Annotated in this window: 111 protein-coding genes and 1 tRNA gene (2 of these 112 only partly in view); 48 read left to right on the plus strand and 64 right to left on the minus strand. The window is 66.0% G+C overall.

Annotation, left to right across the window (positions count from 1 at the left end; genetic code table 11):
- The 9 genes from IB256_RS10725 to IB256_RS10765 form a co-directional block, all read right to left on the minus strand.
- A protein-coding gene (locus IB256_RS10725; RefSeq protein ID WP_192402507.1) for an ABC transporter ATP-binding protein crosses the window boundary here: on the minus strand, nucleotides 1-549 show its 5' portion. It extends 153 nt beyond the left edge of the window; only the first 549 of its 702 coding nucleotides appear in the window; the start codon lies at nucleotides 547-549; its stop codon lies off the left edge, out of view.
- Nucleotides 546-1337, minus strand: a complete 792-nt coding sequence (locus tag IB256_RS10730; RefSeq protein ID WP_192402509.1) for an ABC transporter permease — start codon at nucleotides 1335-1337, stop codon at nucleotides 546-548. The genes IB256_RS10725 and IB256_RS10730 overlap by 4 nt, the downstream gene beginning before the upstream one ends.
- 756 nt (nucleotides 1338-2093) lie before the next feature.
- Nucleotides 2094-2765, minus strand: a complete 672-nt coding sequence (locus tag IB256_RS10735) for a flavin reductase family protein (RefSeq protein ID WP_192292725.1) — start codon at nucleotides 2763-2765, stop codon at nucleotides 2094-2096.
- An 11-nt stretch (nucleotides 2766-2776) separates the two neighbouring features.
- Nucleotides 2777-4276: an amidohydrolase family protein gene (locus IB256_RS10740; protein ID WP_192292727.1), complete on the minus strand. Its 1500-nt coding sequence runs from the start codon at nucleotides 4274-4276 to the stop codon at nucleotides 2777-2779.
- Nucleotides 4273-5472 (minus strand): amidohydrolase family protein, encoded by a 1200-nt coding sequence (locus IB256_RS10745; protein ID WP_192402511.1) that lies wholly within the window; start codon nucleotides 5470-5472, stop codon nucleotides 4273-4275. Before IB256_RS10745 ends, IB256_RS10740 begins: the two co-directional genes overlap by 4 nt.
- 242 nt (nucleotides 5473-5714) lie before the next feature.
- Nucleotides 5715-6767: an extracellular solute-binding protein gene (locus IB256_RS10750; RefSeq protein ID WP_192292730.1), complete on the minus strand. Its 1053-nt coding sequence runs from the start codon at nucleotides 6765-6767 to the stop codon at nucleotides 5715-5717.
- A 64-nt stretch (nucleotides 6768-6831) separates the two neighbouring features.
- Nucleotides 6832-7623 carry an ABC transporter permease gene (locus IB256_RS10755; protein ID WP_192292732.1) on the minus strand — a complete coding sequence of 264 codons (792 nt, stop codon included), beginning with the start codon at nucleotides 7621-7623 and terminating at the stop codon, nucleotides 6832-6834.
- The gene (locus tag IB256_RS10760) at nucleotides 7620-8531 is read right to left on the minus strand and encodes an ABC transporter permease (RefSeq protein WP_081520077.1); all 912 of its coding nucleotides are present in this window, start codon (nucleotides 8529-8531) and stop codon (nucleotides 7620-7622) included. The genes IB256_RS10755 and IB256_RS10760 overlap by 4 nt, the downstream gene beginning before the upstream one ends.
- A gap of 1 nt (nucleotide 8532) precedes the next feature.
- Nucleotides 8533-9603 carry an ABC transporter ATP-binding protein gene (locus tag IB256_RS10765; RefSeq protein ID WP_192292734.1) on the minus strand — a complete coding sequence of 357 codons (1071 nt, stop codon included), beginning with the start codon at nucleotides 9601-9603 and terminating at the stop codon, nucleotides 8533-8535.
- Nucleotides 9604-9743: 140 nt separating this feature from the next.
- Between IB256_RS10765 and IB256_RS10770 the strand changes: the two genes are divergently transcribed.
- On the plus strand, nucleotides 9744-10430 hold the full coding sequence (locus tag IB256_RS10770) for a GntR family transcriptional regulator (RefSeq protein ID WP_081520076.1): 687 nt from the start codon (nucleotides 9744-9746) through the stop codon (nucleotides 10428-10430).
- Nucleotides 10431-10573: 143 nt separating this feature from the next.
- On the opposite strand, the gene yjiA is transcribed toward IB256_RS10770, so the two are convergent.
- From yjiA to IB256_RS10790, 4 genes are all read right to left on the minus strand, one after another.
- Entirely contained in the window at nucleotides 10574-11572 is a 999-nt protein-coding gene (gene yjiA / locus IB256_RS10775) for a GTPase (RefSeq protein ID WP_192292735.1), read from the minus strand.
- Between the two features lie 93 nt (nucleotides 11573-11665).
- Nucleotides 11666-11869 carry a YbdD/YjiX family protein gene (locus IB256_RS10780; protein WP_015478970.1) on the minus strand — a complete coding sequence of 68 codons (204 nt, stop codon included), beginning with the start codon at nucleotides 11867-11869 and terminating at the stop codon, nucleotides 11666-11668.
- A 12-nt stretch (nucleotides 11870-11881) separates the two neighbouring features.
- Nucleotides 11882-13948, minus strand: coding sequence for a carbon starvation CstA family protein (locus tag IB256_RS10785; RefSeq protein WP_192402513.1), 2067 nt, complete (start codon nucleotides 13946-13948; stop codon nucleotides 11882-11884).
- Between the two features lie 185 nt (nucleotides 13949-14133).
- A complete protein-coding gene (locus IB256_RS10790) occupies nucleotides 14134-14643 on the minus strand; it encodes a DUF3015 domain-containing protein (RefSeq protein WP_081520073.1) in 510 nt (169 codons plus the stop codon).
- Nucleotides 14644-14822: 179 nt separating this feature from the next.
- On the opposite strand from IB256_RS10790, the gene IB256_RS10795 reads away from it, so the two are divergent.
- A complete protein-coding gene (locus IB256_RS10795; RefSeq protein ID WP_081520072.1) occupies nucleotides 14823-15191 on the plus strand; it encodes a PilZ domain-containing protein in 369 nt (122 codons plus the stop codon).
- A 68-nt stretch (nucleotides 15192-15259) separates the two neighbouring features.
- Here IB256_RS10795 and radA read toward each other — a convergent pair whose 3' ends face one another.
- The 3 genes from radA to IB256_RS10810 all read right to left on the minus strand — a co-directional run bounded on the left by radA (nucleotide 15260) and on the right by IB256_RS10810 (nucleotide 17256).
- Nucleotides 15260-16639, minus strand: coding sequence for a DNA repair protein RadA (gene radA / locus IB256_RS10800; protein WP_081520071.1), 1380 nt, complete (start codon nucleotides 16637-16639; stop codon nucleotides 15260-15262).
- Between the two features lie 55 nt (nucleotides 16640-16694).
- Nucleotides 16695-16937: a hypothetical protein gene (locus IB256_RS10805; protein WP_192402515.1), complete on the minus strand. Its 243-nt coding sequence runs from the start codon at nucleotides 16935-16937 to the stop codon at nucleotides 16695-16697.
- Between the two features lie 76 nt (nucleotides 16938-17013).
- Nucleotides 17014-17256, minus strand: coding sequence for a YdcH family protein (locus tag IB256_RS10810; RefSeq protein ID WP_081520069.1), 243 nt, complete (start codon nucleotides 17254-17256; stop codon nucleotides 17014-17016).
- Between the two features lie 184 nt (nucleotides 17257-17440).
- On the opposite strand from IB256_RS10810, the gene mscL reads away from it, so the two are divergent.
- A complete protein-coding gene (gene mscL / locus IB256_RS10815) occupies nucleotides 17441-17857 on the plus strand; it encodes a large-conductance mechanosensitive channel protein MscL (RefSeq protein ID WP_045216609.1) in 417 nt (138 codons plus the stop codon).
- A 36-nt stretch (nucleotides 17858-17893) separates the two neighbouring features.
- On the opposite strand, the gene IB256_RS10820 is transcribed toward mscL, so the two are convergent.
- From IB256_RS10820 to IB256_RS10830, 3 genes are all read right to left on the minus strand, one after another.
- Complete coding sequence (locus IB256_RS10820) at nucleotides 17894-19444, minus strand: TerC family protein (RefSeq protein WP_192292737.1); 1551 nt, start codon at nucleotides 19442-19444, stop codon at nucleotides 17894-17896.
- A gap of 229 nt (nucleotides 19445-19673) precedes the next feature.
- Nucleotides 19674-20450: a ferredoxin--NADP reductase gene (locus IB256_RS10825; RefSeq protein ID WP_024764776.1), complete on the minus strand. Its 777-nt coding sequence runs from the start codon at nucleotides 20448-20450 to the stop codon at nucleotides 19674-19676.
- Between the two features lie 120 nt (nucleotides 20451-20570).
- Nucleotides 20571-21563, minus strand: a complete 993-nt coding sequence (locus IB256_RS10830) for a TRAP transporter substrate-binding protein (protein ID WP_192292739.1) — start codon at nucleotides 21561-21563, stop codon at nucleotides 20571-20573.
- A 337-nt stretch (nucleotides 21564-21900) separates the two neighbouring features.
- On the opposite strand from IB256_RS10830, the gene IB256_RS10835 reads away from it, so the two are divergent.
- Both IB256_RS10835 and IB256_RS10840 read left to right on the plus strand, forming a co-directional pair.
- Entirely contained in the window at nucleotides 21901-23025 is a 1125-nt protein-coding gene (locus tag IB256_RS10835; protein ID WP_192402517.1) for a methyltransferase, read from the plus strand.
- Between the two features lie 65 nt (nucleotides 23026-23090).
- Nucleotides 23091-23954: an alpha/beta fold hydrolase gene (locus IB256_RS10840; RefSeq protein WP_225601721.1), complete on the plus strand. Its 864-nt coding sequence runs from the start codon at nucleotides 23091-23093 to the stop codon at nucleotides 23952-23954.
- 116 nt (nucleotides 23955-24070) lie between these two features.
- Here the strand turns inward: IB256_RS10840 and IB256_RS10845 are convergent, their stop codons facing one another.
- Genes IB256_RS10845 through IB256_RS10865 form a run of 5 tightly spaced genes read right to left on the minus strand, consistent with a single transcriptional unit; the run spans nucleotide 24071 to nucleotide 30186 of the window.
- Nucleotides 24071-24637, minus strand: a complete 567-nt coding sequence (locus IB256_RS10845; protein ID WP_192402519.1) for an NTP transferase domain-containing protein — start codon at nucleotides 24635-24637, stop codon at nucleotides 24071-24073.
- The gene (locus IB256_RS10850; protein WP_192402521.1) at nucleotides 24634-25605 is read right to left on the minus strand and encodes an XdhC family protein; all 972 of its coding nucleotides are present in this window, start codon (nucleotides 25603-25605) and stop codon (nucleotides 24634-24636) included. Before IB256_RS10850 ends, IB256_RS10845 begins: the two co-directional genes overlap by 4 nt.
- A gap of 3 nt (nucleotides 25606-25608) precedes the next feature.
- Complete coding sequence (locus IB256_RS10855) at nucleotides 25609-26820, minus strand: cytochrome c (protein ID WP_192402523.1); 1212 nt, start codon at nucleotides 26818-26820, stop codon at nucleotides 25609-25611.
- A gap of 2 nt (nucleotides 26821-26822) precedes the next feature.
- On the minus strand, nucleotides 26823-27362 hold the full coding sequence (locus tag IB256_RS10860) for a (2Fe-2S)-binding protein (RefSeq protein ID WP_024764769.1): 540 nt from the start codon (nucleotides 27360-27362) through the stop codon (nucleotides 26823-26825).
- Nucleotides 27355-30186, minus strand: coding sequence for a xanthine dehydrogenase family protein molybdopterin-binding subunit (locus IB256_RS10865; RefSeq protein WP_192402525.1), 2832 nt, complete (start codon nucleotides 30184-30186; stop codon nucleotides 27355-27357). Before IB256_RS10865 ends, IB256_RS10860 begins: the two co-directional genes overlap by 8 nt.
- A gap of 321 nt (nucleotides 30187-30507) precedes the next feature.
- Between IB256_RS10865 and IB256_RS10870 the strand changes: the two genes are divergently transcribed.
- Nucleotides 30508-31719: an MFS transporter gene (locus tag IB256_RS10870; protein WP_151188407.1), complete on the plus strand. Its 1212-nt coding sequence runs from the start codon at nucleotides 30508-30510 to the stop codon at nucleotides 31717-31719.
- A gap of 83 nt (nucleotides 31720-31802) precedes the next feature.
- Here IB256_RS10870 and IB256_RS10875 read toward each other — a convergent pair whose 3' ends face one another.
- From IB256_RS10875 to IB256_RS10885, 3 genes are read right to left on the minus strand one after another with little or no spacing between them, the layout of a single operon-like run.
- Nucleotides 31803-31952, minus strand: coding sequence for a DUF2474 domain-containing protein (locus IB256_RS10875; RefSeq protein WP_081520058.1), 150 nt, complete (start codon nucleotides 31950-31952; stop codon nucleotides 31803-31805).
- Between the two features lie 11 nt (nucleotides 31953-31963).
- Nucleotides 31964-32971, minus strand: coding sequence for a cytochrome d ubiquinol oxidase subunit II (gene cydB / locus IB256_RS10880; RefSeq protein ID WP_192225329.1), 1008 nt, complete (start codon nucleotides 32969-32971; stop codon nucleotides 31964-31966).
- Between the two features lie 3 nt (nucleotides 32972-32974).
- Complete coding sequence (locus IB256_RS10885; protein WP_081520056.1) at nucleotides 32975-34411, minus strand: cytochrome ubiquinol oxidase subunit I; 1437 nt, start codon at nucleotides 34409-34411, stop codon at nucleotides 32975-32977.
- A gap of 477 nt (nucleotides 34412-34888) precedes the next feature.
- Here IB256_RS10885 and IB256_RS10890 point away from each other — a divergent pair, with 477 nt between their 5' ends.
- From IB256_RS10890 to IB256_RS10900, 3 genes are all read left to right on the plus strand, one after another.
- Nucleotides 34889-35668 (plus strand): MetQ/NlpA family ABC transporter substrate-binding protein, encoded by a 780-nt coding sequence (locus IB256_RS10890; RefSeq protein WP_081520055.1) that lies wholly within the window; start codon nucleotides 34889-34891, stop codon nucleotides 35666-35668.
- Nucleotides 35669-35786: 118 nt separating this feature from the next.
- A complete protein-coding gene (locus IB256_RS10895) occupies nucleotides 35787-36977 on the plus strand; it encodes a trans-sulfuration enzyme family protein (protein ID WP_192402527.1) in 1191 nt (396 codons plus the stop codon).
- Nucleotides 36978-36996: 19 nt separating this feature from the next.
- Nucleotides 36997-37938, plus strand: coding sequence for a sigma 54-interacting transcriptional regulator (locus tag IB256_RS10900; protein ID WP_192292757.1), 942 nt, complete (start codon nucleotides 36997-36999; stop codon nucleotides 37936-37938).
- 68 nt (nucleotides 37939-38006) lie between these two features.
- Here the strand turns inward: IB256_RS10900 and IB256_RS10905 are convergent, their stop codons facing one another.
- Nucleotides 38007-38342: a hypothetical protein gene (locus tag IB256_RS10905; RefSeq protein ID WP_015478994.1), complete on the minus strand. Its 336-nt coding sequence runs from the start codon at nucleotides 38340-38342 to the stop codon at nucleotides 38007-38009.
- Between the two features lie 772 nt (nucleotides 38343-39114).
- On the opposite strand from IB256_RS10905, the gene betT reads away from it, so the two are divergent.
- Nucleotides 39115-41073, plus strand: a complete 1959-nt coding sequence (betT, locus tag IB256_RS10910; RefSeq protein ID WP_139791660.1) for a choline BCCT transporter BetT — start codon at nucleotides 39115-39117, stop codon at nucleotides 41071-41073.
- Nucleotides 41074-41131: 58 nt separating this feature from the next.
- Here the strand turns inward: betT and IB256_RS10915 are convergent, their stop codons facing one another.
- The 7 genes from IB256_RS10915 to yedA form a co-directional block, all read right to left on the minus strand.
- The gene (locus tag IB256_RS10915; RefSeq protein ID WP_192292759.1) at nucleotides 41132-43171 is read right to left on the minus strand and encodes an OPT family oligopeptide transporter; all 2040 of its coding nucleotides are present in this window, start codon (nucleotides 43169-43171) and stop codon (nucleotides 41132-41134) included.
- Nucleotides 43172-43420: 249 nt separating this feature from the next.
- Entirely contained in the window at nucleotides 43421-44257 is an 837-nt protein-coding gene (tauD, locus tag IB256_RS10920) for a taurine dioxygenase (RefSeq protein WP_192292761.1), read from the minus strand.
- An 85-nt stretch (nucleotides 44258-44342) separates the two neighbouring features.
- Nucleotides 44343-45161, minus strand: a complete 819-nt coding sequence (locus tag IB256_RS10925) for an ABC transporter permease subunit (RefSeq protein ID WP_192292763.1) — start codon at nucleotides 45159-45161, stop codon at nucleotides 44343-44345.
- The gene (locus IB256_RS10930; protein WP_192292765.1) at nucleotides 45151-45954 is read right to left on the minus strand and encodes a taurine ABC transporter ATP-binding protein; all 804 of its coding nucleotides are present in this window, start codon (nucleotides 45952-45954) and stop codon (nucleotides 45151-45153) included. The genes IB256_RS10925 and IB256_RS10930 overlap by 11 nt, the downstream gene beginning before the upstream one ends.
- A 194-nt stretch (nucleotides 45955-46148) precedes the next feature.
- Nucleotides 46149-47168: a taurine ABC transporter substrate-binding protein gene (gene tauA / locus IB256_RS10935; protein ID WP_138214168.1), complete on the minus strand. Its 1020-nt coding sequence runs from the start codon at nucleotides 47166-47168 to the stop codon at nucleotides 46149-46151.
- 218 nt (nucleotides 47169-47386) lie between these two features.
- Complete coding sequence (locus tag IB256_RS10940) at nucleotides 47387-48289, minus strand: acyl-CoA dehydrogenase family protein (protein WP_192402529.1); 903 nt, start codon at nucleotides 48287-48289, stop codon at nucleotides 47387-47389.
- A 171-nt stretch (nucleotides 48290-48460) separates the two neighbouring features.
- Nucleotides 48461-49348 (minus strand): drug/metabolite exporter YedA, encoded by an 888-nt coding sequence (gene yedA / locus IB256_RS10945; protein WP_192402957.1) that lies wholly within the window; start codon nucleotides 49346-49348, stop codon nucleotides 48461-48463.
- 165 nt (nucleotides 49349-49513) lie between these two features.
- Between yedA and IB256_RS10950 the strand changes: the two genes are divergently transcribed.
- Entirely contained in the window at nucleotides 49514-49960 is a 447-nt protein-coding gene (locus IB256_RS10950) for an Lrp/AsnC family transcriptional regulator (RefSeq protein WP_081520044.1), read from the plus strand.
- A gap of 213 nt (nucleotides 49961-50173) precedes the next feature.
- Here the strand turns inward: IB256_RS10950 and IB256_RS10955 are convergent, their stop codons facing one another.
- Nucleotides 50174-51451, minus strand: a complete 1278-nt coding sequence (locus IB256_RS10955) for an acetyl-CoA C-acetyltransferase (protein ID WP_192211212.1) — start codon at nucleotides 51449-51451, stop codon at nucleotides 50174-50176.
- A gap of 166 nt (nucleotides 51452-51617) precedes the next feature.
- Here IB256_RS10955 and IB256_RS10960 point away from each other — a divergent pair, with 166 nt between their 5' ends.
- Nucleotides 51618-52973, plus strand: a complete 1356-nt coding sequence (locus tag IB256_RS10960) for a 3-oxoacyl-ACP reductase (protein ID WP_151188418.1) — start codon at nucleotides 51618-51620, stop codon at nucleotides 52971-52973.
- 263 nt (nucleotides 52974-53236) lie between these two features.
- On the opposite strand, the gene IB256_RS10965 is transcribed toward IB256_RS10960, so the two are convergent.
- Both IB256_RS10965 and IB256_RS10970 read right to left on the minus strand, forming a co-directional pair.
- Nucleotides 53237-53641, minus strand: coding sequence for an EF-hand domain-containing protein (locus IB256_RS10965; protein WP_192292771.1), 405 nt, complete (start codon nucleotides 53639-53641; stop codon nucleotides 53237-53239).
- Nucleotides 53642-53705: 64 nt separating this feature from the next.
- Complete coding sequence (locus tag IB256_RS10970) at nucleotides 53706-54713, minus strand: AraC family transcriptional regulator (protein WP_081520040.1); 1008 nt, start codon at nucleotides 54711-54713, stop codon at nucleotides 53706-53708.
- 205 nt (nucleotides 54714-54918) lie between these two features.
- On the opposite strand from IB256_RS10970, the gene IB256_RS10975 reads away from it, so the two are divergent.
- Genes IB256_RS10975 through IB256_RS10990 form a run of 4 tightly spaced genes read left to right on the plus strand, consistent with a single transcriptional unit; the run spans nucleotide 54919 to nucleotide 57542 of the window.
- Nucleotides 54919-55776 carry a MaoC family dehydratase gene (locus tag IB256_RS10975; RefSeq protein WP_081520039.1) on the plus strand — a complete coding sequence of 286 codons (858 nt, stop codon included), beginning with the start codon at nucleotides 54919-54921 and terminating at the stop codon, nucleotides 55774-55776.
- Nucleotides 55777-55822: 46 nt separating this feature from the next.
- Nucleotides 55823-56140, plus strand: a complete 318-nt coding sequence (locus tag IB256_RS10980; protein WP_017520638.1) for a nucleotide pyrophosphohydrolase — start codon at nucleotides 55823-55825, stop codon at nucleotides 56138-56140.
- Nucleotides 56137-56907, plus strand: coding sequence for a methyltransferase domain-containing protein (locus tag IB256_RS10985; RefSeq protein ID WP_192292773.1), 771 nt, complete (start codon nucleotides 56137-56139; stop codon nucleotides 56905-56907). Before IB256_RS10980 ends, IB256_RS10985 begins: the two co-directional genes overlap by 4 nt.
- Before the next feature lie 53 nt (nucleotides 56908-56960).
- On the plus strand, nucleotides 56961-57542 hold the full coding sequence (locus IB256_RS10990; RefSeq protein WP_192402531.1) for a DUF4136 domain-containing protein: 582 nt from the start codon (nucleotides 56961-56963) through the stop codon (nucleotides 57540-57542).
- Here IB256_RS10990 and IB256_RS10995 read toward each other — a convergent pair.
- Nucleotides 57527-58453, minus strand: coding sequence for a glycerophosphodiester phosphodiesterase family protein (locus tag IB256_RS10995; protein WP_192402533.1), 927 nt, complete (start codon nucleotides 58451-58453; stop codon nucleotides 57527-57529). The two genes, IB256_RS10990 and IB256_RS10995, sit on opposite strands and share 16 nt — an antisense overlap.
- A gap of 144 nt (nucleotides 58454-58597) precedes the next feature.
- Here IB256_RS10995 and IB256_RS11000 point away from each other — a divergent pair, with 144 nt between their 5' ends.
- From IB256_RS11000 to IB256_RS11020, 5 genes are read left to right on the plus strand one after another with little or no spacing between them, the layout of a single operon-like run.
- On the plus strand, nucleotides 58598-59158 hold the full coding sequence (locus IB256_RS11000) for a DUF4136 domain-containing protein (RefSeq protein WP_405308122.1): 561 nt from the start codon (nucleotides 58598-58600) through the stop codon (nucleotides 59156-59158).
- Nucleotides 59159-59186: 28 nt separating this feature from the next.
- The gene (locus IB256_RS11005) at nucleotides 59187-59681 is read left to right on the plus strand and encodes a GNAT family N-acetyltransferase (protein WP_081515753.1); all 495 of its coding nucleotides are present in this window, start codon (nucleotides 59187-59189) and stop codon (nucleotides 59679-59681) included.
- Nucleotides 59668-60042 carry a DsrE family protein gene (locus IB256_RS11010; protein WP_081515751.1) on the plus strand — a complete coding sequence of 125 codons (375 nt, stop codon included), beginning with the start codon at nucleotides 59668-59670 and terminating at the stop codon, nucleotides 60040-60042. Before IB256_RS11005 ends, IB256_RS11010 begins: the two co-directional genes overlap by 14 nt.
- Entirely contained in the window at nucleotides 60018-60500 is a 483-nt protein-coding gene (locus tag IB256_RS11015) for a glycine cleavage system protein H (RefSeq protein ID WP_405308124.1), read from the plus strand. Before IB256_RS11010 ends, IB256_RS11015 begins: the two co-directional genes overlap by 25 nt.
- The gene (locus IB256_RS11020; protein WP_192402535.1) at nucleotides 60497-61180 is read left to right on the plus strand and encodes a M15 family metallopeptidase; all 684 of its coding nucleotides are present in this window, start codon (nucleotides 60497-60499) and stop codon (nucleotides 61178-61180) included. Before IB256_RS11015 ends, IB256_RS11020 begins: the two co-directional genes overlap by 4 nt.
- Before the next feature lie 30 nt (nucleotides 61181-61210).
- Here the strand turns inward: IB256_RS11020 and IB256_RS11025 are convergent, their stop codons facing one another.
- Nucleotides 61211-61636: a hypothetical protein gene (locus IB256_RS11025; protein WP_192402537.1), complete on the minus strand. Its 426-nt coding sequence runs from the start codon at nucleotides 61634-61636 to the stop codon at nucleotides 61211-61213.
- A 179-nt stretch (nucleotides 61637-61815) separates the two neighbouring features.
- On the opposite strand from IB256_RS11025, the gene IB256_RS11030 reads away from it, so the two are divergent.
- The 5 genes from IB256_RS11030 to IB256_RS11050 all read left to right on the plus strand — a co-directional run bounded on the left by IB256_RS11030 (nucleotide 61816) and on the right by IB256_RS11050 (nucleotide 64155).
- Nucleotides 61816-62232, plus strand: coding sequence for an anti-virulence regulator CigR family protein (locus tag IB256_RS11030; protein WP_192402545.1), 417 nt, complete (start codon nucleotides 61816-61818; stop codon nucleotides 62230-62232).
- Between the two features lie 319 nt (nucleotides 62233-62551).
- On the plus strand, nucleotides 62552-63175 hold the full coding sequence (locus IB256_RS11035; protein WP_192402547.1) for a GrpB family protein: 624 nt from the start codon (nucleotides 62552-62554) through the stop codon (nucleotides 63173-63175).
- Between the two features lie 72 nt (nucleotides 63176-63247).
- Nucleotides 63248-63451, plus strand: coding sequence for a hypothetical protein (locus tag IB256_RS11040; RefSeq protein ID WP_081515739.1), 204 nt, complete (start codon nucleotides 63248-63250; stop codon nucleotides 63449-63451).
- An 83-nt stretch (nucleotides 63452-63534) separates the two neighbouring features.
- Nucleotides 63535-63753, plus strand: a complete 219-nt coding sequence (locus tag IB256_RS11045) for a DUF6434 domain-containing protein (protein WP_192402549.1) — start codon at nucleotides 63535-63537, stop codon at nucleotides 63751-63753.
- A gap of 78 nt (nucleotides 63754-63831) precedes the next feature.
- A complete protein-coding gene (locus IB256_RS11050; RefSeq protein ID WP_192402551.1) occupies nucleotides 63832-64155 on the plus strand; it encodes an excalibur calcium-binding domain-containing protein in 324 nt (107 codons plus the stop codon).
- Between the two features lie 12 nt (nucleotides 64156-64167).
- Here IB256_RS11050 and IB256_RS11055 read toward each other — a convergent pair whose 3' ends face one another.
- Nucleotides 64168-64590: a hypothetical protein gene (locus IB256_RS11055; protein ID WP_192402553.1), complete on the minus strand. Its 423-nt coding sequence runs from the start codon at nucleotides 64588-64590 to the stop codon at nucleotides 64168-64170.
- A 10-nt stretch (nucleotides 64591-64600) separates the two neighbouring features.
- Nucleotides 64601-64861 carry a DNA-binding protein gene (locus IB256_RS11060; protein WP_192402556.1) on the minus strand — a complete coding sequence of 87 codons (261 nt, stop codon included), beginning with the start codon at nucleotides 64859-64861 and terminating at the stop codon, nucleotides 64601-64603.
- Between the two features lie 227 nt (nucleotides 64862-65088).
- Between IB256_RS11060 and IB256_RS11065 the strand changes: the two genes are divergently transcribed.
- Entirely contained in the window at nucleotides 65089-65385 is a 297-nt protein-coding gene (locus IB256_RS11065; RefSeq protein WP_192292795.1) for a hypothetical protein, read from the plus strand.
- Between the two features lie 7 nt (nucleotides 65386-65392).
- Here IB256_RS11065 and IB256_RS11070 read toward each other — a convergent pair.
- Nucleotides 65393-65488 (minus strand) — tRNA-Sec (locus IB256_RS11070).
- A gap of 145 nt (nucleotides 65489-65633) precedes the next feature.
- Here IB256_RS11070 and IB256_RS11075 point away from each other — a divergent pair.
- The gene (locus tag IB256_RS11075; RefSeq protein ID WP_192225305.1) at nucleotides 65634-65852 is read left to right on the plus strand and encodes a carbon storage regulator; all 219 of its coding nucleotides are present in this window, start codon (nucleotides 65634-65636) and stop codon (nucleotides 65850-65852) included.
- A 294-nt stretch (nucleotides 65853-66146) separates the two neighbouring features.
- Here IB256_RS11075 and IB256_RS11080 read toward each other — a convergent pair whose 3' ends face one another.
- Nucleotides 66147-66560, minus strand: coding sequence for an Imm50 family immunity protein (locus IB256_RS11080; RefSeq protein ID WP_192291629.1), 414 nt, complete (start codon nucleotides 66558-66560; stop codon nucleotides 66147-66149).
- 400 nt (nucleotides 66561-66960) lie between these two features.
- Between IB256_RS11080 and IB256_RS11085 the strand changes: the two genes are divergently transcribed.
- On the plus strand, nucleotides 66961-67431 hold the full coding sequence (locus IB256_RS11085; RefSeq protein ID WP_192402557.1) for a hypothetical protein: 471 nt from the start codon (nucleotides 66961-66963) through the stop codon (nucleotides 67429-67431).
- Nucleotides 67432-67496: 65 nt separating this feature from the next.
- Nucleotides 67497-68951, plus strand: coding sequence for an alpha/beta hydrolase (locus IB256_RS11090; RefSeq protein WP_192402559.1), 1455 nt, complete (start codon nucleotides 67497-67499; stop codon nucleotides 68949-68951).
- 127 nt (nucleotides 68952-69078) lie between these two features.
- On the opposite strand, the gene selB is transcribed toward IB256_RS11090, so the two are convergent.
- The 7 genes from selB to IB256_RS11125 all read right to left on the minus strand — a co-directional run bounded on the left by selB (nucleotide 69079) and on the right by IB256_RS11125 (nucleotide 78689).
- Nucleotides 69079-71001: a selenocysteine-specific translation elongation factor gene (gene selB, locus IB256_RS11095; RefSeq protein WP_192402561.1), complete on the minus strand. Its 1923-nt coding sequence runs from the start codon at nucleotides 70999-71001 to the stop codon at nucleotides 69079-69081.
- A complete protein-coding gene (gene selA / locus IB256_RS11100; RefSeq protein WP_192402563.1) occupies nucleotides 70998-72404 on the minus strand; it encodes an L-seryl-tRNA(Sec) selenium transferase in 1407 nt (468 codons plus the stop codon). Before selA ends, selB begins: the two co-directional genes overlap by 4 nt.
- A gap of 172 nt (nucleotides 72405-72576) precedes the next feature.
- Nucleotides 72577-73509 carry a formate dehydrogenase accessory protein FdhE gene (gene fdhE, locus IB256_RS11105; RefSeq protein WP_192292805.1) on the minus strand — a complete coding sequence of 311 codons (933 nt, stop codon included), beginning with the start codon at nucleotides 73507-73509 and terminating at the stop codon, nucleotides 72577-72579.
- Nucleotides 73510-73644: 135 nt separating this feature from the next.
- Nucleotides 73645-74271 (minus strand): formate dehydrogenase subunit gamma, encoded by a 627-nt coding sequence (locus IB256_RS11110; protein WP_192402565.1) that lies wholly within the window; start codon nucleotides 74269-74271, stop codon nucleotides 73645-73647.
- A 57-nt stretch (nucleotides 74272-74328) separates the two neighbouring features.
- The gene (gene fdxH, locus IB256_RS11115; protein WP_081515660.1) at nucleotides 74329-75261 is read right to left on the minus strand and encodes a formate dehydrogenase subunit beta; all 933 of its coding nucleotides are present in this window, start codon (nucleotides 75259-75261) and stop codon (nucleotides 74329-74331) included.
- Between the two features lie 8 nt (nucleotides 75262-75269).
- Entirely contained in the window at nucleotides 75270-78347 is a 3078-nt protein-coding gene (gene fdnG / locus IB256_RS11120) for a formate dehydrogenase-N subunit alpha (RefSeq protein WP_192402567.1), read from the minus strand.
- A 153-nt stretch (nucleotides 78348-78500) separates the two neighbouring features.
- Nucleotides 78501-78689: a hypothetical protein gene (locus IB256_RS11125; protein ID WP_081515654.1), complete on the minus strand. Its 189-nt coding sequence runs from the start codon at nucleotides 78687-78689 to the stop codon at nucleotides 78501-78503.
- A 191-nt stretch (nucleotides 78690-78880) separates the two neighbouring features.
- On the opposite strand from IB256_RS11125, the gene IB256_RS11130 reads away from it, so the two are divergent.
- Nucleotides 78881-80905, plus strand: coding sequence for an NADPH-dependent 2,4-dienoyl-CoA reductase (locus tag IB256_RS11130; protein WP_192402569.1), 2025 nt, complete (start codon nucleotides 78881-78883; stop codon nucleotides 80903-80905).
- 83 nt (nucleotides 80906-80988) lie between these two features.
- Here the strand turns inward: IB256_RS11130 and IB256_RS11135 are convergent, their stop codons facing one another.
- A complete protein-coding gene (locus IB256_RS11135) occupies nucleotides 80989-81390 on the minus strand; it encodes an SRPBCC family protein (protein ID WP_192292811.1) in 402 nt (133 codons plus the stop codon).
- A gap of 126 nt (nucleotides 81391-81516) precedes the next feature.
- Between IB256_RS11135 and IB256_RS11140 the strand changes: the two genes are divergently transcribed.
- From IB256_RS11140 to IB256_RS11150, 3 genes are all read left to right on the plus strand, one after another.
- On the plus strand, nucleotides 81517-81966 hold the full coding sequence (locus IB256_RS11140) for a DMT family transporter (RefSeq protein WP_081515646.1): 450 nt from the start codon (nucleotides 81517-81519) through the stop codon (nucleotides 81964-81966).
- A gap of 50 nt (nucleotides 81967-82016) precedes the next feature.
- Entirely contained in the window at nucleotides 82017-82556 is a 540-nt protein-coding gene (gene idi, locus IB256_RS11145; RefSeq protein WP_192402571.1) for an isopentenyl-diphosphate Delta-isomerase, read from the plus strand.
- Nucleotides 82557-82660: 104 nt separating this feature from the next.
- The gene (locus IB256_RS11150) at nucleotides 82661-83062 is read left to right on the plus strand and encodes a YkgJ family cysteine cluster protein (RefSeq protein WP_192292815.1); all 402 of its coding nucleotides are present in this window, start codon (nucleotides 82661-82663) and stop codon (nucleotides 83060-83062) included.
- Nucleotides 83063-83104: 42 nt separating this feature from the next.
- Here the strand turns inward: IB256_RS11150 and IB256_RS11155 are convergent, their stop codons facing one another.
- Nucleotides 83105-84151, minus strand: a complete 1047-nt coding sequence (locus IB256_RS11155; RefSeq protein ID WP_192402573.1) for a fimbrial protein — start codon at nucleotides 84149-84151, stop codon at nucleotides 83105-83107.
- A 154-nt stretch (nucleotides 84152-84305) separates the two neighbouring features.
- Between IB256_RS11155 and IB256_RS11160 the strand changes: the two genes are divergently transcribed.
- From IB256_RS11160 to IB256_RS11175, 4 genes are all read left to right on the plus strand, one after another.
- A complete protein-coding gene (locus IB256_RS11160) occupies nucleotides 84306-85655 on the plus strand; it encodes an MATE family efflux transporter (RefSeq protein WP_192402575.1) in 1350 nt (449 codons plus the stop codon).
- Between the two features lie 17 nt (nucleotides 85656-85672).
- The gene (locus tag IB256_RS11165) at nucleotides 85673-86716 is read left to right on the plus strand and encodes a sensor domain-containing diguanylate cyclase (protein WP_081515638.1); all 1044 of its coding nucleotides are present in this window, start codon (nucleotides 85673-85675) and stop codon (nucleotides 86714-86716) included.
- A gap of 32 nt (nucleotides 86717-86748) precedes the next feature.
- Nucleotides 86749-87204 carry a DUF2214 family protein gene (locus tag IB256_RS11170; RefSeq protein WP_138214130.1) on the plus strand — a complete coding sequence of 152 codons (456 nt, stop codon included), beginning with the start codon at nucleotides 86749-86751 and terminating at the stop codon, nucleotides 87202-87204.
- Between the two features lie 112 nt (nucleotides 87205-87316).
- Nucleotides 87317-87985 carry a hypothetical protein gene (locus tag IB256_RS11175; RefSeq protein ID WP_192292821.1) on the plus strand — a complete coding sequence of 223 codons (669 nt, stop codon included), beginning with the start codon at nucleotides 87317-87319 and terminating at the stop codon, nucleotides 87983-87985.
- Here IB256_RS11175 and IB256_RS11180 read toward each other — a convergent pair.
- The 3 genes from IB256_RS11180 to IB256_RS11190 are packed head-to-tail and all read right to left on the minus strand — an operon-like array spanning nucleotide 87955 to nucleotide 90060.
- Nucleotides 87955-88806, minus strand: coding sequence for an arylamine N-acetyltransferase family protein (locus tag IB256_RS11180; protein ID WP_192402577.1), 852 nt, complete (start codon nucleotides 88804-88806; stop codon nucleotides 87955-87957). The two genes, IB256_RS11175 and IB256_RS11180, sit on opposite strands and share 31 nt — an antisense overlap.
- Nucleotides 88807-88828: 22 nt before the next feature.
- Nucleotides 88829-89323 carry a cupin domain-containing protein gene (locus tag IB256_RS11185; RefSeq protein ID WP_192292825.1) on the minus strand — a complete coding sequence of 165 codons (495 nt, stop codon included), beginning with the start codon at nucleotides 89321-89323 and terminating at the stop codon, nucleotides 88829-88831.
- Nucleotides 89320-90060, minus strand: coding sequence for an NAD-dependent epimerase/dehydratase family protein (locus tag IB256_RS11190; RefSeq protein ID WP_192402579.1), 741 nt, complete (start codon nucleotides 90058-90060; stop codon nucleotides 89320-89322). Before IB256_RS11190 ends, IB256_RS11185 begins: the two co-directional genes overlap by 4 nt.
- A 182-nt stretch (nucleotides 90061-90242) precedes the next feature.
- On the opposite strand from IB256_RS11190, the gene IB256_RS11195 reads away from it, so the two are divergent.
- Nucleotides 90243-90803 carry an NADPH-dependent FMN reductase gene (locus IB256_RS11195; protein WP_081515628.1) on the plus strand — a complete coding sequence of 187 codons (561 nt, stop codon included), beginning with the start codon at nucleotides 90243-90245 and terminating at the stop codon, nucleotides 90801-90803.
- 156 nt (nucleotides 90804-90959) lie between these two features.
- On the plus strand, nucleotides 90960-91715 hold the full coding sequence (locus IB256_RS11200) for a hypothetical protein (protein ID WP_192292829.1): 756 nt from the start codon (nucleotides 90960-90962) through the stop codon (nucleotides 91713-91715).
- 9 nt (nucleotides 91716-91724) lie between these two features.
- On the opposite strand, the gene IB256_RS11205 is transcribed toward IB256_RS11200, so the two are convergent.
- Both IB256_RS11205 and cbpA read right to left on the minus strand, forming a co-directional pair.
- Nucleotides 91725-92027: a chaperone modulator CbpM gene (locus IB256_RS11205; protein ID WP_225594885.1), complete on the minus strand. Its 303-nt coding sequence runs from the start codon at nucleotides 92025-92027 to the stop codon at nucleotides 91725-91727.
- Entirely contained in the window at nucleotides 92024-92992 is a 969-nt protein-coding gene (gene cbpA, locus IB256_RS11210) for a curved DNA-binding protein (RefSeq protein WP_192402581.1), read from the minus strand. The genes IB256_RS11205 and cbpA overlap by 4 nt, the downstream gene beginning before the upstream one ends.
- Nucleotides 92993-93256: 264 nt before the next feature.
- Here cbpA and IB256_RS11215 point away from each other — a divergent pair, with 264 nt between their 5' ends.
- The 4 genes from IB256_RS11215 (at nucleotide 93257) to IB256_RS11230 (ending at nucleotide 97758) form a co-directional block, all read left to right on the plus strand.
- Nucleotides 93257-94687, plus strand: coding sequence for a PLP-dependent aminotransferase family protein (locus IB256_RS11215; protein ID WP_192292833.1), 1431 nt, complete (start codon nucleotides 93257-93259; stop codon nucleotides 94685-94687).
- Nucleotides 94688-94844: 157 nt separating this feature from the next.
- Entirely contained in the window at nucleotides 94845-96863 is a 2019-nt protein-coding gene (locus tag IB256_RS11220; RefSeq protein WP_192402583.1) for a ribonucleoside triphosphate reductase, read from the plus strand.
- A 53-nt stretch (nucleotides 96864-96916) separates the two neighbouring features.
- Nucleotides 96917-97063 carry an anaerobic ribonucleoside-triphosphate reductase gene (nrdD, locus tag IB256_RS30775; protein ID WP_015479043.1) on the plus strand — a complete coding sequence of 49 codons (147 nt, stop codon included), beginning with the start codon at nucleotides 96917-96919 and terminating at the stop codon, nucleotides 97061-97063.
- Nucleotides 97060-97758, plus strand: a complete 699-nt coding sequence (locus tag IB256_RS11230; protein WP_192402585.1) for an anaerobic ribonucleoside-triphosphate reductase activating protein — start codon at nucleotides 97060-97062, stop codon at nucleotides 97756-97758. The genes nrdD and IB256_RS11230 overlap by 4 nt, the downstream gene beginning before the upstream one ends.
- A 249-nt stretch (nucleotides 97759-98007) precedes the next feature.
- Here the strand turns inward: IB256_RS11230 and speA are convergent, their stop codons facing one another.
- From speA to IB256_RS11250, 4 genes are all read right to left on the minus strand, one after another.
- The gene (speA, locus tag IB256_RS11235; RefSeq protein ID WP_081515617.1) at nucleotides 98008-99921 is read right to left on the minus strand and encodes an arginine decarboxylase; all 1914 of its coding nucleotides are present in this window, start codon (nucleotides 99919-99921) and stop codon (nucleotides 98008-98010) included.
- 289 nt (nucleotides 99922-100210) lie between these two features.
- The gene (locus IB256_RS11240; protein WP_015479046.1) at nucleotides 100211-100582 is read right to left on the minus strand and encodes a translation initiation factor Sui1; all 372 of its coding nucleotides are present in this window, start codon (nucleotides 100580-100582) and stop codon (nucleotides 100211-100213) included.
- A gap of 309 nt (nucleotides 100583-100891) precedes the next feature.
- On the minus strand, nucleotides 100892-101431 hold the full coding sequence (locus tag IB256_RS11245; protein ID WP_192292838.1) for an NUDIX hydrolase: 540 nt from the start codon (nucleotides 101429-101431) through the stop codon (nucleotides 100892-100894).
- 3 nt (nucleotides 101432-101434) lie between these two features.
- Entirely contained in the window at nucleotides 101435-102499 is a 1065-nt protein-coding gene (locus tag IB256_RS11250; RefSeq protein ID WP_045216423.1) for a DUF2333 family protein, read from the minus strand.
- Nucleotides 102500-102787: 288 nt separating this feature from the next.
- Here IB256_RS11250 and IB256_RS11255 point away from each other — a divergent pair, with 288 nt between their 5' ends.
- Nucleotides 102788-104398: a response regulator gene (locus IB256_RS11255; RefSeq protein ID WP_192292840.1), complete on the plus strand. Its 1611-nt coding sequence runs from the start codon at nucleotides 102788-102790 to the stop codon at nucleotides 104396-104398.
- Nucleotides 104399-105915: 1517 nt separating this feature from the next.
- On the plus strand, nucleotides 105916-106503 hold the full coding sequence (locus IB256_RS30955; RefSeq protein WP_405308126.1) for a methyl-accepting chemotaxis protein: 588 nt from the start codon (nucleotides 105916-105918) through the stop codon (nucleotides 106501-106503).
- Between the two features lie 211 nt (nucleotides 106504-106714).
- Here IB256_RS30955 and speB read toward each other — a convergent pair whose 3' ends face one another.
- Together speB and IB256_RS11270 are read right to left on the minus strand one after the other, a co-directional pair.
- Nucleotides 106715-107677, minus strand: coding sequence for an agmatinase (gene speB, locus IB256_RS11265; RefSeq protein WP_192292844.1), 963 nt, complete (start codon nucleotides 107675-107677; stop codon nucleotides 106715-106717).
- 107 nt (nucleotides 107678-107784) lie between these two features.
- Complete coding sequence (locus IB256_RS11270; protein ID WP_412547960.1) at nucleotides 107785-108876, minus strand: polyamine ABC transporter substrate-binding protein; 1092 nt, start codon at nucleotides 108874-108876, stop codon at nucleotides 107785-107787.
- 115 nt (nucleotides 108877-108991) lie between these two features.
- On the opposite strand from IB256_RS11270, the gene IB256_RS11275 reads away from it, so the two are divergent.
- Nucleotides 108992-109900 carry a LysR family transcriptional regulator gene (locus IB256_RS11275; protein ID WP_192402589.1) on the plus strand — a complete coding sequence of 303 codons (909 nt, stop codon included), beginning with the start codon at nucleotides 108992-108994 and terminating at the stop codon, nucleotides 109898-109900.
- Nucleotides 109901-110045: 145 nt separating this feature from the next.
- A protein-coding gene (locus tag IB256_RS11280; RefSeq protein WP_192402591.1) for a protein-disulfide reductase DsbD crosses the window boundary here: on the plus strand, nucleotides 110046-110070 show its 5' portion. 1829 nt of this gene lie beyond the right edge of the window; the window shows 25 of its 1854 coding nt (coding positions 1-25); its start codon is at nucleotides 110046-110048; its stop codon lies beyond the right edge, outside the window.

Here is a 110070-nt window from a genome sequence, read left to right on the forward strand (position 1 = left end):
CTGAAGCATCTCGCGCATGGTGGCCTCGGCCTTTTCGCGGAAATGCCCGTCGCCGACGCTCAGGACCTCGTCCAGGAGGATCACGTCGGGACGCGAATACTTGGAAATGGCGAAGCCCAGGCGGGCACGCATCCCCGTGGAATAACTGCGCACCGGTAGCCCGGCCGAGCCGCCCAGCTCGGCGTAGTCGAGAATCTCGGCGGTCAGCTCGCGCATGCGCCTGCGGCTCATGCCCATCAGCATGCCGCTGAGCACGATGTTGTCGCTCGCGTCCAGGTTGTCGTCGAAACCCAGCTGCAGGTTGAGCAGCGAGACGCTCGCGACCGAGGAAGTCAGGTGCCCACGCGTCGGCTGGTAGATTCCGGCCAGTACGCGCAGCAGGGTGCTTTTGCCGGCACCATTGCCGCCCACCACACCGAAGGTCTCGCCACGCCCGACCGAGAAGGAGATGTCCTGCAGCACGGTGGTCTGACGACGGGAAAAAAGGCGCAGGCCATTGCGGAAGGTCAGCGACAGACCGTCGACTGTCAGAGCGGCAACGTCCGTCATTTGCTCAACGCCATGGCATAGGAGTTGCGGTTACCGGCAACGAACAGGACGGCCAGCACGAACAGCGCTAGCGCGCCACAGAACAGTGCGAAGAGATCCCCGACAACGGGCGCACGGCCATACATCAAAATCTCGCGGTACTGCGAAAGCAGCAGCGCCAGGGGATTGAGATCCAGCAGGAGATGGAACTGCGGCGGTATGTTGTCCTTGGAATAGAACACGCCAGATCCGAACATCAGAAACTGCAGCCCGGAAGAAATCAGGATGCGCACATCCGGCAGGAACGGCGTCAGGCCCGCGACGAAGACGCCGCAACCGGCCGTGATGATCAATTGCACGAGCATGATCAGCGGCAGGTACAACCACAACCAGGATGGTGTGAAGCCGATAGCGCACAACAGCCCCAGGAGCAGAGCGACGACCAGCGACTCCTTGACCAGATCCTTGAAGATCGAGGTCAGCGGGAATATCAGCGGGTCGACCCTGCAATGCTCGAGAATGTGCTTCTTCTCGTAGATGGCATCGGTGCAGTTCATCACGCTCTTGTTGAACCAGGTCCAGAACGTGACGCCGATGATCAGGAACACAGCAAAGTTCTCCACCTGGATACGCAGCAGATGGCCGAACACGGTGTAATAGATCACGAGCAGGATCAGCGGCTCGATCAGCCACCAGGCGAAGCCCAGGCGTGTCCTTGTCGACTCGGACTTCAGTCCGAGGCGCGCTCGCTCTGCCGATATCTGGATAGCGGACCAGATATCGTTTCCTCCCCCTAGCTGCAAACGCACAACACACCCTCACACTTTTTCAAGGCCGAGCGATCCCGCTCCAGTAGAAAGCGCAATTCGCGCGCTCCGGAGTTGTCGAGTTCAAGGCAAAGTTTTCCGCACAACCCTCAGCAGGTCGCCGGAGACCCCCCATATTCCTCAGCGCAAAACGCGCCGAAATCCTTCTGCAATTGCCAAAGCAGATGTACCTCTGCTTGCTGCCCTGGCTTGTACCCGCGCTTGCGGGTGCCGTCCGGGAGGCCGGACGAACAAGACAGGAACAAAGCGGCAAAAAGCTCGTGCATGGCGATTCGCAACAAGGTTGCTGATCACCATCCTGCTAAACCGATTCGAGAGGCGCCCAGGTGTTGACAACCAGGCGTAGACGGAGGGGTTTTCAGTCAAGCAATCCCTTACGTCCCGAAAACAGCGAAGCGCGCCACATCAATGTGACAATTTCGTTAAACATCAAAATAACAATGGAAATGTAGGAAAATCTCCACTGATGGCACAATGATAAGCTGCGGAAAACACTCACGGGTAGGGAAAATTACTGTGCGTTCGTCGGCAAATATTTCATGAAGTGAAAAAACCAGCCCTGGAAGCACGTTTTCGGCAAATCTGTCGTTCACCGATTAACCCAAGAAAACCCGCAAGATAATGACCATATCGGCGAAGTTTCTGAAATTTAATGAAAACTTAAGATTCAGTTGCTCCGCCGAACATGTGCGGCATCCAGCCACACCCTAAAATTCCCAGCGTGCCCGCAAGGAACTTTCAAGCCGGAACTTTTCCCTCCGACCATTGACGCTCGCCACCGCCTTTCTGCTCCATCCACTGCTTCAGCGATCGCGTCGGCAAGTCGAAGTACTCCCGCGTGCGAGAGTAGCCATGCCCGCCCATACGCCCGATGGCGTCGAGACCGAGCTGGTCGATGTACAGCGTGGCCGGGTCGATCAGGTCGTCGCGCACGTGGGCCATCAGCACTTCGCCGAGGATGATCTCCCGCGACTGGCCGATGGACAGCGCCATCATCCGCCGACACTCCAGCGCCACCGGCGCCTCGCCGATGCGCGGGCAGCCAACGCGGGTGCCGGGGATGGCGGTGAGGCCGGCGGCGACCAACTCGTCGAAGCCCGGCTCGAAGGGCACGGCGCAGACGTTCATGGCTTCCACCAGCGCGTCGGAGACTATGTTGACGGTGAATTCCTGGTTCTGCCGGATGTTCAGCGTGGTGTCCTTGGGGCTCAGGTCGCTGTAGTTCTCCACGCCCAGGGCGAGGATCGGCGGGTCGGCCGAGAGGGCGTTGAAGAAGCTGAAGGGCGCGGCGTTGGCGCGGCCCTCGGCGTCGATGGTGGTGACCAGGGCGATGGGCCGGGGCACCACGCTGCCAATAAGGATCTTGTATTTCTCGCGGGCGGAGAGCTGCTGGAAGTCGAAGCTGAGCATGGGGTGATCCTTCACGGGGCCGTTGGTGCATGCGCGTCGAGCAGCGGCGCGTCGGCGCTGTACGAGTCGGCAAAGGGAATTGCGGAACGGAACAGCGTGCGCCACGGCGGGTTGCCGAAGGCTCGCTCGGCGTGGTGCTGCATCTGTTTCTGGAACAGTGCGTCGGCGCGGTGTTGCAGGTCGGCGTAATCGACGCCGATCACCTGGCCGCCCTGCATCACGCTGCGCCCGTCGATGAAGCTGGCAATGCAGTCGTCGCCGCGGCCAGCGGTGAACAGGTTTTTCAACGGGTCGAAGAACGGCCCCTGATGGAAGTCGCCGAGGCGGAACACCGTGATGTCCGCGCGGGCGCCGACGGCGAGGCGGCCAAGATCGTCGCGGCCCAGCGCCTGGGCGCCGCCGAGGGTGGCGGCGTTGTAGAGATCGAGCATGCGCGTATGCTCGGCATCGCCTTCCTTCACCCGCGCGATATTCAGGCCCTGGCGCAGGTTGTCGAGCATGTCCGCCGGGAAGGTGTCGGTGCCCATGGCGAGGTTGATGCCGCGTGCGCGGTAAGCGCCAAAGGAATCCAGCGCGTCGCCTTCGCGGGCGAACACCACCGGGCAATGCACCAGGCTCGCGCCGGTATCCGCGAGGCGCTGCAACTCATGCTCGCCGCTGTGCAGGATACCGTGTGGCAGAACGCTGCGCGGATTGAGCAGACCATAGCTGTCGAGCCACTGCAGCGAGGACGTGTCGCGCAGGCGACGCACCAACTCCACCTCGTAGCGCGACTGGCAGCAGTGCAGGCGCAGTGGCGCGCTCAGTTCGCGCTGTACAGCGGCGGTGCGTTCCAGCAGCGCAGGCGTACAGGTTTCGATGCGGTCTGGCAGCAGCGCGCCGCGCACCAGGCCGTGGTGGGCGCCGTCGAAGTCATGGAAGAAGCGCTCGGCTTCCTCCAGTCCGGCGAGACCGGCAGCTTCGTCCCAGTGCTGCGCGGGGCGGCCGTCGGCGCGGGCATAGGTCATGCCGCTCATGTAGCAGGGGCCAAGATAAGTGCGCAGGCCAAGCTCGCGGGAAAGCGCGGCGACCTCGGCGAATTCATCGTAGTGCTCGGCCCAGCGCCGGTAGTACATCGAGGTGATCGGCATGGCGGTGGTGATGCCGTTGCGGATCAGCTGGGTGAAGGCGTAGCGGTACTTGAACAGTTCCTCGTCCGGGCTGTAGCACTCGCTCGGCCCGGCACGCAGGTAGTCTTCGGACCAGACGCGGCCCATGTTCCACTCGGTTCCGTTGTCCAGGGTGAGCACCGTGGAGTCGAGGTCGCCGAGGGCATCGAGGTCGATGAAGCCGGGGCCGATCAGCGCGTGACCGTAGTCGATCCACTGGCTGACTTCGCCAGGATAGCCGCGGCCGACGAAAACGATCCTGCCGCTCTCGAACACCACTTCGCCGTGGCGCCACAGTACGTGCTGCGCGCCGTCGAAGCCGACCACGAAGCTGGCTTTCAGGCCGATGCGAGGCGTGCTCACAGACGCGACTCCACTAGGCGGCCGTGCTCGGCGATCAACTTGCCGGCCTTGAACACCTGGCGCTGCGCCGGGCGTGCAACCACGGCTTCACCGAGGGTTTCCACCGGCAGCAGGAGGAAGTCCGCTGGTGCGCCGACTTCGATACGCGCCGGCTCGCGACCCAACGCGCGAGCGCCGTTGTCGGTAGCGGCGGCGAAGGCGGCGGCGAGGTCGTCGTCCTTGCACAGATCGAAGCGGAAGGCGAGGAACATGGCGCGTTCGAGCATGTCGCCGTTGCCCATGGGCGACCAGGCATCGCGGATGCCGTCGCTGCCCAGGCACAGGTTCACGCCAGCTTCGCGCAGGGCGAGGAACGGCGGCACCGGGGTGTCGGCCGGTGCGGAACTCATCAGGGAAATGCCCAGCTCAGAGAGTCGCTCGGCCAGCGGCTCGACCTGCTCCCAGGGCGCCATGCCCAGGCAGTAGGCGTGACTGATCATCACCTTGCCCTGCAGGCCATGGCGCTCGGTGTAGTCGGCGATGCGGGCGATCTGCCAGAGGCCCAGCTCGCCCTTGTCGTGCAGGTGGATATCCACGCCCCGGCCGAATTCCACGGCCAGGCCGAAGACGATATCGAGCTGGGCAATGGGGTCGTCATCGATACCGCAGGGGTCGAGCCCACCGACGTTTTCCACGCCCAGCGCCAGTGCCTCGCGCATCAACTCGGCGGTGCCGGGGCGGCTGACCAGACCGGTCTGCGGAAAGACCACGAACTCCATGTCGATCAAGTCCGCATAGCGCTCGCGCAGCGCCTGCATCGCTACCACGTGGCGCAGGCCCAGTTCGGGGTCGATATCCACGTGGCAGCGGAAGGTCAGTGAGCCACGGGCGATGCACTGCTCCAGCAGCGCGCCAGCACGTGCGGCGATGGGCGCTTCGATCTCGCGCAACACGCGACGTTCGTTGGCGATGTAGTCCTTGAGCGTGGGGCCGGCGCTGTTGGGTCGCCAGGGTTGACCCCAGAGGGTCTTGTCCAGGTGGCAGTGGCTTTCCACCAGCGGCGGCAACAGGAGCTGGCCGGCGCCGTCGATGTCGCCGTCCTGCGGCGCAGCGTTGCTCGCCGGGCGGCGCTCGGTGATGCGGCCGTCACGGATGAGGAAGTCTTCCGCTGCATTGCCCAGCGGACGGATGTTGCGCAGCCAGCAGCTGTCGGTCATGGGGACCTCGAACAGAAATCGGATAAATGACGTAGGGCGAATAACCGCTCGCGGTTATCCGCCGAGGTGCTCGACGGCGGATAAAGCGTTCCGCTTTATGCGCCCTACGGGGTAGACCGGAGCGACACCTGTAGGAGCGAGCTTGCTCGCGAACGGCCGCCAGTCAGGCACCGGTGCCATACGGTTCGCGAGCAAGCTCGCTCCTACGAAGAGCAGGCCCGGCACGTGGTCGGGCCAATCCATCAGCCCTTGAGCTTGGACCAGATGCGGTCCTGCAGCTCGCGGGACTTGTTGCTGCATTCCTTTTCCAGACGCAGGCGCGAGGCGTACTCCTCGGGCATGTTGATGGCGTCCATGACCTTCCACTTGGCGTCCAGCAGGTGGTCGGTCTGGATGCCGTTGGAATAGGCAATGGCGTTGGTCACCGCGGCGGCGTTCTCCGGCTTCATCATCCAGTTGATGAAGACCTTGGCGTTCTCTGGGTGCGGCGCGCTTTTCGGCACGGCGAAGTTGTCCTGGAAGGAGGCCACGCCTTCGCGCGGGTAGACGTATTTGATGGTGCTCTTCTGCAGCGTGGCGCGGGCGGTGGAGCCGTTCCAGTTCTGCATCAGCACGACTTCGCCGGAGGCCATGCGGTCCACGGTGTTGTCGGAGCTGTACATCTTCAGGAAGGGCTTCTGCTTCTGCAGCAACTCGAGAATCTTCTTGGCGTCCTGCGGGTTCTCGGTGCACTCGTCGACGTTCAGGTAGTGCGCGGCGGCGTTGATCAGGCTGCTCGGGGTATCCAGCGCGGCGACCTGGCCCTGCAGCTCCGGGCGCGGCTCGAAGAACTCCTTCCAGGAGTCATCCAGCTTGCCGCCCGGCACCCGCGCGCTGTCGTAGGAGAAACCGGTGGTGCCCCACAGGTAGGGGGCCGAGTACTTGCGGCCGGGGTCGAAGCCCGGATCGCGGAAAGCCGGTTTGACGAACTGGAAGTTGGCCAGCTTGGGCGTGTCGATTTCCAGCAGCAGGTCCTGGTTGATCAGCGTCTGCATGATCGAGTGCGACGGCACGATCACGTCGTATGCCGCGCCGCCGGCCTGCAGCTTGGCCAGCAGGGTTTCGTTGCTGTCGTAGCCGTCCATGGTGACCTTGATGCCGGTCTCCTTCTCGAACTTGGCCAGCAGCTCCACCGGGTAGTAGTCGGTCCAATTGTAGAAGAACAGCTGCTTGGGTTCCTCGGCCCGGGCGACGCCCGCAGCCAGCAGGGCGAGGGACAAACCGGCAAGGCCGTGACGCAGGGCATTCAACTTCATGGCGTTCTCCTTAAACGAAAAGCCCGAAACAAAAGGTCAGAAAACGAAAGGTTGGCAGTCTTGATCAGGCGTCCGGTTTGCCGCGCTGGCCGAGCCAGTACGACAGCACCACGAGGACGATGGAAATCACCAGCATGAGGGTCGAGATTGCGTTGATCTCGGGGGTCACCCCGGCCTTGATGGCCGAGAAGATATAGACCGGCAGCGTCGTCGAGCCGGGGCCGGCGACGAAGAAGGTCATGATGAAGTCGTCGAGGCTGACCACGAACGCCAGCACCGCGCCGGACAGCACCGCCGGCCACAGCAGCGGCAGGGTCACCCGGCGGAACACCTGGTAGGGGCTGGCGTAGAGGTCACCGGCAGCTTCCAGCAGGCTCTTGTCCAGGTCATTCAGGCGTGCACGGATCGGCAGGTAGGCGAAGGGAATGCAGAAGCCGACGTGGGCGACGATCACCGTCATCAGGCCCAGCTTGATGCCCAGCGACATGAACAGCAGCAGCGTGGCCACCGCGATGACGATCTCCGGCAGGATCAGCGGCAGGTTGATGCCGCCCTCCACCAGCCGCCGTCCGTAGAACGGCCGCGAGGTCGCCAGCGCCGCCGCCAGGGCGATCGCCGTGGACAGCACGGTGGCAAAGCCGGCGACCACCAGCGAGTTGAACGCCGCCGCCTGGATCGAGGGGTTGGCGACTATCCTGCCGTACCAGGCGAAGGAGAATTCGGTCCACACCGTGGCCGAGCGGTTGGCGTTGAAGCTGTAGCCGATCAGCACGAAGATCGGCAGGTACAGGTAGGCCAGGACCAGCAGGCTGGTTTCGCGGGTGCCGGGCAGTTTCTTCAGGTGCTGGGCGATCATGCGTTGGCTCCTCCCAGGTGGACGGCCTTGGCGGCGCGGCGGCTATACAGGGCGAACGCGATCAGGGCGAGCAGCATGATCGCCAGCAGCAGGAACGACAGCGAACCGCCCAGCGGCCAGTTGCGCGCGGTACCGAACTGCTGCTGGATCAGGTTGCCGATCATCAGGGTCTTGCCGCCGCCAAGGATCGCCGGGGTGATGAAAGCGCCCAGGCTCGGGACGAACACCAGCAGGGAGCCGGCGATCACACCGGGCATGGACAGCGGCAGGATTACCCGCTGCAACGCCTTCCAGCGGTTCGCCCCCAAGTCATAGGCGGCCTCGACCAGGCGCCAGTCGAGCTTCTCCAGGGTCGAGTAGATTGGCAGGATCATGAACGGCAGGAAGCTATAGACCAGGCCGACGCAGACCGCGAAGTCGTTGTACAGCAGGGTGATGCCGCCGGCCTGGGGGAACAGCGCGTTGACCGACTGGGCGACCCAGCCGTGCTCGCGCAGGATGATCAGCCAGGCGTAGTTACGGATCAGCAGGTTGGTCCAGAACGGGATGGTGATCAGCAGCACCATCAGGTTGCGCGAACGCTCGCTGAGGCTGGTCATCCACAGCGCCACCGGGAAGCCGAAGAGGAAGCACAGCAGCGTGGTGCCGCCGGCCTGGAACAGCGAACGCAGCAGTGCCTGCGCATAGACCCAGTTCAGCTCCAGGTTGCCGTCGAAATCTTCCTGGAAGAACAGCTGCACGTAGCTCTGGATCTGCCAGTCGGCATGCCAGTCGACGCCGCCGTAGAGGTTGCGCGGCAGCAGGCTGATGTAACCCATGATCGCCAGCGGGATGGCGATCAGCCCGAGCAGCGTCAGCGCCACCGGGCTGAGCAGCAACAAGCGGCGAGTGGTGGGCGACTCGTTCATCTCAGGCCTCCATCAGCAGGCAGGCCTGGGGCGGCAGGTGCACCGCCACGGCCTCGCCGACGTCGCGGGCGCGACCGCCCTCGTTGCTCTCGCGCAGGGTGATCTGCGAGGAATCGGGCAGGCGGCAGCGATACAGCGTCGCCGTGCCGACGTACATCACCGTCTCGATCACCGCGCGCAGGTGGTGCGGCTGTGACGGGTCGACCAGCTTCGAGCGCTCCGGGCGGAAGGCCAGTTGCACGCTGGCGCTGCTCAGGCCCGCCGGCAGTTCGCAGGGAATTTCCGCCGCCATGGCGTTGGGGTGGAAACCGCCCTGGCGCATCTGTCCGGGGAGGAAGTTGATGTCGCCGATGAACTGCGCGACGAAGCGATGCGTCGGGCGTTCGTAGATCTCGTTGGGCGTGCCGATCTGCATGATGTTGCCGTGGGACATCACGGCGATGCGGTCGGACAGCGTCAGCGCTTCTTCCTGGTCGTGGGTGACGAAGATGAAGGTGATGCCCGCCTCTTCCTGCACGCGCTTGAGCTCGACCTGCATCTCCTTGCGCAGCTTCAGGTCCAACGCGGACAGCGGTTCGTCGAGCAGCAGTACCGAAGGCTTGGGCGCCAGCGCGCGGGCCAGGGCTACGCGTTGCTGCTGGCCACCGGAGAGCTCGGCTGGCTTGCGGCGCGCCAGGTGTTCCATCTGCACCAGCGCCAGCATTTCCTTCACTCGGCCGGGAATCTCGCCGCGCGCCAGTCCCTGCATCTCCAGGCCGAAGGCGATGTTCTCGCTCACCGACATGTGCGGGAACAGGGCGTAGCTCTGGAACACGGTATTGATGCGGCGACGGTACGGCGGCAGGTCGTTGACCCGCTCGCCACCGACGAGGATGTCGCCGGAGGTGACGTTCTCGAAGCCGGCGATGCTGCGCAGCAGCGTGGTCTTGCCGCAGCCGGACGGCCCCAGCAAGGTGAAGAACTCGTTATGGGCAATGTCGACCGAGACCTCGTTGAGGGCGGGAGCGACGTTGGGATCATCGGTGTAGCGCTTGCTGACCCGACGCACCTCGACTGACGACGAGTGATTCATTTTGGTGCATTCCTCTTGTTTTTGTATGCAATATTTGAATGCAATCTAGAAATAGCTGATGTATTTTTCTTCTGCAACTGGTTTTGCACGGACGGTTTTGCGGCATCCTTTGAAGGGTCAAGCAAGAGGCGGAGTCGCTCATGGCGGAGAATCACCCCGAGTCCACGGTGGAACGCGTCTACCAAGGGGTTTACGAGGCAATCAGCAAGCGCACCCTGCGCCCCGGCATGAAGCTGGGCGAGGCGGCGTTGGCGGAATTGTTCAAGGTCAGCCGCACTTCAGTGCGCGCGGCGCTGAAACATCTGGAAGCGGACGGGCTGGTTTCCAGCGCGCTCAACAAGGGTGCGTGGGTGTCCTTACCCAGCGACGAGGAGATCCGCTCGCTGTTCGAAACGCGGCGGCTGATCGAAATCGGCATCGTCAGCGAACTCTGTCGCCGCGCGGACAGCGCGATCATCCAGGACCTGCGCGACCACGTGGCGCTGGAAGAGGCCACCCACGACCACGACCACGCAAGGTTCGTCCACCTGCTGGGCGAGTTCCACCTGAAGCTGGCAGCGGCGCTGAACAACCCGGTGCTGCTGGACTTCTTCCGCAAGCTGATCGAGCGCGCCTCGCTCTACGCCACCACCCTGGACGACGATCAGCACGAGACCTGCCGCGGCAACGAGCACCAGCGGCTGATCGAGTACATCGAGTCGGGCAACCAGGCGGCGGCCATCGAGCTGACCTGCATGCACCTCAATGCGATCGAGCAGGCGATCCTCAAGGCGGCGGGGAACCTGAAGGCGGATTACCATCCGCTCAAGCATCTGATCGGTGGCTGAGCCCCTGTCGCACATGAACGTAGGGCGCATAATCTGGAACAGGTTATCCGCCAGCACACCTGCGGCGGATAACGCTGGCGCGTTATGCGCCCTACGCAAAGCGCGTAAAGAAGAACGCCCGGCATTGGCCGGGCGCTCTTCATTCAGGAGGTCGGGCCGCCGGTGATGCGGTCGAAGCCCCGGCGAATCTCGTCTTCGGGCAGGTTGTCGCCGATGAAGACGATCACGCTCTCGCGCTGCTCGTTGCCCTTCCAAGGCGTATCCCAGTCGAAGCCATACAACCTCAGCACGCCCTGGAACACCAGGCGACGCTCCTCGCCGGCGATGTTCAACACGCCCTTGTAGCGCAGCAGCGAGTTGCCGTGCCACTGCAGCAGATCGTCCATGAATTCGCTGAGGCGTTCGATATCCAGCGGGTTGTCGCTGCGCAGCACCAGGGTGGTGATGCGGTCGGTCGTATCCGCCGCCGGGCGCACCGGGCGCAGCAGCGGACGCAGGCCGAGGTCGGCGTTGAGGTTGAAGCCGCGCACGTCGAGCAGGCGCTCCAGTTCGATGGCGCCGTGCTTCACGGCATGGATCTCGGCGCGGCGGTTGATGCGCTGCAGGCGCTCGACCAGCGCCTCGTACTGCGCCGGCGAAACCAGGTCACTCTTGCTCACCAGGATGCGATCCCCGAAACCGACCTGGGCCTGGGCGATGGCCTCCTGCAGGTGGCGCTCGGCGTTGGCGGCGTCCACCAGGGTGATGATGCCGTCGAGCAGGTAACGCTCGCGCAGGGTCTCGTCGACAAAGAAGGTCTGCGCGACCGGGGCCGGGTCGGCCAGGCCGGTGCACTCGATCACCACGCGGTCGAAGTCCAGCTCGCCGTTGTCGCGGCGCTCCAGCAGGACGTAGAGCGCACGCTCCAGGTCGCTATTGATGGTGCAGCAGACGCAGCCGTTGGACAGTGTCGTCACCTGAACCGCGTCATCGCCGAGCAATTGAGCGTCGATCGGCGTCTCGCTGAATTCGTTCTCGATCACGGCGATCTTCAGGCCGTGCTCTGCCTTGAGGATGTGCTTGAGCAGGGTGGTCTTGCCGGCCCCGAGGAAGCCGGTGAGGACGGTCACCGGAATCTGCGGCGCGCTTGCGGAATCGGTCATGGAAACTTCCAGGCAATCAGAATGGAAAACAGGCGGAAATGAAAACGGGCCGCGATCGCTCGCGGCCCGTCCGTTATACACCCATCCGCGCGATCAGCAGCAGCGGATCGGCCTTCCCTTGCCGCCACCGTAGCGCGCCTCCTGGCGCTCGCGGAAGAACTCCTCGTAGGTCATCGGAGTCTTGTCCGGGTGCTTGTTCTGCATGTGCTGAACGTAGGTGTCGTAATCGGGCATGCCGACCAGCATGCGAGCGGCCTGCCCGAGATACTTACCCATGCGGCTGAGGTCGTTGAACATGATGCTCCTCCGTCAGGCGTCCGGAATCGGCTGGAACGGAGCTTCCTTGTCGGTGCGCTCCTTCTTGGTCCAGGCGCTGGCGCCTACCTTGATCGCGTACACCAGCACGCTGAACACCACCAGCAGGAACAGCACGGTGAGGCCAGCGTTGATGTAGGCGTTCATCATCACGTGCTGCATCTGGCCGATGTCCTTGGCCGGGGCGATGATCTGACCGGCGTCCAGGCCGGCGGAGTATTTCTTGCCCAGGGCGATGAAGCCCACGGCCGGGTTGCTGTCGAACAGCTTGATCAGGCCGGCGGTGGTGGTGCAGATCAGCAGCCAGGCGGCCGGCAGGGCGGTTACCCAGACGTACTGCTGGCGCTTCATCTTGATCAGCACGACGGTGGAGAGCATCAGCGCGATGCCGGCGAGCATCTGGTTGGAGATGCCGAACAGCGGCCACAGCGTGTTGATACCGCCCAGCGGATCGACCACGCCCTGGTACAGCAGCCAGCCCCACAGCGCGACGCAGCCGCCGGTGCCGATGATGTTGGCGGTCCAGGATTCGGTCTTCTTCAGCGCCGGGACGAAGTTGCCCAGCAGGTCCTGCAGCATGAAGCGCCCGGCACGGGTGCCGGCGTCCACCGCGGTGAGGATGAACAGCGCCTCGAAGAGAATCGCGAAGTGGTACCAGAAGGCCATGGTGTTCTCACCCGGCAGCACCTGGTGAAGGATGTGCGCGATGCCCACGGCGAGGGTCGGCGCACCACCGGCACGGGCCAGGATGGTGGTCTCGCCGATGTCCTTGGCGGTCTGGGTCAGAATTTCCGGGGTGATGGTGAAGCCCCAGCTGCTGACGGTCGCGGCCACCGCGGTAACGTCGGTGCCGACCACGGCCGGCGGGCTGTTCATGGCGAAGTAGATGCCCGGTTCGATGACCGAGGCGGCGACCATCGCCATGATGGCCACGAAGGACTCCATCAGCATGCCGCCGTAGCCGATGTAACGGGCGTCGGGCTCGCGGTTGAGCAACTTGGGCGTGGTGCCCGAGGAGATCAGCGCGTGGAAGCCGGAGACGGCGCCACAGGCGATGGTGATGAACAGGAACGGGAACAGGCCGCCCTTCCACACCGGGCCGGTGCCGTCGGTGAACTGGGTCAGGGCCGGCATCTTCAGCTCTGGCGAAACGATCACGATGCCGATGGCCAGGGCGATGATGGTGCCGATCTTGAGGAAGGTCGACAGGTAGTCACGCGGCGCCAGCAGCAGCCACACCGGCAGGACCGAGGCGATTGCGCCGTAGGCGATCAGCATCCAGACGATCTGCACGCCATGGAAGGTGAACACCGGGGCCCACTCGGGGCTGGCGGCGATCTGGCCACCGAGCCAGATGCTGCCCAGCAGCAGGATGATGCCGACCACGGAAATCTCGCCGATGCGGCCCGGGCGGATGTAGCGCATGTACACGCCCATGAACAGCGCGATCGGAATCGTCGCCAGCACGGTGAACATGCCCCAAGGGCTTTCGGCCAGGGCCTTCACCACGATGAGCGCGAGCACCGCGAGGATGATGATCATGATCAGGAACGCGCCGAACAGAGCGATGGTCCCCGCCACCTGCCCCATTTCCTCGCGTACCAGTTCACCCAGCGAGCGCCCGTTGCGGCGGCTGGAGATGAACAGGACCATGAAATCCTGCACGGCACCGGCCAGCACCACGCCGGCGATCAGCCAGAGCGTGCCGGGCAGGTAACCCATCTGCGCTGCCAGTACGGGACCGACCAGCGGGCCGGCGCCGGCGATGGCAGCGAAATGGTGACCGAAGAGGATGTGCTTGTTGGTCGGGACGTAGTCCAGACCGTCATTGTTGAGGACCGCAGGGGTCGCTCGGTTGGCGTCCAGCTGCATCACCTTGGTGGCGATGAACAGGCTGTAGTAGCGGTAGGCGACCAGGTAGATGGCAACCGCCGCGACGACGATCCACAGTGCGTTGATGGCTTCGCCGCGACGTAGTGCCACGACTCCCAAGGCAAATGCACCGACTATCGCCACCGCCAGCCAGGCGAGGTGACGTAGCAGGCTGTTGTTATTGTTCATAGCGAGGCTTCCGACAGTTTGAAGGCGAGAATTCGCAGAAAAATTCTAGTCTTTTCCAGCGACCCATTCATACGACCTTAGTCTAGGGCGGTTACGCGCTTATTGCCGGAGGTCAACGCGCTCGACCGCAGGGTCAGGAAATGAAAAGGCCCGCCTGGGGCGGGCCTTTTGCGGCGTAGCGGTCGTCAGGCCGGCTGCTTGGCATACTGCGCCAGCGTCTGGTCACGGCTCATCACCGCCAGGGTGTTGTTGAGCACCTGTTCGCCAGTGGCGTCCTTGGACGTGAAGATCTCACCGAAGTGCTGCTGGGTGACCTGGGCGAAGTGCGCGCGATCCTGGGTCGGGATGCCGAGCAGTACGGCGTAGGCGTCCAGCGCCTCGCCGTGGCCCTGGGCCATGTTCTCGGCGATGTTGTCGAGCATGCCGTTCATGGCGAAGATCGAGCGGCCGCCGTAGGAAATGCGCTGACTGGCGTCGCAGCCGTTGGTGCCGGAGGTCAGGCCGAAGGTGGCGTTGCCCGAGGTGCCGTTGGTAGTGGTGGCCAGCAGGTGCGGGAACAGGCCGCGCTGACCGTCGAAGACCATGTTGCCCCAACCGCAGCCTTTGCCGCTCTGCCCGGCTTCATCTGCGTGCGCCGCCAGACTGGCAACGCTGATAACCCCAAAAATCAGACCCTTGATCACTTTATTGTCCATGCTCTGCACTCCGCAGTTGTAGTGGTTAAACGCACATGGAGCTTTGGCGAGGGTCTGCAGGCTGTCAAACCCGCGCGGGCTGTGTCTGACGGACGAAACGTCAGCACTCGGTGTACGACGCGTCGGTAATGGCTTGCGTCTATAGTGAGGCGAAGCAGAAACGGCCGGAGAGCCATGACATGACTGACGATCACGACGAGCGCCGGCGCTTCCAGCGCATCGCCTTCGACGCCGGCACCGAGATCAGCCAGGGCGACCAGCGCTGGAAGGTGACGCTGCTCGACCTGTCCCTGCAGGGCCTGCTGGTGCAGCGACCGGAACACTGGAGCATCGTCGCGCAGGAACCGGTGCAGGTGCGCATCTATCTGGGCTTCGACGTCAACGTCTATATGGAGGCCGACCTCGCCTGGGAGCGCGAAGGCCTGCTGGGCTTCAATTGCCGGCACATCGACCTGGACTCCATCAGCCACCTGCGGCGCCTGGTGGAGCTGAACCTGGGTGACGAGTCACTGCTGGAGCGAGAGCTGACGCTGCTCAGCGAACACTGAAACTCCCCGTAGGAGCGGCCTATGGGCGCGATCGCGGGCATGGGCTGCTCCTACAGGAGCACGACGACCTATTCGAACAATGCATCCAGCGCCTGCTCCAGGCGCGTCACGGCGATCACCTGCAGGCCGGGCGGCGACTCTTTCGGCGCGTTGCCCTTGGGTACGATGGCGCGCTTGAAGCCGTGCTTGGCCGCTTCCTTCAGACGTTCCTGGCCGCTGGGCACCGGCCGCACCTCGCCGGACAGGCCGACCTCGCCGAACACCAGCAACTGGTGATCCAGCGGGCGGTTGCGCAGGCTGGACATCACCGCCGCCATCAGCGCCAGGTCCGACGCCGTCTCCAGAACCTTCACACCGCCGACCACGTTGAGGAACACATCCTGGTCGTAGGTCGGGATGCCGCCGTGGCGGTGCAGCACCGCCAGCAGCATGGCCAGCCGGTTCTGGTCCAGGCCCAGGGTCACGCGGCGCGGGTTGGCCAGGTGGCTGGTGTCCACCAGCGCCTGCACCTCCACCAGCATCGGCCGCGAGCCTTCCCAGGTGGCCATGACCACACTGCCCGGCACCGACTCCTGGGCGCGGGTGAGGAAGATGGCTGACGGGTTGGAAACTTCCTTCAGACCACGGTCAGTCATGGCGAACACGCCCAGTTCGTTCACCGCGCCGAAGCGGTTCTTCACTGCCCGCAGCAGGCGCAGGCGGCCGTCGGATTCGCCCTCGAAATACAGCACGGTGTCGACCATGTGCTCCAGCACGCGCGGGCCGGCCAGGGAGCCTTCCTTGGTGACGTGGCCTACCAGAAAGATCGCCGTGCCGCTCTGCTTGGCGAAGCGCACCAGCAGCGCCGCACTCTCGCGCACCTGAGCGACGCCGCCAGGCGCGGATTGCAGCTGTTCGGTGAAGATGGTCTGGATCGAGTCGATCACCATCACCTTGGGCTGCTCCTGGCGCGCCGTAGCGATGATGGTCTCGATGCAGGTCTCGGTCATGACCTTGAGCTTGTCCTCGGGCAGGCCCAGGCGGCGGGCGCGCATGGCGACCTGCTGCTGGGATTCCTCTCCCGTGACATAGAGCGCCGGCAGGCGCGTGGCGATGTTGCAGAGGGTCTGCAGGAGGATGGTGGACTTGCCGATGCCGGGATCGCCGCCGATCAGCACGACCGAGCCGTCGACCAGGCCGCCGCCCAGAGCTCGGTCGAGCTCCGCCGAGGCGGTGGAGAAGCGTGGCATTTCCTCGACGCTGACTTCGGCGAGGGTCTTGATGTTGGCCTGCTGGCCGGCCCAGCCGCCACGACCGGAGGAGCTGCTGGCCGAGCCGCCGGTGGGGGTGGTGTCGATGACGGTTTCGACCAGGGTGTTCCAGGCGCCGCAATCAGGGCATTGACCGGCCCATTTCGGGTAGGTGGCGCCGCACTCGGTGCAGCCGTACATGCGCTTGGCCTTGGCCATGGGGGACTTCCGTCGAATGCAAAGTCCCCATCATAAGCCAATCGGGTGGAACGGTTCAGCTCGCCAGGCGGCGGTACTGGCTCTCCATATCGTGCTTGAGGCTTTCGCGGCGCATCAGCAGCGAGGCCAGGGTACAGTCGGGGCGTTCGATGCCCTCCTCCACACGACCGATACGCTGGTCCAGCAGCTCGTACTGCAGCTTCAGGCGGACCAGGCGCTCCTGGGCGCGCAGGGCTTCGGCGTTGCGTTTGGGGAGCTTGGTGACGGACTTGCCAGAGGACGAAATGGCTTTACGCATGGCGGTGGCACCGGTTGGAAAGAGATGACGGGAGCCTACGCCTCGCGCAGACAGCCACCCTTGACTCTGGTCAAGCTCAACCGGATCGCTTGAGCAGGTCGGAAATCTCGTCCTTCAGCGCCACGCGCTGCAGCTTGAGGGAATTGAGAGCGAGATCGTCCATCGCCTGGCGGCCGTCCTCGATGTCGTAGATCTTCTTGTCCAGCTCCTCGTAGCTGGCGGCCATGCGGGTGAAGTTCGCGTCCTTCCCGTGCAACCGGGTCATCAGGGCCTTCTGGTCGGGGAATTCGCGGGATAGGGGATGATGCTCGAGCGGCATGGCGGGCCTCCTTGTTGGATCCGTTGGAGTGGATGGCTTGCCCGATAAGCCTAGACCACGGCGCGAGGCCGCCCACCGCCGCCGGTCATACCGTTGGAATTGACCGCGCACGGGGTGTTCAGACGGCGACGGGCCGCTAAACTGCGCCTGTCCCCCTCTATCTTGCGTAACAAGGAGTCTGTGCATGAGTCTGCTCAACGAATTCAAGGCCTTCGCGGTCAAGGGCAACGTGGTCGACATGGCCGTCGGTATCATCATCGGCGCCGCCTTCGGCAAGATCGTCTCGTCCTTCGTCGGTGACGTGATCATGCCGCCCATTGGCCTGCTGATCGGTGGCATGGACTTCTCCGACCTGGCGATCACGCTCAAGGCCGCCGAGGGCCAGACGCCGGCGGTGATGCTGGCCTACGGCAAATTCATTCAGACCTGCCTGGACTTCATCATCGTGGCCTTCGCCATCTTCATGGGCGTGAAGGCCATCAACAAGCTCAAGCGCGAAGAGGCCGTGGAGCCCAGCGCCCCGCCGGTGCCGAGCGCTGAAGAAACCCTGCTGACCGAGATCCGCGACCTGCTCAAGCAGCAGAACAACCGCGCTCCTTGAGCAGATCGCTGACCGGGCCGGGGTCGGCCCCTGACGTCAGTCCGGCGGCGTCAGCAGCACGCGGCCAATGCGCCGCTCGCTGACGTCCGTCACCTCCAGGCGCCAGCCGCCCAGCTCCAGCGTGTCCCCCTTGGCCGGCAAGCGGCCAAGGTGCTTGAGCGCCAGGCCGCCGAGGGTCTGGTACTCCGCCGTCGGGCGGGCGTGGAAGCCGACCCGTTCGGCCAGCGCCGACAGTGTCACGGCACCGTCCACCCGGTAGGCGCCCGCCTCTGCCTCGATGTCCGTACCGGACACCTCGCTGGCGTCCGGCAGTTCACCGGCAATCGCCTCCAGCACGTCGGTCATGCTCAGCATGCCCTCGAAGCCACCGAACTCGTTGACCACGAAGGCCAGGTGGGTCGAGGCCTCGCGCATCAGCTCCAGGGCGCCCAGCACCGTACTGCTGTCCGGCAGGCTCAGCGGCTCGCGCAGCAGCGGCAGAATGTCCAGCTCACGGCCCTGCAACAGGGCAGAGAACAGCTCCTTCTTGTGCACATAGCCCAGCGGCTCGTCTATGTTGCCTTCGCGGATCACCAGCAGGCGCGAGTAAGGCGACTCCAGCAGCGCGCGGCGGATGTTCTCCGGGCTGTCGGCCACGTCCACGCGGTGTACGCGCTGGCGGTCGATCATCACGGCTTTGACCGGACGCTCGGCCAGACCCAGCACACCGCTGATCATCACCCGCTCACGGCGGTGGAACGGCGCGTCTCCGCCATCGTCCGGGCCCACCAGGTCGGCGATGTCTTCGCCCACTTCGTCGGCGTCGACCTTACCGCCCATCAGGCGCAGCACGGCGTGGGCGGTCCGCTGGCGCAGGCCACGCTGGCCGCGCTGGCTCTTCTGGCGTTTCCAGCGCACCAGCTGGTTGGCCATCTCGATCAGCAGGCTGAAGCCGATGGCGGCGTACAGGTAGCCTTTCGGGATGTGGAAGCCAAGGCCTTCGGCCGTCAGACTGAAACCGATCATCAACAGGAAGCCCAGGCACAGCATGATCACCGTGGGGTGCTCGTTGACGAAGCGGGTCAGCGGCTTGCTGGCCACCATCATCAGGCCGATGGAGAAGATGACTGCGATCATCATCACTTCCAGCTGCTCGACCATGCCCACGGCGGTGATCACCGCGTCGAGGGAGAACACCGCGTCCAGCACCACGATCTGCGCGACTACCGGCCAGAAGGCGGCATAGACACGCTTGCCGTTGGAGGTGTGCACGCGGCCTTCCAGGCGTTCATGCAGCTCCAGCGTCGCCTTGAACAACAGGAACAGACCACCGAACAGCATGATCAGGTCGCGGCCGGAGAAGGACTTGCCAAACACCTCGATCAGCGGTTCGGTGAGCGTGACCAGCCAGGAAATGCTCGCCAGCAGGCCCAGGCGCATCAGCAGCGCCAGCGACAGGCCGATCAGCCGTGCGCGGTCGCGCAGGTGCGGCGGCAACTTGTCCGCCAGGATCGCGATGAAGACCAGGTTATCGATGCCGAGCACCAGCTCGAGCAGGATCAGGGTGAGCAGGCCGAGCCAGGCCGTGGGGTCCATCAACCATTCCATGTCGAACGACCTCGCTGGGCGCGCGCCATGGCAGGCTGGGAAGGCTTATCCGCGAACGCGGGTGCCGGGGGAGGTTCGCCGAACGCCGGCTCTACAGGGGTAGCGACCGGGGCCGGCGTTGTACTTTGACTGTCCATAAGGTCCGAAAAAAGGGAAACGGACGCTTATCCTAAGGGCAAAGCCCCGCGGCCCTAAGGGGACAATCTTTTCAAAATCTATCGGGCCGAACTTACCAATAGTTTTCCACGGCGATCTGGCCGGGCTTGCGCGTCAGCGCCAGGCTCATGCCGCGGGCCTTCAGCACGGCACGGGTGTCCTCGATCATCTGCGGGTTGCCGCAGAGCATCACCCGCGAATGTTCCGGGGTGAGCTCCAGACCGGCGGCGCGTTCCAGCTCGCCGTTCTCGATCAGCGTGGTGATCCGCGCGTTCAGGCAGCCGGGCACCTGTTCGCGGGTGACCACCGGGATGAACTGCAGCTTGTGGATATGTTCGGCCAGATGCTCCATCGCGCCGAAGCTGGCAATCAGGTCGCGGTAGGCCAGTTCCTTTTCCTCGCGGGCGCTGTAGACCAGCTTGATGGTCTCGAAGCGCTCCCACACCTCGAAGTCCTGCAGGATCGACAGGAACGGCGCCAGGCCGGTGCCGGTGGAGAGCAGCCAGAGGTCGCGGCCATCAGGGAAACGGTCGAGGGTGAGGAAGCCGAAGGCCTGGCGGTCCACCAGCAACTGGTCGCCAACGCGCAGGCGGCTGAGCTCACTGGTGAATTCTCCGCCGGGGACGACGATGGAGAAGAACTCGAGGAAGTCGTCGTGGGGCGCCGAGACCATCGAGTAGGCGCGCCAGACGATGCTGCCGCTGGGCTTGTACACGCCCAGGCGGGCGAACTGCCCGGCGCGGAAGCGGTAGCCGCTGTCGCGGGTGGTGCGCAAGGTGAACAGGCTCGGGGTGAGCGTCTGCACCTCCACCAGGGTCTGGCGGGTGAACTTCTCTTCGCTGGCGGTCATCGTCCGCTCCTTTGCAGGCAACGGCCCATTTTCCCGTATTCCCGGCGCAAGAAACACCCGCAAGGCTTGTGGCTATCCGGGGAGATCGCCACAAGCCTGCTCTGGATCAGTCCCTTTGGATCAATGCTTGCGGTTCACCACCTGGGCGGCGCGCAGCACGTCGGTGCCGATCTCGCCCTCGAACTGCTTCCACAGCGGCTGCATGGCGGTGCGCCAGGCTTCGCGCTCGGCCGGGGTCAGGGCGACGATGCGCGCCTTGCCGTTGGCGACCACGTGCTCGCGCTCCTTCTGGTTCAGCGCTTCGGCGTCCTTGTTCACCTCGACGGTGACTTCTTCGATGATGCTTTCCAGCTGGGTGCGCACCGGGTAGGGCATGCTGTTCCAGAACTTCTGGTTGCTGATCACCATGTAGCTGAGCACACCGTGGTTGGTCTCGGTGATGAACGGCTGGGCGCTGTCGAGCTTCTGGCTGCCGATGTTCGACCAGGTGTTCTCGGTGCCCTGCACCTTGCCGTCCTGCAGCGCCTTGAGGGTCTCGGCGAAGGGCATTTTCACCGCCGTGGCGTCGAGCAGGCCGAACTGGGCGTTGATCACCGAAGACGGCTGGATGCGGAAGGCCAGGCCCTTGGCATCGGCCGGCGCGCGCAGTTCACGGTTGGCCGAGAGCTGCTTCATGCCGTTGTTCCAGTAGGCCAAACCGTAGATGCCCGAGCGCGCCATGGAATGCAGCAGTTCGCGGCTCTTGTCGCGCTTCTGGAAGCGCTTCACCGCTTCCAGGTCGTCGAACAGGAACGGCAGGTCAAAGACTTCCAGCTGCTTGGTGTAGCCCTCGAACTTCGACAGCGACGGCGCCAGCATCTGCACCTTGCCGTCCTGCAGCGCCTGCAGCTCGTCGGCATCGCCGAACAGCGTGGAGTTGGGGAACACCTCGACCTTCACCTGGCCGGCCAGGCGCTCTTCCACCAGCTTCTTGAACAGCAGCGCACCGCGGCCCTTGGGCGTGTCATCGGCGACGACGTGGGAGAACTTGATGACGATGGGCTCTTCGGCGAAGGCCGGTTGAGCCACGAGGAAAAGGGCGGACAACGCCACCCCGAGCAACGACTGGTACATCGATATCCTTATGCAATGGCAATAGCCCGGCGCGCGAACGACTGTCGCGTGTCGAGGATTCGTGAAGACTTGGAAGAGTGGCCGTCGGTCGGCGGAGCGCAACTCCGGGATCGGGCCCTACCGGGTCGCATGGACCGCCCGGTTATTATTGGGAAGCCGCCACGCAGACGAAGGCGGGGCGGATAGGTCATAATTTTTCGGTATAACGCTGGCCCGCACAAGCCATTGCGAGTCAACCACGTCTCAATTTGATGACAAACTCGTTGCAATAAGCCACTACTCATTGCCAACGAAGCAGCACCTCTATCTCAGCCATTTCCGTCGTTTCGAGAGTCCCATGCCCGTCCTCGCCAGCCCCTTCGCCCAGCTCGACCTGGTCCGCCACCCCGAACAGCGCGAAGACCCGCTGCAGGCCTTCGATGCGGCCGACGAGTACCTGCTCAGCCATCTCCATGAGCAAGGCGTCGGTGCGGACAGCCGCGTGCTGGTGCTCAACGACAGCTTCGGCGCCCTCGCCGCCAGTCTCGTTCCCCATGTGCGCCTGACCAGCAGCGGCGACTCGCACCTGGGCTTAATCGCCCTCGAGCGAAACCTCGAACGCAACGGCCTCGCCGAAGCGCCGCTGACCTTCGTCCCCGCCAGCGAAACCCCACAAGGCCCGTTCGACCACGTGCTGATCCGCGTGCCCAAGACCCTCGCCCTGCTGGAGGAACAGCTGATCCGTCTGCACGGCCAGCTCGCGCCGGGCGCGAAAGTCGTCGCCGCCGGCATGATCAAGCACCTGCCGCGCGCCGCCGGCGACCTGCTGGAAAAGTACATCGGTCCGATGCAGGCTTCGCTCGCCGTGAAGAAAGCCCGCCTGCTGGTGGCGACGGCCGAAGCGCGCCCCGCGCCCTCCTCACCCTATCCGAGTCGCTACCGGCTGGACAAACCCGCGCTGACGCTGCTGAACCACGCCAACGTGTTCTGCCGCGAAGGCCTGGACATCGGCACCCGCGCCTTCCTCCCGCACCTGCCGCAAGTGCACCACGCCGTGCGCGCGGCGGACCTGGGCTGCGGCAACGGCGTGCTGGGCATCGCTTTCGCGCTGCTCAATCCGCAGGCCGAGCTGACACTGGTGGACGAGTCGTACATGGCCGTGCAGTCCGCGCGGGAGAACTGGCAGGCCGCCCTGGGCGACCGTCCGGTGGATATCCACCCCGACGATGGCCTCGCCAGCCAGGCCACCGACTCCCTGGACCTGATCCTGTGCAACCCGCCCTTCCACCAGCAGCAGGTGGTCGGCGACTTCCTCGCCTGGCGCATGTTCCAGCAGGCCCGCGCCGCGCTGGTCACCGGCGGCGAGCTGTGGATCGTCGGCAACCGCCACCTGGGCTACCACGCCAAGCTCAAGCGGCTGTTCCGCGGCGTCGAGCAGGTGGCGGCAAATCCGAAATTCGTGGTGCTGAAAGCGACCAAATGAGCGCTCGGGATTGCTCCGGCCGTCGTGCCGGAGCAGCATGGTTCGCCCCCACCCGGATGCGCGCCATGACCGCACAAGAAGCCGCCCTCCTCCCGCCCGAACTGATCCGCACCGCCGACGGCGTCGATCTTGCCTTGCGCCGCATAGGCCCGGCGGACGGCGTGCCGGTGGTGCTGACCCACGGCACCTTCTCCAACCACCGCAGCTGCCTGGGGCTCGCCAACTACCTGGGCAGCCAGGGCTTCGCCTGCTGGCTGTTCGACTGGCGCGGGCATGGCGACAGTGGGCGCAATGAATTCCTGCATAGCTTCGACGACGTGGCCGAGCAGGACGTGCCGGCGATTCTCGATGCCGTGAGCCAGCGCACCGGGCAGGCGGCGCTGCATTGGGTCGGCCACTCCGGCGGCGGACTGATCGTCTCGATGTGGGCCGCACGCCATCCCGAACCGGCGCAGCGCCGCCTGCGCTCACTGGTGCTGATCGGCTCACAGGCCACCGCGGCCGGCACCAGCCCGCGGCACTGGCTGATGCTGCAGGCTTTCGACTGGATGCTGCGCTGGCGGCGCATCGCGCCCAGCCGCGCGAAGAGCGTCGGCCCCGAGGCGGAGAGCGCCCGGCTGATGCGTCAGTGGTGCCAGTGGAATTTCCGCCGGCGCTTCGACTCGCTGGAAGGCTTCGACTATCTGGCCGGGCTGGGCGCTGTCGAGCTACCGGTGCTGGGCGTGGCGGGCGGCGGCGATACCTTTATCGCGCCGGTCGCCGGGTGCGAGGCACTGGTGAAGGCCTTTGGCGGAGCGCAGGCGAAGCTGGAGCTGTTCGGGCTGGCGACGGGGGCGCGGGAGGACTACAACCACAACCGCCTGCTGCTCTCGCGCAATGCCAGCCTGGAAGTCTGGCCGCGCATTACCCAGTGGCTGGCGCAGCATTGATCCTTGTAGGGCGCATAACCTGGAACAGGTTATCCGCCGGTGGCTTTTGCGGCGGATAACGCTGGCGCGTTATTCGCCCTACGCGGCTGCCAGACTGTCGCGGGCATGGCCCGCTCCTACAGGTTCAGTGCGGCCGGGGTGTCGACGTCGCGCAGCACGCCTGCGTCAGTAACTTCCAGGGTGATGCAACGATCTCGATTGGCCTGCACCACCGTGCGTGCACCTTCGTCGCCGGTGAGCTGTGTCAGCACCGGCCAGAACTCGCGGCCGAACAGCACAGGGTGGCCGCGCTGGCCGTCATGAAGCGGGAAGAGAATGCCCGAGGCGCTGGCTGCATCGGCGAGCGCACGCAGGGTTTGCGGAGCGATCCACGGCATGTCGCCGAGCAGGATGGCCACGGCCTGAGCCTGCGAGTCGATCAGCGAAGCCGCGCCGGCCGACAGGCTGTGCCCCATGCCGAGCGCCGCTTCCGGGCTGTGGATAACCCGGCAGCCGGCGGGCAGGCCGAAATCCTCCGCCTGCTCGCCGTCACGCAGCACCACCCTGACTTCATCGAATACCACCTGCGCGCATTCGACGCTGTGCGCCAACAGGCTGCGCCCGTCAGGCAAGGTCGCGCGGCGCTTGTCCGCGCCGAAGCGCGAGCCCTGGCCGGCGGCCAGGACCAGCGCCACGACCGTCACAGCGCCTCGCGGGCGATGCCGCTGCGGGTGCGCAGGATGTCGGCGAGCACGGCCAGGGCGATTTCCGCCGGGGTCTTGCTGCCCAGGTTGAGGCCGATGGGCGCGTGGATGCGCGCCAGTTCGGCATCACCCAGGCCGCCGATACGGTGCAGGCGTTCGCGGCGCTTTTCGGACGTGGTGTGCGAGCCCATCACGCCGATGTAGAAGGCTTCGGTGCGCACGGCTTCGAGCATCGCCAGGTCGTCGATCTTCGGGTCGTGGGTCAGGGCGACCACGGCGGTGTCCGCGTGGCAGCCACCATTGGCGATGAAGATCGACGGCAGTTCGCGGCGGATTTCGATGCCGTCCAGCACCACGCCATCCAGCGCCTCTTCACGCGGGTCGCAGAGAATGACTTCGAAGCCCAGGCCCTTGCCGAACTCCGCGCAGAAGTGCGCGACGCTGGAGTAGCCGGCCAGAAGCAAGCGCTGAGCAGCACCGACGCGCAGACGCACGCGGGCTTCGTCACGCTCGACACGCGGGCCGTGCTCGTGGTCGTCGCTCAGGCGGCGACTGCCGTCCTGCAGGTTCACTTCGCGCAGCAGGCGGCGCTGGCCGAGCAGCGCCGACTCCAGTTCGCGCAGGTGGGCCTGCACGTCGCAATCGGGCGCGAGGTTTTCCACCAGCACGTCGAGGATGCCACCGCAGGGCAGGCGGATGTTCGTGCGGGTATCGGTGCCGTCGCCGTAGCGCACGACGACTACCGGCTCGCTGAACTCGCCTTCGGCGACGCGTTCGAGAAAGTCATCCTCGACGCAGCCGCCGGACAGCGAACCCACCCACTGGCCGCTGGCGTTGACTGCCAGCAGCGAACCCGGCGCGCGGGGCGCCGAGCCGTAGGTGAAGAGCACGCTGCACAGCCACACGCGCTGCCCGGCGTTGGACCACTGGAGCGCCTGCCGGACTACTTGCAGATCGAGATGCTGCACGACTCACTCCGCTTTGAGTTGAGCGACCTGTTGTACGCCCATGTCACCCGGCAAGCCACCCCAGGCCTGGCGCAGATAGTTGATGAGGTCGGTGAGCTGCTCATCATTGAGCTTGTCGGCGAAGCCCGGCATCGGCTGCATGCGCTCGAAACCGGTGAACTGCTGCTCGCGGATGCCTTCGACTATGACCTTGGCCAGGTTGCGCGAATCGGCCAGGCGCAGGGTGGTGTTGCCCTGCATGGCCACGGCGATGTGCGGCTTGCCCTCGCCGTCGTTGCCGTGACAGCCGGCGCAGACGTTGAGGTACTGCTGGCGGCCACGCTTGGCGCTGTCGCTGAGCTTGTCCTCTGTCACCGCCTGGACCACCTTGGCCTGCGGCGGCTGTTCGCCGAGCAGGTAGGTGGACATGGCGGCCAGGTCCTCGTCAGCCAGGTGCTGGGTGCTCAGGTGCATCACCGGGAACATCTCGTTGAACATGCTGCCCTGCGGGCTCATGCCGTGCTTGAGGAAGCCGGTGAGGTCGGCACTGGTCCAGCCGCGCTCGGCCAGGTCCTGGGCCAGCAGGCTCGGGGCGCTGTAGCCGTTGAGCAGGCCGCCGGTGAGGCGCTTGTCCTGCTGCAGGGCGCCGATCTGGTTACGCGGGGTGTGGCACTCACCACAGTGGCCGAGCACTTCCACCAGATACTGCCCGCGCTGGTACGCCGCGCTCTTGCCCTCGGCGTTCTCCAGCTGGACGCTCTTGCCGTAGAGCATGTTCCAGCCCGACAGTCCCATGCGCACGTTGAACGGGAAGCTCAGGCTGGTTTCGGGTGCGGCGCGGTGCACCGGCGTCTGACTCATCAGGTAGGCGTAGAGGGCATCGCTGTCCTCGCGCTTGATGAGGTGGTACGAGGTGTAGGGCATGGCCGGGTAGAGATTGGCCCCGTCCTTGCGCTTGCCTTGGGTGACGGCGGCGAAGAAGTCGTCGGCGCTGTAGTTGCCGATGCCGAACTCCTTGTCCGGGGTGATGTTGCTGCCGTAGATGGTGCCGAACGGTGAGTGGATCGGCAGGCCGCCGGCGAACGGCGCGCCGCCCTCGGCGGTGTGGCAGGCCATGCAGTCGGCGGCGCGGGAGACGTACTCGCCGCGCTTGATCAGCTCCTGGTCGGCCGCCTGGGCACTGAGCGCCAGGCCAAGACCAATGGCCAGCGTGAGGCCGGAAAGAATGCGCTGCATGCTTAGCCCTCCTTGACCAGGCCGAGATCGGTCAGCACTTCGCGGGTGGCGTCGTAATAACGCACATACCCGGTGCAGCGACAGATGTGGTGGCCGAGGCTCGCTTCGATGGTCGATTCCAGTTCGCTCTTCTTCAGCGGCTGGCGCTGGGCCTTCTCCACCAGCACAGTGGCTGCGTTGACGAAGCCCGGCGCGCAGTAGCTGCACTGGAAGGCGAAGCGGTCGACAAACTTCTGCTGGATCGGGTTCAGCTCCTTCACCGAACCATCTTCCTCGCGCTTGGCGTGGCCCTCGATGGTGCGCACCTTCTTGCCTTCGAAGTAGTGCGCGCCGGTGATGCAGGTGCGCACTTCCTCGCTGGTGCCATCGGGGTTGTCGACGATCACCACGCAGGCGTGGCAGATGCCCTGGCCGCAGCCCAGGCGCGAACCGGTGAGGTTCTGGTATTCGTGCAGGTAGTCGATCATCGGCAGGTCCTCGGGAACCTCGACCGGACCGACGGTTTGACCATTCAGGGTCAGGTTGAGCGGACGGTTAGCCATGGAGGGCCTCCTTGATGCGAGCGGGGGTGATGGGCAGGTCGCGGACACGCTTGCCGATGGCGTGGGCCACGGCGTTGCTGATGGCGCCGACCACCGGGATCATCACCACTTCGGCGATGCCCTTGGACGGGTCGCTGGGCGAGAGCGGCGGAAGGATTTCCGAGCTCTGCTGCCAGACGGCCACGTCCTTCGCCTTCGGGAGACGGTAGCGGTTGAAGTTCCAGTCGCCCTCGCCCGGGCCCCCCTCGTAAAGCGGCATGTCTTCGAGCAGCGCATGGCCGATGCCCATGGCGGTGCCACCTTCGATCTGGCCTTTCACCAGTTCCGGCACCAGTACGCGGCCGCACTCGATCCAGCTGTGGTGATTGAGCACGCTGACTTCTCCGTTGCCCTTGTTCACCTTCAGCTCGACGATGGTCGCCACCGGGCTGTAGTAGGTCACCGCGGCGTTGTTCAACTGCACCGGCGGATAGGCCACATTCTGGCGGTCCAGCAGGTGGAAGCCGGCGCTGTTCATCTGCGCCTTCTTCACGCCGGGAGCGCCGTCGCCGTATTTCACGGCCAGGGCGTCCAGCGGCAGGCGGTCGCGCACGCCGTCGATGACGTAATCGCACTCCGCCCAGCTCCAGCGGTTGAAGCCGTGGACGGTAGCGCCGGTGACCAGGCCCTTGTCGTGGGCGACCTTGGCCAGTTCGGCGAACGACAGCGGCTGCAGGCCGTTGGCGGTGAGCTTGCCGTCGACCCAGTGGGCGTCTTCGCGGCGCACCACCAGCGGGTTGGCCGCGCCGTTGAACGGGCCGCGACGCCAGATTTCCAGGGCCGCCGGCCACAGGCCGTGGTTGAACAGCACGCGCGCCGCTTCACGGGTGGCGTGGCTGAAGTAGTAGGCCGAGTTGGTCGCCGACGACGCCGAGGCGTACTTGCCGACCCAGCGCGGGTTGCGCAGCTTCTCGTCCTGGGTGGGCTGGCTCATGGTGTAGGGGTCTTCGCCGCTGAGCAGCTGAAGCTCCGGCCACTCGGTTTCGGCGGTCTTCATCTCGTCCGCCGGTTTGCCGAGGAAGTCGGCCACCACCAGCGCCTGGGAAGTGGACATGCCCGTGCCGATCTCGATGCCGATATGGCGCATGTGCACCTTGCCCTGAGCATCGAACTCGATGCTCGCCATGGGCGCTTCGGAGCCAGTGCCGAAGTCCTTCTGGCAGATGGCGAAGCCAACGCCGTACCAGTGGTCCGGATCCTTGGCGTCCATCTCTTTCTTGCGCGCGTCGCGAGTCTTCCACCACTCGTGGGCGGCGGCTTTGTCGAGTATCTCGTGCAGGCGCAGGGCGCCGGCAGGAATCGCGCCCTGGGTGTTCTTCATGCCGGACTTGAGTGCGTTGACGCGGCGCAGCTCGATGGCATCGACGCCCAGGCGACCGGCGATCTCATCCACCATCATCTCGGTGGCGGCCATGCTCTGCAGGGTGCCGTAGCCACGCATGGAGCCGGCCTCGACGGCGCGGGAATGGTAGGCAGTCACCTGCAGGTCGTTCTGCGGCATGTAGTAGATCGACTGCGCAGCGGTAGCGCCCACGGCGGCCACGGACGGGCTGTAGTTGATGCGACCACCGCCGTCCACGCTCATCTCGGTGCGGAAGATCTTGAAGGTCATGTCCTTCTTGTCCACCGCCAGCTGGTAGCGAATATCGAACGGGTGGCGCTTGATGCCGCTCTGGAACTGCTCGTAGCGGTCATTGGCCAGGCGCACCGGTACACCGTTGCCGTACAGCGCAGCCAGGGCCGCATAATAGACGAAGATGTTGTGGTCCTTGGAGCCGTAACCCACGGTGTAACCGGGGTGCATGTTCAGCTTGGCCAGGCCGAAGCGCGACGGGGCGATCATGTGCGCCGTCTCGAAGGCGGCTTCGAACGGGCACTGGGTGGCGACCACGAAGTGCAGCGTTTTGCTCGCCGGGTCGTACCAACCGTTGCCGTTGTCCGGCTCCATGGCGGCCGGCTCGATGGAGGGGGTCTTGTAGCGTTCGTCGAAGACCAGCCAGTTCTCCGGCGGGTTTTCGATCTGGTCCTTGATCTTCTGCGCGTAGAACAGCCCCTGCTCGGTGAGGTCACCGTGCTGGTTGGGCTGCTGGTTCCACACCGGTTTGCGCTCGCGGATCATCGGGAAGAGGATCGAGTCCTTGAGGCTGGAGAACTCGTCCGGATCGGCCGAGGTTGCGCCGCCGACGCGCACGTAGCGGAAGCTGCCGTAGGGATCGCCCTGGTACAGCGGGGCCTGCGCGCCGTAGCGGATCGCCTTGTCGTTGAACTTCATCTTCAGCTTGGCCTGACGGAAGCGCTCGAAGTCATTCCAGATCAGGATGGCCACCGGGTGGCCGATGAACATCGGCACCTTGCCGCGCGGCAGCAGCGGGTCCGGGGCGTGGGCTTCGGGGAAGACGATGCCGTCCTTGTCCAGGTCCTCGGCAGTGACGATGCGGTCGGGCTGCAGCTCGGCGCCCAGCCAGGCAAGGTCGATACCGTCGAAGATGCGGTCGGCCTTGATGGTCTTGAGCAACATGGCGTGGCCCTGCTGCTGCGGCCAGCCGGGCATGTCCTTGGAACGGATGTCGCGGGCGAACACCTTGTTGCCGCAGACCTTGGACAGCGCGTCGTTACGGAAACGCGCCTTGCCGTCGTGGCCCATCCACTGCTGGGGGGAGACGGTGACGGAGTTTTCCATCAGGGCAGCGAAAGCCCGGCTACCGAGCGGCGCCATGGTCACGCTGACACCGGCAATCAGCCCGCCTTGCAGGAAGGCGCGCCGGGAAATATCACGGTTGGACATGGTTCATCCTCTGGACGGTGAAGGCCCGCCCATGTCGTTTTTTCTGTGCTGGAGAGAGTTCGGAGGGCGCGGAATCGCGGGCGCCTCGGGGATGGCGCCGAAGGAAAGATCCTGCAGGAAAACCTGACTCTTCTGTCAACTTTAACGCACCTCAATAGTGCGAAGCAAAGTCAATCGGGCGGCCTGTCGCGGCGATGAAAATTTTAGTCGACCGGTCGAGACTATTCGCCAATTGCGGGTTTCGCCGACGACAGGCGCAAAAGTGTTACAGCGTGCTACGCTGCGCACCCCTTGCTTAGCCCCCTAACGAAAGCACTTTCCATGACCGCCGAAGCCACGTCCCTGCTGCGCCACCGCCCCTTCCTCGCTTTCTGGCTCGCGCGAGTCTGCACGGCCAGCGCCTTCCAGATGATCACCGTGGCCATCGGCTGGCACATCTACGAACTGACCCACAACGTGCTCGACCTGGGCCTGGTGGGATTGGTGGAGTTCACCCCGCGCGTGCTGTTCATGCTGCACACCGGCCACGTCGCCGACCGCTACGACCGTCGGCGCATCGCCTCGCTCTGCCAGATCGGCCAGGGCCTGATCGCTGTCGCGCTGGTGATTGGCGCCAGCACTGACAACGTGACCCGCGAGATGATCTTCGTGATGGCCTTCCTGCTGGGCACCGCACGGGCTTTCGAGATGCCGACCACCCAGGCGCTGCTGCCAAACATCGTGCCCACCGCGCTGTTCCCGCGCGCCGTGGCGGCTTCAGCCTCGGCGATGCAGGCGGCGACCATTGCGGCGCCGGCCTTCGGTGGTTTCCTCTATGCCTTCGGCGCCTTCTGGGTCTACACGCCGACCGCGGTGCTGTACTTCATCGCCTGCGCCCTGGTGCTCACCCTGCCCAAGCGCCAGGCGCCGGCAGCGCAGGGCAAGGCGACCCTGGAATCGCTGCTGGCCGGCATTCGCTTCATCCGCAGCCGCCCGGACATCTTCGGTGCCATCTCCCTGGACCTGTTCGCCGTGCTGCTGGGCGGCGCCACCGCGCTGCTACCGGTGTTTGCCAAGGACATCCTGCTCACCGGTCCCTGGGGCCTGGGCCTGTTGCGTTCGGCCCCGGCGGTGGGTGCGCTGCTGATGTCGTTCTGGCTGGCGCGCTTCCCCATCGAGCGCAATGTCGGGCGGATCATGTTCCTCGCCGTCGGTATCTTCGGCGTCGCCACCATCGCCTTCGGCCTGTCGACCTCCTTCTGGCTTTCCCTGGCGGTGCTGGTGGTGCTGGGCGCGGCGGACATGATCAGCATGGTCATCCGTGGCGCCTTCGTGCAGCTGGAAACCCCGGACGAGATGCGCGGTCGGGTCAGCGCGGTAAACGGCCTGTTCATCGGTGCCTCGAACCAGCTGGGCGAGTTCGAGTCCGGCCTCACCGCCCACTGGCTCGGCACCGTGCCGGCGGTGGTGCTCGGCGGCGTCGGCACGCTGGTCGTCACTGGCGCATGGATGAAACTGTTCCCCACCCTGGCCAGGCGCGACAAATTGCACTGAAAAAAATCCCCCGCTGGAAGCACCAGCGAGGGATGTGGGAACGGGCGCTGCGAGCAGCGCCCGGATGGGATCGATTGCGCGAACTAGTGCGGTGTGCCCAGCCCCGCCGCGCTCATGAACAGGCGCATCAGCCAGGCCGCGATACCCAGGCCGGCGACGCTCAGCGCCCAGATCAGCACCAGCCAGCCCAGCCGCTTGCGCAGCGGCGCCTTCTGCGGTTCCTCGTGAGTCATGCTGCGCACCTCTAGTGGTAGCCGTCGCCGTGCTTCACCTTGCCGCGGAACACGTAGTAGCTCCACGCGGTGTAGACGAGGATGAAGGGGATGATGAACAGCGCGCCCACCAGCATGAAGCCCAGGCTCTGCGGCGGCGCCGCGGCGTCCCAGATCGACATCGACGGCGGGATGATGTTCGGCCACAGGCTGATGCCCAGCCCGCTGTAGCCGAGGAAGATCAGCGCCAGGGTGAGCAGGAATGGCTTCACATGGTCATTGCGCGCCACCGAGCGCAGCAGGCCGTAGAAGGTCAGCAGCACCAGCAGCGGCACCGGCAGGAACCAGAACAGGTTCGGCAGGCTGAACCAGCGATGGGCGATGTCTTCGTGGGCCAGCGGGGTCCACAGGCTGACGATGCCGATCACTGCCAGCAGCACCAGCGCCAGTGGCCTGGCCAGGTCATGCATGCGTTCCTGCAGGCGGCCTTCGGTCTTCATGATCAGCCAGGTGCAGCCCAGCAGGCTGTAGGCGACCACCAGGCCGAGGCCACAGAACAGCGGGAACGGCGCCAGCCAGTCCAGCGAGCCGCCGGCGAAGGCCCGGTTTTCCACCGGGATACCTTCGATGAAAGCACCCAGCGCCACGCCCTGGAAGAAGGTCGCCACCAGCGAGCCGATGATGAACGACTTGTCCCACAGGTGACGCTTGTTCGCCCGCGCCTTGAAGCGGAACTCGAAGGCCACGCCGCGGAAGATCAGCCCGACGAGCATCAGGATCAACGGCAGGTAAAGCGCCGAGAGCACGGCCGAATAGGCCACCGGGAAGGCGCCGAACAACGCCGCGCCGCCCAGCACCAGCCAGGTCTCGTTGCCGTCCCAGACCGGCGCGACGGTGTTCATCATCACGTCGCGGTCGCCCTCGTCCTTGAAGAACGGGTAGAGCATGCCTATCCCCAGGTCGAACCCGTCCATCACCACGTACATCATCACGCCGAAGATGATGATGATCGCCCAGATCAGCGGAAGATCGATTCCCATGGCTCAGTTCCTCCCCGCGTCAGTGCTGTCATCGTCGTCAAACCCCTCTTCGGTGGCCGACAGCGGCCGCGCAGCGGTACGTTTCTGGCCGGCGCCGCCATGGCTGGTCTCGCGGCCTTCGTGGGTGACCGGGCCCTTGCGCACCAGGCGCATCATGTAGCCGATGCCCACGCCGAACAGGCTGAAGTACACCAGCACGAACATCACCAGGGTCAGGCTCATCTGCGCGACGCTGTGGTTGGACACCGCGTCCGAGGTACGCATCAGCCCGTAGACGACCCACGGCTGGCGACCAATCTCGGTGGTGAACCAGCCGGCGAGGATCGCGATCAGGCCGGACGGTCCCATCCACAACACCAGATGGAGGAACGCGCGGTTCTCGAACAGCCGCTTGCGCCAGCGCAGCCAGACGCTCCACAGGCCCACCAGGATCATCAGCAGCCCCAGGCCGACCATGATGCGGAATGACCAGAAGATGATGGTGGAGTTGGGCCGGTCGGCTTTCGGGAAGTCCTTCAGCGCCGGGATCGGCTCGGTCAGGCTGTGGTTCAGGATCAGGCTGCCGAGTACCGGAATCTCGATCTTGAAGCGGGTTTCCTCGCGTTCCATGTCCGGCCAGCCGACCAGTATCAGCGGCGTCGGGCCGCCTTCGCTGTTGTCCCAGTGACCTTCGATGGCGGCGATCTTCGCCGGCTGGTGCTTGAGGGTATTAAGGCCGTGGGCGTCGCCCACCATGGCCTGGATGGGGGCCACGATCAGCGCCATCCACATGGCCATCGAGAGCATCTTGCGGATCGCCGGGTTGTCGCGGCCGCGCAGCAGGTGCCAGGCCGCCGAGGCGCCGACGAAGAAGGCGGTGGCGACGAACGAGGCGATCGCCATGTGCAGCAGGCGATAGGGGAATGACGGGTTGAAGATGATCGCCAGCCAGTCCACCGGCACCACGATGCCGTTGACGATCTCGTGGCCCTGCGGGGTCTGCATCCAGCTGTTGGAGGCGAGAATCCAGAAGGTGGAGATCAGCGTGCCGATCGCCACCATCACCGTGGCGAAGAAGTGCAGGCCCGGACCGACGCGGTGCCAGCCGAAGAGCATGACGCCAAGGAAGCCGGCTTCGAGGAAGAACGCCGTGAGCACCTCATAGGTCAGCAGCGGGCCGGTGACGCTCCCGGCGAAGGCCGAGAAGGCGCTCCAGTTGGTGCCGAACTGGTAGGCCATGACGAGGCCGGAGACCACGCCCATGCCGAAGTTGACGGCGAATATCTTCGACCAGAAGTGATAGAGGTCGCGGTAGACCTCCTCGTTGGTCTTCAGCCACAGGCCTTCGAGTACCGCCAGGTAACTGGCGAGGCCGATGGTGATGGCGGGGAAGATGATGTGAAAGGACACGGTAAAGGCGAACTGGATCCGGGCCAGGTCGAGCGCCTCTAATCCGAACATGACGATTCCTCTTCAGGCTGACGCCAACCCCACGGAAGGGTCGGGCACCGTACCTTGCGCATGCGCAGGGCGTTCTTGCGTGATGTCTGTGTTTCCAATGACTCAGTTTCGAGCCACCGATCTGGCGTCGGTTCGGGTTCTTTTTGCCGCTCAATCAGAATGGACCACCATCTGCATTGACGCCGCTCAAGAAACTGCATCGATCTTACGCGCCCGGCGGACGGTGGCTGGAGTGGTGGGTTGCCGCGCGACGGGGTGTCGCGCGACAGCTTGTCTCAGGTCTCGCCCGCGCAAGCCATATGAACAAAATCGAATATGAAAATGAAAAATTAATATTTTATTGGAATAACAAGACCGGGTAACTTTCGCTGCAACCGCTGCCGAGTGAGCCGCGGAAAAAGAATCCACCGCCCGTACGAAGGCCCCATCCCGGCCGGCCCGGACGCCAGCGGTCATCTGCCCCACAAGGACATCGCAATGAAAAAGCTGCTGCTTCTGACCGCCCTCGCCGCTGCCTTCAGCACCACTGCCTTCGCCAACGAAAAGCTGGTTGTCGCTGCCACGCCGATCCCCCACGCCGAGATCCTCGAGCTGATCAAGCCGACCCTGGCCAAGGAAGGCGTGGACCTGGAGATCAAGGTCTTCACCGACTACGTACAGCCCAACGTGCAGGTTGCCGAGAAGCGCCTGGACGCCAACTACTTCCAGACCAAGCCGTACCTGGACAACTTCAACTCCGGCAAGGGCACCAACCTGGTCACCGTGACCGGCGTGCACGTCGAGCCCTTCGGCGGCTACTCGAAGAAGTACAAGTCCATCGACCAGCTGCCTGACGGCGCCACCGTCGCCATCCCCAACGAAGGCAGCAACAGCGGCCGCGCCCTGCTCCTGCTGCAGAAGGCCGGCGTGATCAAGCTCAAGGACCCGAGCAACGCCCTGGCCACCCCGAAAGACATCGCCGAGAACCCCAAGCACCTGAAGTTCAAGGAACTGGAATCGGCCCTGCTGCCGCGCGTGCTGGACCAGGTCGACCTGGACCTGATCAACACCAACTACGCGCTGGAAGCCAAGCTCAACCCGGTGAAGGACGCCCTGATCCTCGAAGACCGCAACTCGCCCTACGTGAACTACCTGGTGGCGCGCCCGGACAACAAGGACAGCGATGCCCTGAAGAAACTCTCCGCCGCCCTGACCAGCCCGGAAGTCAAAGCCTTCATCGAGAAGAAGTACAACGGCGCCGTGGTGCCGGCCTTCTGATCCGTCGCCCGGCCGCTGGCCGGGCGCAACGACTCCCACGCTGGGCGCATCTGTAGCGCGCCCGCTTCGACGCCGGTGGGCAGGTTCCACCGGCGTTTTTCTTATCCCAGGACTTGCCATGAGCGACCACGCCAAAGGCCCCTCCACCCGCGCCGTACATGCCGGCCACGATGCCGACCGGCGCATGGTCACCCGCGCCAAGAGTCAGCCGATCTACCAGAGCTCGGTGTTCGTCTACGACTCGCTGGAGCAGGTCGACGACTTCCTTGCCGGCAACCCCGACAACTACATGTACACGCGCATCGGCAACCCCAACCACAGCGCCGTGGAAGAGCTGCTGCGCGAGCTGGAAGGTGGCGAGGACGCGCTGTTTTCCGCTTCCGGCATGGCGGCCATTTCCGCCGCGCTGCTGGGCGTGCTCGGCGCCGGCGATCACCTGATCGCCAGCCGTGAGCTGTACGGCACCACCCAGAGCCTGATCGAGAAGGAACTGACGCGCTTCGGCATCGCCTCCAGCCTGCTCGACCTCAATGACCTGGCGGCGGTGGAAGCGGCGATCACCCCGACCACGAAGCTGATCTACACCGAAACCGCCTCCAACCCGCTGGTACGCGTCAGCAACATCCCGGCGCTGGCCGAGCTTGCCCACCGCCACGGTCTCAAGCTGCTGGTGGACAACACCTTCCTCTCGCCGGTCCTCTACCAGCCGCTGCGCGATGGCGCCGACCTGGTGATCCACAGCACCACCAAGTACCTCAATGGCCACAGCGACGCCATGGGCGGCGCGCTGGTCGGCGATGCGCAGTGGATCGCCGCCGCGCGGCGCTTCCAGATCAACGCCGGCGGCAGCGCCAGCCCCTTCGAGAGCTGGCTGAATTTCCGCGGCGCCAAGACCCTGGCCCTGCGCATGAAGGCCCACTCGCAGAACGCCCAGGCGCTGGCCGAAGCCCTCGAAGCGCACCCGCAAGTGGCCCGCGTGTTCTACCCCGGCCTGCCCTCGCACCCGGACTTCGAGCTGGCGCAGCGGCTATTCCGCAAAGGCCATTCGGGCATGTTGAGCTTCACCCTGAAGGGCAGCCTCGACCAGGTCGACACGCTGATCGGCGAGCTGCAACTGGCCGCCTTCGCACCGTCGCTGGCCGGCGTCGCCAGCAGCATCACCCACCCCGGCAAGACCTCGCACCGTGCGCTGTCCGCCGAGGCCCTGACCGCGCTGGACATCCACGACGGCACCATCCGTGTGTCGGTGGGCATCGAGGACAGCGAGGACATCGTCCGCGACTTCCTGCAGGCGCTGGACGCGCTGTAAGAGCAGAAGGAGATTTCCCATGAACGCACCCCACGCGCCGCTACCGCTGCTGACCTTCCCCGACGCCGACAAGAGCCCGCTGAGCATCCGCGCCAAGGCGCTGGTGTTCTTCGACCCGCGCTCCCATGAAGTGCGCGACGAGGTGGAGCGTCTGGCACCGTTGCCGCAACCGGTGCTGATCCACGGCGAGACCGGCACCGGCAAGGAACTGCTGGCCCGCCACATCCACCGCGCCAGCGAGCGGCCCGGCCTGTTCGTCGCAGTGAGTTGCAGCGCCCTGAGCCGCAACTACGCCGACGCCGAGCTGTTCGGCTACGCACCGGGGGCGCACAACGGCCCGGTGGGCAGCCGCGCCGGCTGGTTCGGCTCGGCCAACGGCGGCACGCTGTACCTGGACGAGATCGCCGACCTGCCACTGTCGCTGCAACAGAAACTGCTGCGCGTGCTGCAGGAGCGCGAAGTGCTGCGCGTCGGAGCGCGCGAGCCGGTGCCAGTGGACGTGCGCCTGGTCGCCGCCACCAGCATCGATCTGGGGCAGGCGGTGAAAGCGGGGAAATTCCTCGAAGGGCTGCAGCAGTACCTGCACGACGGCAACCTCACGCTGCCGCCGCTGCGCGAACGCATCGGCGATATCCAGCCGCTGGCGGAATACTTCCTCGGCGTACATGCACAACGCCTGGAACTGCCGGTGCCACAGATCGCCACGGATACGCAGCGGGCGCTGGAAGGCTATTCGTGGCCGGGAAACATCCGCGAACTGGAGAACGTCATCCACTTTGCCCTGCTGGTCAGCCCGGACGAGGAGATACGCCCGGAGCACCTGAACTTTTCAGGCGGCGTTGCGGGATCAGGCGGGGAAACGCAGATAAGCGAAGAGGCGCTGGGGCATCTGGTGCGCCAGCCCGGCGTCGAAGCGCAGCTGCGTGCGCTACTGCAACGCCTGGAGCACGAGCGCGGCTGAGTCGCCGCGCTGTAGTCGCCAGCGCGACCCGAAGGGCCGCGCACGGGCGACTGCATGCAACTGGGGTATTACTTGGTGGCGGTGTTCGAGTGAGCAACCACCGGGGTGCACGACGGGTTGGTCAGCTTGGCCGGATCGGTCAGCAGGCCCGGCATCATGCGCGAGGTGCAGTTGAACACGCGGCCTTTGGTGGTGGTGGCGACGTAGGAGAGTTCCTGGCCACCCAGGGCATCCGGCTGCCCGGCTTTGACGTCGCTGACAACCAGCTCGTCGGAGGAAGCCAGACCGATCATCTGGGCGGTAGCGGCTTGCAGCGGAACGATGGCCTGGTTGGTGGTCATGGTCTGGCAACCGGCCAGCGAAGCGAAGAGTGCAGTGGCAATGGCGATGCGTTTGAAGTCCATCTCGAGATGCTCCCTGTTGGTGGTTTTTTGTCCTGCCGAGGGAGACTAACGGAATCGGCAAGTCAATCGCCATAGCCGTTTCACATGTTTTTCACGAAAAATTGCACACCTGTTCAAGTTTCCGGACTGGAACCCGCTCTATTCCGGTAACTGTGCTATGCGGAGAACTGTTTCACCCGCCTGACAGCCGGTAATCGTGGCAAAGCCACGAGTGGCGCTGAACCGTTTCACCTTTAGCGACGAACGGTCGCAGTGAAAGGCTTTGCCGAGTTGCAGGTCGGCAGGAGGGAATCCTGAGCAAAGAGTCAAAATAAGGTCGATTACCTGCAAATATCGAAAAAAGAAGTCCCATCGACCAGATCAATACCCCTCATCAAGACCATTCACTTCTTTTCGTCACAATCTTCAGGGAAAATGGCTATCAGGCGGTCGGGACCCATTTTCCCCGGCGCCATTGGAGACTATCGTGACCAGCTTTGCCGCTCTTGCTAACTTCTTCGCCGCCACCGCTTTCCTGACCGCGCCCGCGAAGGCCGACCCGGAACGCCGTGAGATCCGTGAGGCGAAAAAGAACCGCCGCAAGTAAAGCAGTACCCGCTCCGCTCGGCCCTCGACCAGGGCCGGCGGCGGGACCACCGGTCCCGCTGATTGGCCTTTCAGGGCTCAATCGTGTTTTCATTGAATGCTTGTTCAAGGAAAATTTCGAGGGACCCCGCCCGTTTTGTCCGTTGCACAATCCCCCCCGTCCGTAACACCCTCCCCCGCCATGCGCATGAACCCACCGGTCTTCTACGGTGCGGCCGCGCTGATCCTCATCTTCGCCCTCACCGTCATCGCCCAGCCACAACGGGCCGGTGAATGGCTGCTCGCCGCGCAGTCCTGGGCCGCCGACAGCGTCGGCTGGTACTACCTGCTGGCGATGACGCTGTACCTGATCTTCGTGGTGGTCACCGCGCTTTCCGGCTACGGAAAGATCAAGCTCGGTGCCGACCACGACGAGCCGGAATTCAGCTACCTGTCCTGGGCCGGCATGCTGTTCGCCGCCGGCATCAGCATCACCCTGTTCTTCTTCTGCGTGTCCGAGCCGCTGACCCACTTCGCCCAGCCGCCCCAGGGCGAGGCCGGCACGCCCGAAGCGGCGCGCCAGGCCATGCAGCTGCTGTTCCTGCACTGGGGCCTGCACGGCTGGGGCGTGTTCGCCCTGGTAGCGATGGCGCTGGCCTACTTCGCCTACCGTCACAACCTGCCGCTGGCGCTGCGTTCCGCGCTCTACCCGCTGATCGGCAAGCGCATCAATGGCCCCATCGGCTACACCGTGGATTGCTTCGGCATCATCGCCACGGTATTCGGTCTGGGTGCGGACATGGGCTTCGGCGTGCTGCAGCTCAACGCCGGCCTCGACTTCCTGTTCGGCATCGCCCACAGCCATCCGGTGCAGATGACGCTGATCGCGCTGATGATGGGCGCGGCCATCCTGGTCGCCGTATCGGGTGTCGACAAGGGCATCCGCCTGCTGTCGGACATCAACATGCTGCTGGCCTGCGCGCTGCTGCTCTTCGTGCTGTTCGCCGGCCCCACCCAGCACCTGCTCAACACCCTGGTGCAGAACATCGGCGACTACCTCGGCGCCCTGCCGACCAAGAGCTTCGACCTCTACGCCTACGGCAAGGATGGCAGCGACTGGCTGGGTGGCTGGACGGTGTTCTACTGGGCCTGGTGGATCGCCTGGGCGCCCTTCGTCGGCCTGTTCATCGCGCGCATCTCGCGTGGGCGGACGATTCGCGAGTTCGTCTTCGGCGTGCTGTTCATTCCGCTGGGCTTCACCCTGGCGTGGATGTCGATCTTCGGCAACAGCGCCCTGGACCAGGTGCTCAACCATGGCTTCAGCGAGCTGGGCCGCGTTGCCATCAGCGATCCGTCCATGGCGCTCTACCAGATGCTGCAGAATTATCCGGCCAGCCGCGTGGTGATCGCGGTGACGGTGCTGGTCAGCTTCGTCTTCTTCGTCACCTCGGCGGACTCCGGCACCGTGGTGCTCTCCACCCTCTCCGCCCACGGCGGCAGCGCCGACGACGACGGCCCAAAGTGGCTGCGGGTGTTCTGGGGCGTAGCCACCGCGCTGGTGACCGGCGGCCTGCTGTTCGCCGGCAGCATCGATGCGCTCAAGTCAGCGGTGGTGCTGACTTCGCTGCCCTTCTCGCTGATCCTGCTGCTGATGATGTGGGGCCTGCACAAGGCGTTCTACCTGGAGTCCCAGCGTCAGCGCGCACGCACCCACTCGCTGGCGCCGCCGCCCTCGGCCAAGCCCGGCGGCTGGAAGCGGCGCATTTCCCAGGCGGTGCACTTCCCTACCCGCGACGAGGTGTACCGTTACATGGTCGACGTGGTCAGCCCGGCGATCGCCGAAGTTTCCGAAGTGTTCCGCGAGAAGGGCCTGCAGGTCGATTCCGACCTGGACCTGAGCAACTTGGAAATCGGCCTGGAGATCGGCCACGGCGCGCAGCATCCGTTCCTCTACCAGGTCTCGATGCGCGGCTACTTCACCCCGTCCTTCGCCCGCGCCGGCATGGGCGGCCTGCACCTGAAGAACCGCCGCTACTTCCGCGCCGAAGTGCACCTCTCCGAAGGCAGCCAGGACTACGACCTGATGGGCTACAGCAAGGAGCAGATCATCAACGACATGCTCGACCAGTACGAACGGCACCTGCAGTTCCTGCACCTGGTGCGCTGAGCCCGTAAACCGACGAAAAAGGCGCCCGCAGGCGCCTTTTTCGCATCATGGCGAAGGATCAGCCGCGGGTGCCGGTCAGCACCTTGCGGTAGAACAGCACGCAGATCGCCACGAACACCACCAGGCCCAGCCACTGCGCAGTGTCCTCGAAGCCGTCGCCGACCAGCGCCAGCGGCGTGGCCGAGCCGGTGGTGCCGATGATGGCGGCGAGCAGGATGCCCATCAGGCTCTCGCCGACGATCAGGCCCGAAGCCAGCAGTACACCCCGGCGCTTGGGCTCGTCGGAGAATTTCTCCACATCCTTGCCGGCGGCTACCGCGCGCTTGGCCAGTGCAGTTTCCAGCAACCAGCCGATCACGGCGCCGACCACCAGGGTCATGCCGATGGTCGGCGGCAGGTAGATGCCCAGGCCGACGGCGAGCACCGGCAGGCTGGCCTTGCCGGTGCGGCGCAACAGCACGTCCACCAGGATCAGCGCGATGCCCAGCGCCACACCGATGAGGATCATGTTCCAGTTCAGCGCATTGTGGAAAATGCCGCTGGCAATCGCCGTCATCAGCGTCGCCTGCGGCGCGGCCAGCGCGGCGTTCGGGTCCATGCCCTCGCGCGGCAGGGCGCCGGTGAAGCCGTAGGCGTTGAACAGCAGCTCCAGCACCGGCGGGATCACCAGGGCGCCGACCAGACAGCCGACGATCAGCGCCACCTGCTGGCGCCACGGGGTCGCGCCGACCAGGTAACCGGTCTTCAGGTCCTGCAGGTTGTCGTTGGAAATCGCCGCGATGGCGATCACCACCGAGGTGGTGAACAGCGCCAGGGCGATGGCCAGCTTGCCGCCCTGCTGGTCGAGGAAGCCGGTTTCCAGCGAGCCAACGCCGAGGATCAGCAACGACACCAGGATCACCGCGATGATGCCGATACCGGAGATCGGGCTGCTCGACGAGCCCACCAGGCCGGCCATGTAGCCGCAGGCAGCGGCGATCAGGAAGCCGAAGAAGAAGGCGAAGATCACGCAGACCGCCACCAGGCCCCAGAAGCCAAAGCCGTGCAGGTCCGGTGCGGCCTCGCCGAGGAAGTAGGAGAACACCACAAACAGCGCCACCAGCAGCAGGCCGGCGATGGTAACGATCCACTTCGCCGACAGGTCCTGCTCGGTGCGCAGGTCGCTCACTTCACCGCGTCCGCGCACGGCACTGAGCGATGACCAGACGCCCTGCACCATGGGCTTGAACAGCGTGGCCAGGGTCCACAGCGCAGCAATACCGATGGTGCCGGCGCCGAGGAAGCGTACCTGGCTGCTCCACAGCTTGGTGGCCAGCTCCGGCAGGCTCTGCCCGGCGGCCAGCACACTGTTCACCGAGAGCAGCGGCACGGCCACGCCCCAGGCGATGACCACGCCGATCAGGATGGCGATACCGGCGGTAATGCCCATCAGGTAACCGGCGCCCACCAGCGCCAGGGAGAAGCCGGTGGACAGGCGGAACGCCGCCTGCCCGGCGGTGAGCCAGAAGCTGAAGCCTTCGGCGAGCACCTTGAAACCGCTGCTGAGCAGGCTGAACGCGGCAGCGACCACGCCACCGGCGAGGATGTCACGCAGGCCCGGGCCACCGGCTTTCGCGGGCTTCCCAGCCTTTTCCTCTTCCTCGTCCTGGCTGCCGACGCGGAGGATCTCCGCCGCCGCCACACCCTCGGGGTACGGCAGGTTGCTCTGCACCACCATCACCCGACGCAGCGGGATGGTGTAGAGCACGCCGAGGATGCCGCCGATGGAGCAGATGGCGGCGGTCTGCCAGAACGGGAAGCCGCTCCAGTAGCCGATCATCAAGAGGCCGGGAAGGATGAAGATGATCGAGGACAGGGTGCCGGCCGCCGAGGCCTGGGTCTGCACCATGTTGTTCTCGAGGATGTTGGAGCCGGAGAAGTAGCGCAGCACGGCCATGGAAATGACCGCCGCAGGGATCGACGAGGCGAAGGTCAGACCGACCTTGAGGCCGAGGTACACATTGGAAGCGGTGAACACCACGGTGATCAGCGCGCCGAGGATCAGGCCGCGAACCGTCAGCTCGGCGAGGTTGGACTCGTCCGGAATCCTTTCTTGCATGTAGGCAGTCTCATACATAAACACGACCGCCAAAGCGTAGGACAGCGAGCCATCCACCGCGACCCAGAATGGCGACGAATGCGGTCTGCGGTGCGGCTTTGTTGCCGCAAGTCACGGGGATCGCAGGAAATATTGCGCCGAGAACGGCACGACTGCCCTCGTAGGAGCGAGCAAGCTCGCTCCTACGAAAAGCCGATCGGATCGTAGGGCGGAAAACCCGTTCCGGGGTTATGCGCCCTACTAGAACCGTCAGAACGGCTTGTCGCCAAGAATCGTCGCGCGGTGCATCACCCGGCGCTGCGGGCGGTAGTCGTCCACCGCGTAATGCTGGGTCACGCGGTTGTCCCAGAAGGCCACGTCGTTCTCCTTCCAGCGCCAGCGCACGGTGAACTCCGGGCGGGCGAAGTGGGCGAACAGCAGGTCGAGGATGGCGCGGCTTTCCGCCGGCTCCAGCTCGTTGATGCGAGTGGTGAAGCCATCGCTGACGAACAGCGCCTTGCGCCCGGTGACCGGATGCGTGCGGATCACCGGATGGCTGCGCGGCGGGTTCTTCTTGCGCGCTTCTTCCAGGCGAGCCAGGTCCGCGTCGGTGGCGCCGAAGCGCTCCTGGGGGAAGGACTTGCTGATGTCATGAGTCGCGGTGAGGCCGTCGAGCAACTGCTGCAGCGGCTTGGACAGCGCTTCGAACGCCGCGATGCCGCTGGCCCACAGGGTGTCGCCACCGTAGGGCGGCAACTGCTTGGCGGCCAGCACGGCGCCCAGCGCCGGGGTCTCCAGGAAAGTCACGTCGGTGTGCCAGATGGCGTTGTCGCGCACGTCGGTGACAGCGGTGTCGAGGACGATGACTTCGCGCTGTTCGGGCGAGCTGGGGTAGATCGGGTGGATGTGCAGGTCGCCGAAGCGCGCGGCGAAGTTCGCCTGCTGGGTCGGCGTCAGCGGCTGGTCGCGGAAGAACAGCACGTGATGGTCGAGCAGGGCCTGCTCGATCTGGCGCTGCGCCCCGTCGTCCAGCGGGTCGGCCAGGCGTACGCCGGAAACGATGGCGCCCAGGGCCGGGCTGATGGGTTCGATACTCAGGGTGGTCATGTTCGTGTTCTCTCGTGAGGTTCACGGGAAGAGCCACGCTCTCCCCTACCCCTCGCCGGCATGGCGAGGGTGTCGAATCGGTTTGTTATTCCCAGGAAGCGAAGCGCTTCTGCAGCCAGCGCAGGCCCAGTTCGAAGCTCAGCGCGATGGCGGCGATCAGCAGGATTCCCAGCACCACCACATCGGTGGCGAGGAACTGCGCGGCGGACTGCACCATGAAGCCCAGGCCGCGATTGGCGGCGATCAGCTCGGCGGCGACCAGGGTCGACCAGCCCACGCCCAGGGCGATGCGCAGGCCGGTGAGGACGTCCGGCAACGCGCTGGGCAGGATCACGTGGCGCACCACCTGCAGGTGGCTGGCGCCCAGGCAGCGCACGGCCTGGATGCGCGACTTGTCCACGCGGCGTACGCCGGCGGCGGTGGCGATCAGCAGCGGCGCGAACAGCGCAAGGTAGATCAGCAGCACCTTGGACAGCTCGCCGATGCCGAACCAGATGACGATCAGCGGCAGGTAGGCCAGCGGCGGCACCGGGCGGTAGAACTCCACCAGCGGATCGAACGCCGCACCCACCAGCGGGTTGAGGCCCATCAGGATGCCCAGCGGAATGGCCGTCAGCACCGCCGCGCCGAGGGCCAGCAGTACGCGCAGCAGGCTGGTGCCGATGTGCTGCCACAGCGACGCATCGACGTAGCCCTCGGCGAGCAGGCGCTGGAAGGCTTCCACCAGTTGCTCCGGCGCAGGCAGGAATAGCGTGTCGACCCAGCCCAGGTGCGTGGCCAGCCACCAGAGCACGAAGATCGAACCGACGCTGCCGGCGGCGGCCCAGCGACGGTAGTCGCGCGGAACACTGCGGGCATTAGGCACGGCGGCGGGGAGTTTGCCGGCGAGGGTATCAGTGGGCATGTTCGGCCTCCGGTTCCTCAAGCGTCTCTTCCAAAAAAAGATCCAGCAGCAGTTGGCGCAGGCGCGCGAATTCCGGGTCGGACTTGATCGAGCGCACCGGCTCGCCAGCGGCGTAGCGGCGGGCGAAGTCCAGCGGCAGGCGCTTGACGATGCGCGCCGGCGGGCCGTCCATCACCACCAGGTCGGTGGCGAGGAACAGCGCTTCATCGACGCTGTGGGTAATCAGGAACAGCCCCTTGCCGGTCTTGCGCCACAGGTCGAGGGTCAGCACCTGCATGCGCTCGCGGGTCAGCGCGTCGAGGGCGCCGAAGGGTTCGTCGAGCAGCAGGAAATCCGGCTCCACCGCCAGCGCGCGGGCCAGCCCCAGGCGCTGCCGCTGGCCACCGGAAAGCTGCGAGATGCGGTAGTCCGCGTGCTCGCCCAGGCCCACCAGCTTGAGGACTTCATGGGCGCGGGCGTTGCGCTCGGCAGCGCCAACGCCACGGATACGCAGACCCAGCGCGACGTTATCCAGCGCGCTTAGCCAGGGCATCAGCGCGTCGTCCTGGAACACCACGCCGCGCTCGCCGCCGGGGCCGCTGAGGGTACGGCCGTCGATCTGCACGCGGCCGTTGTCCGGCGCCTGGAAGCCCGCCAGCACGTTGAGCAGGCTGGACTTGCCGCAGCCGGACGGGCCGAGCACCACCAGCGATTCGCCCTTGGCCAGGCTGAGAGTGAGGTCCTGCAGCACGACGCGCTCGCGTCCGCGCTGCTGGAAAGTGAGGCTGACTGCCTCGGCCGTCAGACGGCTCATGTTCTGCCCTCCGTAGGGTGAGAAAGGGATGTTTCGGTGCGGTGCTTTCCCTCTCCCTAACCCTCTCCCTGAAGGGAGAGGGGACCGTTCGGTGCAGGTTGCAACCTTGGCGTCAGCCGGCACGGACAGCTCCCTCTCCCTTCAGGGAGAGGGCGGGGGGAGAGGGTGCCCCCGCGAATGGAGTTGCAAGCTGCTCAGCGCTGCCCGACCTGCACGCTCTCCGCCTGGCGCACGTAATCGGCGCTGACGTAGGGCGAGTAGTCCTTGAGCACCGAGGGCACGCGCTTCTGCTCTTTCAGGAAGGCGGCAGTGCCGGCGATGTCCTTGGCGGTTCCGCCACCCAGCAGGGCGGACGACAGCTGCGCCTGGGATTCGGGGAAAGCAGAACCGGCCAGCAGCTCGGGCACGTCCTTCGGATCGGCGCCGGTCAGCCGGGCTATCTTCTTCACCTGCTCGGAATCGGCGGTCCACTGCGCCTTGTGCGCGTTGTAGTCGGCGAAGGAGTCCAGGCTCACGCGGGCGAACTTGGCGATGACTTCCGGGTGCTTCTCGGCGAAGTCCTTGCGGGCCACCCAGACCTCGAAGGTCGGTGCGCCCCACTGGCCGACTTCGGCGGCGTCGGTCAGCACCTTGCCGGACTTCTTGATCTCGCCCAGGGCGGGCGACCAGACGAAGGCGCCATCGATGTCGCCACGGCGCCAGGCGGCGGCGATCTCGGTGGGGTTGAGGTTGACGATCTTCACCTTGGTCGGGTCGATCTGCCAGTGCTTGAGTGCGCCCAGCAGGCTGTAGTGCGAAGTGGAGACGAAGGGGGTGGCGATGGTCTTGCCGATCAGGTCTTCGGGTTTCTCGATCTTGCTGCCGTTGCGCACCACCAGGGCCTCGGCGGCATTGATCTGCGCGGAGACGATGAAGGCCACGATCGGCAGGCCGCGCGAAGTGGCGGCGGCCAGCGGGCTGGAACCGAGGTTGCCCAGTTGCACATCGCCCGAGGCGATCGCGGCGACCACTTCCGGGCCGCTGTTGAAACGGCGCCAGTCGAGCTTCTCGCCGATGACCTTTTCATAGGTGCCATCGGCTTGCGGAACCTTGGTCGGGTCGATGCCGGTCTGGTAGCCCAGGACGATGTCGGCGAACGCGGCGCTCTGGAAGGACAAGGCAGCCGCCACAGCGACGCCGGCCACGGCACGGCGTACGAAACGAGGTTTGTTCATGGTGTTTCCTCTGAAGGTAACGGCGGTGCCGGCCTCACAGAGGGGACGGACCACGGGACGGGGTTCGATGGGGAGAAGCCTGGTGCAGGAACTTTGTCCGGTGGTCCGGTAGAGCTAGATTACCGATATAAAAAACTTCGAATAAATAATTTTTAGTTCTTAACTTATGAGCACCAGCGCTTGTCTCGTTTCGGCTACAGGCCCCGTGCTACGGCGCCTCAGGTAGCGCCGGCGAGCACACGGGCGCGAGTGCCCTCCTGGCGCAAGCCGACCTGCACCGCGTGCTGCGCCACTGCTGCGGTTTCCGCCACCAGGGTCGCGAGCGCCGCGCTGCGGCTGAAGCTCAGGCCGTTGCCCGCCGCCTGGGCGGACTCGAAGGCCACTGCCGACTGCTCGGACAGCCGCAGCCCCAGCGCCAGCAGCCGCTGCAATTCCCCCGCAGCCTCCCGCGCCGGCAGGTTCTCGAAGGCCTGCACGGCAAGGCCCAGGGCAATGTTCGCCTGCAATAATGCGGAGAGGCTGCCGCGCAGTTGCGCACGGGGCGTCCACGGCAGGCCGGGCGGCAGCAGAATGTCTTCGGGATGCAGGCGCACTTCATGGCAATGCAGCAGACCGCCGCCGCTGGGCTCGAATCGATCCAGCCCGCTGCGATCCGCCGGCAGCGCGGCGATCAGCAAACCCTCGCTGGGCGCATGGCGCGCCGAGATCAGCAGCCAGTCCACCGCCTCGGCGCCGAAGCAGTCATGGCGGCCACCCTGCAACAGGAAACCGCCGCGCCGATGCTCGCGCGCCAGCAGGCGGCTTTCCTGGTGATCCACCGCCTCGCCCCACAGCCATTCGCGCTCCACGCTGAGTGGCAGCAGGCGCTCGCGCTGCTCGCTGCTGCCCAGCAGCAACACGCTGGCCAGTTGCAGGTGATGCAGGGCGAACAGCCGAGCCAGGGTGCCGTCGCGCTCGGAGAGATCGCGCAGGGTCTGCAGCACCTCGTCCCAGCCGGCACCACGGCCGCCGTACTCGCTCGGTACGGACAGGGCCAGCAGGCTGGACGCGCGCAGGGCATCGCTCCAGCGCTGGGTGGGGGGCAATTCGGAAAGCGTGGAAAACGGCACCACCAGGCTCATGCACACCTCGGCTCGAAGGGTGGATCAGTGGCCTGGGCGTATGGCGCGCGGGTGTACTGAAAGGGAGGAAAGAAACAAAGAAGAACGGCCTCCGAACGGAGGCCGTTGCATACCCTAGCGAATCGCGCGAGACGCGCGAAATAACCTTTCGGGCTTAGCTCATGCCGCGACTCAGATGGCTTCCTTGCGCCGCCACTGCGGCAGGCCGATCAGCACCACCGCGCTGATGATCACCGCCATTGCCAGGGATTCCGCCAGGCCGATGTGCTCGCCGGCGAATACCACGCCGAGCATCACTGCCACCGCCGGATTGACGTAGGCGTAGCTGGTGGCCGCCGCCGGGCGCACGTTGGCCAGCAGGTACATGTAGGCGCTGAAGGCAATGATCGAGCCGAACACCACCAGGTAAGCCAGCGCGCCCCAGCCGGCAGCGGTGGGCATCTGCTCCAGGCGCTCGCCAGTGAGGAAGCTGCCCAGCAGCAGCACGCCGCCGCCCACCAGCATCTCCACCGCGCTGGCCATGGCGCCGCCGGGCAGGTCCAGGCGCCGGCTCCACACCGAACCGAACGCCCAGGTCGCCGCCGCGAAGAGGATCAGCGCCGCGCCCGCCGGGCTGCCCTGCAGGTTCGAGCCGAGGTTGAGCAGCACGATACCGAACAGGCCCAGAGCGATGCCGGCCCATTCCAGCGCGTTGGTGCGGTCGCCGAAGAAACGCCCGAACACCAGGGTGAACAGCGGCACGGTCGCCACCGCCAGCGCCGCCACGCCCGAGGCCACGCCCCAGTGCTCGGCCACCGTCACCCCACCATTGCCGCAGCTGAGCAGGAGGATGCCGATGGCGCCCGCCGACAGGCACTGCCTGAGCGTCGGCAAGGGTGCGCCGCGGGTGAGCATCCAGACGAACAGGATCGCCCCGGCGATGATGAAACGGCAGCCGGCCATCAGCATCGGCGGCCAGGATTCCACGCCGATGCGGATCACCAGGTAGGTCGAGCCCCAGATGAAGTAGAGGGCGAAGAAGGCAGCAATCAGGGTCAGTGAGACGCGGGCTCTGGGCATGGGCATCGTGGTCATGGGTGGGGCTCGACAAGGCAGGCGGAGCGCTTCATTTTATGCAGGTCAACCGCCCCGGATAAGGCACAGACAACGCCATTACGGGCATAACACTTTTCATTCGATGGATTTTCGCGAGCCTTGCCGTCGAATCAAAACCGGAGCCTTCGCATGGACAAGTATGACCGCGCCCTGCTCGCCGCCCTACTGGAAGACGGCCGCCTGTCCTTCGCCGAACTGGCCCGGCGGATCAATCTCTCCCCGCCCGCCGTGGCCGATCGCGTGGCGCGCCTGGAGGCCGAAGGAGTGATCACCGGGTACCACGCCAGCGTAGACCTGTCGAAGATGGGCCGCTCGATCCAGTGCCTGATCGAGATGCGCCTGAACGACCACCGCAGCAAGAGCATGCTCGACCCGCTGCTGGAAATCCCGCAGATCATCGACTGCTACCGCATCACCGGCGAGGCCTGCGTGATGCTCAAGGTGGCGGTCAGTTGCACCCAGGAGCTGGAAGAGCTGATCGACCGCCTCGCCCAGTTCGGCACCAGCAAGACCTCGCTGGTGCTTTCCACCCCGTTCTCGCGGCGAATCCATCCGGGAATGTTGCAGGGCGGTTGAGGTGCGCATCTAGAAGAAAATTGCGCACGCCCCCAAACGACGGCGTCCCCTTGCCGGAGCGGACTTTGTCCGCGATCGCGGGCATGGCCCGCTCCTACAGGTAACGCCCGCAATCACGGATAAAAAAAAGGCGGCGCCGCTCGCGCGGTGCCGCCTGAAGTCACGGAGTTGCTACATCGCGGGACCGAAAAACATCGGTCCCGCTGTATTGGATTACCGTTCGATGATCGCGGTCACACCTTGACCGCCTGCCGCACAGATGGAGATCAGCCCGCGCCCCTTGCCAGCGCCATCCAGCAGCTTGGCGAGGTTGGCGACGATGCGCCCACCGGTGGCCGCGAACGGGTGGCCGGCGGCCAGCGAACTGCCCTTCACGTTGAGCTTGCTGCGATCGATCGAGCCCAATGGTGCGTCCAGGCCGAGGCGGGTCTTGCAGTAGTCCGCGTCCTCCCAGGCCTTGAGCGTGCACAGCACCTGCGCGGCAAAGGCTTCGTGGATTTCGTAGAAGTCGAAGTCCTGCAGGGTCAGGCCGTTGCGCGCCAGCAGGCGCGGCACCGCGTAGACCGGCGCCATCAGCAGGCCCTCGTGGCCGCCGACGAAATCCACCGCCGCCGCTTCGCCATCCTTGAAGTACGCCAGGATCGGCAGGCCGCGCTCCTTCGCCCACTCCTCGCTGGCCAGCAGCACTACCGAGGCGCCATCGGTCAGCGGCGTGGAGTTGGCCGCCGTCAGAGTGCCGCGCGAGCCGCGCTCGAACACCGGCTTCAGGGTGCCGATCTTCTCCAGGTTGATGTCCGGGCGCAGGTTCTGGTCGCGTACCAGGCCACGGAAGGGCGTCATCAGGTCGTTCTGCCAGCCTTCGTCGTAGGCAGCAGCCAGCTTGTGATGACTCTCGAAGGCCAGCTTGTCCTGCTCATCGCGCGGGATGGCCCAGGTCTGCGCCATCAGTTCGCAGTGCTCGCCCATCGACAGCCCGGTACGCGGCTCGCCGTTTTTCGGGATGTGCGGCATCAGGTGGCGCGGGCGAATCTTCAGCAGGCTCCTGATCTTCTCGCCGTTGGACTTGCCGCGGTTGGCTTCCAGCAGGATCTTGCGCAGCCCTTCGTTGACGCCGATGGGCGCATCGGAGGTGGTGTCCACGCCGCCGGCAATGCCGCAGTCGATCTGCCCGAGAGCGATCTTGTTGGCCACCAGGATCGCCGCTTCCAGGCCGGTGCCGCAGGCCTGCTGGATGTCATAGGCCGGGGTTTCCGGCGCCAGACGCGTGCCCAGCACGCACTCGCGGGTCAGGTTGAAGTCGCGCGAATGCTTGAGCACCGCGCCGGCGACGACCTCGCCCAGGCGCTCGCCGTGCAGCTTGTAGCGCTCGATCAGCCCGTCCAGCGCGGAGGTCAGCATCTCCTGGTTGCTCGCCGTGGCATACACGGTGTTGGAGCGGGCGAAGGGAATACGGTTGCCGCCGACGATGGCGACCCGGCGCAGTTGGGTCATGCAGGGCTCCTGAGAATGAGCGTTGAAGTGCGGTCAAGGCTAACCTTAGCCGCTTGTGTCGCATTGGCCGCCCCGCCGTTGCGCAGGTCAGCGCGGTCAATTGCGCCGAACCCGCCGCTGCGTAGAGTGGTCAGCACTTTAGAGACCCTGTGCAGGAGCCCGTTCCATGACCGATCGCTACATCGCCTTCGCCAACTCCAACGTCGGCCGCCGCCTGGTCGGAGCCCTCGGCCTGCCTGCGCCGGTCCGCCTGGAGCGCTGGAGCGCCGGGCGCACGCGGCCGGTGGACGGGGCGCTGCTGCTCGGCGGCGAGGGCAACCTGAACGAGGCGGTGCTGCCCTTCGCCGAGCGCCTGACCGATGCGGTGTTCTCCTTCAGCGACGGCCAGTACGGCCTGCCACGCTGGACTGCCGAGCATGGGCCGAAGCTCAAGGCCATCGTCTTCGACGCCAGCGGCCTGACCCGTTTCGAGCAGACCCTCGAGCTGCGCACCTTCTTCCAGGGCGCCCTCAAGGGCCTGGACAAATGCCCGCATGTGGTGATCCTCGGCCGCGCGCCGGAATCGGTCAAAGACCCCATCGCCGCCAGCGTGCAGCGCAGCCTGGAAGGCTTCAGCCGCTCGCTGGGCAAGGAAATCCGCCGGGGCGGCAACGTCCAACTGGTGTACGTCGGCAAGGGCGCCGAAGACCAACTCGAAGGCGCGCTGCGCTTCTTCCTCTCGCCCAAGAGCGCCTATGTGTCCGGGCAGGTCGTGCGCCTGTCTGCCTACGACAAGCAGGTACAGGACTGGAGCCGCCCGCTGGTGGGCAAGCGCGCGCTGGTAACCGGCGCCGCCCGTGGCATCGGCGCGGCCATCGCCGAGACCCTCGCCCGTGACGGTGCCGAGGTCGTGCTGCTGGACGTGCCGCCGGCGAAGGACGCCCTCGATGCGCTGGCCGCGCGCCTGGGCGGGCGTGGCGTGGCACTGGACATCTGCGCCGCCGACGCCGGTGCTCAGCTGGTGGCAGCACTGCCCGATGGCGTGGACATCGTCGTGCACAACGCCGGCATCACCCGCGACAAGACGGTCGCCAAGATGAGCGAAGCCTTCTGGAATTCGGTGATCGACGTGAACCTCAAGGCCCCGCAGGTGCTGACCCAGGCCCTGCTGGACGCCGGCAAGCTGCACGACGACGGCCGCGTGGTGCTGCTCGCCTCCATCAGCGGCATCGCCGGCAACATGGGCCAGACCAACTATGCGGTGAGCAAGGCCGGCCTGATCGGCCTGGCGCAGGCCTGGGCGCCGGCGCTGGGCAAGAAGGGCATCAGCATCAACGCGGTGGCGCCGGGCTTCATCGAAACCCAGATGACCGCCGCCATCCCGCTGACCATCCGCGAGGCCGGCCGGCGCATGAACTCCATGGGCCAGGGCGGCCTGCCGCAGGATGTTGCCGAAGCCGTGGCGTGGTTCGCTCAGCCGGGTTCCGGCGCGGTGAGCGGCCAGGTGCTGCGGGTTTGCGGGCAGAGTTTGTTGGGTGCCTGATCGCGTTTCTCTGTGGGGAAAGCTGTCGTTCTCTGATAGTCCGTACCTGGGTTTTCCCTCTCCCTAACCCTCTCCCTGAAGGGAGAGGGGACTGTGCAGTGTCAGGCGAACTTCCGTGCTAGCCGATAAACGCCGAATGGCTCCCTCTCCCTTCAGGGAGAGGGCGGGGGGAGAGGGTTAACGTGCGCAGAGGAACACCCCGGCAGGAATGGACTTTGTCCCCACTCCGGCCGACAGGCCGTTAAACGAGCCAGGGCAAAAGATCAGCTGCGCGCCGCCACCAGTTCGCGAAACTCCTCCGCACTCACCCGGTGATCGCCATCGCGGTCCGCGCGCACGATCAGCGCCGGCTCCTGGGTCATGAACTCCGCCTGGCTGACCTTGCCGTCGCCATCCCGGTCCGGCCAGGCAATGGCGTTGGGGGAGACGTTCACGCTGGGGTTGGGCGGGGTCACTTCTTCGCGGGTGAGCAGGCCATCCTGGTTGCGGTCCAGCCGGTGAAACATGCGCACACGCATGGCGGACAGGTCATCGGCCTCGATGAAGCCGCTGCCATCGCGGTCCAGACGGGAGAATGCCGTCTGCTCCATTTCCCCCGCCACGGCGTACTCAGCGCTCAGCAGCAGGACGGTGGACAGCAGCAGGGTCTGGCGGATTCGGCTTTGCATCGGGCGTACCTTGGCGGGAGTTGACCGGCAAAGCCTAGCCAGAGGCGGACTCGAAACGGTTCGATCACTCCGCCGGCGGTTGCGGGCGGCCGCGGCGGCGGAACTCCACCGGGGTCTCGCCGACCCAGCGCTTGAAGGCGCGGTAGAAGGTGCTCGGCTCGGAGAAGCCGGTGCGTTCGACGATCACCTCGATGCGCTCATCGGTCTTGAGCAGCAGCTCCTTGGCCAGGCGGCAGCGGTAGTCGGTGACCAGATCGTTGAAGCGCACCCCGGCCATGGCCAGACGCTCGCGCAGACGGCGGGCGGGCATGTCGAGACGGGCGGCGACCTGCTCCAGCGTCGCGCCGCCATCCACCAGCAGCACGCCGATCAGTTCGCGCACCTTGCGCACCAAGTCCAGCCGCTCCACTTCCGCCAGTTGCCGGCGCGCCAGGGACTCGTGCATGCGCAGCAGTTCCGGCGCGGCATGGCGTGAGGGCTTCTCCAGCACTTCGGCGTCGAATACCAGCGCATAGCGATCAGCGCCCAGCACCGCCGGGCAGCCGTAGACCTCGCGGTAACGCTCGGCGGGCGCGCCTTCCTCGTGCATCAGCTGTACTTGCTGGGGCTTGAAGTCGCCCTCGGTAAGCGCGTGGAACAGGCGAACCACCGCACCGGCGAGCATTTCGGGGAAGTGACGGTTGGTCCCAGCGGTATGGCCGAGCAGCAGCACGGCCTTCTCGCCCTCCACTTCCAGGCGGGCGTTGAGGGTGTCGGAGAGCAGGCGCACGTAACGCAGGGCATGACGCAGGCCTTCGCCGAAGGTGGCGCTGGAAAGGAACAGGTACTCCAGCAGCAGGCCATGGAACGCGGGCAGGTGGCCGGCCAGATAGAGGCCGACGTGCTCTTCGCCGCACTCTTCGGCGGCCGCCTTCCAGAACAGGTTCTGTGCGCTGTGGGGGAATCGTCCGGCAGGCAGGCTGCCGGCCGGCAGGCCGACGCGAGCCAGCACGCGGTCGGGGTCGGTACCGCTGGCGCGCAGGGCGTCGATCACCGGGCGCATCAGCGCCACATCGTCGGTCAGATCACGCATGGTGTTTTTTCTAGTTATCCATGAGGCGGGCCCATCTTAGGCAGCTTTCCTATCGCCCCTCAAGAGAATCAGGAACAAGCGTGCGGGAAATATCCGGGCAATCGGACGGTCACATTGACTTGCCTGCCGCGCGCCGCGTTGCCACGGCCAATGCCCGTGGGTGACCGGCGGCTAAGCTGAGTGAATATTCGTCAGGAGATACCCGATGCCCCGCGATTGGCTTGACCTGTCCGCCCCACCCGCCCTCACCGGCCTGTTCGCCCGCGCCGCCGTGCGCCGCGGCGTGCGTGGCCGCAGCCTGCCGACCCGCGGCCTGCGCTGCCCGGTCACGGTCGACCCGAAGCACCTGGAGCGTTACCGCAAGGTCTGTGGCTTCGCCGACAACCACCTGCTGCCGCCCACCTACCCGCACATCCTCGCCTTCGGCCTGCAGATGGGCCTGCTGACGGACGCGCGCTTCCCCTTCCCGCTGCTGGGCCTGGTCCACCTGGAAAACCGTATCAGCGTGTTGCGTCCGCTCGGCGGCCTGGGGCCGTTCAACGTCAGCGTGCGGGTGGATGACCTGCAGCCCCACGAGAAAGGCGTGACCTTCAGCATCATCACCCAACTGCACGACCAGCTCGGGCTGCTCTGGGAGGGTGACAGCCGCATCCTGTTCCGCGGCATGCGCCTGGACGGCACGCCGCCGGCCCGCGAAGAGGTGGCCGAGCTGCCGCTGGAGCAGATCGACGCCTGGAACTGCCCGGCGGATATCGGCCGGCGCTACGCCCGCGTGGCCGGCGACTACAACCCGATCCACCTGTCCGCCGCCAGCGCCAAGCTGTTCGGTTTTCCCCGTGCCATCGCCCATGGCTTGTGGAACAAGGCTCGCAGCCTGGCCGCCCTGGGCGAGCGCCTGCCGATGGCCGGCTATCGGGTCGACGTGCGCTTCCAGAAGCCGGTGCTGCTGCCGTCCCAGGTCAACCTGCTGGCCAGCGAGCCGGCGCCTTCCGGGCAGTTCAGCCTGCGCGGCAAGGACGGCCTGCCGCACATGGCCGGCAGCTGGAGCCCGCTGGACGTTTGACGCGCCAGGCTTGAAGCTATGGGGCTCACGTTGGAGCCCCATCTACATGAACCTCGAAGCCATCACCGCGCGCCTGCACGCCATCCGCGACCACAACGACTGGAGTCGCTTCCACAGCCCGAAGAACCTGGCCATGGCGGCCAGCGTGGAAATGGCCGAGCTGGTGGAAATCTTCCAGTGGTTGCGCGAGGACGAGTCGCGCCAGCTGCCGCCGGAGAAACTCGCCCACGCCGGGCAGGAAGTCGGTGACATCGTCCTTTACCTGCTGCTGATGTGCGCGGAACTGGGCATCGACATGGACCAGGCCGTGCTGGCCAAGCTGGCCGACAGCGAGCGGCGCTTCATCGAGGGGGGCGCCAAGTGAGCGATTCCCCGAAGACCGGCGACCGCCATTTCGACGAACTGGCCACGCGCTTTGCCGAGAAGATCTATGGCGGCGCCAAGGGTGCCATTCGCCTTGCCGTGCTGCAGGCCGACCTCGCCGAGGCGCTGCCCGACCGCCCGCTGCGCGTGCTGGATATCGGCGCGGGGCTGGGCCACATGTCGCTGTGGCTGGCCGGGCGCGGCCACGACGTCACCCTCGCCGAACCCGCCGCGCCGATGCTCGAAGGCGCACGCCAGCGTTTCGAGGAAGCCGGCCTGCCAGCCACCTTCATCGCCGCGCCCTGGCAGGACCTGCTCGGCCAGCTCAATGAACCCTATGACCTGGTGATCTGCCACGCCGTGCTGGAATGGCTGGCCGAGCCGCTGGCTATCCTGCCCGTGCTGCACCAGCTGACCCGCGCCGATGGCTGGCTGTCCCTGGCCTTCTACAACCGCGACGCGCTGATCTACCGCAACCTGCTCAAGGGCCACTTCCGCAAGCTGCGCAAGAACCGCTTCTCCGGCGAAGGCCAGAGCCTGACCCCGCAGGAACCGCTCGACCCGCGCGTACTCGAAGCCGCCATGGCCGGGCACTGGAGCATCGAGGCGCGCAGCGGCGTGCGGGTGTTCCACGACTACATGCCGGTGGAGTTCCAGCACAAGGCCGAGCCTTTGGACCTGGTGGAGATGGAACTGCAATACCGTCGACACCCTGCCTTCGCCGGCCTCGGCCGCTACCTGCACTGGCTGTGCCGGCCGCAGGATTAGGTGCATAGTTGCCACTGCGCACGCCTCACCAAACCGGCGTGCGGGAGTCTGTCATGCCGCGTTACCTGTTGATCCTGCCGCTGCTCAGCGCCCTGGCGGCCTGCCAGGGCCAGAACCCCTACAGCAACACCTCGCTGCCGATCCCGCCCGCGCCCGCGCAGGCCGCCAACCCCGGCCTCGACCCCGGCAGCTACCCGGCCCCGCCGCTGGACTACGGGCGCTACCGCTCGTGGCGCTGGATGGACGGCACCGGTTTCGGCGGCCCGCTGCAGGACGCCGTCAGCGAAGCCCTCGACCAGCGCGGCCTGCGCCCGGCGCGCTCGAATGCCCCGGCGGACCTGAGCGTCAGCGCGCACCTGGCCAGCGAGCAACGCACCCGGCAGACCACCGACTATTACGGCGGCGGCTACTACGGCGGCTGGAACGACCCCTGGTACGGCGGCGCTTCCTACCCCGTCACCCGCACCTACGTGGTCACCGTCAGCGTGGTGCGCATCGCCCTGTACGACGCCCATAACCACCAGGAAATCTGGAGTGGCAGCGCCGAATACGAAAACGGCAGCAGCCAGACCGACCAGGCCCGCGCCCTGCGCGAAGCCGCGCGCAAGGCCATGGACGGTTACCCGCCGGGCTGAAGCCCGGCGCGCCGGTAGGCAGGCACGCTCGCCGGCGAGTCCACCATCACCGCATCCGCTCCCAGTTCGCGCGCCGCGCCATAGGCGGCTGCCGAATTGATGCCGAACATCACCACCTTCGTCCCCTTGGCGCGGCGCACACAGGCCATCGCCTGCGGCGTCCACAGCTTCGCGTGCTTCACTGGGTAGGACGATGAGCCCAGGGTGAACTGCTCCGTCACCGTCAGATCGCGCTCCAGCTCGATGCCCATCCAGGCGCCATCGGCCGGTGGCGAACAACGGCCGGCCAGCGCCAGATCGACCAGCCGGTTGCGCGTGGCGTCGCGGCTCTCGAAACGCCGCGCGCGGTCGCCGTAGTGCTGTGCCAGGTAATCGCTGGCATCACGCTCGGTGGAGTAGAAACGCACCCGCGACCACGCCTGTTGCTGATCCAGCGTGCGGGCCACCGCGTCGATGACCTCGCCCACCGGTTGCGCCTTGATATCGAGGAACACCGGCACTGTCGGTGCAATGGCCTGCAGTGCCTCGGCCAGTGTCGGGATCGCCTGCGGCTGCGCGCGGTACGGGTAATTGCCCGCCGTATCCTTGAACTGATAACCCGCATTCACCGGGCGCAGCTGTTCCAGCGACTTCGAACCCACGACGCCCTGGGCATCGGTCAATGCCCCGAGGTCCGCCGGCCGGTACAGCATCGCAACACCATCGGCGGAAGCCTGAACAGACAGCCAGAGCACATCGCTGTGGTTGGCCAGCGCCTTGCCTATCGCCAGCAGCGTGTTCTCTGGCGCATCCGCCGTGCCGGCTCGATGCGCCACCACCTCGGGTTGTGGCAGCGCCGGCCGCACGCTGTCGAAGCTGCATCCCGCAAGCAGCAGCATCCCCAGTGTCGTCACGGGCAGCCCATGCTTCATGTCCTTCTCCATTCCTTGAACGAGCGACGACTCTAGCAACCGGAAGCACCGCGCTAGACGCGGAACATTCCCCGCTTGCCAATCCTTCTGCCTTGCGCTTGGATGGAATTCTCTGACAGGAGTATTGCGATCATGATCCGCCGTTTGCTGTCCCGTTCACTGCTGCTGAGCCTGATGCTCGGCCTCGCCGCCTGCGAAACCACCAGCGTCAGCCGCGACTACGACACCACCCGCGACTTTTCCCGCTACCTGACCTGGAGCTGGGCGCAGCCGGCCTTCGAGTACCGCCCGGATGACCCGCGCATCAAGAGCGACCTCACCGAGCAGCGCATCAGCGATGCGATTGCCGGCGAGTTCGACCAGCGCGGCCTGCGCCAGGCACAGGGCGGCACCCCCGGCGACGTAAAACTGCGCGCCTACCTGATCGTCGACCAGCGCCAGGACCAGGTCACCACCTACAGCGGCGGCTACTGGGGCGGTTACTGGGGAGGCTACTGGGGCCCGCCCCCCATGGCCGAGAGCCGCACCGTGACCTACAAGGTCGCCACCATCCAGGTGGACATGTTCGACGGCAAGGACGGCAAGCTGGTCTGGCGCGGCAGCGGCGAGCAGATCATGCGCAGCAGCCCGCCGACGCCCGCCGAGCGCGAAGCGGCGATCCGCGAGACGGTGCAGAAGATCATCGCCCAGTACCCGCCGCACTGATCGGCCCGACCATGACACGGGAGACCGCGTGAACCAGCCCGCCCTGCAACACCGCCCCGCCCTCGCCGACGACCTCGGCGAGGTGGTCGGCTTTCCCCAGGACGCCGACGAACTCTTCTACTGCTACCCCAAGGCGAGCTGGCCGCTGACCATCGGCCAGCTCGCCGCCGCCATCGCCGAGCGACGCGGCAGCACCGTGGCGCTGCAGGGTGGCCGGGTCGCCGGCTTCGCCAACTTCTACCAGTGGCAACCCCACGAATTCTGCGCGCTGGGCAACATGATGGTCGCGCCCTGGGCGCGGCGGCACGGCGTGGCGCAGTACCTGATCGAGGTCATGGAGAATCTCGCCCGCGACCAGTACAAGGCGCAGGTCATGAAGGTGTCCTGCTTCAACGCCAACGCCGCCGGCCTGCTGCTTTACGCACGCCTGGGCTACAAGCCGCAGGGCATCGTCGAGCGCGCCGACCCGCAGGGCCGGCGCATCGCCCTGGTCCAACTGGAGAAAGCCCTTGTCCACGCCTGAGCCCCAGCGTGTGCTGATCATCGTCAGCAGCGGCCCGAGCACCCCGGCGCGCTGCGCCGCGCCCTTCTACACGGCCACCCTGCTGGCGTGCATGGATGCCAAGGTCACCCTGTTCCTCAGCGGCGAAGGCACACGCCTGGCCTTCCAGGACATCGCCGACACGCTCTATGCCGCCGAGGATGGCGAGCCCATCAGCCACTTCATCCAGCAGGCCAAGGAAGCCGGCGCCCGCCTGCTGATGTGCCGCGCACCGGGCGTGGCCATCGACGAAAGCCGGCTGATCGAGGAAGTCGACGAGATCGCCAGCGGCGGCGAGCTGGCGCGCATGATCCTCGAATACGACCGGGTGCTGACGCTGTGAAGCTGCACGGCCTGGAGTTCCCGGACGACCTGCTCTACGCGCCCGACTACAACCTCTGGCTGCGCGAGGAAGAAGGCGGCGCCGTCACCCTCGGGCTCACCGCCTACGGCTGCGCGGTCTACGGGCAGATATTCGCCTTCACCCCCAAGCGCGACGGCTGGCACATCGACTGCGACCGCAGCTTCGGCGTGGTGGAATTCGCCAAGGCCGCCTCGTCGGCGCGCAGCCCGCTGGACGGCACCGTCCTCGCCAGCAACGAAGCAGTGGTGCGCAGGCCAGGGCTGATCAACCAGGACTGCTATGGCGAAGGCTGGATGGTGCGCCTGAAGCCCGACGACTGGAGCGCCGCCCGCGCTCGCTTCCTCCAGGGCGAAGCCGCACTGGAGGCCTTCGCCCAGCGCATGCACCTGGACAACTTCGACCCCGACGACGACGGGGTCCAGGCCCTGCGCCCATGAGCCGGGCAGGCGCGCAGTTCACGCTGCTGCTCTGCCTGCTCATCAGCCCGCCGCTACGCGCCGACCAGCCCACCCAGGACGGCTTCGTCTATCTCGACCAGGTGCTGAAAACCGCGCGCTATGACGTGCGCTACGCCGGCACCGACAACTTCGTCGGCGAGCCCATCGACGGTTACCAGAAGGCGCGGATCATCCTCACCCGCGAAGCCGCCACCGCCTTGGCTGCCGTGGAAAAGGACGTTGCCCTGAGCGGCCTGGCGCTGAAGATCTTCGATGGCTATCGCCCGCAGCGCGCAGTGGAAGACTTCCGCCGCTGGGCCGCCGACCCGCAGGACATCCGCCAGAAGAGCCGCTACTACCCACAGCTGGACAAGCCCGCGCTGTTCCGCGACGGCTACATCGCCAAGCACTCCGGGCACTCGCGCGGCAGCACCGTCGACCTCACGCTGGTGGATTCGAAAACCGGGGAGGAGTTGGACATGGGCAGCCCGTTCGACTTCTTCGGGCCCATCTCCCATCACGGCACTGCGCTGGTCAGCGTGCAGCAGACGCGCAACCGCGAGACGCTGCGCCAGGCCATGCTGCGGCACGGCTTCGAGCCTTACAGCGCCGAGTGGTGGCACTACACCCTGAAGGCCGAGCCTTACCCGCAGACCTACTTCAACTTCCCGGTGCAGTGAAGGACAGCGGCCGTCCCTGACCGTGGTGGATCAATTGTCGTGCGGGGTGTTCTTGTGGGCCGGCTTGGTGGCGGAGATCGCCGTAGCCTTGGTCTTGCCCTGGGTATCCTTGGAGTGCGCCACGGCGGACGTCGCTTGCCCGTGGCCCTTGCTGTCGTTCTTCTCGCTGCCGTAGTGATTGCCGCTCAGGCCATGGTCGCGGGTGGCCTTGCCGGCGTGCTCGCCACCGTCGTTCGCGCCATTGCTGTTGCTGCCGTGGTTACCGCCGGCATCGCCCTTGCCACCACCGTGGCCACCGCCATTACCACCACCGTTTCCGCCGCCATTGCCACCACCGTGACCGCCACCATCGCCCTTGGCATAGGCCGAACCGATCGGCGAGAGATCGGCAGGCAGCAAGGCTGTCGTGCCGAGTGCGACTGCACAGGCTACTGCAACAACCAGGGACATTTTCATCTTGTTATCGCCTCCATGGGCGGGTCTTGGGATACCTCTATGACCCTGGCGCAGGCCCCGCCGTTCGCGGCCTGCCGACGAAGTGCCAGCACGCATGTGCCAACTTGGCCGGCGCCGGAGTGTTGCGGCAACGGCTACGCTCACCGGCACAGGAGTCTCACCATGGAGGCAACACGGACATGTCCAGAATCAACACCCTTCTGGCGGCGGCCATCGGCGTCGCCCTGCTGGGCACCAGCCCCCTGCTGATGGCCGATCCGGGCAAGAACAAAGGACACGACAAAGGCGGCCAACACGGCAATCAGGGCAACAACTGGCAAGGCGGCCCGAGCATCGACATCGGCGGCGTGCAGGTCATCCTCAACGACAATCGCAACTACTGGAGCCCCGGCGCGGCCCTGCCGCCCGGCATCCAGAAGAACCTGGCCCGCGGCAAGCCGCTGCCGCCGGGCATCGCCAAGAAGCTCGACGGCCGCCTGGTCGACCGTCTGCCCCACTACGACGGCTACGAATGGCAGCAGGCCGGCACCGACCTGCTGCTGGTGACCATCGCCACCGGCGTCATCTACGAAGTGCTGCAGAACGTGCTGGATTGACGCTGCTTCCCCTGTAGGAGCAACGGTCTTTCCCTGGTAGTTCCGTGTTTGTGCTTTCCCCCTCACCCCAGCCCTCTCCCTCAGGGAGAGGGGGCAAATCGTGCCGGCTGACGCTGTGGTTTCATCCGGCACCGAACGGTCCCCTCTCCCCCTGGGAGAGGGTTAGGGTGAGGGCCGATCCGAGCACAGATCTATCCGGTAGGAGCGGGCCATGCCCGCGATCGCGCCCTTGGGGCGCTCCTACAGGATTACTCGGAACTCCGCCCACCGGATCAACCTCCAACCCTCGCCCCCACCGCCCCACCGCTGGAGTTACCGCATGACCCCGCAAGCCCCCGAATTCGACGGCCAGCGCTGGAGCAACGCCGAAGAAGACCGCATCGAAGTCGTCGCCGCCGATCCCCGCTGGCCCCAGCGCTTCGCCGAAGAAGCCGACGCCATCGCCCGTGCCGCCGACCTTCCCGGCCTCGGCATCGAGCACATCGGCAGCACCGCCGTGCCGGGGCTGGACGCCAAGCCGATCATCGACATCCTCCTGCTGCCGCCACCGGGCAGCGACCCGCACCAACTGATCGAACCGCTGCAAGAGCTGGGCTACCAGTACTGGGCCGAAAACCCCGACACCTCGCGAATGTTCTTCGTCAAAGGCATGCCGCCGCTGGGCAGCGGGCGCAGCCACCACGTCCACGTCATGGACCTGAGCGACGCCTCGCGCCGCCTGCTGTTCCGCGACTGGCTGCGCACCCACCCCGACGACGCGCAGCTCTACGCCCAGGTGAAGCACGAACTGGCGAAGCGCTTCCCCACCGACCGCGATGCCTACACCGAAGGCAAGGACGAAGTCGTCGCGCAGATACTCGGCCGCGCGCTCAACCCGCCCGAGCACCACCGCGACGGCGAAGCAGTCCACGGCGGCGAAATCCAGGGGCCGGACTGCCGCTGAAGAACGCTGCGCGTTAATCCGCCGTTAATCCAGCCGGCCGAAGCTCGGGACTCCCCCTCAGGAGGAAGTCCCATGCTCAAGCTCTCCGTGGTCACCTTCGCCTGCTTCACCCTGGTCGGCTGCGCCGACTCCCCGCACTTCAGTCACTTCAACGCCATCGAATCGCCGGTGCGCGAATCCTTCGGCGAAGACAACCTCGAACGCCAGCCCACCCGCGTGCGCCTGCAAAGCGACGATTACTCGGCGCAGCAACAGCGGATGATGTGGGGCCAGTGACGCCGCAACACCTCGGCAGACCGCGCCAGCGGCTGCCGATTGCGCTATAACGGGTGCTCCCCCAAGGCACAGGAACGGACACCATGGCCTTTGACTGGCACAGCGACCCGATCACCCGCCAGACCCCGCTCGACGCCCACTACCGCAACACCCAGAACGTCCGCCGCTTCATGACCCAGCACTGCGGCGACAGCTTCCACTTCGACCGCGCCTTCATGGCCTGGATACGCAGCGGCGCGCCAGCGGACATGGGCGCAGTGGTGGATGAGTGGCGCCGCCGGAAAGGCCTCTCCATTGGCTGAACACGCCGAGTGCCGACAATGGCGTAGCGGTGGGGCGGCCCGCTAGAATTCGCAGAGCACTCACCCTCGGACACCACCATGAAGAAATGGATATTCCTCGCCGCGCTCGCGCTGCTCGCCTGGCAATACATGGACAATCCGAACTGGCAGTCGCGCTCCTACCGCACGGCACCATCGTCCGTCAGCGCGCCCGTTGCGCCCAGCGAACCTTCCGCAGACCCCGTCGCAGTGCTTGAAAGCAAGCCGGAGCCCACGCTCAGCGTGCGTTGCGACGGCCGTAAATACTGCTCGCAGATGACATCCTGCGCAGAGGCCAAGGCCTTTTTGCGGAGTTGTCCGAACATGGAGATGGACGGCGACGGTGACGGCATTCCTTGCGAGAAACAGTGGTGCCTCATGTAGGCGAATGCCGTCCTACAAGCCACCACTCAGCCACAGCGTGAACTGACCGTCGCGCACGGCCAACGCCTGCCGCACCACGCTGTAGCGCAGCGGCAGCACACCGCCGGTGCTGACCTTCAAACGGTCAGCCAATGCCAGCACCTCCTCGAAGGAAGCCTCCGGCAGGTACTTGTTGAAGGAATAACTGTCGCGGCCGATCAGCACCTGCACCGCGTACACGTCCTGCCCGAGCGGATCGTAGACCAGCAGCCCCTGCAACTCGATGCCCGCCGGCAACCGGAACAGCGCCCGCACCAGCAGCAACGAAACGCCGGGCGCCACCTCCGCCGCCGTCGCCAGCGGAATCAGGAACGCATCCTCGCGAACGCCGTCCTGCCAGCGCCACAGGTCGCTCAGTTCCAGATGGTCTTCGGTGAATTGGTCCAGTCTGACCATGGCGCTCGCTTCAAGATTCGCTGTCGTTTTCGGCAGGAGCCCCGAAGTCAGGTTTGAGCTGCTCCACCTGAGGCACGACGTCTCCTGTCAGCAGCCAGACGGCGTACTGCGGATAGACCCTCAGCAGAATGCTCACCTCTTCGGTGCCCATGCGAATGATGCCTTTGCTGATGTTCTTCCAGCGCTGGTGGTTCGTATCACCCTGGAAGCTCAGATATTTGGGACCAGCCAAACGAACCAACTGGACTGCCCTGCCGAGGATTTCATCCATATCGGAAATTTCATGCAGGGTTCAATATTTACCCTGAATAAATCACGGGAGTAATATTTGAACCATAAGTGAATGCCGGCCCACTAGTCATGGGCGTTATCGCTCGAATACTGAATGAATGAATCAACAACGAAAAGCACGGCAACCCGGGTTGCTCGTCGGGGGCGAAGGACGTGAATTCGTCACGGAGCCGCCAGGGTGGAATCCTCGATGCCAAGGAGAAAGACATGGTTGATCTCGACCTAACCCAGGCCGCCAATCTCATTGGTAGCTACGTCCTCGTCGAAACCATCTGCGACTCCGAGGCAATTCCCGAACAGTACTGCATGCAATTCGTCGGGGTGGTGCCGCCCCTGGCCGGAGTCATCGAGCATCCCTACTTTCTCGTCATGGACCTGCTCGTCCCGTCGAAATTTCCCGAAGAACTGTTCTGGCACAACATCCAGTCGCTGATGGTGCTCGGCTCCAAGACGGCAAGCGCTCACGGAGAATTGCTGCCTGAAGAGGGGATCATGATCTGCTGAAAGGAATTGGCGGAAGGCAGTGAGAGTCGAACTCACCCAGGAACGGCTGCCGTCCCCCACCGGGTTTGAAGCCCGGCCACGCCACCGGGCGTGATTGCCTTCCCTGGTCAGAAGCCGGCTGCGCAAGTGCAGCGGCGAAAGCGGGAGCCCGGATGTTGCCACTATTGCCATGACCGATGCCAGCGCAGCGATGCCGCAGCAGCCAATCCATCACCCAGCCCCACCCTCCACCGAGCAAGCGAGTCCTCATGGGAAACCTGCTGTTGAGCCGCAACATCTTCGAAGCCATTCACCTCTTCGTCGACCCGGAATGCTCCGACGAAGAACTCATCCGCCAACTGCGCAGCCAAAAGCTGGTGATCCGTATCGGCAGAGTGCAGGACCAGCAAGTGCGACTCGTCATCGCCGCGCCGCCCTGCGTCCGAGTTCTGCGCGAAGAACTGTTGCCGGACGACGCGCATCAGTAATGCCGCACGCAAATACATCCCGTGAGGGGCCGAGTGCTCTCCTGAACACCCACCTTCGACGTAGCGTATTTACCTGTAGAAAGCGAAGATCCAGACAGGAATGACACTAGCTTTCTTTCCGCGAAAGCCGCTCATACGAGCACATCGCGACGCTCCGAAAAAATAGTATCAAGGGTTCGACTCTCTCTGCCTGGAAGGTCCACACCAATCCTAAGTGGACCGCAACCTCGGGCAGCTATCGACCCATAGCGGACGCTCGCGCGTCGATGCACTCTTGGCTCGGCCACTCAGGATTCAAAGCAGGCGTGTGACATCCCCTACCTCGACCCTCGCACACCTGATAACACCACCTAGCCCCCATATGGACGCAACATTCACTTCGATGGACTGGTTCTCCAAGACAGTAAATTCAATCAAATCAATGACATTCTGGTGATTGAAATCCTCAAGAGACAGGTATTGCAGATCGCTGAACAAGAATTCAATCAGGACGCTCCTGATACAGACCATTTCGTAGTCTGCGGTCCCTGCACCGACCTCTTTGTACTGGCGAACGTTGACGCAGAGCCGTGCTGACGTGGCAACCGGATGGCCAGCCATGGCCCTGGTGGCAGACACCGAAATCACTTCCGCATCATGAAAGCCAGGCCAGTAGCCCAGCGCTTCGATTACTTTCTCGGTGTGTTGAACGCAACCTGGGCTTTCCATAAGAGGCTTTCCTTGAGAACGATGCTGCAGTCTAACCAATGCAGAACGGGTGCCCCAATTCGCTTTGGGCAGGCGGAAGCAGCTTTGGGCTCCTAATCCGAAAGGCAGTCACTGGTTATAAACGGAGAAAGTCGAATGTCCGCTTCTGGCCGATTGCTGCCCCTGGCGGGGCATCTAGCGAACCCAAGCATGCGTGAGGTGTTTAGCCACGTATGCGAAAAGAGAACAGACTTATTTTCCACATGCCGCAGTCGGCACCCGGTCGCCCGATAACCCCACACAACCCGGCAATGACATTCTGGCCAATCAACATCAAAAGGCCACTTATTGGCCAGAAAAAGGCAGCGAACTGGCTGCCCGTGCTCTACCCTCGCTAGCAGTACCCAGGGAGCTCCACGGCATGAAGCCCACTCTACCCATCCTCGATATTTCCCCACACTTGGGCATTGGCCCGGTCTGTCTCGGCGATACGCGGGCCATGGCGCGGGACGCGCTGGCCGCCGTGGGCTTCCCGCTGGAATCGTCCAACGGGCCGACGGATTACTTCTGCCAGGCGGCGATCCAGACCGAGTGCGACGAGCAGGGGTTCATCTGGTTCATCGGCCTGTCCCAGAGCGAGCAGTACCTCGCGCGCTACCAGGGCGTGGATGTGTTTGCGCTGACGGCTGGCGAGCTGTTCTCGCTGATCGCTGCGGCGGACGACTCCGGCGCGCACGAATTCAACGACTGCGAGTACCTGTTTCCGGGGCAGATCATCACGCTGTGGGACGCGGACGAGCAGTATGACCGCCAGGGCAACGAGACACGCCCGGTCTGGGCTCAGGTCGGCATCGGCAACCCTGATTACCTCGAGGCGGTCTCGGCCCTTTGACCCGTGAGCGGACTTTGTAGCGCCAGGGGCTCTATGCTTGTCCTGCACGCTGACAAGGGAACTCCATGCTGAACGCGAAACTCACCAGGGCGCTGCTCTGGCTGGTCATCCTCATCCTCGCCATCGCCGTGCTGGCGCTGGGACTGCGGGTCGCCGCGCTGCGCAACATTCCGCCGCTGGAGCCCTGGCACACCTGGGTGCCCGAGGACCTGCACAGCGACGCCATCGACCGCACCGACTGGGCCGGCTACCTGGCCGCCGAGGACAAGCTGATGCAGGCCATGCGCAAGGAGATGGCGGCCAGCCTGCAACCCTTCGAGCGCGTCGCCTACAACCGCTACTTCGACCAGAGCCAGGTCTACCCCGGCCACTTCGCCACCGACTGGAATCGCTCGTACGAGATGCGCCCCACCGGTGAAGTGCGCGGCGCGGCGGTGCTGCTGCACGGGCTGACCGATTCGCCCTACAGCCTGCGCCACCTGGGCGAGCACCTGCGGCAACAGGGTTTCGTGGTCATCGCAATCCGCATGCCGGGCCACGGCACCGTACCGGCCGGTCTCACCGACGCGGACTGGGAAGACTGGATGGCCGCCACCCGGCTGGCCGTGCGCGAAGCTTCCGCGCAGCTGCCCAAGGGCGCGCCGCTGCTGATGGTGGGCTTCTCCAATGGCGGCGCGCTGGCGATGAAGTACAGCCTGGATGCACTGGGCGACCCGAGCCTGGCGATGCCGAAACAGGTGGTGCTGATCTCGCCGATGATCGGCGTCACCCGCTATGCGCAGTTCGCCGGATTGGCGGGCTTGCCGGCGTTGCTGCCGGCCTTCGCCAAGGCGGCCTGGTTGAGCGTGCTGCCGGAGTTCAACCCGTTCAAGTACAACTCTTTCCCCATCGCGGCGGCGCGCCAGACGGTGGAGCTGACCGACGCCGTGCAGGGCAGCCTGGAGAGCGCCAGCCGCAGCGGCAGCCTTGCGCGCCTGCCGCCGATCCTCACCTTCCAGTCGCTTGCCGACAGCACCGTCAGCACCCCGGCGGTAATCAGCAACCTCTACGACCGCCTGCCGGACAACGGCAGCCAGCTGGTGCTGTTCGACCTCAATCGCTCGCTGAACTACGGCCCGCTGCTGCGCCCGGAAATGGCCACACTCGGCGACCGCCTGCTGCCCGAGCGCCAGCGCAACTATGACCTGACGGTGATCTCCAACAGCCCGCAGAGCAGCCAGACCAGCGCCCTGCACACACCCGCCCACAGCCAGCAGCAGGAGAGCCAGCCGCTGGCAGCCAGCTACCCGCCGGATTTGTTCTCACTCTCCCACGTGGCACTGCCCTTCCCGCCCGACGACGCACTCTACGGCCAGCATCCGGCGGCCGGCGAAGACTTCGGCATCCACCTGGGCACACTCACGCCGCGCGGTGAACGCGGCGTACTGATCGTCGGGCTGGACCTGTTCCAGCGGGTGACCTCCAACCCGTTCTACGACTACCTCGTGCAACGGGTCGATCGGGTGTTGCCGTCGCGCTAGCGCTTGCCGACGTCGAGCACGACGGCAATCAGGGTGACGGCGATGAACAGCAGAATCAGCCAGGAACTCATTGGACCCACTCCCCGGTAGTCAACAGGGGTATCGAGGGGGCGTGGGGATCGGGAGTTCAGAAAGTTTCTTCAGCGGTCGACTGCGCCAGCGCCGAATCCTCCCTGATCCGCCGCTCATTGCCGAAACGGCGGGTGAAGCCGATGCGGTCGAAGTACTCCAGCAACTGGATGCAGCGCTTGCGGCCGATGCCGATGCGGTCGCGGAAGGCGGCGGCGCGGATGATGCCGGTTTCGTCGCGCAGGTGCAGGGCGTGGCCGGCGAGTTGGCGCAGGGTCTGTTCGGGGTAGAACAGGTCTTTCACCACCTGGTGCAGCTGGCCAAGGCGGCCGAGCTTGCGCAGCAGCAGGCGCACGTCGCCCTCCTCCGCCTTCAGTTCGCGGGCGAGGTCGCGTACCCAGGGCGGGTCGAAGGAGCCTGCCAGCAGCAAGGGCCAGAGGCGTTCGCGCAGTTGTTCGTCGGCTTCGCCCAGCTGCACGCGGTGGTCAGGCAGGTGCAGCCAGGGGCCGCTGCTGTCGACTTGCCCCGGCGCCAGCAGGCTTTCCAGCAGAGCGATGAACACCGGTCGCTCCAGCTGCGAGAAGGCATAGCGGCGCAGGCGGTCGCGGTCGGGGCCAAGCTCGTCGGGAGCTTCGGCGTGGAAGCGTTGCAGCGCATCGAGCAATTGCTGTTGCAGCGCGGACCAGCGTTCGGCGGAGAGCAGTCGCGCGCCGAGCCGGGTGTGGATTTCGACCGTTTCGCCGGGCAGCTGCCAGCCTTCGCGCGGGCGGTTGAACTGGCGCGCCAGCAGCGCGGGATCGAGGCCGTTGCTGGCGTGGGCCAGCAGGGTTGGCAAGGCGCTTTCCAGGCCTTCGCCCTGCAGGGCACGAAGTTGCTCCAGGCGCTCTGGGCTGCGCCGGTTGCGCGCGGGCGCGAAGGGGTCGAGCACGCGCCCGCCGCCGAGGGTGCGTTGCGCGGACTGGTCGCGCAGCACCAGGTGGTCGCCATGCACGGCATGGCTGGGCGCATTCAGCACCAGCTGCGCGAAGACGCGCTCGCCGGGTTGCAGGCGTTCGCCTTCGAGCAGTGCGACGCGGCCGGTGACGTCCTGCGCGCCGAGGTGCACATGCACCGGCGTCCAGTGGGCGAAGGCGCGGGTTTCGCTGGGCAGCAGGTTCAGGTCGATATCGATGCGCGTGGTGGGCGCATGCAGTTCGCCGGCGATCAGCCAGTCGCCCCGGTGAATCTGTTCGAGGTTCAGGCGCTCGCCAACGATGTTTACCGCCACGCGCTGGCCCGCGTGGGCCTGCTGCGCCTCGCGATTCTGTGCGTGCAAACCGCGCACGCGAGCGCGGCGGCCAGCGCTGCCCAGCAGCAATTCGTCGCCGACATTCACGGTGCCGGCAAAGGCTGTTCCGGTGACGACGATGCCGGCGCCGCTGACGCTGAAGGCGCGGTCCACGGCGAGACGGAAGCCACCGGTTGCGGCGCGCTCGCGGGTCTCGCGGGCGGCAGCGGCGAGAGCGCCACGCAATGCATCGACGCCCTCTCCGCTGACGCTGGACAGCGGGAAGATCGGCGCGCCGGCGAGCGGTCCTGATGCCAACAGTTCGCGTACTTCCGCAGCAGCCTGTGCTAGCCGTTCGCCCGAGACGCGGTCGGCCTTGGTCAGCGCGACCATGGCGCGACGGATGCCGAGCAACTTGACGATGGCGAGGTGTTCGCGGGTCTGCGGCATCACGCCGTCGTCGGCGGCCACCACCAGCAGCACCAGGTCGATGCCGCTGGCGCCGGCGAGCATGTTGTGGACGAAACGCTCGTGGCCCGGCACGTCGATGAAACCAGTGAGCGCGCCGTCGCCAAGGTCGGAATAGACGTAGCCGAGGTCGATGGTGATGCCGCGCTCGCGCTCGGCCGGGCGGCGGTCGCCCTCGATGCCGGTGAGCGCGCGCAGCAGTGAGGTCTTGCCGTGGTCGATGTGGCCGGCGGTTCCGACTATCACGCCTCGTCCTCGGCCAGCAGCGGCAGTTGTGCGACGAAGCAGGGCTCGTCGTCGAGCTGGCGCAGGTCGAGCCAAAGCGCGTCGTCATCGATGCGACCGAGCACCGGAACCGGGAGGCAGCGCAGGCGCTCCTCCAGGTCCAGCAGCGCGCGACCGCGCTGGCGCTTGGGCTGGTTCGGGCGCAGGCACAGCGCGGCGCTGGGCAAGCGCGCGACCGGTTGGGCGCCGCTGCCGATCATGCCCAAGGCATCCACGGCACTGACGCTCCAGCGCTCGCCCAGCAGCGCTGCCAAAGCAGGCGCCAGGCGCTGGGCCTGGACGCGGATGTCGGCCTGCGGACGGCTGAGCAGGCGCAGGCTGGTGAGGCGTTCGGCGAGGCGGTCCGGATCGCGGTAGAGGTTGAGCACGGCCTCCAACGCGGCGAGGGTCAGCTTGTCCACGCGCAGGGCGCGCTTGAGCGGGTTCTTCTTGATCCGCCCGATCAGTTCCTTGCTGCCGAGGATCAGTCCGGCCTGCGGACCGCCGAGTAGTTTGTCGCCGCTGAAGGTGACGATGTCGGCGCCGTCGCGCAGGGCTTCCTGCACGGTGGGCTCCTTGGGCAGGCCCCAGCGGGTGAGGTCGACCAGGGTGCCGCTGCCCAGGTCCTCCAGCAGCGGCAGACCATGGGCGTGGGCGATCTGCGCCAGCTGCGGGGTGGCGACGCTGGCGGTGAAGCCCTGCACGCTGTAGTTGCTGGTATGCACGCGCATCAGCAGGCCCGAGCGCGGGCCGATCACGGCCTCGTAGTCCTTGGCGTGGGTACGGTTGGTGGTGCCGACCTCGACCAGCTTCACGCCGGCGCGGGACATGATGTCGGGAATGCGGAAGGCGCCGCCGATCTCGATCAGCTCGCCGCGGGAGATGATGCCTTCCTTGCGCGCGCCCAGGCTGTTGAGCGCCAGCAGCACGGCGGCGGCGTTGTTGTTGACCACGGTGACGGCTTCGGCGCCGGTCAGCTCGCGGATCAGCCCGGTGATGAGGTCGTCGCGGTCGCCGCGCTTGCCGGTGGCCAGGTCGAATTCGAGGTTGAGCGGGTAGCGCGCAGCCAGGGTGATCGCTTCGATGGCTTCCTCGGGCAGCAAGGCGCGGCCGAGGTTGGTGTGCAGCACGGTGCCGGTGAGATTGAACACCCGGCGCACGCGGCTGGCGTGGTGCGCGGCGAGACGCTCGCCAGCGCGGCCGGCGAGCACCGACTCTTCCAGTTCGATGGCGGCCAGTTGGCCGTGACGGGCGGGATCGCGCAGTTCGTCGAGCAGGTCGCGCAGGGTCTTGAGCAGGGCCTCGCGGCCGTAGCGTTGCTGCAGCGGCTGGCAGGCCGGGCTGCGCAGCAGGCGGTCGATGGAGGGCAAACGTACCGAGGTCATGGACGAACCTTGTGCAGGAGGCGATGGCTGGAGTCAGTGTAGGAGACCAGGGTGGCAGCGGAAGTGCTGCGTTCGTAGGGCGCATAACCGCTTGCGGTTATCCGCCATGTCCGCGCCATGGGGTTGGCGGCGGATAACGCGTTCCGCGTTATGCGCCCTACGAGGGGCGGTTCTAACCGCCGCCACCGGGTGCGAGCAGGAGGTTCGGTGCGGTGCGCAGGTAGCCGTCTTCGGCGAGGCGGATGTCCAGCGCGAGGCTGGCCAGGTCGTCCGCCTGGGCCTCGGCGTGCTTGTCGTGCTGCTGGTAGAACTGCTTGAGGTAGGACTGGCAGCCGGGGCAGGTTTCGGCCTTGAGCGGCGCCTGGTCGCTGGCCACGCCTTCGCGCTGCAGCGAGTAGTAGGCCAGGCCCTTGCTCTCGGCACAGTGGCTGCATTTGACGCGCACGTAGTGCCATTCGCAGGAGCACAGCGAGCAGGACAGGTAACGCAGCCCGGCATGCTTGCCCTGGCTGCGGATCATCCCGGCCACCGGCGGCGCGCCGCAGGCCGGGCAGAGGGTCTGGCTGTCGGTTTCCGCCAGGGTGTCGTCGGGCAGTTGCAGCAGCCACTGGCTGAAGGCGACTTGCAGTACGGCGCCAAGGAAGGGCACCAGCGCCGGTGGCAACAGGTCGAACTGGCCGTTGAGCAGGCCCAGTGCCCAGGCCTTGCGCTGGCCGGAATCGGCGCTGCGCAGGACCCTCAGTGCCTCGGCCACGGCCGGGTTGGCGGTGACTTCATAGGCGTCGAGGAAGGCGTCCAGCAGTGGCAGCCACGCGCCTTCGCGTACCAGCACTTCGTAGGCCAGCGGCGGCATGCGGTGCTCGCGGCTGCGGGCCAGCGCGGCAGCGTCCGGCGATTGCAGGAACAGCTTGCGATCGAGCAGCGCCTGCTGGGCTTCGCAGACGCCGGCGATCAGTTCGAGGTAGCCCTGCAGGGGATTGCCCGGCGCCAGTTCACGCAGGCGCGCGGCGCGGCGGGAGAACAGATCGGGGGACGGCAGGTTGAACAGCGGGGGGATGTTGGCGGCAGCTTCGATCTGCCCGGGTTCGAGAATTCGGCCTGACACGCAGGACTCCTTGTTGGGTTTGGAGCGGGGCCTGAGGAGCCCCTCTCCCTGACCCTCTCCCTGAGGGGAGAGGGGACTGTCCGTGCCGGCTGGCAATCCAGTGTCAGCCGGCATTCATTTCAGCAGCGTTGCAGGTCAGTGACCCTTGCCCTTGTCCACGTCCTTGAGCCAGGCCGCATGGTGCTTGCGCGCCCAGCCGCGGCTGACCCAGCCGTAGAGCATGGCGCCCATCGAGCCCTTCACCCAGATGCCGGCGTAGATGTGCACCAGGATGCTGCAGATGAGCACGAAAGCGGCCAAGGCATGCAGCAGCGAGGCGATGCGGATGAGGTTGATGCCGAAGAAGTGGCTGAAGTAGGCACGCCACATCACGAAACCGGTCACCAGCAGCACCAGCATGCACAGCAGCAGGGTCCAGAACAGCAGCTTCTGCCCGGCGTTGTAGCGGCCGACTTCCGGGAGGTTTTCCTCGCGGTTGGTGACCACGTCTTTCCATTGCTTGAGCCACTGCACGTCGCGCTTCTCCACCAGGTTGTGGTGGGCGAAGCGGATCACCAGGCCGAGGAAGAACAGGAACATCGCCACCCCGAGGAAGGGGTGGAGGATGCGCGTCCACGGCCCGCCGCCGAACAGGTTGGTCAGCCAGAACATGGCCGGGTGGAACAACGCCAGCCCCGAGAGGCCGGCGAGGAAGAACAGAATGGCCACCATCCAGTGGTTGCTCCGTTCGTTGGCGTTGTAGCGCTGAATATCTTTTTTCATGTCGTCGGGCTCCTTGCTGCCCTTTTCCGCCCTCCCCGCGAGGAGGGCAGAAGTCAGTCAGCGGGGATCACGCGGATCGTAGCCATGCACCGAAGGGTCGACCTTGTGCACCGGCGCCTGCGGGTCGGGTCCGTCTTCCTCGTCCTCTTCGACCCGGTTGGGGCCGATGCGGGTGTAGTGGAAGAACCCGGCCAGCACCACGCCCGCCATGGCCAGCAGGCCCAGCGGTTTGGTGAGGCCTTTCCACAGGCTGACCATCGGGCTGATGGCCGGCTTGTCGGGCAGGCCAGCGTACAGCGAGGGCTGGTCGTTGTGGTGCAGCACGTACATGACGTGGGTGCCGCCCACGCCTTGCGGGTCATACAGGCCGGCGTTCTCGAAGCCGCGGGACTTCAGGTCCTCGATGCGCTCGGCGGCGTGTTCCTTCATGTCCTCCTTGGTGCCGAAGACGATGGCGCCGGTCGGGCAGGTCTTCACGCAGGCCGGCTCCATGCCCACCGCCACGCGGTCGGAACACAGGGTGCACTTGTATGCCTTGTGGTCCTTCTGCGAGATGCGCGGGATGTTGAACGGGCAGCCGGTGATGCAGTAACCGCAACCGATGCAGTGGTCCTGATTGAAGTCGACGATGCCGTTGGCGTACTTCACGATCGCGCCGGGGCTCGGGCAGGCCTTCAGGCAGCCTGGCTCCTCACAGTGCATGCAGCCGTCCTTGCGGATCAGCCACTCCAGGTTGCCGGCCGGGTTCTCATGCTCGGTGAAGCGCATGACCGTCCAGGACTGGTCCGTGAGGTCGATCGGGTTGTCGTAGGTGCCGTGGTTGTGGCCCACCTCGTCGCGCAGCTCGTTCCATTCCGAGCAGGCGACCTGGCAGGCCTTGCAGCCGATGCACTTGGACACGTCGATCAGCTTGGCCACTTCCTGCTCGTGCCGCACCGAGGGTGACGGCAAGGTCGTGGCGGAGCGGGCGTAGATGTCTTGACTACTCATGCTTCACCTCACGCCTTTTCCACGTTGACGAGGAAGGACTTGAACTCCGGCGTCTGCGTATTCCCGTCGCCCACGAAGGGGGTCAGGGTGTTGGTCAGGTAGCCGTTGCGCGCAACCCCGGAGAAGCCCCAGTGCAGGGGGATGCCCACGTGGTGCACGGTCTTGCCGTTGACCTGCAGCGGACGGATGCGCTTGGTCACCACCGCCACCGCCTTGATGAAGCCACGGTTGGAGGAGACCTTCACGCGGTCGCCGGCCTTGATCCCGAGCTCCTTGGCCAGCGCCTCGCCGATCTCGACGAACTGTTCCGGCTGGACGATGGCATTCAGACGGCAATGCTTGGTCCAGAAGTGGAAGTGCTCGGTGAGCCGGTAGGTGGTCGCGGCGTAGGGGAACTCGTCGGCCTTGCCGAACAGCTCCATGTCGTTCTTGAACACCCGCGCCGCCGGGCTGCTGATCGCCTGCGGGTTCTTGTGCAGCGGGTTGACGCCAATCGGCGTCTCGAACGGCTCGTAGTGCTCGGGGAACGGGCCCTCGGCCATCTTGTCGACGGCGAAGAAGCGCGCCACACCTTCGGGGTTCATGATGAACGGGTTCATTCCCGCTTCCGGCGGTACGTCGGCCTTGTAGTCGGGCACGTCGGTGCCGCCCCAGGCCTTGCCGTTCCACCACACCAGACGCTTCTTCACCGGGTCCCACGGCTTGCCGCTGACGTCCGCGGAGGCGCGGTTGTAGAGGATCCGTCGGTTGGCCGGCCACGCCCAGGCCCAGCCCAGGGTCTGGCCCATGGCGTACGGGTCGCTGTTGTCGCGGCGGGCCATCTGGTTGCCCAGTTGCGTCCAGGAACCGGCGAAGATCCAGCAGCCGCTGGCGGTGCTGCCGTCGTCGCGCAGCAGCGCGAAGGCCGGTAGCTGCTCGCCGGCTTTCGCCAGGACCATGCCGTTGTTCGGGTCGACAAGATCCGCCAGTGCCTTGCCGTTGTACTCCTTGGCCACCTCTTCCGGGCTCGGTTCGTCCGGCCGCAGGTATGGCCAGTCCAGACCCAGGATCGGGTCGGGGAAGGCGCCGCCATCCTTGCGATAGGCCGCCTGCAGGCGATGCAGCAGGCCGCTCATGATGGCGATATCGGTACGCGCTTCACCCGGCGGCTCGGCGCCCTTCCAGTGCCACTGCAGCCAGCGCCCGGAGTTGACGATGGAGCCGTCTTCCTCGGCGAAGCAGCTGGTGGGCAGGCGGAACACCGTGGTCTGGATGGCCTTGGTGTCGACGTCGTTGTGCTCGCCGGCATTGCGCCAGAACTCCGAGGTCTCGGTGGCCAGCGGGTCCATCACCACCATCCACTTCAGCTTGGCCAGCGCAGCGCTGACCTTGGCCTTGTTGGGGAAGGAGGCGATGGGGTTGAAGCCCTGGCAGAAGTAACCGTTGACCTTGCCCTGGTACATCATGTCGAAGTAACGCAGCACGTCGTAGCCGGCGCCGGGCATGTCCAGCTTCGGCAGCCAGTCGTAGCACCAGTTGTTCTCCTTGGTCGCGGCCTTGCCGAACCAGGATTTCATCAGGCTGACGTGGAATTTCGGGTAGTTCTGCCAGTAGGACAACTGCCCCGGGCGCAGCGGTTTGCTGGTGCGCTTGGTGATGAAGGCGTTGTAGTCCTGCTCCGCATCCATGCCCAGAGTCAGGTAGCCGGGCAGCGAGTTGGACAGCAGCCCCAGGTCGGTCAGGCCCTGGATGTTGGAGTGGCCGCGCAGGGCGTTCATACCGCCGCCGGGCATGCCGATGTTGCCCAGCAGCAGCTGAACCATCGCACCGGTACGGATCATCTGTGCGCCCACCGAGTGCTGGGTCCAGCCAAGGGCGTACATGATGGTCATGACCTTGGTCGGCGCCGCGGTGGTGGAAATCTCTTCCCACACCTTGAGCATCATGTCCTTGGGCGTGCCGCAGATGTTGCTCACCACGTCCGGCGTATAGCGGCTGTAGTGCTGCTTCATCAGGTTGAACACACAGCGCGGGTGCGCCAGGGTCGGGTCGACCTTGGCGAAACCATCCTCGCCCAGCTCGTACTGCCAGGAGGACTTGTCCGGGTAGGTGCGCCTCTCCGCGTCGTAGCCGTTGAACAGGCCATCGTCGAAGCCGAAGCCTTCCTTCACGATGAAGGAGACGTCGGTGTAGTTGTGCACGTATTCCTTCTGGTACTTGTCGTTTTCCAGCAGGTAGTTGATCAGACCGCCGAGGAAGGCGATGTCCGTGCCGGTACGGATGGGCGCGTAGTAGTCGGCCACCGAAGCGGAACGGGTGAACCTGGGGTCGACCACCAGCAGGCGCGCCTTGTTGTGCGCCTTGGCTTCGGTCACCCACTTGAAGCCGCACGGGTGCGCTTCAGCGGCGTTTCCGCCCATGATCAGAATCAGATCGGCATTCTTGATGTCGGTCCAATGGTTGGTCATGGCTCCACGGCCAAACGTCGGGGCAAGACTTGCCACCGTCGGGCCGTGTCAGACACGCGCTTGGTTGTCGAACGCCAGTACGCCGAGAGAACGAACCACCTTGTGGGTGATGTAGCCCGCTTCGTTGGAAGACGCCGACGCGGCCAGGAAGCCGGTGGTCAGCCAGCGGTTCACCGTCTGGCCCTGGGCGTTCTTCTCGATGAAGTTGGCGTCGCGGTCTTCCTTCACCAGCTTGGCGATGCGGTCGAGCGCCTCGTCCCAGCCGATGCGCTTCCACTCGCTGGAGCCCGCCTCGCGGATTTCCGGATACTTCAGGCGGTTGGGGCTGTGGACGAAGTCCAGGAGGCCTGCGCCTTTGGGGCAGAGCGTGCCGCGGTTGACCGGGTGATCGGAATCACCCTCGATGTGGATGATGTTCTGCGCGACGTTCTTGGCCGCGTCACCCTGGCTGTAAAGCAGGATGCCGCAACCGACCGAGCAGTACGGGCAGGTGTTGCGGGTCTCGACGGTGCGCGCAAGCTTGAAGTGGCGGATCTGGTCGGCGAATGCATCCGGGGGTGCCATCCCGAGTGCCGCCAGGCTCGATCCTCCAAGGCCCACGGCGCAGACCTTGAAAAATTGCCGACGGTTCATATCCATCGTGCGTCTCCTGATCAGGCAGCGTACGTCCGGGACATGGCCGGACCCTTGCTGCTTAAAAGATAGCCAAGCAGGCGCGATGCGCCAGCTTTGAGCGGGGCAGACCATGCACGCGGAGGATCAGCGGCGCATTGACGCGCGTCAGCCCGTCACTCAGAACGCGCTGCCGAGTACCCCCAAATGGGCAACGGGCGGGTAGGCGCAGGAGATACTCTCGCCGTCGGGGCGGCAGGCGGATTGCGCGCGATCCGGCTGGAGGGATTCGTGCAGCCCGAGCAGGGCCACGCCGATGAGGGCAGCGAGCAGGTAATGGCGCGCGTGTCTTGTTCTTATCGCTTTCATGACGACCTCCGTCACTTCAGCCTGCGATCGGGGCTTTGCAGCCCTGCCATGGGTTTGAGTCTGGAACCTGTGGCCAGTCTGTCAACCGAAGCGCTTGACCGAAATGCCCGAACGGTACGGCAGCCGGGCCGTTAACCAGCCCATCGCCGGCCCGTTAGGGTGGCAGGACCTGATTGCCCAAGAGCGCTTCCATGTCGTCCGCCGCCTCGCCCTACCCTCACCTGCTCGCCCCGCTCGACCTGGGCCCGATTCAACTGCGCAACCGCGTGGTGATGGGCTCGATGCACACCGGCCTGGAAGACCGCCTGTGGGACTTCGGCAAGCTCGCCGCCTATTACCGCGAGCGGGCGCGCGGGGGTGTCGGGCTGATCATCACCGGCGGCTTTGCGCCCAACCGCGAAGGCTGGCTTCTGCCGCTGGGCAGCAGCCTCACCAGCGGCCTGCAGGTGCCGGCGCACCGGCGCCTGACCCAGGCGGTGCACCGCGAGGGCGGGCGCATCCTGCTGCAGATCCTCCACGCCGGGCGCTACGGCTATCACCCGCTGGTGGTCTCGGCCTCGCCGGTGAAATCGCCGATCAGCTGGTTCGCCCCGCGCGAGCTGTCCGAGCGCGGCATCCTGCGCACCATCGCCGCCTTCGTGCGCTGCGCGAAGCTCGCCCACGCCGCCGGCTACGACGGCGTGGAGATCATGGGCAGCGAAGGCTACCTGCTGAACCAGTTCCTCTGCCCGCGCACCAACCAGCGCGAAGACCGCTGGGGCGGCGACCTGGGCAACCGCATGCGCCTGCCGCTGGAGATCGTCCGCCGTACTCGCCGTGCGCTGGGCGAGCGCTTCGTCATCAGCTACCGCCTGTCGCTCCTCGACCTGGTGGAAGGCGGCAACACCTGGGACGAAGTGCGCACCGTGGCGCGAGCTCTCGAAGGCGCCGGCATCGACCTGCTCAACACGGGAGTCGGCTGGCACGAGTCACGGGTGCCGACCATCGTCACTTCGGTGCCGCGTGCAGCCTTCACGGAAGTGACCGCACGCCTGCGCCGTGAACTGCGCGTGCCAGTGATCGCCAGCAACCGGATCAACACGCCGGAAGTCGCCGAGCGTTTGCTCGCCGAGGGCCACGCCGACCTCGTTTCCATGGCCCGGCCGCTGCTGGCCGATCCGCAGTTCGTAGAAAAGGCCGCCGCCGGCCGCGCTACCTCGATTAACACTTGCATCGCCTGCAACCAGGCCTGCCTGGACCACGCCTTCGCCAACCGCCGCGCCAGTTGCCTGGTCAACCCCCGTGCGGCGTTCGAGACCGAACTGCGCTACCGCAAGGCACGCGTCCACAAGCGCATCGCGGTGATCGGCGCCGGGCCGGCCGGGCTGTCCGCCGCCTGCGTCGCCGCCGAGCGCGGCCATCGAGTAACGCTGTTCGAAGCCGCCGGGGAGATCGGCGGGCAGTTCAACCTGGCCAAGCGCGTGCCGGGCAAGGAAGAATTCCACGAGACGCTGCGCTACTTCGCCGTACGCCTGGGTGAGCTGGGCGTCGAGGTGCAACTGGGCCGGCGCATCCGGCGCGGCGAACTGAGCGGCGAGTACGACGAGGTGATAGTCGCCACCGGCATCCAGCCGCGTACGCCGTCAATTCCGGGAATCGGCCATGCCAAGGTGCTCAGCTATCTCGATGTGCTGCGCGGCGCAGCGGTGGGCGAGAAGGTCGCGCTGATCGGTGCGGGCGGCATCGGCTTCGACGTCGCCAGCTTCCTGCTGACCGACCGCGACGGCCCGCAACCGCTGGGCCAGTGGCTGGGCCAGTGGGGCATCGACCTGGACAACGCCACCGGCGGCGGGCTGATCCCGCCGGTCGCCACCGCCCCCCGCCGGCAGCTCTGGCTGCTGCAGCGCAAGGCTGGCCAACCCGGCGCCGGGCTGGGCAAGACCAGCGGCTGGGTTCACCGCGCGCACCTCAAGCAGCACGGCGTGCGCATGCTCGGTGGCGTGGAGTACCGGCGCATCGACGACTACGGCCTGCACCTGCGCATCGACGGCCAGGAGCAGTGCCTGGCGGTAGACAACGTGGTGATCTGCGCCGGCCAGGAACCGCTGCTGGACCTGCAGCCGACGCTGGCGGCGCAGAACCTGCGCTACCACATCATCGGCGGCGCCAGCGTGGCGCGGGAGCTGGATGCCAAGCGGGCGATCCGCGAGGGTGCTGAGCTGGCGGCGCGGCTGTAGCCGCCAAGGTTCGGCGCCCACCGACATGCCCGGTGCTCTTCAACGTAGGATGGGTGCTTGTTCTGTGATCGGTGAGCTAGCGATCACCCCTCCAGCAACGCCTTGATCGCCTGCAGGTCGCGCTCCACCCACTGCGCGTCGCGCTCGAAAGTGGCGTCGTCCATCTGTGGCTGGCGCAGCAGAGTGAGTTGCAGCTCGCAGCCCTCGGCATTGGCGATCAGTCGCAGCGGGATGTGGACGGCCGGCGCCTGCTCGGGCAGCACGTCATGGTCGAGCACGCCGAACGCGTTGCGCGGCGAGAAGCGCACGCGCAGGGGGCCTTGCGGCGTCTGCGCCAGCCAGAGATCACCGTCCAGCGGTTCGATGGAGCTGCACAAGCCTGAGGCCCAGCAGGGGAAGTTCTTCGGGTCGGCGAGGAACTCGTAGGCAGTGTCGCGCGGCCGCTCGATGCGGACGCTCAGCACGCGGGAAGCACGGGTGGCCATGGTCGGGACCTCCATCGGGGCGGGAGCGATGCTCCAGTGTGGTGCATACTACGCGGCTGACTATTCTCGATCGACCGCTGGCCAGCCCTTCGCTGCCCTGCTTTGCGACCCTTTCCGGAGTTTCCCATGCCTACGCCGCCCTGGTGGTTGTTCGTCCTTCCGCTGATCGCCGGCGCCTGCCTGCCACTTCAGGCCGGCATCAACGGCCAACTGGCCAAGCAGGTGTCCAGCGTGCTGGCTGCCGCGCTGATTTCCTTCTTCGTCGGCATGCTCGGCCTGCTCGCCCTGACCCTGGCCAACCGCGAATTCCCCAGCCTTGCGGCGATGCGCGGGATGCCCTGGTGGCAGTGGTGCGGCGGCTTCCTGGGGATGTTCTTCATCTTCATCGCCGCCTTCGCCGCACCGCGCGTCGGCGCGCTGATGTTCATGGTCCTGGTGCTCGCCGGCCAGCTGGGCATGGCACTGGCGCTGGATCACTTCGGCTGGGCCGGTTTCAAGGAAGCGCCTGTGAGCACCCTGAAGATCGCCGGCATGGCCGCCATCGCCGTGGGTATCTGGATGATCCGCAAGGGCTGAAAACCATCCGTCTACTCTGAGCACGGATGGCTCGCCCGCAGGAGATTTCCATGACCGATATCCAGGTGATCCTGGTCGACGAACACGACAACCCGACCGGCACGATGGAAAAACACCAGGCCCATCATCTCGGGCTGCGCCACCGTGCCATCTCGGTCTACGTGTTCAACCGCACCGGTGAACTGCTGCTGCAGCGCCGCGCGGCGGGCAAGTATCACTGCGGCGGACTGTGGAGCAATACCTGCTGCGGCCACCCCTACCCCGATGAGTCCGCGAAGCACGCCGCCGAACGCCGGCTGCGCGAGGAGATGGGCGTACAGGTCGAGCTGCGCAAGCTGTTCGAGTTCAGCTATCGCCTGGAGCTGGCCAACGGCATGACCGAGCACGAGTACGGCCACCTGTTCGGTGCCGTCGACGAGCAGCCGCCGCACCCCGATCCGCAGGAAGCCGACGACTTCCGCTACGTCGCCCTGCCCGAACTGGAAGCCGAGATGGCTGCGCACCCGGAGCGTTTCACGCCCTGGTTCCTCATCTGCTACCCGACCTTCAGGGACTATCTGCGCGATAACGGCGGAATCGCCGCTCTGTAGAACGCCCTCTGTTGATCGCCGCTCTGTTCGTCGAAAGGCCAAGCAAATCTGCGCGCCGACCACTATGATGCGCGCCTTCGCGCCACCGCTACCGACTTGCCGCCATGAGAAAACCACCGCTGATTGCCAACGCCGAACTGGACCGCCTGGAAACCTGGGCGAAGTACACCTCGGGCCTGTGCAAGGACTGCAATGCCACCTGCTGCACCATGCCGGCGGAAGTGAACGTCAACGACCTGATCCGTATCGGCGTGGTCGACGAATTCGAGCGCGACGAACCAGCGAAGAACATCGCCAAGCGCCTGCTCAAGGAAGGCGTCGTCGAGCGCTTCAACCAGAAGAGCGGCATCTTCACCCTGACCCGCACCAGCAACGGCGACTGCTACTTCCTCGACCGCAAGACGCGCCTCTGCAGCGTCTACGCCAAGCGCCCGGACACCTGCCGCAACCACCCGCAGGTCGGCCCGCGCCCCGGCTACTGCGCCTACCGCAAGAAGACCAGCTGACCGCCTCGCCTCGAACCACACTCGCCGCCCAGCCATTGCCGGCTATTGGTAGTGCATGGTCACGTAAGCAGTCGAACTCACTTTGCCGCCTCTGATACGGCCTTGCGTCTGGTAATAGCGAGCGAAGAGATCGATGTTCATCGGCTGGTTATCGACCGTTGCCGTGCCCAGTGAGGTCTTGGTAGCCAAGGGGAAGGCACTCGTGCCGCTGGCATTGACCAGTTGGACCGCTACCCCCGTTGCCATATTGGCTCCTGTGCCATTGGCCAACAGACCCGTGCCGGAAACCCCCGCAGGACTTGTGCCGTCAAACTGGTACGAGACCACAGCGCCCTTGGGACAGTTCATGCGCACGGTGAAAGGCGTTTGTCCGATGGAGCTCCCGACGCCCTTGAAATCGCTGATTTTTACTGGCCTCAAATGCACCGTGACACTGGGCGTCGTGACCGTGCAGGCAACCGTCTGCACCACGACTGTCGTATTGGTGAAAACGGCCTGGTTGCTGAGCAGGCTTCCGTAGTAGGTCCGCGCAGCAGGGCTGGGCAACGTCATGGTATTACTGCCAGTCGCCAGCGGCCCCGTCACGACCAGCTGAACGCGATAAAGCCCAGCCGGCGTGTACAGAACCGACGTATAGGCCTGTGATAAGCGAGGCCAGTCCATCAGCGACGAACCACTGTTGAGGTTGACGCTGTCGATGTTCGAGGGTTGAGAACCATAGCTGTTCGAGTAGGCCGCCTTGATTCCAACGCCCTGAACGCCAGTTTGATATACGTGTGCCTGTCCTGGGACCGCCTGCATGAATGACGAATAGCCGTAGGTCGCCAATCCGGAGCCGAAGCAACCGACCCGAGTGCTGCCTCCATTGGCCCAGCCCGAATCAAAAAGGATGGTACCCACTGCGGCATCGCGCTTTACGTTGAGTGAACCAGGTAACGTCACGACAGCGGAGTTCATTCTGGCGCCGCTGTCGAAACCACAATCGGCCCGCACACTTCCGGAAAACGACATGAGCACCAACACGGAACATGGGGCGGCGAGGTGACGCACCCATTGGCTCAACCCAATCGGAGCCTTTGAGACTGGCATCTAGCGTGTCCTTGATTTTGGAGAAAGTGATTACTGCGCGAGAATAAATAGGAATGCCTGAGAATCCTCAGTCGACAGTAAAAACAAGAAAACTCCGCTATTAAGAACAGAATTTCCGCCCCAATCCGGGCGAACTACCAATGGTCTGCTCTGCATGAACTCCCTGCTCGAAGCCTGGCGACATTCACCGACCCACCGTCGCGTCTGGGCGCTCGCCGCGCCGATGATTCTCTCCAACGTTTCCGTGCCGCTGGTCACCCTGGTGGACAGCGCGGTGATAGGCCACCTGCCGCACGCCCACCAACTGGGTGCTGTGGCGGTCGGCGGCGGGCTCTATACCCTGCTGGTCGGCGTGCTGGGCTTCCTGCGCATGGGCACCACCGGCTTCGCCGCCCAGGCGGCCGGGCGTGAAGACGGCGGAGCCCTGCGGCGGATTCTCGGCCAGGGCCTGCTGCTGGCGCTGGGCCTCGCGCTGCTGCTCAGCCTGCTGGCGGTGCCGCTGACCGGCCCCGCGCTTGCACTGATGCGCCCGTCCCCCGAGCTGGATGTGCTGGCCCGCGAGTTCTTCCACATCCGCCTGTTCGGCCTACCGGCGGCGCTGGCCACCTATGCGCTGGTCGGCTGGTTTCTCGGCACGCAGAACGCCCGCGCACCGTTGGCGATCCTGCTGACCACCAACCTCATCAATATCGTCCTCAGCCTGTGGTTCGTGCTGGGCCTGGGCTGGGGCGTGGCCGGCGCAGCAAAGGCCGCGGTGACCGCCGAATGGGGCGGCGCGCTGCTCGGCCTGGCGCTGACCCGTGGCGCGCTCAGGCGCTTTCCCGGCCTGCCGGACTGGTCACGCCTGCGCGCCTGGGCCAGCTGGCGGCCGCTGCTGATGGTCAACCGCGACATCTTCATCCGCAGCCTGGCGCTGCAGGGCGTGTTCTTCCTGCTCACGGTGCAGGGCACACGCCTGGGCGACGCCACAGTGGCGGCCAACGCGCTGCTGCTCAACGGCCTGATGGTCACTGCCTACGCCCTCGACGGCTTGGCCCACGCTGTCGAGGCGCTGTGCGGCCATGCCATCGGTGGCCGCGACCGCACCGCCCTGCGCCGGTCGCTGGTAGTCGCCTGCGGCTGGTCGCTCATCGCCAGCCTGCTGTTCGTCGCCTTCTTCAGCCTCTTCGGCCACCTGTTCATCGCCCTGCAGAGCGACATCCCGGAAGTGCGCGCCACCGCCGACCAGTACCTGCCTTACCTCGCCTGCCTGCCGCTCATCGGCATGTGGAGCTACCTGCTCGACGGCCTGTTCATCGGCGCCACCCGCGCCCGCGAAATGCGCAACGCCATGCTGCTGGCCTGCGCCGCCAGCCTGCCGCTGGGTTTCGCCCTGCAGGGCTGGGGAAATCACGGATTGTGGCTAACCTTCCTATGCTTCATGTTGCTGCGCGCGCTGGTCCTCGCCGGCTACGCGTGGCAACTGACACGCCAAGATGCCTGGCAGGCGCCTGCCAGCCCCTGACCTGTTGAGGAGACGCCATGCCGGCTTGTCCCATTCCCGTTGACGAAACCCTGCGTCAGCAGACCCTGGATGAGATGAACCTGCTCGACACCCCGGCCGAGCACTACCTGGATACCCTCGTCCAGCTGACCCAGGACCTGGTGAAGGTCGATACCGTGCTGATCAGCCTGATCGACCAGGATCGTCAGTGGTTCAAGGCCCGCGTCGGTCTGGACGCCACCGAGACCACGCGCGACGTGTCCTTCTGCGGCTATGCGATTCTCGGCGAGGATACCCTGCTGGTGCCCGATGCCACCCTCGACGAACGCTTCGCCGACAACCCGCTGGTGCTCGGACCGCCCTACATCCGTTTCTACGCCGGTCGCCCGCTGCGCGCCGGCAATGGCCAGGCCATCGGCACCCTGTGCATGGTCGACCCGCGGCCGCGCAGCATGACCGAGGCGCAGCAGGCCAACTTCCGCGACCTTGCCACCCTCGCCGAGGGCTACCTGCAATTGCGCACGCTGATCCAGAGCAACCGCGACCTGCGCGTGGAGATGGACCGCGAGCAGCGCAAGGCCCTGCTCGACCCACTGACCCAGCTGTGGAACCGCGGTGGCCTGCTCGCCTTCCAGGACCGCGAGTGCCGCCTGGCGCGGCAAAACCACGTGCAGCTGGGCGTGATCTACGCCGACCTCGACCACTTCAAGGCGATCAACGACCAGCACGGCCACGCCGCCGGCGACCAGGTGCTCTGCGAATGCGCCCGCCGCCTGCGCGCCGCGCTGCGGCCAGACGACCTGCTGGTGCGCCAGGGCGGCGAGGAGTTCGTCGCTCTGCTCAAGGTGAAGGACGGCGAGGAGTTGCAGCGCGTCGCCGAACGCGTACGCGAGCTGATCGGCCACGAGCCGGTGCAACTCCCCTGCGGGCCGCTGCCGGTCAGCCTGAGCATCGGCTGCACCCTGCTGGCAGGTGAAGAGCCTGTCGACCAGGCGCTGGAACGCGCCGACGGCGCGCTTTACAGTGCCAAGCAGGCCGGGCGCAACCGGGTAAACTTCAGCGCGCCGCCGGCCTCAGCCTGATCAGAAGCAAGGCCCCAGCAGAGGACCCACTCATGGCCCAAGCCATCGCCGCGTACCTGCACTACCTGTCGATCTTCATCCTGTTCGCCCTGCTGGTGCTGGAGCACCAGCTGTTCCGCCTGCCACTGGACCTGTCGCGGGCACGTAGCCTGGTGATAGTCGACCTGGCCTACGGCGCCTGCGCCGGCGTGGTACTGCTGACCGGCGCGGCACGTGTGGTCTGGTTCGCCAAGGGTACGGATTACTACCTGCACAACAGCCTGTTCCACGCCAAGATCGGCCTCTTCGTGCTGGTGGCACTGCTGTCGATCCTGCCGACCATGACCTTCCTCAACTGGCGCAACGAGCTCAAGGCTGGCCGCGTTCCAGTGCCCAGCGAGCGCCAGGCGAAGCTGGTGATCATGACCATTCGCGTGGAGCTGCTGGCGCTGATGATCCTGCCGCTGCTGGCAACCCTGATGGCACGTGGTTTCGGAATGATCGGCTGAGCCGCCGGACTGACTGGCCGCTTTCCTACAACCAGTACCGAGCAATCCGATACAGTCGCTCAACTGATCCGTGGATGCTCCTGCGCAGCTTCGACTGCCGCAGGACCTCCCCATGCCTTCCCGCTCCTCCAGCCGCCCCCTGTGGTGGTTCCTCTCGCTGGCCGCTCTCGCCCTGAGCGGCTGCGCGAGCGACGAATTCACTTTCGAAGCCGACCTGCCGGGCGATTTCAGCCTGGTGGGTAATGCGCGTTACTCGCCACCCGAGGGCAGCCACTGCAATTCCCCGGCGAATGACGACCTCACGCAACGCCTCTTTGCCACGCCCGGCCACGGTGAGCGCCCCTACCGGATCAGCTACCAGGTGCCGCTGAGCCTGAGCAGTGACGGTTGCAGGCGCGAGCTCCGGCACATCCTCATCGAAATGGACGGCGAATCGGCCACCCACCCCCTGGACGCCGTGCCACCCGATATCAGCTTCGCCAACCTGGCTGTCCGCAGCCAGCTCTCCGCCGGCAACGCCGGAATGCCGAAAAAGGGCGCGCGCATCTTCGACGGGCGCTGTCGCTGGCTGTTGCCGGACTCAGCCGGCGGCGAGCGCCAGCTGCAGTGCCGGGCCTCGGACATCGACGGCAACTGGCTCGCCGGCAGGCCCGGCGGCGAACTGCAGCGCGACGAACTGCCCGGCCGCATCGTCCGGCTGGCCATCGGCGTGGCGCCGGACATTGCCGCCTCGGCCGAGCCTCGCGGCACTCAGCCGCTGACGGCCGACTCCAGCAACTGAGCCAGCCGACGGCGCAGGGCCGGCAAGTCCGTCGCCGCCGGGTGCAGGTGGAAGCGCTCGCGCAGCACGTCCAGCAGCTCATCGGCACTCTCGATGCTGCGCTGCTCGACTTCGCCGTCCGCGCCACGCCGAGTGAACTGTCCGTTGAACAGTGACAGCCGCGCACCGTCCTCGCTGAGCGCCACGCGCAGAGAATTGCGGAACACGCTCTGCGGGTAGGTCGAGGTGTACCAGTTGCGCATGCCGTAGTCGGCCCAGTGCTGCGGCTCGAGGGTGAAGCGGTACAGCGGCTGCCAGCCGGACGCCGAGCGTGTGGCCATCTCCAGCTCCTCTTCGGCCGGACCGCTGATACGCCAGCCGCCGGGCAGCTCTTCGTTCACCCGCAGCGGCAGGGCTTTCGGCGAGGCCGGGCCGCCGAAGCCGATATCCACCAGGTGCGGCCCTTCGGCCAGGTCGATGCGCAGCAGCAGGTGCGTCTTCGGCGTCAGCGGCGCATCCGCCGGCAGGCCCCAGCGCACCCGCGCCACCAGCAGGGTCACGCGATAATCCAGGCTGGCCAGCAGACGGGCGAACAGGCTGTTCAGCTCGAAGCAGTAACCGCCGCGCTGATGTTCGACGACCTTGGCGAACACCGCCTCCGGCTCGATCAGAATGGGCTGGTCCAGCAGCACGTCGAGGTTTTCGAAAGGCAGGTGATGCAGCGCCGCGACGATCAGCCGGTCGAGGTTTTCCAGCGTCGGCGCGGGGCGCTCCGGCGACAGGCCTAGGCGGGTCAGGGTCGCGTCGAGCTGGGCAGCGCTGAAGGGGGTGAGCGGGGTCATGCGAATCTCCTTTCGCGAAGCATCAATAGCGGTGGTCGGCGGTCGGTTCGGGGATCACCAGCGGGCCGCAGTGCTCGTCGCTGACGATGACTGCCAGCAAGCGTGCGGGCTCACTGGCGCTGGGGTTCTCGGCGAACAGGTGCAGCTCGCGACTGGGTTCGAACCAGGTCTGGCCCGCGCTGTAAGTCTGCGCCGGCTGGCCGTGCATCTGCGAGCGCACCTGACCACTGAGCACGATGGCGGTCACCGCACCGGGATGGCGGTGGGCCGGGGTGAAGCCGTTGGGCGGGAAGTCCACCTGCAGCGTGGTCACGACCTTGCCGGGTATGTCGACCAGCGGCTCGCAGGACAGGCGCTTCACCTCTGTGGCCGGCCGCGCGCCAGCTGACTGCGCGGCAGGGTTCTCGGCAAGGCTCACCAGCGGCCGCGACCAGGGCTGCCAGAGCAGTGCGCCAGCGCTGAGGGCAATGACCAGCACCAGACCGGTCCGAGCCTCATGCCCGGACGCGCGGTTCACGCCGGTCCTCCGGTCAGGCGAAAGCCCGACTGCCAGCCCAGGCGATGGCGCGCCTTGGCCGAGCTGACTTCGATGTCCTGTTCGGCGATGTTGTAGGCGCCGTGCGCGCCCCACTCCAGCGCCAACAGGGCGGCGCGGGCGGCATCGTCCACATGCACGGCCAGCCTCGGGTCTGCCGCATCGGCTCCCGTACCCGGCCCGTAGAGTCGGCCGTAACGCAACACGATGCCCTCCATCGGCCGCGCACCGAGCACCGCCTGTTCGAGCGCGGCGACGCCGCCGACACTGATGGCGCGCGGGCCTTCGGCCCCCAGGTCCAGCGGTTGTTCCTCGTGCAGCGGCAGCTCACCTGGCGCGTAGGCCCAGGCGATGCTCTGCGCCACCATGCGCTCGACACCAGCGGCACGAGCTGCGGCCACGAGGTTGGCGGTACCTTCCCGGCGAACCCGCGCGTTGCGCGGTTGGGCGGCAGGCATCAGGGCAGGGTCGAGGCCCGCGGGCAGGTCGGTGAGCTGGTGGATCACCCAGCGTGGCTGGAACCCCTGCATGGCGGCACTCAGGGCCTGCGCGTCATAGACGTCCAGCACCAGCGCCCGCGCTCCCGCGGCCTCCAGCGCGGCGGCTCGCTGCGCGCAGCGACTGATTGCCAGCACCTGATAACCACGTTCCAGCAGCATCGGCAGCAGGCGCTGGCCGATGGCACCGCTGGCTCCGGCGAAGAAGACTTTCATGCACATGGGGACCTCGAATCGGGCGGCAGGGACACGTCGCCACTCTAGTGATGCGATGCCCTACCCCACAGAGCCAAGATCATGCAGAACGACTGGGACATGATTGCCGAACCTTGATCCATGTCCACGCAATGTCACGCTCATCGTCTATAACAAACGGCTCACTACCCCGATCCCTAGGAGTCGCCATGAGCCAAGTCTTCGATGTTGCCGTTGTCGTCGGCAGCCTGCGCAAGGAATCCCTGAACCGCAAGATCGCCAAGGCATTCGCCGCATTGGCGCCGGCCAACCTGAAGCTGGAAATCGTGGAGATCGGCGACCTGCCGCTGTACAACGAAGAGCTCGACGTGGGCACCCCGCCCGCCAGCTACACCGCCTTCCGCGAGCGCATCGCCCGCGCCGATGCGGTGCTCTTCGTTACCCCCGAGTACAACCGCTCGGTGCCCGGCGTGCTGAAGAACGCCATCGACGTCGGCTCGCGCCCCTACGGCAAGAGCGCCTGGAATGCCAAGCCCTGCGCCGTGGTCAGTGCCTCGCCGGGCGCCATCGGCGGCTTCGGCGCCAACCACCACCTGCGCCAGTCGCTGGTGTTCCTCAACATGCCGGTGCTGCAGCAACCCGAAGCCTACCTGGGCGGCGCCGGCGGCTTCTTCGACGAATCCGGCAAGCTGTCGGAGAAGACCGAGCCCTTCCTGAAGAGCATCATCGATGCCTTCTCCGGCTGGATCGTGCAGAACCAGCCACGCTGATCTGCCCAGGCGCCGGCACCCGCCGGCGCTTTCCCCCGCCATTCTGAGCAGCTCGTCGCAGGCCGCTGCGACACCCGGCATTGGCCATCATTGCGGCTGGCTCCACGCCCTTTCTCACGCCAAGGTTCAGGCCCGCTTCCCGCGCCCGGACTGTCGATGCTGCGCCACCTTCTGTTCTGTTTCCTTGCCCTCGCCCTGCTCGCCGGCTGCACTTCGCCGCCCGTGAAGAAGGACGTCGACGGTGTGGGATTCAGCTCCGGGCAGATGCTGCAGAACGACGCCAACCGCGCCGCCAACCTGGCCATGCGCGATAACCTCGACAGCCTGTCGCTGCTGCTCGACAAGCTCTACAAGCGCAACCCGCGGGAATGGAAGAAAACCGGCGCTGCCTCACGCGATGCAGCCCACCAGCGGGTGATGGACGCCATCCGCAAGCAGCAGCCGCTGCCCGGCCTGGGCGGCAGGACATCGGTGGCCGCCCTGCCCCTGGCTTTCGACGCGGACTTCCAGGGCGACCGCGCCGGAGCGCTGATCTACGGGCTCGGCAGCATGCTCTACGAACTGTACGGCGGCACCGACACCCAGCACCTGCTCAGCGGGCTGAACGCGCAGATGACCGCCAACGCCGCCTGGAACATCGAGGTGGCGGCCTGGCTGCTGGCCAGCCGCACCGACGAGCAGGGCCAGCCGCTGCTGCTGTCCAACGAGCTCAGCGCCAATGGGCGCAACCTGTCCTTCGAGCGCGAGTTCGGTCGCATGATCGGCCGACTGGAGCTGCTGGCGCAGATGACCCACGAGAGCCTGCGACGCAGCGGGATCAACTACGTGCAGGGCATACTCGCCGCACCGCTGCTGGGCCTGTTCCAGTTCATCCCGCTGAACGCCGCTACTGCGGCGACCAGCGCCCAGTAACTCAGCAGCTCAGTCCTCCAGCAGGCGCGCCAGGCGCTGGCGCAGGTAACGGTTCTCCGCGCGCAGTTCGTCCACCTCGTCTAGCAGGCGCAGCGCCAGGGCGATGCCCGGCCAGTCCAGCTCGAACTCGCGGCGCAATCGGACCGCACGGCGCACCACGCTGACCGCCTGGTAATCGAAGACCCAGTGCCCGGCGCGCTGTTCGCGGGGCTCCACGATACCCACCTCGACGATCTCGACGAGCACGTCGCGGGGGAGATTCACCGACTGGCAGAGCTCGTCGAGGTCCACCACCATCACTGTCGTCGTCATGCGCGTTTACCCCAATCGGCACGGGGGTCGAAGGCCGCCTTGGCAGCCAGTTCTTCCCAGAGTTTGCGGGTCGCTTCGTCCGCCGTCTTCGGCATCACCACCTTGAGCACGGCGTACAGGTCGCCGGCAGCGGCCTCGCCCTTGTTCGGCAGGCCCTTGCCCTTGATCCGCAGGCGCTGGCCGGCCTGGCTGTTGGCCGGGATGCCGAGGTTGATCCGCCCGCCCAGGGTCGGCACCTCCACCTTGGCGCCGAGCGCCGCTTCCCACGGCGCCACCGGCACGGTGACAACGAGGTCGCGGCCGTCGACGTCGAACACCGGGTGCGGCACCAGGCGGATAGCCAGGTACAGGTCGCCCGCCGGCCCGCCGTTGATACCCGGCGCGCCCTGCCCCTTGAGGCGGATGCGTTCGCCGTCGGCGGTGCCCACGGGGATTTTCACGTTCAGCGTCTTGTTCTGCGGCGGCAGCTTGCGGCCGTACTCATCAAAGCTGGGCAGGCTGAAGCTGATCGGCCGGCTGTCCCCGGAGAGGGTTTCCTCGAGGAACAGCGGGACCTCCATCTCCACGTCCTGGCCACGGTGGGCCTGTGGCTGGCGCGCACCGCCGAAGCCACCGTGGGAGCCGCCGGCGCGGCCGCCGAAGATCTGCTCGAAGAAGTCGCTGAAGTCCTGCTCGTGCCCCGGCGACGGGCCGTCGAAACCACCGCGCGGCTGCCAGCCGGGCGGCGCCTCGAACTGCGGCCCCTGCGCGCCGTACTTGCGCAGTTCGTCGTATTCGGCGCGCTTCTCCGGGCTCTTCAGCACTTCGTAGGCCTCGGAGACTTCCTTGAAGTGCGTCTCGGCGTCCGGCTCCTTGCTGACGTCCGGGTGGTACTTGCGCGCGAGCTTGCGGTAGGCGGTCTTGATCGCCTTCTCGTCGGCGTCGGGCTCGACCCCGAGCGCGGCGTAATAGTCCTTGAATTCCATCGGTAGCGGTCACTCCTCACATGCGTTGGACCTGTCGGCGCCTGGGACACGGGGAATTCGCGCGGACAGCCGGAGCCGCTGCGCGCACTGCGAGGCGAACAGGTGGGAAAAACGGGCTTCTGCGACAACAGATGGAGTCGCGGCGCCGGCTTTTCAACACTGCCTGCAAGCCTAGACGCTGATCGTGCATCGGGGCTGGCAGGACGCCTTGATACCGGTCATGGCATAGTCACTCTCCGGATTAACTGCCGCCTGGGATAGGCCATGACCGCCCCCTTCGATTCCTTCCGCCAACCGCTGGACCCGAGCCATGATCGGCCGATCTACCGCCAGCTCTACGAGCGCATCCGCGATGCCATCACCCGAGGTGCGCTGCGCCCCGGCGAGCGCGTGCCGCCGGTGCGGGGGCTGGCTGGCGAACTGGGCGTGGCGCGCGGCACGGTGGAGCTGGCCTACCAGCTGCTGACCAGCGAGGGCTACCTGCTGGCGCGTGGGCCGGCGGGCACCGTGGTCTCGCCTCAGCTGGCGGGGCGCACTAGCTCCGCACCACCGGTGCCGGTCGAGCCCGCGACGGTGGAACGCAGCCTGCCCGGCCTGATCGCCCACGGCCCGACCCTGCGACCGTTCCAGCTCGGCGTGCCGGCGCTGGATGCCTTCCCCCGCGCGCTCTGGGCGCGCCTGTGCGCGCGGCGTCTGCGCCAGCAGAGCGCGTCCATGCTGGCCTACCCGGAGCCTTGCGGCTACGGGCCGCTGCGCGAGGCGGTCGCCGGTTACCTGGGCATCTCTCGCGGCATCGTCTGCGCCCCTGAGCAGGTATTCATCTGCGCCGGCTATCAGGGCGCGCTGGACCTGATCAGCCGCACCCTGCTCGAACCCGGTCAGCGCTTCTGGCACGAGGACCCCGGCTACCCGCGCGGCCGCGAACTGCTGCGCCGGGCTGGCGGCGTGCCAGTGCCCATCGCGGTGGACGCCGATGGCCTGCGCGTGGAAGACGGCATCACCCGCGCGCCGGAGGCGCGCTTTGCGCTGGTCACGCCATCGCAACAAAGCCCCACCGGTGTTGCTCTCAGCCTGCCGCGCCGCCTGGCCCTGCTGGACTGGGCGGCCAGCAGCGGCGCCTGGATAGTCGAAGACGACTACGACAGCGAGTACCGCTACGCCGGCTTCCCGCTGCCGGCGCTGAAGAGCCTCGACCGCGCCGGCCGCGTGCTCTACACCGGCACCTTCAGCAAGGTGCTCTACCCTGCCCTGCGCCTGGGCTATCTGGTGGTGCCGGCGCATCTGGTGGAGGACTTCGTACGCACCCAGCAGGTGTTCCCTTCCGGCTGCGCGGAGCTGCTGCAGGCGACCCTGTGCGACTTCATGCAGGAGGGCCATTTCGCCCGCCACCTCAAGCGCACCCGCACGCTCTACGCCCAGCGCCGCCAGTGGCTGCGCAGTGTGCTGGAAGAGCGCCTGGGCGAGCGCCTGCGCTTCGCCGACACCCCCGGCGGCCTGCACCTGATCGGCGCGCTGGACCAGGACGACCTCGCCGTCGCCCGCCGCGCCCATGCCGAGGGCCTCGGCCTGCAGGCACTGAACGCCTGGTGCGTCGAGGCCAGGCGCGAGCCGGCGCTGATCATGAGCTTCACCAATGTCACCGACGAGCAGCTCGCCGGGCGCCTGGCAGAGCGGCTGGCGCCCTTGCTCGGCTGATTCCGGGAGGTGTGCCGGTCAATACCTCCGATGGCAAAAATTGACTGACGCTCGACGTTGACCGAGGTCAATTTTCCTACGGGCAATGCCGTTAGATTCCCACAACATCTTGTTGTCTTGAATAACTCGAGACACAGCATGTTGTGGAATCAAGCCAATGCCCCTGACACGGATCGCCCCTCTTCCCGCCAGCCTGCGCAAGCGCAACGGCAGCTCAGCCGCCTTCGACCCGAGCAAGATCGAACGCGCCATCGCCGCCGCCGGCGAGGCCAGCGGCGAGTTCACCGCGCCCCATGCCGGGGAACTGACCCGTCGCGTGCTGGCCCGCCTGCCGGCCCGGAACGATCTGGACGTGGAGCAGGTGCAGGACGTCGTCGAGCGCGCCCTGATGGAAGCCGGCCACTACCCCACCGCCCGCGCCTACATCGTCTACCGCGAACGCCACGGCCGCCTGCGCCGCGAGCGCAAGACGCTGGTGGATGTCGCCGCGTCGATGAACGAATACCTGTCGCGGGAGGACTGGCGGGTGCGCGCCAACGCCAACCAGGGCTATTCCCTGGGCGGGCTGATCCTCAATGTGTCCGGCAAGGTCACCGCCAATTACTGGCTGGACGAGGTGTACAGCGAAGGCATCGCCGTCGCCCACCGCGAGGCCGACCTGCACATCCACGATCTGGACATGCTCGCGGGCTACTGCGCCGGCTGGTCGCTGCGCACCCTGCTCAGCGAAGGCCTGAACGGCGTGCCGGGGCGGGTCGAAGCCGGGCCGCCGAAGCACCTGTCCAGCGCGCTGGGGCAGATGGTCAACTTCCTCGGCACCCTGCAGAACGAGTGGGCCGGCGCCCAGGCCTTCAGCTCCTTCGACACCTACCTCGCGCCCTATGTGCGCAAGGACGGCCTGAGTTATCAACAGGTGCGCCAGGCGCTGCAGGAGTTCATCTACAACCTCAACGTGCCCTCGCGCTGGGGCACCCAGACGCCCTTCACCAACCTGACCTTCGACTGGGTCTGCCCGGAAGACCTGCGCGAGCAGATTCCCTACGTCGGCGGCGTGGAGATGCCCTTCGCCTACGGCGAGCTGCAGGCCGAGATGGATCTGATCAACCGCGCCTACATCGAGGTGATGCAGGCCGGCGACGCCCACGGCCGGGTGTTCACCTTCCCGATCCCGACCTACAACATCACCCACGACTTCCCCTGGGACAGCGACAACGCCACGCGCCTCTTCGAGATGACCGCGCGCTATGGCCTGCCGTACTTCCAGAACTTCCTCAACTCGGACATGCAGCCCAACCAGGTGCGCTCCATGTGCTGCCGCCTGCAACTGGACGTGCGCGAGTTGCTCAAGCGCGGCAACGGCCTGTTCGGTTCGGCGGAGCAGACGGGTTCGCTGGGCGTGGTGACCATCAACTGCGCGCGCCTGGGCTACCGCCATCGCGGTGACGCGGCCGCCCTCTACGCCCAGCTCGACTACCTGCTGGAGCTGGCCTTCGACAGCCTGGAGGTCAAGCGCAAGGTCATCCAGCAGCACATGGACGCCGGGCTCTACCCCTATACCAAGCGCTACCTGGGCACCCTGCGCAACCACTTCTCCACCATCGGCGTGAACGGCCTGCACGAGATGCTGCGCAACTTCACCGACGACCGCGAAGGCCTGCACACCGAGGTCGGCCGGCAGATGGCGCTAGAGCTGCTGGACCATGTGCGGGCGCGGCTGGTGCGCTTCCAGGAAGACAGCGGGCACCTCTACAACCTCGAAGCCACGCCGGCCGAAGGCACCACCTACCGCTTCGCCCGCGAGGACCAGAAGCGCCACCCGGACGTGCTCCAGGCCGGCACGCCGGACGCGCCCTACTACACCAACTCCTCGCAGCTGCCGGTGGGCCTCACCGACGATCCGTTCGAGGCGCTGGAACTGCAGGACGCCCTGCAGTGCAAGTACACCGGCGGCACCGTGCTGCACCTGTACATGGCCGAGCGCATCTCCAGCGCCGAGGCCTGCAAGACCCTGGTGCGCACGGCCCTCGGACGCTTCCGCCTGCCCTACCTGACGGTGACGCCGACCTTCTCCATCTGCCCGGTTCACGGCTACCTCGCCGGCGAACACGAGTTCTGCCCGAAATGCGACCAAGCCGCGCTGCAGAAAGCCGCAACCACGAGCTGCTGCGGCATCTGAGGCTCATTCACTTCATCCCGAAAATTCATCCCCGCAAAAAAGGAGCACCACCGATGACCGCGAACCAACTGCCCGAAAGCCAGCGCCAGCGCTGCGAAGTGTGGACCCGCGTGATGGGCTATCACCGCCCGGTGACGGCGTTCAACGCCGGCAAGCAATCCGAGCACCGCGAGCGCCGCCACTTCCGCGAGACGCGATGAGCAGTACGCTCAGGGTCGGGGGCCTGGTGCCCCTGACCACCCTCGACTACCCCGGGCTGCTCGCCTGCGTACTGTTCTGCCAGGGCTGCGCGTGGCGCTGCCGCTATTGCCACAACCCGGAGCTGATCCCGCCGCGCGGCGAAGCGGAGATCCCCTGGGACGCCATTCTCGCCTTCCTCCGGCGACGCCAGGGCCTGCTGCAGGCCGTGGTGTTCAGCGGCGGCGAGGCGACGCTGCAGAACACGCTACCGGAGGCCATGGCCAGCGTGCGCGAGATGGGTTTCCGCACCGGGCTGCACAGCGCCGGCATCCGCCCGGAGGCCTTCGCCCGCTCGCTGCCCCATGCCGACTGGATCGGCTTCGACGTGAAGGGGCTGGCCGAGGACATGGACGCCATTACCGGCGCGAAACGCAGCGGGCTGGCCAACTGGCGCAGCCTGGAGCTGTTGCTGGAGAGCGGCGTTGGCTACGAGTGCCGCACGACTGTGCACTGGCAATTGTTCGATCTGGGACGCCTGCGCCGACTGGCCACGCGATTGCGCGGGAGGGGTGTGGATAACTTCGTCGTGCAACTGGCCCGCAGCGACCGGCAACTCGATCCCGAGCTGATCGCCACACCGGCGCCCCATGGCGCGCTCGATCTGTGGCGAGAACTGCAAGCGCTGTTCCCGAGCTTCGAACTGCGCGACGCCTGAGCATCCGCACCTTCTGACGCTCGGCATTCCCCTGTAGGAGCGGGCCATGCCCGCGATCGCGCGCATGGCGCGCTCCTACAGGAGCGTAGGGCGCATAACCCGGAACGGGTTATCCGCCGATTGCCTCACGGCGGATAACGCTGGCGCGTTATGCGCCCTACGATCTGAACATCACCGGGCATCCCTGTAGGAGCGAGCAAGAAAAAGCCCCGCCGAAGCGGGGCTTTCATCACGCGGACTGCGGACCTATCAGGACGACAGGTAGGCCGAACGGGTCAGCCCCAGACGCAGCGCGTCGAGGAACTGCGTACGCTCGCGCGCGGTGAGCTTGGCCCCGGCGACCTTGTCGCGGTAGTGGGTCATCAGCTCCTCGGGCGACAGGTGCACGTAGCGCAGCATGTCCTCGATGGTGTCGTGGGTCTCGATGCCGGCGTGGTAGTAGCTGCCGTCGGCGTTCTGGTAGACGTTCACCGAGTCGGTGTCGCCGAACAGGTTGTGCATGTCACCGAGGATTTCCTGGTAGGCGCCAACCAGGAAGGTGCCGATCAGGTAGTCCTCGCCTTCCTTCACGTCGTGCACCGGCATGCTGGTTTCGATGCTCTGCTCGTCGACGTACTGGGTGATCTTGCCGTCGGAGTCGCAGGTCAGGTCCTGCAGCACCGCGCGGCGGGTCGGCTCCTCGCCCAGGCGATGGATCGGCAGGATCGGCAGCACCTGGCCGATGGCCCAGGTGTCGGGCAGGCTCTGGAACACCGAGAAGTTGCAGATGTACTTGTCGGCCAGCTTGTCGTTCAACTCGTCGAGCACCTGGCGGTGCGAACGCTGGTGCGCCTTGAGCTGGTTGTGCAGGCGACGGCAGATGGCGAAGTAGCACTGCTCGGCCAGAGCCTTCTGCGCCAGGCTGATCTTGCCCTCGGCGTACTGCGCGGCGGCGTCGCTCATGTAGTGGGTGGCGCGCCAGTAGGTCTCGGTGACCATTTCGGCGTCGGTCGGACCGAGCAGATCGGCCAGCCACTGGACGATCTCCGGCTGTTCGGCGAGGTCGGTGATCTTCGGCACTTCGTCGTTGTGGCGCTCGACATCGGTGACCTGGGTGATCAGCACCGCGTGGTGCGCGGTCAGCGCGCGGCCGCTCTCGGAGAAGATGTGTGGATGCGGCAGGCCCTGCGCGTCGCAGAACTCCTTGAGCATGCCCACCACCACACCGGCGTAGTCATCGATGTCGTAGTTGATCGAGCTGGCGTTGCGCGAGTGGGTGCCGTCGTAGTCAACGCCCAGGCCGCCGCCGACGTCCACGTGGTCCACCGGCAGGCCGAGGGCGCGCAGTTCGCCGTAGTAGCGGATGGCTTCCTTGAAGCCGTGCTGGTAGTCGGCAAGATTCGCGATCTGCGACCCCATGTGGAAGTGCAGCAGGCGCACGCCCTGGTCCAGGCCGGCGGCGCGGAAGCGGTCGACCACCGACAGCAGCTGCGCGGCGGACAGACCGAACTTGGCCTTCTCGCCACCGGTGTCTGCCCACTTGGACGAAGCCAGCGAGGACAAGCGCACGCGCAGGCCGACCTGGGGCAGCACGCCCACGTTGGCGGCCTCCTCGATCACCAGCTGCACCTCGGATTCCTTCTCGATCACGATGAACACGTTGTGGCCGAGCTTCTGCCCCATGAGTGCCAGCTTGATGAACTCGCGGTCCTTGTAGCCGTTGCAGACGATGGTGCCGCCCTTGGGGGCCAGCGCCAGCACGGCCATCAGCTCGGGCTTGGAGCCGGCTTCCAGGCCGATGGAGACGTTCTGGGTGGCGATGATGCTTTCCACCACCGCTTCCTGCTGGTTCACCTTGATCGGGTACAGCGCGGTGTAGCGGCTGGTGTATTCCAGGCGCGCGATGTTGGCGTCGAAGGCACCGGTGAGCTTGCGCACGCGGTCCTGGAGGATGTCCGGGAAGCGCACCAGCAGCGGCAGCGACAGGCCCGCCTCGCGCAGCTGCTCGACCAGCGCATGCAGATCGATCGGCTGGGCATCGGCGCCCTGCGGGCGAACTTCCACGTTACCGGCGTCGTTGATGGCGTAGTAGCCAGCGCCCCAGTGGCGAATTCCGTAGATGCTGCGGCTGTCTGCCACGGTCCAGTTGCTGCCGTCGTCTTTGCGGGTCCGTCTAGCGGCCATGCGGGGTGGTCTCCTCAGATTGCGCGAATGTGTGCAGGCGCCCGCCCGGCGTGCGGGTGAGTCGTCAAGGCCTGGTGGAGTAAACCTAGCCGGGCCTCGTGACGTTGCCGTGTTGACCGCCGGGCTTGGCGGTAAGTTTAGGAAAATCCGACGACACGCCCAGGGCGCGCCGATAAATCTCCCATCTAGGGAAAGGGCTTGCCGGCCATACGCGGGGCGCGCATCGCCTGGAACCCGTTCTCGACAGGGGAGAGTCGCCTGTCAGTTGAGACAGACAGCGGAAGACGGCTCAGCCGCCGGATTTCTTCGCCTTGAGGCCGCGTTTGGTCAGCTCTTCGAGCAGCAGGTCGACGTGGTCGCCCTGGATCTCGATGATGCCGTCCTTCAACGCGCCACCCGTGCCGCAGCGCTTCTTCAGCGCCGTGGCCAGGTCCTTCAGCGCATCGGCCGCCAGCGGCACGCCGGTCACCGTGGTCACGGTCTTGCCACCGCGGCCCTTGGTTTCCCGACGCACGCGAGCGATGCCATCGCCGGCCGGAATCTCGGCCTGCTTGCAGATGCACGCGCCAATGGGCTGATTGCAGTCCGGGCAATGCCGGCCGGAATCAGTGGAGTAGACGAGCCCGCCGAGGGCGGACAGGGAGGATGCTTTCTTGACCACCGGGCGTTTCCCCAGGATTGGCCTCTTCGGGCCAGGTCAACGAATGGCCGGCTGGCGCCGACCGCGACGCCCCACTCAGGCAGGGGCTGCGCAATTCCCGGCGGAGGACCCTGCCGGAAAGGTCGCGCAATTTAGCAGCATTGAAGGCAAATGCTAAGAGCGAAAATGCGTCATTGATCGGCGGTTTGGCGACATGCCGGCGCAGCAGGGTTGTTGCAGGAGCGAGCTTGCTCGCGAACAAGCCCCGCTGCGAAGCCATTCGCGAGCATGCTCGCTCCTACGAAGAGCAGCCCGCAATGGGTTGGAGGATCAGAAACTGACCAGGTACTTGCGCAGCGCCGCCAGCGAGTCCGGGCAGTAAGGCGTGCCCGCCTTGGCCTCGGCCAGCGCCTGGTGCGGGTCGATGAATTTCGCTTCCAGCACCTCTTCGGGCTGCAACTTCAGCGGCGCATCGGACACGGCGGAGAACACCGCGCACCACAGGCGATTGTCCGGCTGGTCGAAGAAGAAAGTGCCGTGGGCGCGCAACTCTACGCCCGCGATGCCCAACTCCTCTTCCAGCTCGCGGGCGGCGGACCCGGCGTAGCTCTCGTCGGCCTGCACCATGCCGCCGGCGGCCGGGTCCCAGTAGCCGGGATAGACCGCCTTGCTCAGGGTGCGGCGGTGCACGCACAGCTCACCGGCAGAGTTGAACAGCAGGATGAAGGTGCCGCGGCCGATCAGCCCGCGCGCGCGCAATTCGGCGCGCGGCAGGCTGCCCAGCAGCTGGTCGTCTTCGTCGACCCAGGCGATCTTCTCGGCGTCCGAAGCCGCCCGGTGGGCGGCCTCCTTGTCGCTGATGCCAGCCATGGATCAGCCCTGAGCCAGCAGCTGACGCAGGTCGATGATCGCGGCGTTGGCGCGGGAGATGTAGTTGGCCATCACCAGCGAGTGGTTGGCCAGCACGCCGAAGCCGCTGCCGTTGAGGACCATCGGGCTCCACAGCGGAGCCTCGGCGGCCTCCAGCTCGCGGATGATCTGACGCACGCTGACAGTGGCGTTCTTCTTCGCCAGCACGTCGGCGAAGTCCACCTCGATGGCGCGCAGGATGTGCGACAGCGCCCAGGCCTGGCCACGGGCTTCGTAGAACACGTTGTCGATCTGCATCCAGGGGGTTTCCTGGATCACTTCCTCGACTTCCGGCGCCTGGCCGGGGGTGACCGGCTGCATCGGCGTGATGTTGGTGTTCAGCTTGACCCGGCCGACGCTGGCCGAGAGGCGCTGGGACAGCGAGCCCAGGCGGGTGGAAACGTCACCCAGCCAGTTGTTCAGGCTGTCGGCGCGGGCATAGAACTGCGCGCCGGCCGGGTCGGCGGAGAGACGGCCCAGGTAACGGTCCAGGGACTTGATGCCCTCGGCGTATTCCGACTCGGAGGACGGCAGCGCCCAGCTCTTGTTGTCGAAGTTGAAACGCGGCTCGGCGCGTGCCAGGTCAGCGTCCTCGGTGGACTGCGACTGGGAGCGGGCGAAGTCCTTGCGCAGCGCGCGGGACAGATCGCGCACCTGGACCAGGGCGCCGTATTCCCAGCTGGGCATGTTGTCCAGCCAGACGCCCGGCGGGAAGATGTCGTTGGACAGGTAGCCGCCCGGCTTGTTGAGCAGCGTGGCGACCACTTCCTTGAGGGTTTCCACCGTGGTATAGCCCACCACCATCTGCCGGCCAGCGCGCTCGGCGGCGGCCTGGGCGTTCTGCTGCACGGGGAAGAGGTCCGGCTCCTGGCTCCAGTACCAGCCGATCGCGCCGCAGATCACCAGGTAGACGCCCAGCAGACCGCCGAGCACGCGGCCCAGCCAGGGGCCGCCGAAATAGGCGCGCGCGTCGTCCACCGAGTCGTTCACGCGGTCACGCACGGAGCCGCGTTTCTTCCAGTTCCACATGGCAAGTTCCTTGATGTCCCGAATTCGAAGATAGCTTGGACCCGCAACCGGCCCCAGGGTGCCGGGATTTTAGGCCGCTGTGCGCAAGCATGCCGCACGCAGGCGGGTCGGCGCAGCCTACCCTGCGCATGGTGCTGGTTAATGCTGCGAAATACAAAGCTTCGGATGTTTGACCGAAGGCACTGTTATTGCCATCAAGGATTGGTAGCATAGGGCCACCACTGTGTATCACGGCGGAAACATGTTCGCCCCGCAGGCCGCCGGTACGGCTCTATAAAGAAGCGCGCGATGACCGAGCTCGACGATCCATCCCTCGACCGCCTCAAGCATCACTTCGCCCAGCGGGTGATCCACCAGGCGCGTCACCTGCTGGAAGTCTGGCAGCGCCTGTCGCGGTCGGAGTGGAACAGTGCCGGCATGGCCGAGCTGGCCGAGGCCTGCCTGCGTCTGCAGCGCTATGCCGAACGTTTCGAGCAGGCCGAGCATGCGGACCTGGCCAAGGCCATCGACCAATGCCTGCGCGCCGTGCAGGACAATCGCGGGCGTCTCTCCAGCGAGCTGATCACCGAACTCAACCGCCTGATGCAGCGCCTGTCGCGCACCGGCCTGCGCCACGGCGACCAGTTCGAGCAGACCAACCTTCCGCCACTGCGCAAGCCTGTCTACCTGGCCCTGCAGGACCAGGAGCGCGCCGAGCGCCTGGCCCAGCAGCTGGAATTCTTCGGCATGGCCGCGCAGCCCTGCGAGCACGCCAACGCCTTCCGCGCCGCCATGGCCGACCGCCATCCGGCCGCCATCGTGATGGAAATCGACTTCGCCAACGGCCAGGGCCTGGCGCTGGCCGACGAGGCCCAGGCCGGCCTCAAGCAGAAGCTGCCGGTGCTGTTCTTCAGCCATGAGGAAACCGACACCCCGACCCGCCTGGCCGCTGCCCGCGCCGGTGGCCAGGACTTCTTCAGTGGCGCGCTGGACGCCTCCGGCCTGCTGGAGAAGATCGAGACGCTGACCCGCGTGGCCCATTACGAGCCGTTCCGCGTACTGATCGTCGACGACTCCCGCGCTCAGGCCGCGCATACCGAGATGGTCCTCAACAGCGCCGGCATCGTTACCCGCGCGCTCACCGCACCGCTCTCGGTGATGGCCGAACTGGCCGAGTTCCAGCCGGACCTGATCATCCTCGACATGTACATGCCCGAGTGCCTGGGCACCGAGCTGGCCAAGGTGATCCGCCAGCACGAGCGCTATGTGAGCGTGCCGATCATCTACCTGTCCGCCGAGGACGACCTGGACAAGCAGCTCGACGCCATGAGCGAAGGCGGCGACGACTTCCTCACCAAGCCGATCAAGCCGCGCCACCTGATCGCCACCGTGCGCAACCGCGCCGCCCGCGCGCGCAGCCTGAAGGCGCGGATGGTGCGCGACAGCCTCACCGGCCTGTACAACCACACTCACACCCTGCAGTTGCTCGACGATGCCCGCTTCCGCGCGCGCCGCGAGGAGCGTCCGCTGACCTTCGCGATGCTCGACATCGACCACTTCAAGCGGGTCAACGACACCTATGGCCACCCCATGGGCGACCGGGTGATCAAGAGCCTGGCACTCTTCCTCAAGCAGCGCCTGCGCAAGACCGACCACATCGGCCGTTACGGCGGCGAAGAGTTTGCCGTGGTGCTGCCGGACACCGATGCCGCCTCGGCGCACAAGGTGCTGGAGGAAATCCGCCAGCGCTTCGCCGAGATTCACTACCCGGCGCAGCCCCACGACCTGTCCTGCACCTTCAGCTGCGGCATCGCCGAGCTGGGCGAGGAGATGGACATCAAGACCCTTGCCAAGCAGGCCGACGAGGCGCTGTACACCGCCAAGCACGGCGGCCGCAACCGCGTCGAGGTCTACAAGTAACACCCACCAGCGGTCCGGCGCGGCGCTCTGCCGCGCCACTTCCCGACCGAATGCTGGCACCGTGTCATCAGCCAGTAACGAAACTGCAATAGGTTCAGGGCTCGCCGTTTTTTCGCTGTCGGTCGAGACCTGCCATGCGCCTCAAGCTGCTCACCAACCTCAACACCTTCCTGCTCCTGCTCGTCTGCCTCGCGCTGGGCGCCACCCTGTGGTGGTCGCAACGCGCCCTGGAGCGCCCGTTCACGCTGATGGACCGCTACCTGGAGCTCTCCCAGGGCTTCGAGCGCAAGGTCGCGCAGAACATCCAGGCGTACCTCGCCAGCGGCGACGCGCTCAAGCAGAAAGCCGCCCAGCAGGGCCTGGACGAACTGGCCCAGGAGCTGCCGCAACTGCCGGACAGCCTCAGCCAGCTGCTCGGCCAGAGCCTCGACGAACTGCGCCAGTTCAGCGGCAACCAGTTGCTCGCCGCCGGCAAGCTTGCCGGCGACCCGCAGGGCCTGCTGCTGCAGGCCGAGCGTGACCTGCTGGCCGCGCTGGACCAGCTCGGCACTTACGCCGACGCCAGCCAGAACCCCGCCGCCGCCGAGTACCGCACGCCGCTGCTTCAAGCCGGCTTGCACCTGACGCGCCTGGCCCACGCCCGCGCCAAGCTGGTGGAAAGCGGCAACCCGGCGCTGGCCGAAGACATCCAGCGCGAGCTGGAAACCCTGCGCCAGCTGGCCGAACGCATCGACGCCCTGCCCCTGCTCGGCGTGCTGGAACAACAGGCCTCCGCCTCCGACGACTTCGCCGCGATGATGGGCCTGGAATCCCAGCCAGCCGCTGCGCAGGCGCAGAGCGAGGACCGCGGCGTCACCTTGAAGCGCGACCTCGCCAGCGTGCTGCGCCGCTACCCGGATGAACTCAACCGCACCCGCCAGCTGATCGCCCAGCGCCAGGAACTGGCCAATGCCACCGCCCAGCGCCTGGGCGCCGTGCAGCAGGCGCTGGCGACCCTGGAGCCGCAGGTGCGCGAGGAGCGCTCGAAGATCCAGACCCAGGTGCGCATCATCCAGGGCGCGCTGATCGCCCTGATCCTCGCCACCGCGCTGCTTATCGACACCCTGCAACGCCGCCTGGCGCGCGTGCTCGGCCAACTGGTCCCGGCGCTCTCCACCTGGGCCCGTGGCGACTTCGCCAAACCCATCGCCCTGGCCACCCGCACCCGCGACCTGGTGGAGCTGCAGGAATCGCTGAACCGCCTGCGCGACTTCCTCGGCACCCTGGTCGGCACCATCCACCAGCGCGCCGAGGAAGTGGCCGGCAGCAGCCGCGCCCTGGCCGAGCTCAGCGGCGGCCTGCACGCCGGAGCCGAGCGTCAGGCCAGCGATACCGGAGAAATCCGCGACGCGCTGGGCAACATGGAAGCGGCGATCCAGCAGGTGGCCGGCGATGCCAGCCAGGCCGCTTCGGCCAGCCACGCGGCCGGTACGGCCGTCGAGCAGGGCCAGCAGGTGATCGGCAACAGCCTGAGCGGCATGCGCGCGCTGGTGGACGAAGTGCAGAGCAACGCCCAGGCCATCGAGAACCTCGCCGAGGAGTCCGCCACCATCGGCAACGTGCTGGGGGTGATCCGCTCCATCGCCGACCAGACCAACCTGCTGGCGCTCAACGCCGCCATCGAGGCTGCGCGGGCCGGCGAGCAGGGCCGTGGGTTTGCCGTGGTCGCCGAGGAAGTGCGCTCGCTGGCCCTGCGCACCACCGGCGCCACCGAGGAAATCCAGCAGCTCACCGCGCGCCTGCAGCAGGCCGCACGGCAGTCGGTGGACGCGATGCGTAGCCAGGTCGAGCACGCGGAAGTCACCGCCAACCAGGCTGGCGCCGCCGAGGGAGCGCTGGACGAAGTGGTCGGCGCCATCCGCACCATTGCCAGCATGGCCGAGCGCATCGCCGAAAGCTCCGCCCAGCAGAGCGGTGCGGTCAGCGAGATCCGTTCGCACAGCGAGCGCATCCACGAACTGGGCAGTGAGAACCTGCGCCTGATCGGCCAGGGCCGCAGCCAGGGCGAGCAGTTGCAGGAACTGGGCGGTGCGTTGCACACCGCCGTGCGGGCGTTCCGTGTTTGATAGTTCCGTATCCGTCGGATCAACTTTTCGTGCCCGGGCAAGCCCTCACCCCAACCCTCTCCCAAAGGGAGAGGGGGCCGTATGTGCCGGCTGACGCCACGGTTTCATCCTGCAGCGAACAGTCCCCTCTCCCGCTTGCGGGAGAGGGTTAGGGTGAGGGGCCTTTGATCTTTTAGAAGCGCCTCATCAGCACTCCTGCAAGATCAATTCATCAACGCTCGCCCAGCTTGTGCCGCGCCGCGTACAGGCAAACCATCTCCATCGCCAGGGTCGCTCCGGCCAGGGCGGTGATCTCGGCGCTGTCGTAGGGCGGCGCGACTTCCACCACGTCCATCCCCACCAGGTTGATGCCACGCAACGCGCGGAGGATTTCCAGCGCCTGGTGCGAACTCAGCCCGCCACAAACCGGCGTGCCAGTGCCCGGAGCGAAGGCCGGGTCGAGGCAGTCGATGTCGAAGGTCAGGTACACCGGGTTGTCGCCCACTTGCGCTCGAATGCGCTCGGCGATGGCCTGCGGCGTGTTGCGATGCACCTCGCGGGCGTCCAGCACCTGGAAGCCCATCACGTCGTCGTTGGTGGTGCGCAGGCCGACCTGAACCGAGCGCGCCGGGTCGACCAGCCCCTCGCGGGCGGCGTGGTAGAACATGGTGCCGTGGTCGATGCGCTGGCAATCCTCGTCTGGCCAGGTGTCGCTGTGGGCGTCGAAGTGGATCAGCGACAGCGGCCCGTGCTTCTTCGCGTGGGCCTTGAGCAGCGGGTAGCTGATGAAGTGGTCGCCGCCCAGAGTCAGCAGCGCGCAGCCGGCATCGAGAATGCGCGCGGCGTGGGCTTCGATGACGTCCGGGGTTTCCTGCGGCACGCCGTGGTCGAAGGAGCAGTCGCCGTAGTCGATCACCGCCAGGTGGTCGAAGGGGTCGAATTCCCAGGGGAAGTGCCGGGCCCAGGCCATCTGCACCGAGGCGGCACGGATCGCCCGCGGTCCGAAGCGGCTGCCGGGGCGGTTGGTGGTGGCGGTATCGAAGGGCACGCCGCTGACCACCAGATCGACGCCGCGCAGATCGCGGCTGTAGCGGCGGCGCATGAAGCTGGTGATGCCGGCGTAGGTGGATTCGGCGGCGGTGCCGTAGAGGCTGTCGCGGGTGATGGCCTGGTCGTTGTCTTGGGCGAGATCCATGGCTTCCTCATTTTTTAGTTATCGGTTGGTCACGGTGATTCAGGGAACGTCCGCTACGTAGGGCGCATAACCTGGAACAGGTTATCCGCCCTACAAAAGCCTGCTCCTCAGCTACGGGTACGGAACGCCGACCACAGCCGGGTGCGCTCGCGTTGCTGTTTCAAGGTCAGCAATTGCTCGCCGAACAGCTTCTGGCGCATGGCGGGCGCCGGGTAGATGTCCGGGTCGCCGGCGACATCGGCATTCAGCAATGGCGTGGCCTTCAGGTTGGCGTTGGCGAAGTACAGGGTGTTGGTCAGCTCGGCGATGGAATCCGGGCGCAGCATGAAGTCGATGAAGGCGCGTGCTTCCTGCGGGTGTGGCGCGTCCACCGGGATGGCCATGGTGTCGAACCAGATCAGCGTGCCCTCCTTCGGAATCCGGTAGATCACCTCGAACGGCTTGTTCGCCTGCTTCGCCTGCGCAGCGCCCATCAGCGCGTCGCCGGTGTAGGTCAGGGCGACGCACAGCGCGCCGTTGGCCAGGTCGTTGATGTGCTTGCCGCTGGCGATGTAGCGCACGTTGGGTTGCAACTTCTCCAGCAACTGGCGGACCTCGGCCAGGTCGGCCGCGTCGGTGCTGTACGGCGACTTGCCCAGATAATTCAGCGCCACGCTGATGACTTCCTGCGGCGAATCGATCAGCGAGATGCCGCAGTCGGCCAGACGGCTGGCGTACTCGGGCTTGAACAGCAGGTCGAGGCTGTCCAGCGGTGCGTCGGGGATGCGCTTGAGCACCTCATCCTTGTTGATCGCCAGGCCCACGGTGCCCCAGGTGTAGGGCACGCCGAAGCGATTGCCGGGGTCGATGGCGGCCAGCTTGGCCAGCAGGTCCGGGTCGAGGTTGGCGAAGTTCTTCAACTGCGCGTCGTCCACCGGCAGTACGGCCCTGGCCTGGATGGCGCGGGCCAGCCCGCTGCTGGCGGGAAAGACAACGTCGTAGCCGCTGCGGCCGGTCATCAGTTTGCTGTCGAGCACCTCAGCGCTGTCGAAAGTGTCGTATTTCACGCGGATGCCGGTTTCCTTCTGGAAGCGTTGCAGGGCATCGGCGCCGACGTAATCCGCCCAGTTGTAGAGGTTGAGCACCCGCTCCTGCGCCTGCAGGGGCATGGCCAGGGCCACGGCCAGCACCGTGAGAGAAGCCCGGAAGAACGCACGCATGATCATCGCCTCGGGGTTGTTGTGGTTATGGGGCGAGCATGGGGCGGGCTTTACTTTGTAAAAATACAAAGTTAATTACTTTGGCATTTCCCTTTGACAATGTTTGGAGACGGCCATGCTCAGCCAATTGCGCGACCTCGACCTGCAACTGCTGCGGCTGTTCGTCACCGTGGTGGAATGCGGCGGCTTCAGTGCCGCGCAGGGCGAACTGGGGTTGAGCCAGCCCAGCATCAGCATCCAGATGGCCAAGCTGGAGACGCGCCTGGGCTACCGCCTGTGCGAGCGCGGCAAGGGCGGCTTTCGCCTGACGCCCAAGGGCGAGCACCTGCTGCAATCGACGCGACGCCTGTTCGTCGCCATCGAGGGCTTCCGCGACGAGGCACGCGGTGTCGCCGACAAACTACTGGGCGAGGTGCGCATCGGGCTTTCCGAAGGGCTGGACGTGGAGGTCCTGGCGCAGCTGTCCGGGGCCATCCGGCGTTTCCGCCAGCGTAATGAAGCCGTCAGCCTGGAACTGATCACCGCCACACCCGCCGAGCTGGAGCGCCTGCTGCTGCAGGACCGCCTGCATCTGGCAGTCGGCTATTTCGCCGGGACCCAGGCGGCGCTGGAACATGTCGTGCTGTTCAGCGAACCCCAGGGCCTCTACTGCGGCGCCGGGCACCCGGCCTTCAGCGAGAAGAAACCGACCCGCGACTCCCTCGCCGACGCCGACCAGGTCCTGCACCCCTACCGCTTCATCGCCGCCGACGAGCCGCTGCAAACCAGCCGCAGCAGCGCGCGCTGCGAGCAGGTGGACGGCAGCCTGGCGTTCATCCTCTCCGGCGCGCACATCGGCTACCTGCCCAAGCATGTCGCCCAGCCGTGGATCGAGCGTGGCCAGCTGCGCGAACTGCTGCCCGGCGAACTGGGCTTTGACGTGGCCTTCAGCCTGACCCGCCACCGCGGCCGCCATCCCGGCGACGCCGAACAGGCCTTCGTCAGCGATCTGTTGAAAGCCTTCGGCCAGCACGCGGCCGATTGACGCAGCGGCGTCGCGGGAACCGGGACTCGCAGGCGCAGTCCCACAGCGTCTATCACTTCTTGTGACAGCTGATCCGGCAACGCCTCGGGCCGCGCCGGAAGCTTTCCGCTATCATGCCCGCCACCCTGTAGTCCGCGAGATGTCCATGCGCCGCCTGCTCACCCTGCTTC

Source organism: Pseudomonas sp. PDM17, from assembly GCF_014851985.1.
Taxonomy (GTDB): domain Bacteria; phylum Pseudomonadota; class Gammaproteobacteria; order Pseudomonadales; family Pseudomonadaceae; genus Pseudomonas.

Bases quoted from the DNA above. Each gene is read 5' to 3' on its own strand.
- IB256_RS10735 (WP_192292725.1), bottom strand. From the start codon at position 2,765: ATGCTCAGCTTCGACTTCCAGCAGCTCTCCGCCCGCGAGAAATACAAG.
- IB256_RS10745 (WP_192402511.1), bottom strand. From the start codon at position 5,472: ATGACCGACAGCTGCTGGCTGCGCAACATCCGTCCGCTGGGCAATGCA.
- IB256_RS10750 (WP_192292730.1), bottom strand. From the start codon at position 6,767: ATGAAGTTGAATGCCCTGCGTCACGGCCTTGCCGGTTTGTCCCTCGCC.
- IB256_RS10755 (WP_192292732.1), bottom strand. From the start codon at position 7,623: ATGATCGCCCAGCACCTGAAGAAACTGCCCGGCACCCGCGAAACCAGC.
- IB256_RS10760 (WP_081520077.1), bottom strand. From the start codon at position 8,531: ATGAACGAGTCGCCCACCACTCGCCGCTTGTTGCTGCTCAGCCCGGTG.
- IB256_RS10765 (WP_192292734.1), bottom strand. From the start codon at position 9,603: ATGAATCACTCGTCGTCAGTCGAGGTGCGTCGGGTCAGCAAGCGCTAC.
- IB256_RS10770 (WP_081520076.1), top strand. From the start codon at position 9,744: ATGGCGGAGAATCACCCCGAGTCCACGGTGGAACGCGTCTACCAAGGG.
- yjiA (WP_192292735.1), bottom strand. From the start codon at position 11,572: ATGACCGATTCCGCAAGCGCGCCGCAGATTCCGGTGACCGTCCTCACC.
- IB256_RS10780 (WP_015478970.1), bottom strand. From the start codon at position 11,869: ATGTTCAACGACCTCAGCCGCATGGGTAAGTATCTCGGGCAGGCCGCT.
- IB256_RS10785 (WP_192402513.1), bottom strand. From the start codon at position 13,948: ATGAACAATAACAACAGCCTGCTACGTCACCTCGCCTGGCTGGCGGTG.
- IB256_RS10790 (WP_081520073.1), bottom strand. From the start codon at position 14,643: ATGGACAATAAAGTGATCAAGGGTCTGATTTTTGGGGTTATCAGCGTT.
- IB256_RS10795 (WP_081520072.1), top strand. From the start codon at position 14,823: ATGACTGACGATCACGACGAGCGCCGGCGCTTCCAGCGCATCGCCTTC.
- radA (WP_081520071.1), bottom strand. From the start codon at position 16,639: ATGGCCAAGGCCAAGCGCATGTACGGCTGCACCGAGTGCGGCGCCACC.
- IB256_RS10805 (WP_192402515.1), bottom strand. From the start codon at position 16,937: ATGCGTAAAGCCATTTCGTCCTCTGGCAAGTCCGTCACCAAGCTCCCC.
- IB256_RS10810 (WP_081520069.1), bottom strand. From the start codon at position 17,256: ATGCCGCTCGAGCATCATCCCCTATCCCGCGAATTCCCCGACCAGAAG.
- mscL (WP_045216609.1), top strand. From the start codon at position 17,441: ATGAGTCTGCTCAACGAATTCAAGGCCTTCGCGGTCAAGGGCAACGTG.
- IB256_RS10820 (WP_192292737.1), bottom strand. From the start codon at position 19,444: ATGGAATGGTTGATGGACCCCACGGCCTGGCTCGGCCTGCTCACCCTG.
- IB256_RS10825 (WP_024764776.1), bottom strand. From the start codon at position 20,450: ATGACCGCCAGCGAAGAGAAGTTCACCCGCCAGACCCTGGTGGAGGTG.
- IB256_RS10830 (WP_192292739.1), bottom strand. From the start codon at position 21,563: ATGTACCAGTCGTTGCTCGGGGTGGCGTTGTCCGCCCTTTTCCTCGTG.
- IB256_RS10835 (WP_192402517.1), top strand. From the start codon at position 21,901: ATGCCCGTCCTCGCCAGCCCCTTCGCCCAGCTCGACCTGGTCCGCCAC.
- IB256_RS10840 (WP_225601721.1), top strand. From the start codon at position 23,091: ATGACCGCACAAGAAGCCGCCCTCCTCCCGCCCGAACTGATCCGCACC.
- IB256_RS10855 (WP_192402523.1), bottom strand. From the start codon at position 26,820: ATGCAGCGCATTCTTTCCGGCCTCACGCTGGCCATTGGTCTTGGCCTG.
- IB256_RS10860 (WP_024764769.1), bottom strand. From the start codon at position 27,362: ATGGCTAACCGTCCGCTCAACCTGACCCTGAATGGTCAAACCGTCGGT.
- IB256_RS10865 (WP_192402525.1), bottom strand. From the start codon at position 30,186: ATGTCCAACCGTGATATTTCCCGGCGCGCCTTCCTGCAAGGCGGGCTG.
- IB256_RS10870 (WP_151188407.1), top strand. From the start codon at position 30,508: ATGACCGCCGAAGCCACGTCCCTGCTGCGCCACCGCCCCTTCCTCGCT.
- IB256_RS10875 (WP_081520058.1), bottom strand. From the start codon at position 31,952: ATGACTCACGAGGAACCGCAGAAGGCGCCGCTGCGCAAGCGGCTGGGC.
- cydB (WP_192225329.1), bottom strand. From the start codon at position 32,971: ATGGGAATCGATCTTCCGCTGATCTGGGCGATCATCATCATCTTCGGC.
- IB256_RS10885 (WP_081520056.1), bottom strand. From the start codon at position 34,411: ATGTTCGGATTAGAGGCGCTCGACCTGGCCCGGATCCAGTTCGCCTTT.
- IB256_RS10890 (WP_081520055.1), top strand. From the start codon at position 34,889: ATGAAAAAGCTGCTGCTTCTGACCGCCCTCGCCGCTGCCTTCAGCACC.
- IB256_RS10895 (WP_192402527.1), top strand. From the start codon at position 35,787: ATGAGCGACCACGCCAAAGGCCCCTCCACCCGCGCCGTACATGCCGGC.
- IB256_RS10900 (WP_192292757.1), top strand. From the start codon at position 36,997: ATGAACGCACCCCACGCGCCGCTACCGCTGCTGACCTTCCCCGACGCC.
- IB256_RS10905 (WP_015478994.1), bottom strand. From the start codon at position 38,342: ATGGACTTCAAACGCATCGCCATTGCCACTGCACTCTTCGCTTCGCTG.
- betT (WP_139791660.1), top strand. From the start codon at position 39,115: ATGAACCCACCGGTCTTCTACGGTGCGGCCGCGCTGATCCTCATCTTC.
- IB256_RS10915 (WP_192292759.1), bottom strand. From the start codon at position 43,171: ATGCAAGAAAGGATTCCGGACGAGTCCAACCTCGCCGAGCTGACGGTT.
- tauD (WP_192292761.1), bottom strand. From the start codon at position 44,257: ATGACCACCCTGAGTATCGAACCCATCAGCCCGGCCCTGGGCGCCATC.
- IB256_RS10925 (WP_192292763.1), bottom strand. From the start codon at position 45,161: ATGCCCACTGATACCCTCGCCGGCAAACTCCCCGCCGCCGTGCCTAAT.
- IB256_RS10930 (WP_192292765.1), bottom strand. From the start codon at position 45,954: ATGAGCCGTCTGACGGCCGAGGCAGTCAGCCTCACTTTCCAGCAGCGC.
- tauA (WP_138214168.1), bottom strand. From the start codon at position 47,168: ATGAACAAACCTCGTTTCGTACGCCGTGCCGTGGCCGGCGTCGCTGTG.
- IB256_RS10940 (WP_192402529.1), bottom strand. From the start codon at position 48,289: ATGAGCCTGGTGGTGCCGTTTTCCACGCTTTCCGAATTGCCCCCCACC.
- yedA (WP_192402957.1), bottom strand. From the start codon at position 49,348: ATGCCCAGAGCCCGCGTCTCACTGACCCTGATTGCTGCCTTCTTCGCC.
- IB256_RS10950 (WP_081520044.1), top strand. From the start codon at position 49,514: ATGGACAAGTATGACCGCGCCCTGCTCGCCGCCCTACTGGAAGACGGC.
- IB256_RS10955 (WP_192211212.1), bottom strand. From the start codon at position 51,451: ATGACCCAACTGCGCCGGGTCGCCATCGTCGGCGGCAACCGTATTCCC.
- IB256_RS10960 (WP_151188418.1), top strand. From the start codon at position 51,618: ATGACCGATCGCTACATCGCCTTCGCCAACTCCAACGTCGGCCGCCGC.
- IB256_RS10965 (WP_192292771.1), bottom strand. From the start codon at position 53,641: ATGCAAAGCCGAATCCGCCAGACCCTGCTGCTGTCCACCGTCCTGCTG.
- IB256_RS10970 (WP_081520040.1), bottom strand. From the start codon at position 54,713: ATGCGTGATCTGACCGACGATGTGGCGCTGATGCGCCCGGTGATCGAC.
- IB256_RS10975 (WP_081520039.1), top strand. From the start codon at position 54,919: ATGCCCCGCGATTGGCTTGACCTGTCCGCCCCACCCGCCCTCACCGGC.
- IB256_RS10980 (WP_017520638.1), top strand. From the start codon at position 55,823: ATGAACCTCGAAGCCATCACCGCGCGCCTGCACGCCATCCGCGACCAC.
- IB256_RS10990 (WP_192402531.1), top strand. From the start codon at position 56,961: ATGCCGCGTTACCTGTTGATCCTGCCGCTGCTCAGCGCCCTGGCGGCC.
- IB256_RS10995 (WP_192402533.1), bottom strand. From the start codon at position 58,453: ATGAAGCATGGGCTGCCCGTGACGACACTGGGGATGCTGCTGCTTGCG.
- IB256_RS11020 (WP_192402535.1), top strand. From the start codon at position 60,497: ATGAGCCGGGCAGGCGCGCAGTTCACGCTGCTGCTCTGCCTGCTCATC.
- IB256_RS11025 (WP_192402537.1), bottom strand. From the start codon at position 61,636: ATGAAAATGTCCCTGGTTGTTGCAGTAGCCTGTGCAGTCGCACTCGGC.
- IB256_RS11030 (WP_192402545.1), top strand. From the start codon at position 61,816: ATGTCCAGAATCAACACCCTTCTGGCGGCGGCCATCGGCGTCGCCCTG.
- IB256_RS11035 (WP_192402547.1), top strand. From the start codon at position 62,552: ATGACCCCGCAAGCCCCCGAATTCGACGGCCAGCGCTGGAGCAACGCC.
- IB256_RS11040 (WP_081515739.1), top strand. From the start codon at position 63,248: ATGCTCAAGCTCTCCGTGGTCACCTTCGCCTGCTTCACCCTGGTCGGC.
- IB256_RS11045 (WP_192402549.1), top strand. From the start codon at position 63,535: ATGGCCTTTGACTGGCACAGCGACCCGATCACCCGCCAGACCCCGCTC.
- IB256_RS11050 (WP_192402551.1), top strand. From the start codon at position 63,832: ATGAAGAAATGGATATTCCTCGCCGCGCTCGCGCTGCTCGCCTGGCAA.
- IB256_RS11055 (WP_192402553.1), bottom strand. From the start codon at position 64,590: ATGGTCAGACTGGACCAATTCACCGAAGACCATCTGGAACTGAGCGAC.
- IB256_RS11060 (WP_192402556.1), bottom strand. From the start codon at position 64,861: ATGGATGAAATCCTCGGCAGGGCAGTCCAGTTGGTTCGTTTGGCTGGT.
- IB256_RS11065 (WP_192292795.1), top strand. From the start codon at position 65,089: ATGGTTGATCTCGACCTAACCCAGGCCGCCAATCTCATTGGTAGCTAC.
- IB256_RS11075 (WP_192225305.1), top strand. From the start codon at position 65,634: ATGGGAAACCTGCTGTTGAGCCGCAACATCTTCGAAGCCATTCACCTC.
- IB256_RS11080 (WP_192291629.1), bottom strand. From the start codon at position 66,560: ATGGAAAGCCCAGGTTGCGTTCAACACACCGAGAAAGTAATCGAAGCG.
- IB256_RS11085 (WP_192402557.1), top strand. From the start codon at position 66,961: ATGAAGCCCACTCTACCCATCCTCGATATTTCCCCACACTTGGGCATT.
- IB256_RS11090 (WP_192402559.1), top strand. From the start codon at position 67,497: ATGCTGAACGCGAAACTCACCAGGGCGCTGCTCTGGCTGGTCATCCTC.
- selA (WP_192402563.1), bottom strand. From the start codon at position 72,404: ATGACCTCGGTACGTTTGCCCTCCATCGACCGCCTGCTGCGCAGCCCG.
- IB256_RS11110 (WP_192402565.1), bottom strand. From the start codon at position 74,271: ATGAAAAAAGATATTCAGCGCTACAACGCCAACGAACGGAGCAACCAC.
- fdxH (WP_081515660.1), bottom strand. From the start codon at position 75,261: ATGAGTAGTCAAGACATCTACGCCCGCTCCGCCACGACCTTGCCGTCA.
- IB256_RS11125 (WP_081515654.1), bottom strand. From the start codon at position 78,689: ATGAAAGCGATAAGAACAAGACACGCGCGCCATTACCTGCTCGCTGCC.
- IB256_RS11130 (WP_192402569.1), top strand. From the start codon at position 78,881: ATGTCGTCCGCCGCCTCGCCCTACCCTCACCTGCTCGCCCCGCTCGAC.
- IB256_RS11135 (WP_192292811.1), bottom strand. From the start codon at position 81,390: ATGGCCACCCGTGCTTCCCGCGTGCTGAGCGTCCGCATCGAGCGGCCG.
- IB256_RS11140 (WP_081515646.1), top strand. From the start codon at position 81,517: ATGCCTACGCCGCCCTGGTGGTTGTTCGTCCTTCCGCTGATCGCCGGC.
- idi (WP_192402571.1), top strand. From the start codon at position 82,017: ATGACCGATATCCAGGTGATCCTGGTCGACGAACACGACAACCCGACC.
- IB256_RS11150 (WP_192292815.1), top strand. From the start codon at position 82,661: ATGAGAAAACCACCGCTGATTGCCAACGCCGAACTGGACCGCCTGGAA.
- IB256_RS11155 (WP_192402573.1), bottom strand. From the start codon at position 84,151: ATGCCAGTCTCAAAGGCTCCGATTGGGTTGAGCCAATGGGTGCGTCAC.
- IB256_RS11160 (WP_192402575.1), top strand. From the start codon at position 84,306: ATGAACTCCCTGCTCGAAGCCTGGCGACATTCACCGACCCACCGTCGC.
- IB256_RS11165 (WP_081515638.1), top strand. From the start codon at position 85,673: ATGCCGGCTTGTCCCATTCCCGTTGACGAAACCCTGCGTCAGCAGACC.
- IB256_RS11170 (WP_138214130.1), top strand. From the start codon at position 86,749: ATGGCCCAAGCCATCGCCGCGTACCTGCACTACCTGTCGATCTTCATC.
- IB256_RS11175 (WP_192292821.1), top strand. From the start codon at position 87,317: ATGCCTTCCCGCTCCTCCAGCCGCCCCCTGTGGTGGTTCCTCTCGCTG.
- IB256_RS11180 (WP_192402577.1), bottom strand. From the start codon at position 88,806: ATGACCCCGCTCACCCCCTTCAGCGCTGCCCAGCTCGACGCGACCCTG.
- IB256_RS11190 (WP_192402579.1), bottom strand. From the start codon at position 90,060: ATGTGCATGAAAGTCTTCTTCGCCGGAGCCAGCGGTGCCATCGGCCAG.
- IB256_RS11195 (WP_081515628.1), top strand. From the start codon at position 90,243: ATGAGCCAAGTCTTCGATGTTGCCGTTGTCGTCGGCAGCCTGCGCAAG.
- IB256_RS11200 (WP_192292829.1), top strand. From the start codon at position 90,960: ATGCTGCGCCACCTTCTGTTCTGTTTCCTTGCCCTCGCCCTGCTCGCC.
- IB256_RS11205 (WP_225594885.1), bottom strand. From the start codon at position 92,027: ATGACGACGACAGTGATGGTGGTGGACCTCGACGAGCTCTGCCAGTCG.
- cbpA (WP_192402581.1), bottom strand. From the start codon at position 92,992: ATGGAATTCAAGGACTATTACGCCGCGCTCGGGGTCGAGCCCGACGCC.
- IB256_RS11215 (WP_192292833.1), top strand. From the start codon at position 93,257: ATGACCGCCCCCTTCGATTCCTTCCGCCAACCGCTGGACCCGAGCCAT.
- IB256_RS11220 (WP_192402583.1), top strand. From the start codon at position 94,845: ATGCCCCTGACACGGATCGCCCCTCTTCCCGCCAGCCTGCGCAAGCGC.
- nrdD (WP_015479043.1), top strand. From the start codon at position 96,917: ATGACCGCGAACCAACTGCCCGAAAGCCAGCGCCAGCGCTGCGAAGTG.
- IB256_RS11230 (WP_192402585.1), top strand. From the start codon at position 97,060: ATGAGCAGTACGCTCAGGGTCGGGGGCCTGGTGCCCCTGACCACCCTC.
- speA (WP_081515617.1), bottom strand. From the start codon at position 99,921: ATGGCCGCTAGACGGACCCGCAAAGACGACGGCAGCAACTGGACCGTG.
- IB256_RS11245 (WP_192292838.1), bottom strand. From the start codon at position 101,431: ATGGCTGGCATCAGCGACAAGGAGGCCGCCCACCGGGCGGCTTCGGAC.
- IB256_RS11250 (WP_045216423.1), bottom strand. From the start codon at position 102,499: ATGTGGAACTGGAAGAAACGCGGCTCCGTGCGTGACCGCGTGAACGAC.
- IB256_RS11255 (WP_192292840.1), top strand. From the start codon at position 102,788: ATGACCGAGCTCGACGATCCATCCCTCGACCGCCTCAAGCATCACTTC.
- IB256_RS30955 (WP_405308126.1), top strand. From the start codon at position 105,916: ATGCGCGCGCTGGTGGACGAAGTGCAGAGCAACGCCCAGGCCATCGAG.
- speB (WP_192292844.1), bottom strand. From the start codon at position 107,677: ATGGATCTCGCCCAAGACAACGACCAGGCCATCACCCGCGACAGCCTC.
- IB256_RS11270 (WP_412547960.1), bottom strand. From the start codon at position 108,876: ATGCGTGCGTTCTTCCGGGCTTCTCTCACGGTGCTGGCCGTGGCCCTG.
- IB256_RS11275 (WP_192402589.1), top strand. From the start codon at position 108,992: ATGCTCAGCCAATTGCGCGACCTCGACCTGCAACTGCTGCGGCTGTTC.